Genomic DNA, 115,343 nt, shown 5'->3' with positions numbered 1-115,343 from the left:
TGGTAAACGCGGCAATTCAGGAGGACGCCCAGGGTATCGCTATTTCTTCTTACCAGGGCGGGCATATGGAATATTTTAAATACTGCTACGACCTTCTCCAGGAAAAAAATGCGGGACATATCCGCATATACGGAGGCGGGGGAGGCGTGATAACTCCTCCGGAAATAAAAGAACTTCATGAATATGGGATCTGTCATATATTTTCCCCGGATGACGGGCGCACATTCGGACTTCGCGGGATGATCAGCCAGATGCTCGAAGAGTGTGACTTTCCGACAGCGAAGGACCAAAAAGCGACGCTTTCAGAGGTAAAGGAGAAAAAAGACCAGGCCATCGCACGGTTTATTAGTGTCGTGGAGGATGAATCACCCGAGAGCCGCTCCACATGGGAGGCGGCTCTAAAAGAGCTGAAGGCGATCCGTTCTGAAGCGCCGGTACTGGGCATTACCGGGACGGGCGGCGCCGGGAAGAGTTCGTTGACAGATGAGCTTGTCCGCCGTTTTTTAAATGAATTCAAAGACAAATCGATAGCCATTCTTTCCATTGACCCGACGAAGCAAAAGACAGGCGGAGCGCTGCTTGGCGACCGTATCCGCATGAATTCCATCCATCATCCACGCGTGTTTATGAGAAGTCTCGCAACGAGAGGCTCGAAAACGGAAACGACGAAAAGCCTCGTCGATGCGATTCAGGTTACAAAAGCAGCCGGTTTTGATTTGATTATCGTAGAAACGAGCGGGATAGGCCAGGGGGATGCAGAAATTACCGAAGTGGCCGACGTCTCCATGTATGTAATGACAAGTGAGTTCGGCGCACCTTCGCAGCTCGAGAAAATTGATATGATCGATTTTGCCGATCTGATTGCCATTAATAAATTTGACCGCAAAGGCTCGGAGGATGCTCTCCGTGATGTGCGCAAGCAGTATCAGCGCAGTCATCTGCTTTTTGACGAGGACCTGGCCCTGATGCCTGTCTACGGTACGATTGCAAGTCAGTTTAACGACCCCGGCACGAACGTGCTTTTTAAAGCACTCGTAGAAACTATTAATCACAAATGTGAAAAAGGCTGGGATACGAGTATCGATATTTCAAAGGAGCCAGGCAAAAAGGACCTGATTATTCCGGCGGAACGAACTCAATATTTACGAGAAATTGTGCAGACCGTGCGGGAGTATAAAAAGTTTACAGAAAACCAGATGGAAACAGCAAGAAAGTTATTTCAGCTGGACGGAACGATCACACTTTTAAAAGAAAAAGAAATAGATACAACAGAGCTTCAGAAAATTTATGAGACCGTGGAAAATGAGCTGGCTCCGGAAGTGAAAAGCCTGCTGGAGGGATGGGCCGAATTTAAATTATCCTATCAGCAGGACAGCTTTACTACGGTCATCCGCGACAAAGAAATTGTAACAGAGCTCCAGACAGAAACTCTTTCCGGCATGAAGATTCCTAAGGTGATGCTGCCATCATTTCAGGACTGGGGCGAAATTACCCGCTGGAGCTTAAAAGAAAATGTTCCTGGACGCTTCCCGTACACCGCAGGCGTCTTCCCGTTTAAACGTAAGGGAGAAGATCCTAAACGGCAGTTTGCCGGAGAAGGAACACCGGAACGGACGAATCGCCGCTTTCATTATTTATCAAAGGATGATGATGCAAAGCGCCTGAGCACAGCTTTTGATTCCGTTACTCTTTATGGAGAAGACCCGGATCACCGCCCGGATATTTATGGAAAAGTCGGTGAAAGCGGGGTCAGCATCTGTACACTTGATGACATGAAAAAACTGTACGACGGCTTTGATTTGATTTCACCGTTAACATCGGTCTCGATGACGATCAACGGGCCGGCGCCGATTATTCTGGCTATGTTTATGAACACGGCGATTGATCAGCAGGTATCGAAATTTGAAGCGGAAAACAACCGGCCTCCGTCGTCAGAGGAATATGAAAAAATTAAAGCAGACACCGTCTCAGTTGTGCGCGGCACCGTGCAGGCTGATATTTTAAAAGAGGATCAGGGCCAGAACACCTGTATCTTTTCGACCGAATTTGCGCTGCGGATGATGGGGGATATCCAGCAGTACTTTATTGACAACCGTGTCCGCAACTATTATTCCGTATCTATTTCGGGCTATCATATTGCCGAAGCAGGAGCGAACCCGATCAGTCAGCTCTCCTTTACGCTTGCGAATGCCTTCACATATGTAGAGTATTACCTGAGCCGAGGTATGGACATTGATGATTTCGCGGCCAATCTGTCATTTTTCTTCAGTAATGGTCTTGATGCAGAGTATGCGGTGATCGGACGGGTGGCGCGCCGAATCTGGGCAGCAGTGATGAAAAATAAATACGGAGCGAATGAACGCAGTCAAAAGCTGAAGTATCATATTCAGACTTCAGGCCGGTCTCTGCATGCGCAGGAGGTCGATTTCAATGACATCCGCACGACGCTGCAGGCGCTTCTGGCGATATATGATAACTGCAACTCGCTGCACACGAATGCCTATGATGAAGCAGTCACGACACCGAGCGAGCATTCTGTGAGGCGTGCGATGGCGATTCAGATGATAATTTCGAAAGAACTCGGCATGGCCAAAAATGAAAATTCCATGCAGGGGTCATTTATTATAGAAGAGCTCACCGACCTCGTCGAAGAACAGGTGCTGCAGGAGCTTGAACGTATCAACGACCGGGGCGGGGTCCTCGGCTCGATGGAAACAATGTATCAGCGCGGAAAAATCCAGGAAGAATCAATGTATTACGAAATGAAGAAGCATTCCGGAGAACTGCCGATCATTGGTGTCAACACGTACCTGAACCCAAAGGACGAGGAAGAGGAGTTTAATATGGAGCTGGCACGGGCAGACAAAGAGGAAAAAGAAAGCCAGATTAAAAACCTCCGTGCCTTTCATAAGCGACATGAAAAAGAAGCAGCGAAGGCACTTTCCCGCCTGCAGAAAACAGCGGTGGACGGCGGAAACGTCTTCAGCGAACTGATGGAAACAGTGAAAACAGCAAGCCTCGGCCAGATCACGCACGCCCTCTATGAAGTCGGTGGTCAGTACCGCAGAAATATGTAATAACAGCGGCTGCTTTCTTTCTCAATAAAAAACGGCTGGCATAAATAGCCTAAATGTGTTTATAATGATAAGTATGATTTTTACGGTTCAGCTCTTACTGCAGGGCTTTGCGATAAGCACAGACACCGCCGGAATGAGAGCAGAAGCCGATGATCTGGAATACTTGGCGAAAGGAAGTGACATCCGTGAGCATCTCCGATTTCAAACAGGAACAAATCGAAGAAATGTCCGCGGTAGAACTGGCTCTTATTTTACTGGGGGATGAAAAGAAACCTTACGATTATCAGCAGTTGATTGAACGCATCACAAAGATGAAAAAATTCACAAAAGCAGAAAGAGACAGCCGAACAACGAAGCTGTTTACAGCGATGAATCTTGACGGGCGCTTTGTTCACCTGGGCCAGAATCACTGGGGTCTTCGCGAATGGTACCCGCTGGATCAGTCTGACGACGACTTGAGCACGACGGTGAAGAAACCGAAAAAACGCAAGAAAGCCTACGACGACTACGACGAAGATTTCGCAGAAGAGGATTTCGACGACGATCTCGAGGACGTGGAAGATGAGCTGGATGAGCTTTCACAGGAAGAGGACGCTGATGACGATTATGAAGAAAAAGATGAATCGGCAGTCGGGTATGATTCTAATGAAGATTCTTCCTATGATGATAAAGACGAGGATGAAGATTATTAACCACTGGGAGAAAGAAGCATTTTTTCCCTATTGACTTTTAAAAAGGGTCTAGGTAAAATCATTTTTGGGCTTTATCAATGACATCACAAAATGATTAATCTATATACAAATGTCGGACAAAAGTGCGCCCCTCCTATGGGTGAGGTGTCACTTTTGTTTTTTTTATGATTATAAAAAGGAGTAGATGAATACATGGCAAGCAAATATATTTTCGTAACGGGAGGCGTGGTGTCGTCTCTTGGAAAAGGGATCACAGCCGCATCCCTCGGCCGTCTTCTGAAAAACCGCGGCCTCAGTGTCACGATTCAAAAATTTGACCCGTACATCAATGTTGACCCTGGTACGATGAGTCCTTACCAGCACGGGGAAGTATTTGTAACGGACGATGGCGCAGAAACAGACCTCGACCTCGGCCACTACGAGCGTTTTATTGATATTAATCTGAACAAAAACAGCAACGTAACGACAGGAAAAGTGTATTCATCCGTTATTCGCAAGGAACGCCGCGGCGACTATCTCGGAGGTACGGTTCAGGTTATCCCGCACGTTACGAACGAAATCAAAGAACGTGTTTACCGGGCCGGCCGTGAAACTGGAGCCGACGTTGTCATTACAGAAATCGGCGGTACTGTCGGGGATATCGAAAGTCTCCCATTCCTCGAAGCAATCCGCCAGATTAAAAGTGACGTCGGTGTTGAAAATGTCATGTATGTTCACTGTACATTAATTCCTTATCTGAAAGCCGCCGGGGAAATGAAATCAAAGCCGACCCAGCACAGCGTAAAAGAACTCCGCAGCCTTGGCATTCAGCCGAACGTTATCGTCGTCCGGACAGAAAGCCCTGTGCCGGAAGACATGAAAGAAAAAATTGCCTTATTCTGTGACATCAACAAAGATGCAGTCATCGAAGCCCGCGATGCAGATACTCTTTATCAAGTGCCGCTTGACCTGCAGGCCCAAAAACTCGACCAGTTTGTCTGCGATTACTTGAAGCTGAACGGTGGAGACGCTGATATGGAAGAGTGGAAAGCCCTGGTGGCCAAGGTCCAGAATCTCTCTGATAAAATATCAATTGCACTGGTCGGTAAATATGTTGCTCTTCCGGATGCATATCTTTCTGTCGCTGAATCTTTAAAGCACGCAGGCTACGCGTTTGATTGCGACGTCGACATCAAATGGGTAAATTCCGAGCACCTCAGCCCGGAAAATGCAGCGGATCACCTCGAGAATGTCGATGGCATCCTTGTTCCCGGAGGATTCGGCGACCGTGGCATTGATGGAAAAGTAACGGCCATTAAGTATGCCCGCGAAAACAGTGTCCCGTTTCTAGGAATCTGTCTTGGCATGCAGCTGGCTTCTGTAGAATATGCAAGCAACGTGGCAGGACTCGAAGATGCTGGCTCCTCCGAGCTGCACCCGCATGCCAAGCATCCAGTCATCGATCTCCTTCCGGAGCAGAAGGACATTGAGGACCTCGGAGGCACTCTCCGCCTCGGCCTTTATCCATGTAAGCTGCTCGAAGGATCCAAAGCGAAGGCAGCGTATGGGGAAGAAGTCGTATATGAGCGGCACCGCCACCGTTATGAATTCAATAATGAATACCGGGATACACTCGAACGCGCTGGATTCTTGTTCAGCGGAACGAGCCCAGACGGCCGTCTCGTGGAAATCATCGAGCTTGCTGATCATCCATATTTCGTCGCCTCCCAGTTCCATCCTGAATTTGTGTCCCGGCCAACGCGTCCTCAGCCGCTTTTCCGTGAGTTCATCAGTGCTTCTATAGGAAATAAGTAAGAGTTACGCAGCCACCCGGCTTTTCCGTTCTAGGAAAAGCTGGGTATTTTTGTGGGGGTGGGGGGGCGATCCGGATGAAGGGACAGCTGGCCCGTATGGTGGAAAACGCTCCCGCCGAGGGGAAATAAGGCTCTTGTATTGGAAACCGCACGAAACGCGGGGAAACCAGACACTTGTGGGGGAAATCGAAGCGCTTCGGTGGAAACGCGGCTCGGAGGCGTGAAAAGCATCGGGAGCAGAGGAAACGCCGCTCGCAGCGGAGGAAACGGGATCGAGAAGCGTGGAAATATTGCAGGCAGCGTGGGAAATCAGAGCCAAAAGGTGGAAACCGGCCCGAATGAAGGGAAAACAGGCACTTGTGGGGGAAATCGAAGCGCTTCGGTGGAAAAGCGGCTCGGAGGCGTGAAAAGCATCGGGAGCAGTGGAAACGCCTGGCGCAGCGGAGGAAACGGGATCGGAAGGCGTGGAAATATTGCGGGCAGCGCGGGAAATCAGAGCCATAAGGTGGAAACCGGCCCGAATGAAGGGAAACCAGACACTTGTGGGGGAAGTCGAAGCGCTCGGTGGAAAAGCGGCTCGGAGGCGTGAAAAGCAGCGGGAGCAGAGGAATCGCCGCTCGCAGCGGAGGAAAAAGGATCGGGAAGCGTGGAAATATTGCGGGCAGCGCGGGAAATCAGAGCCAAAAGGTGGAAACCGGCCCGAATGAGTGGAAACCAGACACTTGTGGGGGAAATCGAAGCGCTTCGGTGGAAAAGCGGCTCGGAGGCGTGAAAAGCATCGGGAGCAGAGGGAACGCCGCTCGCAGCGGAGGAAACGGCTGCTACTCCTCCAGCTCCTCAAGCATGTCCTTCACTCCCAAAAACAGCAGCTGCCCTATAAACATCGCACATAACGCAGCCGGAGATCCGTAACGACTCCCGTCCTCAGCAGGAATCAGGCCGTCGCGGACATGCAGGTAAATAACTACATCGATAACGTCCTCCACGATAAATGGGGCAGCAATCACCATAGGGACAGCAGCTTCTTCAAAAAACGCCAGCAGTTCATAGAATGCATCATCTGCTTTGTCCGCAATAATGAGCACACGGTCGGCAGCGCCGGCCTCGTTCCGTTTTTGTTCATTAAGGTGAGCAGTATTATCTGGGGCGTCCGGGTGAGAAGCGAGAGCGTCTGCCACTCCTTTCATCGCACCGAGCCCGATCACGTATAGTGAACCGGTGCCGGCAGGCCCTTGTGCAAGCAGGCGGGCTCCATCTTCGAGGGCATCTTCTTCTTTTTCAATTATTTTTTGAAATAATCCGTGCAGCTGTGTTGTGAAAATTTTCATATTCGTATAGTCACCTCATTTTTCCCTTATTAAAACAAAAATCGATACGACTCAGCAAATCTGTGTTTTAAATGCACAAAAAAGAAGGAAATTGGACGTAATTTATGGAATATTTAAGCAGACAGATATAGGTATGTGCTTGGTTTGATAAAGAATATTGTCTAAATTTCATGTCAGTAGAGGTACTCTTTTCTAATGAATCAAGTTAAAACGCAGTAAGAAAAAGGAGCGAACGATCATGAACAAAATTCTGATCGTAGATGATCAGTATGGTATCCGTGTTTTGCTGAATGAAATGCTGAAAAAGGACGGCTATGAAGTATATCTGGCAGCCAATGGCATTCAGGCACTGGAAATGCTCGAACAGAAAGAACCGGAATTATTACTGCTGGATATGAAAATTCCAGGAATGGACGGGCTCGAAATTTTACGTGAACGGGAAAAGCGCAGCATCGCAGAGTCAACCAAAGTGATTATGATGACGGCTTACGGAGAGCTTAACATGATTGAAGATGCAAAGGCTCTCGGGGCAGTTTCCTATTTCTCAAAACCCTTCGACATTGATGATGTCCGCCAGGAAATTAAACGTCAATTGGAAACCACCTCATGAAGTGAATTCCACCCGGAAAGGACAGATGAAATTTTCCGTGACTATGCTATAATGGTGGCATCAACTAATGGAGTTCTTCAAACATGTGCCTCATACATAGTGGCGCTTTCCTCACCGCCGCGGTCTGTCCAGAATCCAATGGGTTTCATGAGAGGCTTTTCCTTGTTATGCTGGCTCCATTAGATGCAATAGTTTCATAATTATGAAGGAGGATCTATTAATGCCTTTAGTATCCATGAAAGAAATGCTTGAAACAGCAAAAGCGGAAAGCTATGCTGTCGGCCAGTTTAACCTGAACAACCTGGAGTTTACCCAGGCGATTTTGCAGGCGGCGGAAGAAGAAAAATCACCAGTCATCTGCGGTGTTTCTGAAGGAGCAGCCCGTTACATGGGAGGCTTTAAGCCAGTAGTCGCTATGGTCGAAGCGCTGATGGAAGCATATAACGTTACTGTACCGGTGGCGATTCACCTTGACCACGGCTCGAGCTTTGAGAAATGTGTGGAAGCTATTCACGCAGGCTTTACGTCTGTTATGATTGACGGCTCCCATCACCCTCTTGCTGAAAATATCGCTGTTACGCAGCGTGTCGTAGACGTTGCCCATGCGGTAGGTGTTTCTGTGGAAGCAGAACTCGGCCGTGTAGGCGGACAGGAAGACGATTTAATTGTAGACGACGCCGAAGCAGCCTACGCGATCCCGGCAGAGTGTAAAGAGCTGGTGGACCAGACGAATATAGATTGTCTGGCAGCAGCGCTTGGCTCCGTGCACGGTCCGTATAAAGGCGAGCCGAACCTTGGCTTTGACCGCATGAAAGAAATCCAGGGGCTTGTTGACCTTCCGCTTGTGCTTCACGGCGGGACAGGCATTCCAACTGGTGATGTTCAAAAAGCGATCGGCTTTGGCCACGCAAAAATCAATGTAAACACGGAAAGCCAGATTTCATCTGCTTCAGCTGTGCGAAAGGTTCTGGCTGATCAGCCGGAGCAATATGATCCTCGTAAATATCTCGGTCCTGCACGCGAAGCTATTAAAGAGACCGTAAAAGGGAAAATGCGTGAATTTGGTTCTTCCAACCGCGCGTAATTCAAGGTGACGAAAGATGATGAAGAGTTAATGATGCGGTTCACAACACATCATTACTCTTCCTTTTCTCGTGAATAAGCAGGAGAGAGCCGGCGCGATGGTGCGCCAGTTTCACTATGAAAACAGTTTTTACTAGAGAAAATTAATTCAAAGTTAGGTGGGAGAAACGTGAAGTTTTTTATTGATACAGCGAATCTTGATCAAATTAAAGAAGCCAATGATCTTGGCATTCTTGCGGGGGTAACGACCAACCCGAGTCTAGTAGCTAAAGAAGGTATTGATTTTCACGAAAGACTTCGGGAAATTACGAATATCGTAGACGGATCCGTCAGTGCAGAAGTTATTTCTACCGAAGCAACAGGCATGATCACGGAAGGGCGCGACCTTGCAAAGATAGCTCCTAATATTACAGTAAAGGTTCCTATGACATTGGAAGGTTTGAAAGCGGTTAAGACATTCGCAGAAGAAGATATTAAAACGAATGTCACGCTCGTTTTCTCCAGTGTGCAGGCTCTTCTCGCTGCGCGGTCCGGTGCCACCTATGTATCTCCGTTTCTCGGGCGTCTTGATGATATCGGCCACAATGGCCTCGAATTGATCAGTGAAATTTCTGATATTTTTATCACCCATGATATTGATACGCAGATTATCGCAGCATCTGTCCGTCATCCTGTTCACGTATCGGAAGCGGCAATTCGCGGAGCTCATATTGCCACAATCCCTCATAAAATCATTTCTCAGCTAGTCACGCATCCTCTTACTGATCAAGGGATTGAGAAATTCTTGTCCGATTGGAACAACCGATAAGCGGGCAATCCTGGAAATTTTTTCAGGATGGATGGTCTCTTTTCCCCTGCGCTGCAGGCTGTGCAGCATCAGTCAGAGCCGGTATAAGGGCTGTTACCAGTCGTATATGGTTTCAGCTCCTGCTGCCAGCCGGGTTTTGGCAGCTGTGTGATTTTTTTCGAAGGAAGTTTCATTTTGTCGATTATTGGAAGAAGAGATTGTCCATAATGAAAAAAGATGGGGAGAGAGAAAGAAACAGATCAACTAGACTACCGATGAGGAAGTGAATCATTCATGCAAAAGTTGATGGTAAAAGGCGGATATCCTTTGACAGGTAGAGTACATATAAGCGGGGCTAAAAACAGTGCCGTCGCACTCATCCCTGCGGCCATTATGGCGGATTCTGCCGTATCAATCGACAATCTCCCGCAAATTTCTGACGTGGAGACGCTTGCATCGCTGCTCGAAGATATCGGGGCAAAAGTATCTCACGACGGTACAAGCATGACCGTTCATCCCCAGCATGTTATTCCTATGCCGCTGCCAAACGGAAGAGTAAAGAAACTGCGCGCTTCCTACTACATGATGGGAGCGATGCTCGGAAAATTCAAACGTGCCGCTATTGGACTTCCCGGCGGATGCAACCTTGGTCCACGGCCGATTGATCAGCATATTAAAGGCTTTGAAGCCCTCGGTGCGAAGGTGACGAATGAACACGGTGCTATTTATCTCCGTGCAGATCGCCTGAGAGGCGCCCGTATTTATCTTGACGTGGTCAGTGTCGGCGCGACGATTAATATTATGCTTGCGGCTGTGAAAGCTGAAGGCCGTACGATCATTGAAAACGCGGCGAAAGAGCCGGAGATCATTGATGTGGCAACCCTGTTAAGCAGCATGGGAGCTAACATAAAAGGGGCCGGAACCAATGTTATCCGGATCGAGGGCGTCGACAAGCTCCACGGCTGTGCGCACTCGATTATCCCGGACCGTATAGAAGCAGGGACCTACATGATTGCAGCAGCAGCAATGGGGCAGGAGGTTCTTATTAATAACGTAATTCCGGATCATCTGGAATCAATTACGGCGAAGCTCCGCGAAATGGGGGTCGAGATTGAAACCGGTGATGACCAGCTCCGCATCCGAACGTCGCCTGTCTTAAATAGTGTCGATATCAAAACACTTGTGCATCCAGGGTTTGCGACAGACCTGCAGCAGCCGATTACTGTTCTGCTTACGTCTGCCCAGGGCACCAGCATCGTGACTGACACAATTTACAACGCCCGTTTTAAGCATGTGGATGAACTGCGGCGCATGGGAGCGGACATTAAAGTGGAGGGACGATCGGCCCTCATCAATGGCAAAACGAGGCTTCAGGGAGCCAAGGTCAAAGCTAGTGACCTGCGTGCCGGTGCTGCGCTAGTAATTGCCGGATTGATGGCGGAAGGAATTACAGAGATTACCGGACTCGAGCATATTGACCGCGGCTATGAACATTTGGAAGAGAAATTGATTGCACTTGGCGCCAATGTCTGGAGAGAAACGCTGACGCCTGAAGAAACCGCCCAAGTTAAGAGCGGCTAGAAAAAAGCTTGATGGAGAGGGGAATGGAGATGGAAAGAAGTTTATCTATGGAATTGGTGCGTGTAACAGAGGCAGCAGCTTTATCCTCCGCGCGCTGGATGGGAAGAGGAAAAAAAGAAGAGGCAGATGACGCCGCCACCAGTGCAATGAGAGACGTGTTTGACACCATCCCGATGAAAGGCACCGTAGTGATCGGGGAAGGCGAAATGGACGAAGCCCCGATGCTTTATATTGGGGAAAAGCTCGGAAACGGCTATGGTCCGCGCGTGGATGTTGCTGTAGATCCGCTGGAGGGAACTAACATCGTAGCTGCCGGAATGTGGAACGCACTCGCTGTAATAGCGGTCGCTGACCACGGCAATTTACTGCACGCCCCTGACATGTATATGGACAAGATTGCTGTCGGACCGGAAGCGGTAGGGAAAGTGGATATTGATGCTCCTGTCATCGACAACCTGAAAGCAGTCGCACAGGCCAAGGGAAAAGATGTCGAGGATGTCGTTGTAACAATATTAAACCGCGAACGTCACAAAACGCTCATACAGGAAATCCGTGACGCCGGGGCCCGTATTAAGCTGATCGAAGACGGGGATGTTGCAGCGGCTATGAACACAGCTTTTGATGAAACCGGCATCGATATTCTTTTCGGGTCCGGAGGTGCTCCTGAAGGCGTGCTTGCCGCTGTTGGATTGAAATGCCTGGGCGGGGAGCTGCATGGGAAATTACTCCCGCAGAACGATGAAGAAATGAAGCGCTGCAAGAAGATGGGAATCGAGGATGTCAGCCGCGTGCTGTTTATGAACGATCTCGTCGGAGGCGAGGATGCCATTTTTGCGGCAACAGGTGTCACGGACGGCGAGCTTTTAAAAGGCGTCCACTATAAAGGTGTAAAAGCAACCACACAATCGATAGTTATGCGCGCTAAATCAGGAACGGTCCGGTTTGTGGACGGCTCTCACAATGTGAAAAAGAAACCAGACTTCGTTATACGACCTTAATATTTTTTCGCGATAACGTTTCTTAACGTTGCTGCCGAGGAAATTGAAGGGTTGCCCGCGGTAAAGAAAAACTTGGCTTGTCGCAAGGAAATGGCGAAAGCCCTAGCTTTTCTTATACTTTGCTCATTAAAAAAGATTTATCTCCAAAGTGCAAGCGAGTTTGCGCAGGGATGATCAACCGATGATCAACCTCTCTTATAAATACGACAGTTATGTTAATGTTCGTATCTTCTGTTGCGCAATTGACTTATGAAATATATTCAAGAGTAAAAAAAGCATAGAACCTGTCCTGTAGAGGGCAGCTTCTATGCTCTTCTACTTACCGGCATTTTCATGCCCAGAATGGCTATAATGTTCTTTTTACTCCCCCTGAATAAGACAGTATTCACCAATAATAATGCTTGCCACCGCAGGGACCTGACGTTTAAAATGGTAAGAAGACGGCTATAACGTGGAGAGAGTTTACTAAGGAAAGTTCAACTATTTAAGGATTGACCCGCTTCCCGCCCCCTTTGCTATATTCTGTTCTGAAGAATTTCTACCTTTCCACTCCAGCATCGTAATCCATCGCTCCCAAACATAAACATCCATGACGCGAGACGTCTGATGAATTAGTGGAAAATAAAGAAAAGTGGTGACGTTTTTTGAATGCAAATTTAAAAGAAATGGAAAATATGACGTTAAAGTCGCTTTATGCTCTGGCTAAAGAGTTTAAAGTCTCGTATTACAGCAAGCTGACAAAGCGTGAGCTGATGTTTGCTATTTTAAAAGCCCGCGCGGAAAAAGATGGATATACCTTTATGGAAGGTGTGCTGGAAATCATCCAATCGGAAGGCTACGGCTTTTTACGTCCGATTAATTATCTGCCAAGCTCCGAGGATATTTATATATCTGCCTCTCAGATCCGCCGCTTCGAGCTCCGAAACGGAGACAAAGTCTCAGGTAAGGTGCGTCCTCCGAAGGATTCTGAGCGTTATCACGGCCTGCTGATGGTGGAAGCGGTGAACGGCGAGGATCCGGAGACCTCAAAGGACCGCCCGCACTTTCCGGCGCTTACACCTTTATATCCTGAGCGTCGCATGACACTTGAAAATAAACCGGGGCGGACGAGCTCACGCATCATGGACCTTATCACTCCGGTCGGATTCGGGCAGCGAGGATTGATAGTGGCTCCGCCAAAAGCCGGGAAAACTTCGCTTTTAAAAGAAGTCGCAAACAGCATTACCGTCAACCATCCGGAGACAGAGCTGATCGTTCTGCTCGTCGACGAGCGTCCGGAGGAAGTCACAGATATCGAGCGTTCTGTTGACGGAGATGTGGCAAGCTCTACCTTTGATGAAGTGCCGGAAAATCATATTAAAGTAGCCGAACTCGTGCTTGAACGGGCCATGAGACTCGTAGAACATAAGAAGGACGTCGTAATTTTGATGGACAGCATCACCCGCCTCGCTCGTGCTTACAACCTTGTGATCCCGCCGAGCGGCAGAACACTTTCCGGTGGTATTGACCCGGCAGCTTTTCACCGTCCGAAACGGTTTTTCGGGGCAGCCCGAAACATTGAAGAAGGCGGCAGTCTCACGATTCTTGCCACCGCTCTCGTTGAAACCGGTTCACGGATGGACGATGTCATCTTTGAAGAATTCAAAGGAACGGGGAACATGGAGCTTCATCTCGACCGCCGTCTTTCAGAGCGCAGGATTTTCCCGCCGATCGATATCAGACGCTCCAGTACAAGAAAAGAAGAGCTTCTCGTTTCCAAGGAGCATCTGGAGAGTCTCTGGGCTATCCGTAAAACGATGAACGATTCGCCGGATTTCGTCGATCACTTTATCCGCCGTATCAAAAAGACGAAAACGAACGACGAATTTTTCGAAGAGCTTGAAAAGGATAAGCAGAATACGAGAGTTGCAGGGCGCCGCTGACGGTAAGGCTTTTTCAAGAAGTTGTTGAAAAAAAACGGCCGGCTTGATATAATCTCGTTATGTGTGAAAACAAACTCTGACTCAACAATATAGATTCAGGGCGGAAGGAGTGAAAATAATGAAACAAGAAATTCATCCAAATTATCAAAAGGTTGTATTCCAGGATACAAGCACTGGTTTTAAATTTCTAAGCGGTTCTACACGCGGTTCTTCTGAAAAAATCGAGTGGGAAGATGGAAAAGAATACCCGCTTCTCAAAGTGGAAATCAGCTCTGATTCTCATCCGTTCTATACTGGACGGCAGAAGCTTGCTGACGCTGGCGGACGTATCGATAAGTTTAAGAAGAAATACAACCTCAAATAAGGGGTATAATGAAAACAGGCAAGGGAACGCCGCTTGCCTGTTTTTTCTATCTACATAATCATAGGAAATGCAAAAAAGGTGGGGAAAAAGGATGTACACCGTGAGAAAAGAAGGCTGGATCGAGGTAATATGCGGCAGTATGTTCTCAGGAAAATCTGAGGAGCTGATCCGGCGCATCCGCCGCGCGGCTTACGGCAAGCTGAACGTCGTCGTATTTAAGCCGGCCCTTGATAATAGGTACAGTGAAGAAGAAATCGTCTCCCATAACGGCACAAAAGTATGGGCAAAATCGGTGTCCCGCTCCCTTGACATACTGGATGAACTTGAAGAAGGCGTGCAGATGGTTGCTGTGGATGAAGCCCAGTTTTTCGACAAGGACCTGACGACCGTCGCGCAAAGGCTGGCTGACAGCGGCATCCGCACTGTTCTCGCCGGGCTCGACCTTGATTTTCGCGGAGAACCTTTTACCCAGGTCCGCGATCTGCTCGATATTGCTGAGGATGTAACAAAGCTGCAGGCGGTCTGCCCGTGCTGCGGGTCTCCGGCCTCACGCACGCAGCGACTCATTGACGGGAAGCCGGCGCATTATAATGACGAGATTATTCTCGTAGGAGCCGATGAGGCGTATGAGCCCCGGTGCCGCCACTGTCACGAAGTCCCTGGCAGTCCCGAAGAAAATGTGGTGGACGCGTTCCATGAAACAGCAGTGAAACAAGACACGTAAGGAAGCTTCCAATAAGAATCCAGCATTTTTCTTTAAAATCGGGCACGCTCTTGTGATTCTGCTAAGCTTAATGAATATTTTTTTCCAAAGACCGTGGCTGCATGCTGCGGTCTTTCTTTCGTGGAACAGCAAATAGTCTTTCCTAATTTTGTTAATATGAAAGGGATGATGACTGAAATGTCACTTTTCCGGTAAACACAGCGTTACACTGTTTAGCTCAGCAAAAACGGAGGGACCAGCCATGAGTGATAATGAATTGGCTTCCCGTGCAAGGGACGGGGACGATGCAGCGTTTCAGGAGCTGATTGAAAGGCATTACCGCACGGTGCAGCGATTTGCCTTTCAAATCGGAGTGAAGCCGATGGACGTGGAAGATGTAACACAAGAAGTATTTTTAAAAGTGTACCGATCCATACACACCTTCGCCCGCGGCAAATTTACGACGTGGCTTTATTCTGTCACCTTAAATGCCGCCCGTGATATGGCACGCAAAGAAAAACGCCAGCAGCGTAATCTGCTGAAAATTCAAGAAGAGTCAGCCCATACCTCGTTTGCAGCGTTTGAATCAAATGAAGAGGCATGGGAGCTGCACGATATGATCACCGGTCTTAAAGAAAAATACCGTATCCCCATCATCCTCCATTATTTTCATGATTTATCTTACGCGGAAATCGGAGCTGTGCTGGGCTGTACGGAAGCAGCCGTAAAAACGAGAATGCTCCGGTCCAAAAAAAAGCTGAAGGACAGCTTAGAGAAAGTAGGTGTCGTACATGAGTAATTCGCTCGATGATCGTCTCAAACGGTTGAGAAAAGAATACGAAGAGCTGCCGGATGAAACATCGCCGGAGCGAATTTGGGAGCATGTGCAGAGCCCAAAGCGTAAGCGGCGCCGGTATTCTTATATAGGCTGGGTTTCCGGTACAGCAGCCGCTGCAGTCATTGGAGGGATTTTGTTTCTCAGCCAGCCGGCCATGTTCCCGGAGCAGGAGCAATCGGAAAGAGGTCCGAGTGATCAACAGGAAGCCGCCGAGCAGGAGCAGGCACCTGATGAAATTACTCCTTTTGCCGATGAGGGAGAAGATACTGACGAGCAGACGCCTCCGGAACAGGAGGAATCTACGAGAGCGCTGGAAAAAGAAATTACTTTTTCATTAGAAGGCTCAGAACAGACAGAGACATTTGTGCTCTTAGAAGAAGCAGGGTTTCCATTTACAACATATATCCCGCAGTATTTTCAAATCGAAACAGACTCCACCGAAGCCGGGGAAGCAATTCTCGTTTATGCAGCATTTGTAGAGGGCCAGGAGCTGCAGGAGGATCCGGCATGGACGTTCATCCTTAATCCTGCATCCGGGGAAGACGATACGACCCTTGAGGATGTGGCAGCCGATATACAGGATAGACAGGAAGAGGAAGGCTATACGCTCGATACGACCGAGGATCAGGAGAATCTTCAATCATCGGACTACCAGGCCATTTATAGGAACGAAGAAGGAGAAACAGAGGTCGTGGAGATCTTTGAACAGGACGGGACCTTTATTGAGTGGCATAAGCACCCTCAGGGCGAAATGGCAGAAGGCATTGGCGCGCGCGAGTCTGTCATATATGATGAATGGCAGTGGAAGTAAACGTTTGTTTAAAGAAAAAAAGGAAGCCTGGGCAGCACTCATTCTGCTCTACGGCTTCTTTTTTCATGTAAAAACTCTATTTCGCGCGGCGGATAGTCTGTTGAAGCGGATCCCAGACCCCGTTGTAAGGCGGGGCATATGACAGATCGAGGTCCTCAAAATCTGTAATGCTCATTCGGTGGAACAATGCGGTCGCAAGTACGTCTATGCGCTTGTCGGCCCCCGCTTCACCGATAACCTGACCGCCAATAATCATATCCGTATCGGTCCGGTAAATAATTTTCATGTGCAGCTTCTTTTTATTTTCAAAATAGCCGGCGATGTGGCTCGCTTCATGGGTGACGGTGCTGTAAGGAAAATTCATTGCGGCCGCTTCCATTTCTGATAATCCAGTGCGGGCGAGTGTGAGATCAAAAAATCTCAGAATCGCGGTACCGACGATCCCTTGAAATGCTTTGACGCCGCCGGCCATATTCACACCGGCAGCCCTGCCCTGTTTATTGGCATGCGTTCCGAGCGGCACATAATCATCCTTTTCCTTAATGCGATGATACTGAGTGGCGCAGTCGCCTGCAGCATAAATGTTTGTCACGTTTGATTCCAAATAATTGTTTACCCGAACCGCTCCATTATCGAACAGGTGGATCCCGGTGTCTTTTAAAAATTCCGTATTCGGGCGGATGCCGGTCGCGGCAATCACTGCATCGGTGGTATGACGTTTTTTATCGGTAACGACAGCTTCTACCCGCTCTGTGCCTTCGATAAGCTCGACCTGCTCTTCGTAGCAGATCTCGATGCCGTGCTTCTCCGCTTCCGCTTGAATGAGTTCACCCATATCTTTATCGAACATTTTGGCGAGGCGGTTGTTTCGTTCAATCATGCGGACATGAATTCCTTTTTCCACCAGGTTCTCGGCAAGCTCGAGTCCGATGTAGCCGCCTCCAATAATAGTGACGTCTTTTTTGCCGTGCAGATCGTCCATGATATTTTCAAGGTCCGGAATGGTTTTCAGCGTATGTACACCGCTTAGATCTCGACCGGGCCAAGATGGAAGAAACGGAGCACCGCCGGTCGCAATGAGCAGCTTATCGTAGGAAATCTCGAAGGCTTTATTGTCGCGCAGATTCATTCCGCGGACGAGCTGTGCCTCCGGGTCAACGCTCGCAGCCTCATGATAAACACGCGCATCAATGCCGTATTTTTCACGAAAGGTTTTCACGTCCCTGGCAATCAGGTCCTCCGTGCTTTTTACAGCCCCGCTGATAATGTATGGAAGGCCGCATTGAGCATAAGAGTAAATATTTCCCATTTCAAGTGTTGTAACCTGGGCCTTTTTATCATTTCGAACAATCTGCATCGCAGCGCTCATTCCTGCGGCGTCGCCGCCAATAATAAGATAATGCATGTTTTGACCTCCTTAGAAGAATAGAAAAAATACGAAAGTGACGCACTTTGACGGTAGGTATACGTTATACTATAATTAGAATGTTATGCAACTCATAAAGAGGTGAACGCTTGTGTTAGACCGTTTACAATCGGTGGAGGATCGGTATGAACAGCTGAACGGGCTGTTAAGCGATCCGGATGTTATTAATGATTCCAAAAAGCTGCGGGACTACTCAAAGGAACAAGCTAATATTGAAGAAACCGTACAAACATACCGCACGTACAAAGAAGTAACGGAGCAGCTGGCCGATGCGAAATCGATGCTCGATGACAATCTCGATGATGAGATGCACGAGATGGTGAAAGCAGAAATCGAAGAGCTTTCCGAAAAAAAAGAATCGCTCGAGGAACAGCTGAAGATTCTCCTCCTTCCAAAGGATCCGAATGACGATAAGAACGTGATCGTAGAGATTCGCGGAGCAGCAGGTGGAGACGAGGCCGCTCTGTTTGCAGGCGATCTCTTTAAGATGTATTCCCGTTATGCTGAAAAAAATGGCTGGAAACCCGAAATTATTGAATCCAGTCCGACAGAGCTTGGCGGATTTAAGGAAATTATTTTCATGATCAACGGCTCCGGCGCATTTTCTAAAATGAAATACGAAAACGGAGCGCACCGGGTCCAGCGGGTACCGAGTACAGAATCCGGAGGACGCATTCACACCTCAACCGCGACAGTGGCTGTTCTCGCGGAAGCGGAGGAAGTGGAAGTCGATGTACATGAAAAAGATATCCGCGTCGACACGTTTGCCTCCAGCGGCCCCGGCGGCCAGAGCGTCAACACAACAATGTCAGCTGTGCGGCTGACTCATGAGCCGACCGGTATCGTCGTGTCGTGCCAGGATGAAAAATCACAGATCAAAAATAAGGATAAAGCTATGAAGGTGCTGCGCGCCCGCATTTATGATAAGTTCCAGCAGGAAGCGCAGGCTGAATATGCGGAAAACCGAAAATCAGCTGTAGGAACGGGGGACCGCTCGGAGCGGATCCGCACGTACAACTTTCCACAGAGCCGTGTCACCGATCACCGCATTGGACTGACGCTGCAGAAGCTTGATCAAATTCTGCAGGGGGAGCTGGATACGATCATAGAATCCTTGATTGTCGAAGAACAGGCAGAAATGATGGAGAGAGCAGGAGAGGCGTAATGAAGCCAGCTTTCGTTTTCGAAGCCCTGAACTGGGCTTCTTCTTTTTTAATAGATAAAAAACGAGAACCCCGCGCAGCCGATTTAATGATGCGCCATCTTCTCGGATTAAGCTGGACAGATTTTTACCTGGCCCGGCGTGATCCGCTTGCAGAGGAGGTGTGGACGCTTTTTGAAAGGGCGATTATCGAGCATGGAGAGGGCCGCCCGATTCAGCATATAATTGGGGCAGAAGAGTTTTTCGGACGACGCTTTGACGTCCATGAAGGCGTCTTGATTCCTCGTCAGGAAACGGAAGAATTGGTGCACGGTGTTCTGCAGTGGATGAATAAGCGCGTGAGACGCAGAGCACGAATTGCCGATATCGGAACGGGCAGTGGAGCCATCGCAATCACCCTCGCCCTGGAAGCTCCCGGTTCTCATGTAACAGCAGTCGACGTCGAGAAAGAAGCTCTTCGGACTGCCGCTTCCAATGCTGAAAAACTCGGCGCTGCTGTCACGATGCTTCACGGGAATTTAACAAAGCCGCTGCTGCAGACAGAAACCCGCTACGATGTTATCGTTTCGAATCCTCCGTACATTCCGGAAAAAGACTGGCAAACGCTTGATACTCTCGTAAAGGATCATGAGCCAAAACGTGCACTCGTAGGTGGAAACGACGACGGTTTAGCGTGTTACCGGCAAATGGCGGAAGACCTTCCTGAACTTTTAAAGAAAAAAGGGCTCGCAGCATTTGAGGTCGGCGCAGGGCAGGGGAAAGATGTAGCTGCTATCCTCGCGGAGCACCTTTCCGGGGCAGCCATAGAAGTGAAGCTTGATATAAATGGGAAAGACAGAATGGTATTTTGCGAACGCGGATGGTGAAAGTTGTCGAGCGGTTTTTCGTTTAAAGAAGATGGGGTCCGTCCACACTGAGTGGTGAAAGGGCGGTGCCATTATCATGCGAAGCAAAGCACTTATATATGTTATTTTTCTTGTACTTATCTCCTGGCTTCATATGGAACAGCAGCAGAACGCGGCCGCATCCTCGGGAATAGCTGAGGTGATCCCGGAGGAAGCCGTGCGGCTGAGGATTCTTGCACACGATGACTCTCCGGCAGAACAGCTCATCAAACGGGAGGTCCGTGATGAGGTGAACGCCGAAATCCGCACGATTGTCAGTGACTTATCCACAAAAGAAGAAGCGAGGGCGCGCATTGCAGCTCACGTGCCGGAGCTCGAGCGCATTACCGCTTCCGTGCTCCAGAAGAATAATGCTTCACATTCCTTTACCATCCAACTAAAAGAAAACGTAGAATTTCCAACGCGTGTGTATGGACCGCTCGTATACCCGGCAGGCACGTATGAAGCGCTCGTTGTTACGATCGGCGAAGGCGAAGGAGAAAATTGGTGGTGCGTGTTATTTCCGCCGTTATGTTTTATTCCGGCAGACGAAAAAGCAGAAGCAGAGGAAGAATCTGTGGATAATAACAGCGATACTGTGGATAAAGATAGCGCATATACTTTTTTCGTTGTGGAGAAGTGGAAAGAATGGTTCGGAAATTAATAATTTTCATTAATTTATAGGTGCTTTTTTCAGTCGTTACAAATGGTTATCCACAGTTATTTCCATCTTAGTGGATAACTTTTTATTTGCCCGGAAACCTATGAAATTCGTATAATATGTAAGGGTAATCGAGTGGTTTCAGGAGGAGAAAATAATGAGTTATAAACATACAAAACGATGGTCTGTGGATAACAATGACCCATTATTAAAGGTACACCCCGTCATTACAGAGGCAGGGGTGTGGATAAGTGACGGAGAGGTGGTAGCTTTCCCGACAGAAACGGTATACGGGCTTGGCGGAAATGCCTGCAGCGACAAGGCAATCGAACGAATATTTGCTGCAAAAGGACGACCGGTGGATAACCCGTTAATTGTCCACATCAGCACCGTCAGTCAATTAGAAGAGCTTTCAGAAAATGTCCCTGACCTCGCAAAAAAACTCGCCGGGGCTTTTTGGCCTGGGCCGCTGACTTTAATCGTCCCCAAAAAGGACAATCTTTCTGAAAAAGTATCAGCCGGCCTTTCCACGATTGCGGTACGAATGCCGGATCATCCTGTGGCTCTTGCCTTAATAGAAGCGGCGGGCGTGCCGATCGCCGCACCGAGTGCGAATCAATCTGGAAAGCCAAGTCCTACAAGAGCAGAGCATGTCATGCATGACCTCAATGGTAAAATCGCCGGTGTCATAGACAGCGGGACGTCCGGCTACGGCCTGGAATCGACCGTGGTTGACTGCAGCAGCGGAGACAAGGTCTGGATTTTACGACCGGGCGGCGTCACGAAAGAGCAGCTTGAAACGATCGCAGGGAAAGGGAATGTGGAAACGGCTGCAGTGAAAAAAGCAGAAACACCGAAAGCTCCTGGCATGAAATACCGCCATTACGCCCCGGAGGCACCACTTGTGCTTATTGAAAATGGCATTGCAGAATTGAAAAGCCTGGCAAGGCAACACCAGGAAAAAGGGGACCATGTCGCTGTGCTTACTACTGATAAACACCAGTACGCATTGAACGGCAGCGCGGACACCGTTATTTCGCTCGGCTCCTGCACCGATCTGATCACGGTCGCTTCCGGACTTTACGAATCGCTCCGTCTCGCTGATGAAAGCGGAGCCGATGTGATTTTGTGTGAAACCTTTTCCCGACGCGGCATTGGCGAAGCCATTATGAACAGACTGGAAAAAGCAGCATCCGGCCGCTGAATGATATATGAAAGCAGAGCTGTACGGCGGCTCTGCTTTTTCTACTTCCTTCCGCCGGTCAAGACTGCTCCCCGCCTCCGGAGGAATGGAAATAGTCCATAAACAGCCTGGCAATGGCGATAATCAGGAGGGCGGCTACCGCTCCAGCCATCACAAAGCTGGAGATAAACACCCAGCCGATTCCATCCCAGCCGCCCACTATCTGACTGTAGATAAGCAGAGCGGTTCCAATCAAAATAAAGCCGCCGGCAGGAAGATACAAGTAATATTTTTTCTGAAAAGATGTAAATAAATAATAGGCAGACAAACACGACAGCAAGAAAGATGCAAATCCAGCGAACAGCATTGGGCCATATCCTTCCATGACAGCTCCCTCCTTAATTTTTTTCAAAAAATGTAACACGATTTAAATAAAATTTCGTCGATGGCGGTGTAAGGTGACAACTCTGAGTCGATGAAAAACGGCCGCGTTGTTACGGTACAAGGTCGCCGCCGGTTCTCCGGACACTGGTGAGAATGGCAGAAGCCCTGCAGGCAGCTGTTGATAGAAACATATGAAATCCATAAGATAACAAACCGCGAATGTTCCTATACTCCTCCGCATAAAGTTAAAAAGCATGTCCGAAAGGAGGAGACGGATGGGCGGCTGGATTATTTTGAGCACAATGGCACTTGCTCTTAGCATGGATGCATTTTCAATGTCACTGGCTGTTGCGATGAAAGGAGCACGGGTAAGATATGTCCGGACAGCCTGTGTTGTCGGCCTGTTTCACATGCTGATGCCCTGCATCGGCTTATATGGCGGACGTTGGATCGCGTCCTCCTACGAAAAACTCGCGCTGTTTGCCGGGGGCACACTGCTATTGCTCGTAGGACTGCAAATGGTGTGGGCCGGACTCAGCAAAGACGAGAACGCAGAGGTGGCAATCATCCCAAGAGGTGCAGGGCTCTATTTATTCGCACTGCTCGTCAGTATCGACAGCTTTTCCATCGGCATCACCCTTGGAATTCTGCAGGCAGGCCTTTTAAAAGTGCTCCTCGTTTTCGGTCTCGTGAGCGCATTTTTCACATGGTTCGGGTTAAAAGTAGGGAGCCGCTTTCAATCAATATTCGGCCGGTACAGCGAAATGCTTGGCGGCGTTATATTACTTTGTTTCGGAATCCGGCTTATGTTATAACCCCGGATGTGCAGCAGGCAGCACATTCTTTTTGCTGCGGCAGCACTTTTGTAGTATTCCCCATTCTTCATGAGATTCGTCCATTGCTTCGTGTCACGCAGCAAATTATTTCTCTTGAAATTACCAAGTTTTCCCCAGCGCTCGTGATGGTGTTTCCCCGGAACAGCAAGTGATTTCCCTCGAACTCATCTTGTTTCTCCGCAGTCATAGGCTTTTCCACCGCACCAATCCGATTTCCCCCTCCAGCCAGCGTTTTCCCCTTTTCAGCTTGCATTTCCCGGCTACGCGTCCTCTTTTCCCGCTTCGCTTACGTCGTTTCCAGCGCTCGTGATGGTGTTTCCCCGGAACAGCAAGTGATTTCCCTCGAACTCATCTTGTTTCTCCGCAGTCATAGGCTTTTCCACCGCACCAATCCGATTTCCCCCTCCAGCCAGCGTTTTCCCCTTTTCAGCTTGCATTTCCCGTCTACGCGTCCTCTTTTCCCGCTTCGCTTACGTCGTTTCCACCGCTCGTGATGGTCTTTCCCCGGATCAGCAAGTGATTTCCCTCGAACTCATCTTGTTTCCTCGCAGCCATAGCCTTTTCCACCGCACTGATCCGATTTCCCCCTCCAGCCAGCGTTTTCCCCTTTTCAGCTTGCATTTCCCGTCTACGGGCTCCTTTCCCGCTTCGCTCACACCGTTTCCACCGCAGACACTTGTTGTCCACCACGCCAATCCAAGTCCAGAAAATTACGCAGATCACTGACACCCTAAAAACAGCCCTTTTTCCTTTTTTCCTACTCCACCCTCTGTGATAAAATAAACATAATTTCAAATTCCAAAAAAAGGTGAATCCAATGAAAAATATATTGTTTGTGTGTACAGGCAACACGTGCCGAAGTCCGCTTGCAGAGGCTATGCTGAAGGAAAAAGCAGCTGGAGAGCTTGAGGTCCGTTCCGCCGGAATTCATGCAGCTCCCGGTATGCAGGCCTCAGCCCACACTGTGAAAGTACTGGAAGAACGGAGCATTCCGCTTCATCATTTTTCCCGCCCCCTCACACAGGAGCTCATCGACTGGGCAGATCTTGTTCTGACAATGACAAAAAGTCATCACAATGTGGCTGTTCAACAGTACCCCGCCGCTGCCGATAAAATATTTACCATCAATGAATTTGCAGACATTCCAGGAGACATTCAGGACCCGATCGGAGGCTCGATCGATATGTACAGAACGACAGCCGAAGAAATTGAACGGGCAATAGAAGTCCTATTGGAAAATGTGAGAAAAGCATAATGACCAGGGGGCGGTATGTATGAGAGACAGTATTGCTGAGGAAACGTCAGCTGGATCTTGAAGTTACCTCTTCTTTCGAATCTCAGGCGACCAATATTAAAAAAAGTGCGGCGGTTGCGCATGAATTATTGGAGCAGGCGGAACAATTAAAGACGACGATAGATAAATTTACAACTTGACGAGAACATGAGAACATAGAAAGTAGAGAGGAGGCGATGATCATGAAACTGGCGATAGGTTCTGATCATGGCGGCTACAGCCTGAAAAAAGAGATAATCAAAGTACTCGATGAGCTTCAGGTCAGCTACGAAGATGTAGGCTGTGACTGTGAAACGTCCGTCGACTACCCGGATTATGCACTGCCGGTAGCCGAGAAAGTAACATCTGGAGAAGTGGATCGAGGAATTCTCATCTGCGGCACAGGAATCGGCATGTCAATTACGGCCAATAAAATAAAAGGAATCCGCTGTGCGCTCGTGCACGACGTATTCAGCGCCAAAGCGACCCGCGCACACAACGACAGCAATATACTAGCGATGGGTGAACGTGTCGTCGGCCCGGGACTTGCGGGCGAAATCGTCAAAGCCTGGCTCGATACCGATTTTGAAGGCGGCCGTCATGCAGACAGAATTGGCAAAATCGCAGACATTGAAGAAAAAGAATTAACTGCTGAAAGCTGATAAGAGGGGACTGGAGCTGGAAAATTCCCAGCCGCCAGACCCTTTCTTTTTATAAATTAAAGCTCCGGCTCTCGTCTTTTGAACGTGACGGAAGGCAACGGTTTTTCTTTAAAAATAAATCAGGGTGTGAGGTGAGTTTGCATGCAAGAGCAAAAAAACTGGCAGACCTCGCTGCGAACGTGCCTGGAAGCTTTACGAAAAGCGGCTCCCTTGGACCAGCGCCATCTGCTGGTCGTCGGAGCAAGTACGAGTGAAGTCGTCGGAAAAAAAATCGGCACGACTGGCTCCGCAGACGCAGCGGCCGCGTTGTTTGAGGAACTGCAGGTCTTTTCAAAAGAAACCGGCGTCAGCCTTGCCTTTCAAGGCTGTGAGCATATTAACCGCGCTCTCGTTATAGACCGGAAAACCGCCGAGAAAAAAGGGCTGGCAGAGGTGAGTGTCATTCCTCATGGAAAAGCAGGAGGCGCGATGGTGACGCATGCTTATCATCATTTAGAGGACCCGGTCATCGTGGAGCATGTACAGGCGGATGCCGGTATTGATATCGGTGACACGTTTATTGGCATGCATCTAAAGCATGTGGCGGTACCGGTCCGCTGTGAGGTCACCTCCATCGGAGAAGCACATGTGACAATGGCCAGAACACGGCCGAAACTGATCGGCGGAGAACGAGCGACTTACTCCTAAAACTTAATAATTTTTATTTTTTTTCAATTAAAATACGGAATTGAACTGATTAATCATGTTACAATGTTTTTTGTAATGAAAATCAGAGAATAATAACGAACAATTAACAATTAGAGTTATAAGGGAGAAAGGGGTACAACAGATTAATGGAAACAATTAGAAAGCAGGATCCAGAAGTATTTGAAGCCCTCCAAAAGGAACTCGGACGCCAGCGCGACAAAATTGAATTAATCGCATCGGAAAACTTTGTCAGCCAGGCTGTCATGGAAGCCCAGGGCAGTGTGCTGACAAACAAATACGCAGAAGGATATCCAGGACGCCGGTATTACGGCGGCTGTGAATATGTTGATATTGCGGAGGATCTCGCCCGCGACCGTGCGAAGAAAATCTTTGGTGCCGAGCATGTAAACGTTCAGCCGCACTCCGGAGCCCAGGCTAATATGGCCGTCTATTTTACCGCACTTGAGCATGGCGACACGGTACTCGGCATGAACCTTTCACACGGCGGGCATCTGACGCACGGCAGCCCGGTCAACTTCAGCGGGGTGCAGTATAACTTTGTGGAATATGGAGTGACAAAAGACAATCAAACGATTGATTATGAAGAAGTACGCAAGGCTGCCAAAGAACACCAGCCAAAAATGATTGTCGCCGGCGCAAGCGCTTATCCACGAGAAATAGACTTTAAGAAATTCCGTGAAATCGCTGATGAAGTCGGCGCTTACCTGATGGTCGACATGGCTCATATCGCAGGCCTTATTGCCGCAGGTCTTCATCAAAACCCGGTTCCACACGCTCATTTTGTTACAACAACCACGCATAAAACACTGCGCGGACCGCGCGGCGGAATGGTGCTTTGTGAAGAGCAGTTCGGAAAAAAGATCGACAAATCAGTATTTCCCGGCCTGCAGGGCGGACCGCTTATGCACGTGATTGCAGCAAAAGCCGTCTCTTTCGGAGAAGTGCTGCAGGATGACTTCAAAACGTATTCCCAAAACATTATTGATAATGCTAAACGCCTCGGCGAAAAGCTGAACAGCGAAGGCATCGACCTCATTTCCGGCGGCACCGACAACCATCTGCTTCTGCTTGATCTGCAAAGCCTTGGTATTACCGGAAAAATTGCCGAGAAAGCGCTCGATGAAGTCGGCTTGACGACAAATAAAAACGCCATTCCTTTTGACCCGGAAAGTCCATTTGTCACCAGTGGTATCCGTATCGGAACTGCCGCTGTCACCTCGCGCGGCTTCGGTCTCGAAGAAATGGACGAGGTAGGCGCCATCATGGCTCTGACCCTCAAAAACCACGACGACGAAACGAAATGTAAGGAAGCGGCGGAGCGCGTCGATGCTCTCACCAGCAAATTCCCGATGTACACGTACCTTTAATAGAAGTACTGCCTGCCAAGGATTCCTTGGCAGGTTTTTTCATGGTTCTGGTGTGGCGCTGCGGTGGAAAAGGGTATGGCAGCGTGGAAATCGCACAAGAGCGAGGGAAATCACTTGCTGATCCGGGGAAAGACCATCGGGAGCGGTGGAAACGGTGTAAGCGAAGCGTGAAAAGAAGTCCGTATCCGAGAAAAGCAAGCTGAAAAGGGGAAAACGCCGAGCGGTGGAGGAAATCGGATCAGTGCGGTGGAAAAGACTATGGCTGCGGGGAAACTAGGTAAGTTCAAGGGAAATGACTTGCTGATGCGTGGAAAATCCATCGGCAGCTCCTATCTTAAATTGTCGAAATCATTTCTCTTTTTACAGAGACTTGAAGGGAAATTCGTTTTTCTGTAGAATTTCAAAAGAATGAGCCTGTTCGTTCGACAAAACGGTAGAGAAAGCAGCAAAATGCCTCACACACCGCCCGGCAGCTTCAGCGCTGGTGTTTTCACAAACATAACTTCCCGGCAGTCTTGCCGGATAAAAGGAGAAGATTCATTCATGGGGAAAATACACGTTTTAGATCATCCGCTGATTCAGCATAAGCTTACATTTATCCGCGACGTTTCCACTGGGACAAAGGAGTTTCGTGAGCTTGTTGATGAAGTATCTACGCTGATGGCTTTTGAAATCACGCGCAACCTTCAGCTGCAGGAGGTTACCGTTGAAACTCCGGTCGGGCCGGCCAAATCGAATACGCTTGCCGGCAAAAAACTTGGCATTGTTCCGATTCTCCGCGCCGGGCTTGGCATGGCAGACGGCATCCTTAAGCTGATTCCCGCTGCAAAAGTAGGTCACGTCGGTTTATACCGTGATCCGGAAACATTAAAGCCGGTGGAATATTACGTTAAGCTTCCAAGTGATGTGGAAGAGCGCGAGTTTATAGTGGTGGACCCGATGCTTGCGACAGGAGGTTCAGCGGTTGATGCGATCAACAGCTTGAAAATCCGCGGTGCCACGAACATTAAGCTGATGTGTTTAATCGCCGCTCCGGAGGGAGTAGAGGTAGTGCAGGAAGCACATCCTGACGTGGACCTTTATTTAGCGGCCATGGATGAAAAACTCAATGAAAAAGGCTACATTGTCCCGGGCCTCGGCGATGCCGGCGACCGACTTTTCGGCACAAAATAACGAGAGACAAAACCCATTGTGATCATTTAGATTACACTGGGTTTTTTTACCCTTTCTGGTCCCAAATACTTTACATCGCCAAATTTTCATGCTTTATATCGAGCACCACCCGGCGTGCAGCCGTCATGTATCGATCCATTTTCAGTTTGTTGACACAAAGACTGCATATTTTTTCATTCTCCTGCCACCCTAAAGGACAGAAGAATAAGTTCGTGCCGGGACAGGAGGATGTATAAAGTGGCTGACAGATCTGCAATAAAAGCGATAATACTATTTATTTTTTGTTTTATTTTCATGGGTACCACGTTTGTCCCGGATACTGCAGCGGCAGCCGGCCAAAGCGAGCCAGCGGAAACGGTTATTCTGGCGCTCGAAAGCGGGACAACGATTGCTGAAGCCGAGAAACGCATTGCCGACCAGGTTCCGCAGGCGCTGGTTACGGAGAGGTACAGCGAGGCTTTTCACGGCCTTGCGGTGGAAGCCACAAGCAGCCAGATTGAAGAAATTCGCAGGATTGATGGAATCAGCCGCGCCGATGCAGCGGTTTCCTATCCACCCGCCTTAAATGAAAGTGTCCCATTTATCGGTGCCGAATCGATCCGCGGCCAGCTCGATGAGAATGGCGTCCAGCTGACCGGCGAAGGAATAAAGGTGGGGATTATTGATACAGGCATTGATTATAATCACCCGGATCTCGCAGATAATTTTAAGGGCGGCTATGATTTTGTCGACCGTGATGATGATCCAATGGAAGGCAAGGATAAAAATGGAAAAGATACGATGCACGGCACGCATGTCGCTGGCATAATCGCAGCAAACGGAAATGTAAGAGGCGTAGCTCCGGAAGCGGAGATTTATATGTATCGAGCGCTCGGACCAGTCGGGCAGGGCTCGACAGAGCAGATTCTGGCTGCGATTGAAAAGGCAATGGAAGATGAGGTCGATGTCTTGAATTTGTCACTTGGCAGCCCGGTAAACGGACCGGACTGGCCGACGAGTGAAGCGCTCGACCGAGCGGCAGAGAAAGGCATTATTGCAGTTACCTCAAGCGGCAACAGCGGCCCGTCGATGTGGAGTGTCGGGTCGCCGGGAACCTCGAAAAGTGCGATTTCCGTCGGAGCATCCATCCCGCCGTTAAAGATGCCCGTGCTTTCTCTCTTAGGAGAAGAAGAGCTCGCAATCCCGCTCCAGCCGTTTCAGGGAACGATGCCGTGGACGTTTCGACGTGATCTGCCTCTGGTCCATGGAGGCCTGGGGATGGAAAAAGACTTAAAAAATGCACGTAACAAAGCAGTACTCGTGGAACGAGGAGGAATTCCGCTTGCTCAAAAGATCGTCAATGCCCGCAAGGCAGGAGCAGCAGCGATTATCATATATAACAACGTATCCGGTACGTTTATGGCAGGAACAGAGGAAAGACAGCCGATTCCTGCTGTCACCATTGACCGCGAAGATGGAGAAAAGCTCCTTGAAGCGATTAATAAGCACGAATCCGATGATGCGCCGGCTGTGTTAAAGACAGTCTTAAAAGAAGAAACGGACCATATGGCCTTTTTCAGCTCTCGCGGCCCGGTGACCTCCTCCTGGGACATAAAACCGGATGTCGTCGCACCCGGTGTAGAGATTGACAGTACTGTTCCGCACGGGTACCTTGCATTGAACGGCACAAGCATGGCAGCTCCCCACGTTGCTGGCGCCGCTGCATTAATCAAGCAGGCCCATCCGAACTGGAAGCCAGAACAGGTGAAAGCGGCGATTATGAACACAGCCGTTTCCTTAACCGATCCCAACGGCAATGCCTACCCGCCATTCGTGCAGGGGGCGGGGCGCGTCAATATGCAAAAGGCACTCCGTACCGACACCTTAGTTGCTCCCGGTGCGCTGTCCTTCGGGGTATGGGGCGAGGGGGATGACAGAGACGTCCACACCAAGAAGCTTGTCATTGAAAACCATTCTGATGAAGAAAAAACGTATCAGCTTGAAGCAGCGAATGGGGAAACGATCGGGATGGAATGGAAGTTTCCGGAAAGCATAAAGGTTCCGCCCGGCGAAGCCAGGACTGTCCGTGCCAGTCTCCAAATTCAGCCGGGAGCGGTGGAATTTGGACAGCTCGACGGACTCCTGGTCGTAAAAGGCGGGAACGAGACGATCAAAATACCATACCTGTTATTTATCAATGAGCCGGATTACCCACGGATCGGCGCCTTTGAGCTGCATCCGTCCGGAAAACCCGATGAATTTCTATACGAAGCGTACATTCCAGGAGGCGCAGAAGAGTTCGAAATCGCGCTTTACAATCCTGATACGTATCAGTTTGAAGGGATTCTGGATACGCAGAAGAACCTCGAGGCGGGGCTGGTGGAAAGTAAAATTTCGCTGAAGGGCTCCCCTATAAAAGAAGGAAAATACAGGGCCGTTATTTATGTGAAATCCGGAGATAAAGAAGAAACGATCGAAACCTTTATCAATCTCGATGAAGCAGTAATCGCGCCGTCCCTTGGAGAAAAAAGATAATGTGATAAAAGCCGCCGGAACATATGTTTTCGGCGGCTGAATTCCTTCCTGTGAAAAAAAACAAGAACATCCTCTCATGATAAAAGTGTCACGTAATGTCCACATTTCAAAAAAACGTCAAAAATCCCTACGCATCAAGGAATTTTTATAGTCTATCTCATTGACATACAGTGGACCCTATTGTACGATTAGAAAGGTATATGACAGGGTTTACATATTAATATGAGGTTTTTGCTCAGAGAGCTACTGAGAACACCTTTCCGCGGTGGATCAAACTACTTCACAAGCTTATCTTCGCAGTATTTTTTCAATTTGTGCCACAGCTTTTATAAACCCTTTCTGATTATACTGCCAGACTACATGCCAAAATGGAGGCGGACATGACTGATAAGAAACAACCGCCTAAAGCGTTTCGTTCAATGGCGCTCACTTCGATGGTGCTCTCCTATCTCGTAGGACCGCTGCTCGTAGGTATTTTTGCCGGAAGGTGGATCGACGGTTACGCTGGTACTGAGCCATTATTTTTGATTGTCGGTGTTCTTCTTGGACTTGCGGCCGGAGTGTACGGACTAGTCCGTCTGATGGAAAAAATAGGAGACGATCATGAATGAACGTATTTGCAGGCAGCATCATGCGTTTTGTTCAGCTGACCATGTATGTATTGGCGCTGTATGTTTTAGGATGGGGATTCCTGCCTTATCCAGAAGTATTCTTAAGTCTGGGAACAGGCTGCATCATCGGACTTTATAATGTATGGAGCATGTACCGGGACGTAAGAAATGTCGGAGCGGCGGCTGAGGAAAATAAACGGACCTTCTCCTTTGGAATGGTCTCCCGACTTGCAGCAGGGGCACTCGCTGCCATCCTTCTCATTCGGTTTCCCGATTATTTTCATATTATCGGACTTGTAGCCGGACTCATGACTCCGTATGCCATCATTTTTTTCTACTCCCTCTGGTCGGGAAAAGGAAACAGACCAAATTAGATTATAAGAAAAGGGGTGAATAACTCGTGGATCATGAGGCACCGATAGTCTACGATCTATTTGGAATTACAGGCTTCCACCTGAACCTCTCCAACGTCATTATGCTGTCAGTTGCAGCTTTTATCGTATTTTTAATCGGATTCTTCAGCGCCCGTAACCTGCGCATGAAGCCGACAGGCATGCAGAATTTCTTCGAATGGATTATTGATTTCATCAAAAATACGATCAGCAGTGCGATGGATTGGAAAACAGGGGAACGATTTTTTGGACTGGGAATTACAATTTTCCTATTAATATTAGTATCTAACCTGCTTGGAATTCCATTTATGATCATCAATCACGAAACACACGAAGTATGGTGGAAATCGCCGACAGCAGATCCAGTCATTACGATGACATTCGCCGTGATGGTCATTGTTCTTTCCCACTATTACGGGATTAAAATTAAAGGTTTCAAAAAGTACGGAAAATCCTACTTTGAACCAGTTCCTTTCTTATTTCCACTTAACATTTTAGAAGAATTTGCGAACACATTAACGCTTGGAATGCGGCTTTTCGGTAACCTTTATGCGAAGGAAATCCTGCTGACCCTCCTGGCCAGTGCCGGGGGAGCAAGTCTGCTCGGGGCATTCGCAGCAGGGCTGCCGATGATAGCATGGCAGGCATTTGGACTATTTATTGCAGGTATCCAGGCATTTATCTTCTTAATGCTGACAATGGTTTACCTGGCACACAAAGTAGCAGACGAACATTAGAATTTAATAATCGGACAAGCAGGCAGAATAAGCCGGTCCACTATTTAACTATATTAAGGGAGGATTTTTTAAATGGGAGTATTAGCAGCCGCAATCGCAGCAGGACTTGCTGCAGTAGGAGCAGGTATTGGTAACGCATTGATCGTAAAAGGGACACTTGAAGGGGTTGCCCGTCAGCCGGAACTTAAATCTACATTACAGACACTTATGTTTATCGGTATCGCACTAGTTGAGGCCCTTCCGATCATCGCGGTCGTTATTGCATTTATTGTTATGGGTCAGTAGAGAGCCGTTTGAAGACATCAAGTACCAAAAATGGCGGAGTCAAGTCCTTATAAGCTTCGCCATTCCTTTTGTATAACAGCCGAAAGGAGTGAATTCCGTGCCAGAAGTAATTTACTGGGGAGATGTATTTTTCTCGATTGGGATGTTCATTATATTGCTTTTGATCCTCCGCAAATTTGCGTGGGGACCAATGATGAACATGATGAAAGAAAGAGAAGAGCATATTGCCAAAGAAGTTGACACAGCTGAAAAGAACCGCCAGGATGCGGAGAAATATTTAGAAGAACAGCGCCTCGAAGTCCAGAACGCCCGTGATGAAGCACAATCCATCATCGAGACGGCCCGGAAAACAAGCGAAAGACAGGGCGCAGAGATTACAGCCCAATCGCGTGCAGAAGCGAAGCGCATCCAGGAAAGTGCTGTTGCTGAAATAGAACGCGAAAAAGAACAGGCAGTAGCCGAACTGCGTGAGCAGGTTGCCTCGCTTTCCGTTATGGTTGCCACGAAGATTATTGAAAAAGAACTAGATGAAAAAGAACAGGAAAAGCTGATTGAAGAATATATCAAAGAGGCAGGCGTCAAGCTATGAGCAGCTCCGTAGCAGCTAACCGGTATGCCGTTGCTCTTTTTGAACTTGCAAAGGAAAAAGGAGTTCTCGACACTACCCGCGCAGAACTTGAAGCCGTAAAGCAGATTTTTCAGGAAGACGACCAGCTCAACCGGGTCCTCTACCATCCGAACGTTTCTCCAGAAAAAAAGCAGGAGTTGCTGCGCACCGCATTTTCTTCACTGAGTGATATTGTGGTGCACACACTGCTGCTTCTTCAAGAGAAAAAAAGACTCAATGCCGTCGTTCAGACTGCAGAAGCATTTATAGATCTTGTTGATGAAGAACAAAAGCGGGGCTACGCTGTCGTAACGAGTGTAAAACCACTTACGGATAACGAACGGGCCTTGATTTCTGAAAAATTCGCTCAAAGAGCAGGCAAAGCCACTCTGCACATTGAGAACATTATAGATCGTGACTTGATCGGCGGACTAAGAATCCGTATTGGCGACACTATTTACGACGGCAGTGTGAAAAGCCAGCTGAACCGTCTTGAACATCAAATGATTTCTGGTAAACGATAGAAGTTAGGGGTGAACGTTATGAGCATCAGACCTGATGAGATCAGCTCTCTCATTAAGCAGCAGATTGAAACCTTTCAAGCTGATGTAGAAGCAAATGAAGTCGGTACAGTTATCCAGATCGGTGACGGTACCGCCCGTGCTCATGGCCTTGAAAATGTTATGGCAGGCGAACTGCTTGAATTTTCAAATGGAGTCATGGGAATGGCGCAGAACCTGGAAGAAAACAACGTAGGTATTATCATTCTTGGCCCATTTACGGAAATCCGTGAAGGAGACCAGGTTAAAAGAACCGGACGTATTATGGAGGTTCCGGTCGGGGAAGAATTACTCGGCCGCGTCGTAAACCCGCTCGGCCAGCCGATTGACGGCAAAGGACCAGTGGAAACGACCCGCACCCGTCCAATTGAAAGCCCGGCACCTGGTGTCATGGATCGTAAATCCGTTCATGAGCCGCTTCAGACGGGTATTAAGGCGATTGACTCGATGATCCCGATCGGCCGCGGTCAGCGTGAGCTTATTATCGGGGACCGTCAGACTGGTAAGACGGCCATTGCGATGGATACAATCATCAACCAAAAAGAAGAAGATATTATTTGTATTTATGTAGCTATCGGCCAGAAGGACTCAACGGTAGCAGGCGTAGTGGAAACACTCCGCCAAAAAGGTGCGCTTGACTATACAATCGTTGTCAGCGCCGGCGCCTCAGATCCTGCACCGCTTCTTTACCTGGCACCATATGCAGGGGTATCGATGGGTGAAGAGTTTATGTATAACGGCAAGCACGTGCTCGTTGTATATGATGACTTAACAAAACAGGCGGCAGCGTACCGTGAGCTTTCCTTGCTGCTTCGCCGTCCGCCGGGCCGGGAAGCATTCCCAGGGGATGTTTTCTACCTTCACTCCCGTCTGCTTGAGCGTTCCGCCAAGCTGAGCGATGATAAAGGCGGCGGCTCTCTTACAGCCCTTCCATTCATCGAAACACAGGCAGGGGACGTATCAGCATACATTCCGACAAACGTTATCTCGATCACAGACGGACAGATTTTCCTTCAGTCCGACCTGTTCTATTCCGGGGTGCGTCCAGCGGTTAACCCGGGTATTTCCGTATCCCGTGTTGGTGGTTCCGCCCAGATCAAAGCAATGAAGAAAGTATCCGGTACGCTCCGTCTTGACCTGGCTGCCTACCGTGAGCTTGAAGCATTTGCCCAGTTTGGTTCGGACCTCGATAAAGCTACACAGGCGAAGCTGAACCGTGGTGCCCGCACAGTAGAAGCCCTTAAGCAGGGATTAAACCAGCCGCAGCGTGTAGAAAAGCAGGTCGCAATCATCTTTGCGCTGACAAAAGGCTACCTTGACGACATTCCAGTGGCAGACGTACAGCGTTTTGAATCAGAGCTGTTTGCCTATCTTGATTCGAGCCACAAGGAGCTTCTTGACGGCATCCGTGAAACAGGAAATCTTCCGGAAGAGTCTGAGTTCAGAAGCGCAATCGATACATTCAAAAAGTCTTTTAACGTATCTCAATAATATAGATTCAACAGCCGGACACAAGCAGAGACAGGCGTAACTGCGTCTTTCTTTGCCCTGTGTCAAAAAGGTGGTGAGAAAAGATGGCCTCATTACGAGAAATAAAAACGAGGATCAATTCCACGAAGAAAACAAAACAGATTACAAAAGCGATGGAAATGGTATCAGCCTCCAAGCTGAACCGTGCCCAGAATAACGCTCAGGCTTACGAGCCGTATACAAAAAAGATTCGTGAAGTAGTGGCAGGCATTGCCTCCGGAAATTCCGGCGCTTCTCACCCGATGCTTGAGCAGCGGGAAGTAAAGAAGACCGCTTACGTCATGATCACGTCGGACAGCGGACTGGTCGGCGGTTACAACGCCGGGCTGATGCGTGCCTTTGTCGATGCCATTCAACAGCGGCATTCCTCGAATGATGAATATGGTGTGATAGTGCTCGGACGTATCGGACGGGACCTTTTAAAGAGACGAGGCATTCCAATCTTCGACGAAGTGACCGGCCTGTCTGATCAGCCTTCCTTCAACGACATCAAGAATGTCACCCGCCTTGCGGTGAATATGTACGAAGAAGAAGAGATTGATCAGCTTTACATGTGGCACAACCATTTTGTCAGCCCGATTCAGCAGGTAGAAACAGAAACGAAGCTGCTGCCGCTGACGGAGCTTAATGAGGAAGAGGCAAAATCATCGGCATCCTATGAATATGAACCGTCCGAAGAAGCCATCCTCGAACAGCTGCTCCCGCAATATGCAGAGAGCTTAATTTACGGAGCGCTCCTGGATGCCAAAGCAAGTGAGTTCGGAGCCAGAATGACCGCAATGAGTGCTGCCACTGATAACGCATCCGGTCTTATCGATGACTTAACCTTATCGTTTAACCGTGCCAGACAGGCAGCCATCACTCAGGAAATTACTGAGATTGTCGGCGGCGCTGCTGCACTTGATTAATAGCCTGCGAACGTTTTTTCAGAACTTAGTTAGGAGGGTAAATAATGAACAATGGACGTGTCACTCAGATTATGGGTCCGGTTGTAGACGTTAAGTTTCCAAGCGGCCAGTTACCTGAGTTGAATAACGCGCTTACTGTTTCTCAGCCAGCACAGGCCGACGGTTCAGCAGAAGTGAACGTTACACTTGAAGTAGCGCTGCACCTTGGCGATGATGCTGTCCGTACCGTAGCCATGGGCTCTACCGATGGTCTCGTGCGTGGAACAGAAGTGGTAAACACCGGAGGGCCGATTTCGGTTCCTGTTGGTGACGTAACATTAGGCCGGGTATTTAACGTACTCGGAGAAACGATTGACCTGGAGGATCCGATCGATGCAAATGCAAAGCGCGATCCGATTCACCGCCAGGCTCCAGAATTCGATGAACTTTCCACCCAGACGGAAATTCTCGAAACAGGAATCAAAGTTGTTGACCTGCTCGCCCCTTACGTTAAAGGTGGTAAAATCGGCCTGTTCGGTGGTGCCGGTGTAGGGAAAACGGTACTGATCCAGGAGCTTATCAACAACATCGCCCAGGAACACGGCGGTATATCCGTATTCGCCGGTGTGGGGGAGCGTACTCGTGAAGGGAACGACCTTTTCTTCGAAATGACCGATTCCGGTGTTATTAAAAAGACGGCAATGGTATTCGGCCAGATGAACGAGCCGCCCGGCGCACGTATGCGTGTGGCCCTGACAGGCTTGACTATGGCAGAATACTTCCGTGACGTAGACGGAGCGGACGTGCTTCTTTTCGTAGATAACATTTTCCGTTTCACCCAGGCAGGTTCTGAGGTTTCCGCCCTGCTCGGACGGATGCCGTCTGCGGTTGGTTATCAGCCGACCCTTGCGACAGAAATGGGTCAGCTGCAGGAGCGTATTACCTCTACGAAAAAAGGTTCCGTTACTTCCATCCAGGCAATCTACGTACCGGCCGATGACTACACAGACCCGGCTCCGGCAACAGCGTTTGCCCACTTGGATGCAACAACAAACCTTGAGCGTAAGCTGACAGAAATGGGTATCTACCCGGCGGTGGACCCACTTGCTTCTACATCCAGAGCACTTTCTCCGGAAATCGTCGGGGAAGAGCACTATGACGTGGCCCAGCAGGTTCAGCAGACGCTTCAAAAATATAACGAGCTTCAGGATATTATTGCCATCCTTGGTATGGATGAGCTTTCTGAAGAAGATAAGCTTATCGTATCCCGTGCTCGCCGCATTCAGTTCTTCTTATCCCAGAACTTCCACGTGGCCGAGCAGTTTACAGGACAAACGGGCTCTTATGTACAAGTAAAAGACACCATTTCCGGCTTCAAAGAGATTCTTGAAGGCAAGCATGACGATGTTCCGGAAGATGCCTTCCGTCTCGTCGGACCGATCGAAGATGTGCTTGAAAAAGCAAAGGCTATGTCCTAAGAGCATAGGCTGTTAAGGAGGATGTTTCATGTCGACTATCAATGTCAATGTAGTCACTCCTGATGGCACAGTCTATGAAGGGGATGTGAACATGGTAAGCGTCCGCGCCCAGAGCGGGGAGCTTGGTATTCTGCCAGGGCACATTCCAATGGTGGCACCGCTTGCGGTAGGCACCGTCCGCCTCAAGCACGATTCAAGCCGCGAGCTTGTATCTGTAAGCGGCGGTTTCATCGAAGTCCGTCCGGATAAAGTAACGATTTTGGCCGAATCGGCTGAACAGCCGTCGGAGATCGACGTTGACCGCGCTCTTGAAGCAAAGAAGCGGGCCGAAGAGCGTCTTAACCGTGCCAAGCAGGAAGACATCGACTTTAAACGGGCCGAGCTTGCCCTTAGACGTGCCAATACAAGACTGGAAGTGGCCGACAATAAACGTAGGTAACAAAAAATTCTGTTCTGCAGCTGTGCTGCAGAGCAGTTTTTTTGGTTTTGCCGGAAAAAAAGGTGTTTGCTTGGGAGTGGCTGTGTGGCTGGTCGGTGGATATCGGATCGGTGCTACGGTGGAAAAGCCGTCGGGTGCGTGGAAATCAGCTCCGTGCGGTGGAAAAGCCATCGGCAGCGGTGGAGGAAACACATCAAGCGAAGCGAGAAAAAAGACCGTACCCGTGGAAAAGCAAGCTGAAAGGGGGAAAGCGCAGGTAGGAGGTGGAAACCGGATCGGTGCGGTGGAAAAGTATGAAATTACAAGCAACGGAAAGAGCTCTACATATAGAAATCATCAACAGAGGAGCTAATAAATAATTTTAATTATCAAAAAGATTAACACGTTTGTAACAATTTTGTAAAAAAACATCCAGACAATTCCATTTAAATGTTTTATAATTACTGACATGTGGTAAAGTGAAATAACAGCGATTGATACCCATTTCATTTCCTAATGGCTTCATGTGAATAAAAATTTTACACAAACTTCACAAAAAATGTTGTAAAATTGTAGTAATTTTTTAATATTTCCTTTAGAATAGTAACTTAGATTGCGTCATTTTGAAACATTAGGAAAAACGTCTCTTCTCAATTTTCAAAAAATGCTCTATGATAGCTTTCGGACTGGAGTTGAGCGAATGAATCCTGAAGGACAAGAGGCGGTCCTACATATCGTTGTAAGTTTGGGTTTTTTAATCGTAGTCTGGTGGAGCCTGCAGTCGTTCCGGTTTGATGTGTTCGTCCGTGATCCAGAAGGGCCAAAAGCAAAGATGTTGATGATTCTTCTCACGATTGCCATTAGTCAGCTCGTCACTTCTTTTTTTATGGACTATTTAGATGGATCACTGATGCTCCGTTATTTGTTTTGAGACATAATGGAATGAACGCTCTGTTCGAATCTTCCATGTATGACTGCTCTGAGAATGGTGAAAATGTGAATAAGAGAGTTTTCGGTCTGGAAATGTCGAATTTGGACGAATTATGTCGTAGTTAGTTTTAAGTTAGAGAAATCAGGGAAACTCGATTTGAACAGAAATGATGAAAAGAAATTTTTTAAAAAATGTAACCTTTCAATGACAACGTCGACTAAGTTTATTGTAGCTTGGACCACAAAAATATATTAATCATCACAGCTTACTATCTCTAAAAATACAATGTATTATACATGGCACAGAACGGTGGACATGAGAATGGGCGCCCGTTTCCATGGAGGACAGGGAACGCCTATGTCAGCGCATGAATACCTATAAAGCAAAGCGATAATTCCTGCCTTCCACATCCTTATTGTGGAAAATCATATGAGATCTTCAAAAAAATGCAGGATATAACAACTTCGCAAAATCAGGATCACTATCGGACTCGGAGGGGAATATGTTGGATAAAATTTTAGTTAGGGGAGGCAGGCGCCTTAAAGGCACTGTAAAAGCAGAGGGAGCAAAAAATGCTGTCCTGCCTGTCATCGCGGCCTCTCTTCTTGCGGAAGAAGGTATAAGTACAATTTATGACGTACCATCTTTAGCAGATGTGTATACGATGAAAAATGTTCTTGCTCATATTGATACAGATGTTTCTTATGAAGACGGCGTGTTTACTGCGGATGCCAGTGGAGAACTTGGCACAGACGCTCCGTTTGAATATGTACGAAAAATGCGCGCATCTTTTCTTGTGATGGGACCGCTGCTTGCAAGAAAAGGTCGTGCGCACATTGCTCTTCCTGGCGGATGCGCCATCGGATCCCGCCCGATTGACCAGCACTTAAAAGGCTTTGAAGCGATGGGAGCTAAAGTAGAAATTGGCAACGGATATATCGAAGCCCGGGTAAACGGCCGCTTGCAGGGAGCAAGAATTTATCTTGATTTTCCAAGCGTCGGAGCGACGGAAAATATCATGATGGCAGCGGCTCTTGCGGACGGAACAACCATCCTGGAAAATGTCGCCGAAGAACCTGAAATCGTAGATTTAGCTAACTACTTGAATGCGATGGGAGCAAAGGTCCGCGGAGCCGGTACCGGCACGATCCGTATTGAAGGAGTCGAAAGCATGCACGGAGCGGTCCACAACATTATTCCGGACCGAATTGAAGCTGGCACGTTTATGATTGCAGCTGCGATTACCCGTGGGGAAGTATTTGTAGAAGGCGCACTTCATGAGCACCTTCGCCCGCTTGTTGCTAAAATGCGCGAGATGGGTGTTGTCATCGAGGAGCATGATAATGGCATGATGGTAACCGGACCCGACATCCTCCGGCCCGTAGATGTGAAAACTATGCCTCACCCAGGATTTCCTACTGATATGCAGGCGCAGTTTATGGCCCTGCTGACTCAGGCAAAAGGAACAGCCGTCATTACGGAAACTGTATTTGAAAATCGTTTCATGCACGTGGAGGAATTCCGCCGCATGAATGCAGATATTAAGATCGAAAGCAGAGCAGCGATTGTAACGGGTCCTGTGCGTTTACAGGGAGCCGAAGTCGCAGCCACTGATCTTCGTGCCGGCGCGGCATTAATTCTTGCCGGACTCGTGGCAGAGGGAGAAACTACTGTTACAGAGCTTCGCCATCTCGATCGGGGTTATGTGAACTTCCATGAAAAACTACAGGCACTGGGCGCCCGCGTAGAACGTGTCCGTGAGCTTGATGAAGTTGCAGCCACAAGCGAAGTATTTAACTATCGTACCGCAAGCAAGTAATAATTATTTTATATAACAAAGAAGAAGGCCGGGGATTCTCCCCCGGTCTTCTTTTTTTTGGGTGGTAGTGGAAAACGGATTGGTGCGGTGGAAATCAGCCAGATGCAGTGGAAAAGAGGTCGGAAGCGTGGAAAAGGGAGAAGTACAGGGGATATGACTTGCTGATCCGTGGAAAAACCATCGGGCACGGTGAAAACGCAGCCAGCATCACGGGAAAAGTGCCCCGTACAGCGTGAAAAGCAAGCGGAACGGTGGATATCGCAGGTCTGAGGTGGAAACCGCAATCGGTACGGTGGAAATCAGCCCGTAGTGGTGGAATCCAGGAAACTGTACTGCGTGCAGATTCTTGTCCAATCCTTCATCATAAACCACACACCTCCTTCATAAAAATAAATCAGCACTGCCAAACAGACGACAGTGATTTTTTATTGAAGGAGCTGTGTGAATGAAAAAAATAATCATCTTTTCGCTCCTGAGCATTGCTCTATTTGTAGCAATTCCTGTTCTCTTTGTCACATACTTTGGCAATGAGGAGGACAAGGCGTTTTTGAGCGGAGGCGTGCAGGAAGGCTCCTCTTTAACCGTACAGGACACAGAAGAACAATCCGGCAGTGATGTTTCAATTCCTGTGTTTCGAAGCAGGACGGAGACGGTAGAGACGCTGGGAATCGAAGAGTATGTGATCGGAGTGGTGGCTTCTGAGATGCCGGCGGAATTTGAACTCGAAGCGTTAAAGGCGCAGGCGCTCGCTGCACGGACGTATGCGGCGCGGCAGCTGGCAGCTCCTTCAGATATTGACCTGCCGGAAGATGCGCTCGTCACCGATACGCAGATGCATCAGGTATATCAAAATGAGGAAGAGCTGAAGGAAAACTGGGGAGACGAATATGAATGGAAAATGGAACGCGTGAAAGAAGCGGTGAGCGCCACAGAAGGGGAAGTACTGACATATGAAGGCGAACCGATTACCGCTGCATTTTTTTCAACAAGTAATGGATACACGGAAAATGCAGAGGACTATTGGGCAAATCCGGTTCCTTACTTAAAAAGTGTGGAAAGTCCATGGGACACAACCTCACCAAGGTATGCAAACGAGAAGCGGATCTCGGCAGCGGAGGTGGGGAGTCTGCTTGGAGTCTCCATCGCAGAGGGCGAGACAGGCGAGGTCTCAGGAAGAACGGACGGCAGGAGAGTAGCACAGTGGACGATCGGCGGCGAGACGTTCGCCGGGCGTGAGGTGCGGGAAGTGCTTGGGCTTGACTCGAGTGATTTTGAAATTGAACGGTCCGGCTCTGATTTTATTTTCAAAACAAAAGGCTGGGGGCACGGCGTTGGCATGAGTCAGTACGGAGCTGACGGCATGGCGAAGGAAGGACGAAGCTACCGTGATATCGTTAATCATTACTTCAAAGGAGTCGAAATATCAAGCATTTAACCGGCCGCACAAAGCCAAATAGATATTTTTTTCTGATAATTTAAGAAAATTTTTCAGAAGAAGGTATATTTTTCCTCTCACCTGATCAAAATGGGTGCTGAGGTGATGATCAAATGAAAGATGAAGAAAAACAAAAATCTGCTGACCGTGAAACTCGCAGCGGCGGCAGCAAATGGGATCAGGTTGTCAGGAAAAAATGGTTCTGGCCTGCAGCTTATCTATCCGCTTGTGCAGTAATTCTCGGAACGTATTTTGCCATTCAAAGTCCGTCCGGAACTGACCAGGCTGAAGATGGGATCCCAATGGATGGAGAATATAACGAAGACGCTGGCCAAGGAAATGAAAATGAGGATGCTATCCGTACCGCCGGACAAAATGAATCACTGCAAATGCCTGTCGCCGATGAAGAGAGCGTAGAGATTATCGGGTATTACTACGACCATGACGCCACAGCAGAAGAACAGCAGGATGCTCTCGTATACTATAATAATATGTACTACCAAAACAAAGGTATCGATCTGGCGCAGCCGGATGGGGAAGCATTCGAAGTAACTGCAGCAGCTACAGGTGAAGTAGTCAAGGCTGAAAAAGATGAAGTACTCGGTTATGTTGTCGATGTGAAGCATGAAAATGATCTGGTGACCTCCTACAGCAGTCTCGAAAAGCTGCAGGTGGAAGAAGGCGACACCGTGACTCAAGACTCTGTTATCGGAGAAGCAGCACGCAACCTTTATAACAAAGACGCAGGTGTTCATGCCCATTTTGAAGTAAGACTTGACGGAGAGCCGTTAAATCCGTCTGATGCGTTCCATCAAAAGCTTGAAGATCTCCGCGCCCAGCAGAAGGAAGCTGCGGAAGAGCCATCTGAAGAGGAATCCTCTCTTGGAGAATTCCCAATTATGGACGGCGATGAAAGCGAAGAAGGCGAAGATAAAGGTGAAACAGCTGACGAAGACGCTGCAGACGAAGATTCCAAGTCTGAAGATGAGAAGGAAGACCAGGAAGACCAGGAAGACCAGAAAGACAAGAAAGATAACGAATAATTACCATAAACAGCCCTTATCTGGAAATAGAGGGGCTGTTTTTTTGCGTTCACCATATCCCTGCATTAACCCTGCTGTTCTGCAGTTATCCACAATATCCACAGCTAAAAAAGAATTATTTTAAATTATTTACCCATATCGGTTGACGGTGTATCAGAAGATTTGAAATAATGTGTATTATAACAATAGTCATAAATGCTCAGATGAAACTTAAACAGTTATTAGTACAAACTTTGAAACCCTAATTAATTTTCACTTGATTTATTGGTCATGTAAACGTTATCTTAGGTAGAGACCGACGAGCCGGTCTGATCAATCAGGAGGGAATGCATATGACAGCATTAATCATTTTCTGGGTCATGGCTGCTGCCGGAATTTTTATTACGATCAAGTATAAGAAGCCGCTCTTTCTGCTGTCGCCGTTTGCTGCGATGGCGGTGTATATGGTAATTGCGATGGCCATGGTGCCGCTCCCGTTCTGGGAAACCGTGCAGTTCGTATTCAGTCTGAAATAAGTACACGTCAAAGGAGAGCTCCTCATGGCAGACACATCAGCCGGATTCACCTGCAACAGCTGTGGAAGCAGAAACGTCGTCCTGATGACAAAATGGCGTTACGTCTTTTTCATGTCGAGCCTTCCGCTCGTTACAGCAGTGCTTCTCGGCTTTTTGTTCCATTCGGTTTTTTATTTGTTTACTCCGGGAATCATTTTAATGAATATTATTCTCGCCGGAAAAAAAGCGCCGGTGAAGATATGCAAGGATTGTAAGCAGATGGAGTACCGCGCCCGGCCGGACTTGTCACATAACTGACAAGCCTGTTCTTTCAAATTATTTTTGAAAGCGATTTCAAAATGTACTTCGTCAAGGAGGTGAGTCCGGATTCAGAACCGCTTCATGACATGAACATTGTTCCGTTCAATATTTATGGAGGTGAATGATACTGTGAAAAAGGTGGACAAAGCAACAGCTGACGCATATTTCAAAGCAAGGACCCGTTTAATTGTCATTTTTCTTTCGATTGGATTTCTCGTTTCCTTTGGAGTCGTGGCTTTTGCTGAATTTTTCTCGCAATTTAAGTTTATGGGAGTTGAATTTCATTATTACATGGGCTCGCAGGGTGCAGTTGTCGTCTTTATCATCTGCTTGTTCCTAAACGCCATTCTCAGTGACAAGATCGATAAGAAATTTGGCATTGACGATGAGGCCAATTCGAGAATCAGTGGAGGGAAAACAGCTGATCATTAAGGCAGTCAATATGATTTCTATCTAGTAAACATTGTTACAGAATAAATAGCAGGGAGGAGATTTCCTTGGATTTACAAACACTTGTATCGGTTGGGCTCATAGCAGCAACCTTCGCTCTATACATTTTCATTGCTGCGTATAACAGAGCAAAGGTTACTTCCGATTTTTATGTAGCCAGCCGTGGTATTCCGCCAATCTGGAACGGGATGGCGATCGGCGGGGACTGGATGAGTGCCGCGTCCTTTATCGGGATGGCCGGTACCGTACTTGCCCTCGGCTACGATGGTCTCGCCTACATTATGGGGTGGACCGGCGGTTATTTGCTGCTGACGTTCTTACTGGCGCCACAGCTTCGGAAATACGGACGCTTTACGGTTCCGGAATTTATCGGTGACCGGTTCGACAGCAACGTGGCCCGTCTTATTGCCGCGATTGCAACGATCATTATCAGCTTTACTTACATTATTGGACAGCTCTCCGGTTCCGGCGTCGTCATAGGGCGGCTTTTCAGCATCCCAGCTACATATGGGACGATGATCGGGGTTGTTATCATTGCGATCTACGCCACACTCGGCGGGATGAAAGGGGTCACCTGGACCCAGGTAGCTCAGTACATTATTTTAATTATCGCCTATATTATTCCCATTGTGTTTATGTCATTTCAGGTTACAGGAAATGCACTGCCATGGCTCACGTACGGAAATGTAGTCGATGAGATAGGAGCCATTGATCGAGAGCTTGGATTATCGGAGTACTTTGCACCGTTTGCAGAAAGTGATAAATCGCAGTTTATCGCCCTTCTGTTTACACTCATGGTCGGAACGTCCGCCCTTCCGCACGTTATTGTCCGCTTTTATACAGTAGCGACAATGAAAGCAGCACGCTGGAGCGGGGCATGGGCTCTCTTGTTTATCGGACTGCTTTATCTGTCCGCGCCAGCCTATGCAGCATTTTCCCGGTTTATTTTAATGACACAGGTAGCCGGCCAGCCGATGGACGAGCTGCCCAATTGGATAAATTCCTGGGTAAATACAGGACTGCTCGAGCTTGCGGACACTGATGGCGACGGGGTACTCGACTGGACAGAGATGACAGTCGGCAATGATATGGTCGTGATGGCGACCCCGGAAATTGCTAACCTCGGCATGTTCGTCATTGGTCTGACAGCTGCCGGTGCGATGGCTGCCGCGTTATCGACCGCAGGCGGACTGCTGATTACGATTTCGTCATCGTTCGCTCATGATATTTATTACCGCTTGTTAAAGCCGGACGCTACAGACAAGAAACGTTTGAATGCCGGCCGGATTTCCATTGTCATCGCAACAATTGTTGCCGGACTCGTGGCGCTGGATCCGCCGGGGGTTATCACCCAGATAGTTGCCTGGGCATTTGCTCTTGCCGGAGGTACCTTCTTCCCAGTATTATTCCTCGGTGTCTGGTGGAAGCGCATGAATAAACAGGGCGCGGTCGCAGGTATGCTTGTTGGTCTCGGTTGTACGCTCGGTTACATTTTTCTCGCGCTCAGCGGCATCAGCTTATTTGGAATTCAAGATACAGGGGCAGGACTTATCGGGGTTCCACTGAACTTCTTAACCTGCGTGATTGTATCGAAAATGACACCGCCGCCGGCGCAGCATCTGCAGGACGATGTTACAGACTTACGCTATCCAGAACAAATGACGTACAAAGATGGCGAGGTATGGATGAACGATGGAACAGGAAAGTAAGCAGTACGAACAGCAGATCAAAAATCACCCATTATTCAGCGGCGCAACTGCCGCTGAATTTGGTGATTTATTAAAAAAGTGCACAGTAAAAACCTATAAGAAAAAAGAACGGCTTCTCTACTCGCAGAGTCCGCGCAATGGTCTTCTCCTTATATTAAAAGGGGTGACAGAGGTATATGTGCTTGCAGACAAAAACCGCGATCATGAGGTGCTGGAAGTGCTGGAGGCCGGGGAAATAATCGGATTTTCCAGTCTTGCAGATTTTCTCGGGGAACCGTCCCACCATGAGCATTCCTATACCGTGGAGGTGCGCGCCGTCGAGGAAGCTGTCTGCCTGCATGTGCCTTATGAAGTAATGGAAGCACGCTGGCACCAGGAGGAAGTCAGAGATTACGTTCTCCGCCATGTGGCCGTCCGTCTCCGCGACATTTATGCTTCTCTCGCCGAGCAGGTTCATCTGGCCAGTCAGTGGGGCGAAAGCGATCCCTTTATCCAGCGCGTCCAGGATTTCATGACCTCGCCGCCTGTACTGATAGACAGAGACTCACCAGTCCAGGATGTGGCAGGCATCATGGTCGAACGAAATTCCAGCTCAGTCGTCGTCGTTAACGAGGATGGCTCGCTTGCCGGTATTATTACGGAAAAAGACCTCGTGCAGCGCGTGGTCGCAGCCGGAACTTCCGAAAGTGGGAGCGCCGAGGCGGTCATGACCGACAAACCATTTACGATCACGAAAAACGAATACTATTATGAAGCGATGGCAACGATTTTATTGAACGGCGTCAAGCATCTGCCGGTCGTTGATGAATACCGGCCCGGCCGGGTTGTCGGGATGGTCACGCTGTCGGATCTCCTTAAAAAGAAAAATCGCGGGAAGTTTGACGTACTCCACGAAATTGAGGGGTCTGATGAAAGCACCCTTCCGGACGTTAAAAACGCGATTTATGACATCCTCGCCAATCTTCTACATGACGACATTCCGACAAGGCACACGCTTGAGATCGTCACGAAACTGTACGACCGGCTGATGCGGCACTGTGTCGATCTTGCTGAGGAAAAGGTCCGGGAAAAATACGGCCCCCCTCCGCTCCCTTACGCCTTTTTCTTAATGGGAAGCGGTGGAAGAGCCGAGCAGTTCATGCTCACCGACCAGGATCACTTTCTCGTTTACGGCGACCCTGACAGGGAAGAGGACAGGGAAAAGGCAGAAAGTTATTTCCGGGCGCTCGGCAATGAAATCGTGCTCTGGCTTGAGCGCGCCGGCTATAAACGCTGTGACGGCAACATGATGGCAAGTGAAACCAACTGGAGAGGAACGATTACCCATTGGAGCGAGCGCCTGCGGACGTGGGGACTCCGTGCCACCAACGATAACATCCTGCTTGGCCACAATTTTCTTGCCTTCCGTTTTCTTTGCGGAGACGAGGAGTTAAAGGACAGTTTCGTGGATATGGTCCGCACTCAGTTCGAAAAGTCGCGGATCTTCTTATTCCGGGCGGCAGAACAGGAAAAAAATTCACCGGTGCCTACGCTGGACCATCCAATCCGCGCGTTGTTCCGTGTGAAAAAAGAGGGAATCGATATAAAAAAGCACGCCCTGTTCCCTTTTCACCATTCCCTGCAGATTCTCGCTGCTCATTCCGGAATTTATGGCGGAACGCCTCTTGAAATGGCAGAAGAGTTAAAGGAAAACGGTGTAATCACAGAAAGCTTTATGGATGACCTTACCTTCGCTTATGAAATTATTTTAAAAATCAGGGTCGAGCAATCATGGAATCGTTACACAAGAGGAGAACAGAATACGAGTGAAATTAAATTCACACAGATGAGATCCCGCGACAAGGAAGAGCTGATGATCGCATTGAAGACGGTACGGGCTCTTCAGAATAAAGCGGTGAGTGCTTACGGAATGATGAGCTAAAGGAGCGGGAACAGCCATGATGTTTTGGAAAAAGAAGAGTCTCCATTACCAGCTTAATAACCAGATGCCGCTGAACACACCATTAAAGGAAATGAGCTTTACTGTGTACGATACGGAAACGACAGGCTTTGCGATCGGAAGCAGGGATCGTTTGATTGAAATCGGTGCCGTGCAGGTAGAAGGCCTCGAAGTAACGGACCGCACCTATCATACGTACGTCAATCCGAACCGCGATATTCCCCGGGAAATAACAAACCTCACCGGCATTCGACAGGAAATGGTAAAAAAAGCGCCTCATGCGCTTGATGCGATTGAAGACCTTTTTGCTTTCATTGAAGAAAATGAAAGCTGCGGCTGGGTCGGCCACTACCTTGCCTTTGATGAGCTCGTCCTTAAAAAAGAGCTGCAGCGCTGGAAATATACGTTTGAAGAACCGATCTCCATCGATACGCTTGATATGATCGGCTATTTAAACCCGTCGTGGGACATGCGTGACCTGTCCCATTATGCGAGGCAGTTTGGCTCGAAAATGTTTGAGCGTCACACCGCACTCGGGGATGCGCTGACGACCGCTCACTTATTCGTGGAGCTGCTTTCCCACATGAACGGACGCGGCAAAGAGACGCTCGGCGGACTGATGGAAGCGATCCGAAGCGATAACGGCAAAACCGCTCCTTTTCATTGATGGGTAGTAAAAGCGCGAGACCCGATGCAATCTTTCTACCGGCTTTTCGTCCGGCCCTGGACAATAGCCTCCTCTTTCATCGCGGGCTGAAAATGGTGGATGCCGTTTCTGCCATTTTCTTTTACATAATAAAGGGCAAGGTCGGCATAATGAAGAATCAATTCAGCTTCTGCTCCGTCACGAGGGTAGCATGCCACCCCGGCGCTCGGTGTCAGCATATAGGTGCGGCCATCGACAGAAAGCGGATTCTGAAACGACGCCAGCAGCTCTTCATCAAACGACCGTCCTTCGCGTTCTGCTTCTGTTAACAAGATGGCAAATTCATCTCCCCCGAACCGGTATGCCGCTCCCTCTCTATCCCGAAGCAGCTGCTGCAGCCGCTCTGCCGTTTCCTTCAGCAGCTTATCTCCGAACGGATGACCGTACAGATCATTCGCCCGTTTAAAGCGGTCAAAATCGATTAACACAAGACAATACAGCGCCCCTTCATTCTCCAGCACTTCCATCTGTTCAAACATCGAGCGCCGGTTACCCAGGCCGGTCAGCGCATCGTGATACGCCATATAATGAATGCGCCGCGCATTTTCTTTTTCTCCGGAAATATTCTTTGCGATCGCATACAGCCCTTTCACCTTTCCCCGAATCACAATCGGGACTGCCGTAATGCGCAGGTCCAATTCCATTCCTTCCTTCACCGTGACCTTCGTAAAATGCTCATCCGGATGCCCGGATAAATTCCGTTGAAACCGCTTTTTCGCCTCGTCCTTGTCCTCCGGGGAAAATAAATAAGTGAAATGCTTCTCTAATAATTCTTTTTCCGTAAAGCCGGTAAGTATCTCAGCTCCTTTATTGACATTCGTAAAACAGCCGTCCTCATCCACTTCAAACACCGCATCCGGATTATGGTCAAACAGCGACCGGTACATTACTTCATTTTCAAGTAATTTATTGAGATGAAAGCTGTGGCGGGCCTCTGCGAACAAATCCGGCACAAAACTCAGTAATAGGGCAGCGCCAAGTATTATAGTAAACGGAAAAATAAAGTGGGTAATCCCGCCATTCATGGAAATAATACTGTTTTCCAAAAGGGAAATCATGACGATGCAAGGAATGCCGGCCAGCGTAATGCCGGAGCACGTGCCCCCGATCCAGAGCCAGTGATTGGTCGCGAGATTATTGCGTTCCGCACGGAGCTGAAGAAGGAAACGAAGCATAAAAAAAGCAATCGCGGCCGTAATTAAAACCGCAAGTGTCACCAGTGAAGGCTTCCATTGCAGAACGGAGCTGAAAGCAATGGAGAAACCAAGATAACCAACCCCGAGAATGGAAAAAACAATTCCGATGCCGCTTAAGAAATAGCGCGAGGTCGTAACATTTTCTTTAAAAGCGGTGGATAAACAGATATGAGCACCAAAAATACAAAAGAAGGCCGTGGCAAAAAAATAGGAGGCAGAAAGCGACATCGGGGCATGAAGGGACAAAACAATGAAAAGCTGGACGAGCCAGAGTGCACCGCCGACAATCACGGAGTACAAAAAACGGTAGTGCGACAGGCGCTGCACCACATAAAATCCAAAAATACAACTGATCACAGAGAGGAAAAATCCCGAAATGACCCAGCTCCAGATGACATTGTAAGAGGAAAATAGTTCCGCTTTCTCCGACCTCCTCCTGTGAAAATCCATGCAAACTGTTACTATTATCATACTACAAAATAACTATTTTTGGAACGACAAATCTTGTATTCTCCAGTATTGCTCGACAAAACCCTTGTCCTATCTGACTTTTTGGTATATCGGGCGGACTCGTATAATAAACTGTACTAATTCACCAAGAAGAGAGTAGGAGGCGAGTGGTGTGCACGATTACATCAAAGAACGAACAATCAAGATGGGAAGGTATATTGTGGATACTCGCAAAACAGTCCGGACGATCGCTAAAGAATTTGGTGTTTCCAAAAGTACAGTTCATAAAGACTTGACAGAAAGACTGCCGACGATCAACCCGGAGCTTGCAGAAGAGGTAAAATCAATTCTTGAATACCATAAATCCATCCGTCATCTCCGCGGCGGGGAAGCAACGAAGATTAAGTACAAGAAGAGCCGCCAGCAGATGAAGACGGAGCCTTCCTTATAACGTGCCCCTGAGTCTCTGGAACACGAAAAGGGGCGCCCCGAATGAGGGACTCCCCTTTTTAAACATTTCTACTTTCCTCCAAAAACCCCCCCCCGATGAATACAAAAGCCCGGACAGGAAAAAATAACAGAATCAAAAAACCTCATATATGTATACCGATGCGGAAAAGTTTGTGGTAAAATGTCATATTAGAGACTTATGACTCGTGAAATAAGGCTTACAAATTGTCGAAAAAACGGGAAATTTAGCGCGATGCGCTACTAACGAAGGGGGTATGACAGCATGTTCAGCAGAGATATCGGGATTGACTTGGGAACAGCTAATATTCTGATACATATTAAAGGCCAGGGGGTCGTTCTGGACGAGCCATCGGTCGTCGCACTTGAAAAAAAGTCCGGCACCGTCATGGCGGTCGGCCAGGAAGCATTCCGCATGGTAGGGCGCACACCGGGTAATATTGTAGCGCTCCGGCCGCTCAAAGACGGAGTGATCGCGGATTTTGACCAGACAGAAGCCATGCTGAAGCATTTTTTAACGAAGGTGAACGCGAAAAGCATGGTGTCCAAACCGCGCATCTTGATCTGCTGCCCGACCAATATTACGTCGGTCGAGCAGAAAGCGATTATTGAAGCGGCAGAAAAGAGCGGCAGTAAAAATGTCTTTATCGAAGAGGAGCCCAAAGTGGCAGCTATCGGAGCCGGCATGGATATCTTTCAGCCAAGCGGCAACATGGTCGTTGATATCGGGGGAGGCACCACCGATGTAGCCGTGCTGTCCATGGGGGACATCGTCACGGCTTCTTCTATTAAGATCGCAGGAGACCAGTTCAACTACGACATCATGAATTACATCAAGAAGAAATTTAAGCTGTTAATCGGGGAGCATACGGCCGATAGAATTAAAAAAGAAGTAGCCACCGTCGCTCCGGGCGGACGCAGCGAGGCGATCGATATCCGCGGGCGTGACATGATCCAGGGCCTTCCAAAGACCATTCACATAACCTCAGATGAAATTCAGGAAGCGCTGGCCGAATCAGTCAGCCATATCGTGCAGGCAGCAAGAAATGTGCTTGAACTGACCCCGCCGGAGCTCTCTGCAGACATTATTGACCGCGGCGTTATCTTAACCGGAGGCGGTGCGCTTTTGAACGGCATCGACGAGCTGCTGGCCGATGAGCTGAGAGTCCCGGTCATGATCGCCGAGGACCCGATGCTCTGCGTAGCAAAAGGCACCGGCATTATTTTAGAAAATCTCGATAAAATGACAAACAAAAAAGTAAAAGTATAACCGTCCGTCCTAGACTCCCGGAATAACTAAACTATATTTCTCAACATTACTAACTTTTTTGTGGAAGTGATGGCTGAGAAGCAACGGCGGCAGGGTCTGCGGACACTGGTTCCGCTATTTTCTTCAAACAGCCCGTTTTACGGATTTGCCGGACATGCGTTCCGTTAATAGCCAATAGGAGAGCCAATTTCTCCACCATTTAGGCAAATAGCCCTACCGGATGTCCGCCAAGCATTCAAAAAGAGCAAAATTTGAAAGAATAACGGATCTCCTGTCCGCGCAGCTGGAAAATGAATCTGTAAAAAAATTAAATGATGAACAGTTATTGAATACTGAGAGTCTATTTATTATAGAGGAGGATCCTGGATGCTGAGAGGATTTTACGGTGCAGCAAGCGGCATGTTAACGCAGCAGCGCCGCACTGAAATGTTGAATGATAACCTTGCCAATATCAATACCCCCGGCTATAAAGCCGATCAGGCCTCCGTGCGGACGTTTCCTGAGCTTTTGATGCAGGCCCAGGGTGCGAACAACCAGCCTGGACGCAGCAATCAAATCGGAAGTATGGCCACAGGAGTCTATATGCAGGAGCGCACCCAGAATTTCGCGCAGGGTGATCTGCAGGAAACCGGAAATGCGACGGATGTGGCGCTCCTTCAGGTAACTCTTCCGGAAAACGAAGAGGGAGAAGCAGGGGCGCTTTTTTATACTACCTCCAACGAGGACGGCGAAGCCCGCTACACCCGGAATGCGAATTTTACGGTGGACGGCGAAGGGTTTTTAACGACAAGTGACGGTTATTACATACTCGGCACGAATGGAGAGCCGCTTGACGTAGGCAATGAGAATTTCACTGTGGCAGAAGACGGAGCGGTAACTGATGAAGACGGCGCCGTTGTCGGCCAGATCGAAGTCGCTTACGCTGAGAACGCCAATGATCTTGTAAAAGAAGGCAGCGGACTGCTGCGGCCGGAAGGGGAGGAAGAGGAGCTTCCAAGTGCTGTCGGCAACGAGGACATTGACTTCTCCCTCAGTCAGGGCTTTATTGAACGTTCGAACGTGGATGCTAACCAGACGATGACGAAATTGATGAATGCGTACCGCGTCTTTGAATCGAATCAGCGTATGCTGCAAACGTATGACCAGAGCATGGAGCGGGCGGTAAATGAAATCGGAAGACTCGGCTAAAGGTGCAGGGACAAAGGAAAGTAAGGGAGGAACACCATGTATTCATCTATGATTTCATCGGCAAACACGATGGGGCAGATCCAGCAGCAGATGGACGGTATCTCCAACAATCTCGCGAATACGAACCGGACCGGCTACAAGCGGAGGGAAGCAAGCTTCTCGGAGCTGTTGTTCCAGCAAATGAACAATAATACAGCTCCGAACACTGAAGCCGGCCGCCTGACACCGCTCGGTCTCCGCTCCGGTGCAGGAGCTGCCATCGCGCAGACAGCGCTCCGCCTAGAGCACGGATCTCTGCAGGAGACCGGACGCGATCTTGATTTTGCATTAACCGAAAAGGGCTATTTTTTCCAGGTAGAGTCCATGAACAATCAAGGGGAAGCAGAAACTCAGTATACGAGAGACGGCTCCTTTTATTTAACGGAAAATCCGGACAACCCGGACACCTGGACGCTCGTCAATAATGAGGGAGACTATCTTCTTAACAATGACGGCGAAAGAATGAACGTACCCGGCACCGCAAGCAATTTTCAACTCGCAGATGACGGCACGTTGACCGCGGAAGTGGATGGGGAGGAAGCTGAGATCGGCCAGATTGAACTTGCCCGCGCCACTAAACCGCAGCTTCTCGAAGCAGTCGGAGGCAGCAATTTCCGCCTTCCGGACCTCGAAGCTCTTGATTTGGAGGAAGCGGATGTGATAGAGTTTGTAGCAGGTGAAAACAGTCGCATCATCCAAGGATCCTTAGAACAATCCAATGTGGATTTATCAAAAGAAATGACCGATCTGACTACAGCTCAGCGCAGTTATTCCTTTAATTCAAGGGCTCTCAGCCAGGGGGACCAAATGATGGGCTTGATTAACAGTATCCGCGGATAACAAGCTCCGCCACTGTAAAAATGGAGACCTCGTTATGACGAATAAAGAGCCGCATACAAGGCAGGAAAAGCGGGAAGAGAAAGAAGCAGCACAGCAGGAAGAAAAGAAGCCCTCTTTATTCCAACGACTGAAAGGCGAACGAGTCCGCCTTATTCCCATATGGGCCAGACTGCTCGTTATATCAGCCTGTCTGCTGATCAGCATTCTCGCAGGCCTGATCGTAGGCTATTCCATCATCGGAGACGGCGATTCCATCTTTCGCGTGATGAGCCCGGGCTCCTGGGACAGCCTCTTCGATTTTATGCATGGCGAATAATCCAAAGCGGGCTGTCTATGTCAGACAGCCCTTTTTTGCATGGTCTGGTGGACTGCTTCGGTGGAAACGTGGCTCGGGAGCGGGAAAAATGCCTGCTGGGAACGAAAAGGACCCCGCGCGGAGGAAACGCGCTCTGTAACACGTGAAACGCACTGCGCAGCGGTGGAAACCACCCGCGGAAACGGGGAAACGCCGGAGCAAGAGTGGAAAAGTCCCCGCATTGGGGGAAACCTTCATATGGCAGTGGAAATCGTCTCGCTTCGGTGGAAACGCGGCCCGCGGGCGGGAAAAGTGCCTGCTGGAAACGAAAAGAGCCGCGCGCGGAGGAAACGCGCACGGGAATGCGTGAAACCCACCGCTCACCAGTGGAAACCACCCGCGGAAATGGGGAAACGCCGGAGCAAGAGTGGAAAAGTCCCCACATTGGGGGAAACCCTGACTTGTCAGGGGAAATCGTCTCGCTTCGGTGGAAACGCGGCCCGCGGGCGGGAAAAGTGCCTGCTGGGAACGAAAAGGACCCCGCGCGGAGGAAACGCGCTCTGTAACACGTGAAACGCACTGCGCAGCGGTGGAAACCACCCGCGGAAACGGGGAAACCGCCCCAGCAAGAGTGTGAAAGTCCCCGCTCCGCAGCGGAAACATCTATATCAGCCATCGCCTTCACAATCCGGCACGCCATATGAATGAAAACCGTACACGCAAGCACACTACATAAGGAGGAATCATCCCCATGCTATCAATAGAAGAAATTAAAGAGATTATCCCGCACCGCTATCCATTTCTGCTTATCGACCGCATCACCGAGCTCGAGGTAGGCAAGCGCGCTGTCGGACTGAAAAATGTTTCGGCCAACGAGGACTTTTTCAACGGTCACTTCCCGGATTATCCCGTCATGCCGGGCGTACTTATCATTGAAGCACTGGCACAGACAGGCGCAGTCGCCATTCTCCAGGTGGAAGAGAATAAAGGTAAGATTGCTCTCTTTGCCGGAATTGAAAAATGCCGCTTCAAGTCCCAGGTGAAGCCTGGTGACCAGCTGACACTCGAAGTAGAAATCAGCCGCCTGCGAGGAAAAATCGGGAAAGGCCGCGGTATTGCGAGAGTAGGAGACACCGTCGCTGCTGAAACTGATCTTTTCTTCGCACTGCAGGACGCAGAAGAGTAACGGATAAGGAGGCACAATCATGAAATATATCCTGATCGCCGCAGTCGCTTTTATCTTTATCACGGCCTTCGGTTCCTTTTTTGGCACCGAAGATCCGAAAGCTGGAGACATTATCGCTCCGGTCGTCGGAACGGTTGTTTCCATCGGCCTGCTTATTGGCTTTCTTAAAGCAGAAAAACCAGCCAATACGAAAGACAATCCCAACTAGAAACCATGCCACACAGGACAAAAAAGCCGCCCGTGCCTAACCAGCACAGACGGTTTTTTTAAACCGATTATTCCTCTTCTTCTACATTTTCCTTTTCCTCAGGGTCCATCTCCTCTACGTCCCCGAACTCATCTTCCGTTTCTTCCATCTGCTCTTCCTGCCATTCCATCATTTCCTCTTCCGTAATGATGTCGTCATCACTTTCCGGCAGGCCGTACTCAAACGTGACGTCTTCATTGAAGTTGTCCATCGCCATGTCATAATCCACGCCAAACGACATCGTGCCGGCTTCCTCATCCTCGAAGCTTACATCAATGACGCCGGTGTCATAGACAACATGGTTATTTTCGTCAATGGCCTGCGTCATCTCAAAGGTTTCAAGATTCAGGCTTTCCAAAAATGAATCGAAATCTTCGTCCGCTTCCTCATTCAATGCCTCTGCTTGCGATGCAGATACGCCCATCGTTTCAGGGTTCTCTAACATTTCTTCAAGCTCCGGCCAGATTTTTTCTTCAAAAGTGTCCGAATAAGCTTCAAGATCCTCGTTTGTCAGTTCAAATGTAAGAAGGTGCTCGTACTCTATATCCTCCGGAACGGTTCCGTCATTTTCCACCAGCTCAAACTGCTCCGTTCCAAACTCATCGATAAACAGAGTGAAGATTTCACGGCTGAGCTCCTGCTGCTGTTCCACGTCCGTGAAGCCGCCGGAACCGCCATTGGCGAAGTTGTATTCAATGTACTTATCCTGCCACTCTTCCGGATAGCCAGAAAGCGCTGCATCCGCGATGTACTCGTAGCTCGCATCCTCTGTTACGATCGTTGGCATGACCATCGTTTCATCAAACGTCGGCATCTCCTGTTCAACAATCGTTTCCATGACGAACGGGTCGCTCTCATACGCGCCGCGGACCGCCATGTCCATGTTGGACATTTCCTCAAGCGCCGCCTGATCCTCCTCGGACAGCTCTTCATCCTCCGGTACCGGCATGTCCATAGACACTCCAATATTGCCGTCGAACGTATAGGATTCTAACCCAAGCTGAGTCTCAAATACATCATCGAGAAGCTGCACGATTTCTTCGTCACGCTCCACATCTTCATCCGAATCGTCTGAATCATCTTTTGAATAATCCATTGTTTTCGTTAAAAACGTTGCGAACTGATCGCGCTTTGTCGTATCTCTCGGCCCGAACAAATTTTCATCCTTATAGCCGGTCGTAATGTCAGCCTCGAGGATCGACGACACATAATCATACGCCCAGTGACCGCTGTCTACATCATCAAAATCAGAGCCGGACTCTGCGTCTGGAATATCATAGGCCTCCACCAGCACTTTGGCCGTTTGATCCCGTTTCAACGGCTGGTTGGCCATAAAGCTGCCGTCTCGTCCTTCCATAATTCCGGCTTCTGCCACCGCAGCTGCATACTTGTAATACGTATCACTCTCATCCAAATCATTAAACCCAGGATCCGGAGCATTCTCCGTGTCCAGCCCGAGCGCATTTGTAATCATAATCGCCGCATGGCCGCGCGTTACCGTATCACGCGGGGCAAAGGTCCCATTCTGCTTACCAGTCACAATCCCTTTTTCATACAAGCGTTCAATCGAATCCTTCGCCCATTGATCTTCCCCAACATCCGGGAAAGCCTGAGCACCGGCAGCAGCCGGGAATCCCAAAGAAGCCACCAGCGAAGCAGAAAGCGCTATTCCGGCAAATTTCTTCATAAAAAAAGCCTCCTCATATATGTAAAAATTAACCTCGGTTACCAGTATACATGCTCGCCACTCTCCAAGATATAATGAATTTCCAATTTTCTGCAAAAACCCTCCCATATCAATAGGAAAATATTATAAAGACTATTTTCATAAAAAATAAGTCTTTAGTTACGCTCACAAACAAGGGAGGGTCATTGAAAACCGTATGGCAGACAAACAGCAATTCTAATAGCTCACCCGAAATCAAAAAATATCTGGCAGATGATCACCTAAAACTAATGACGGAATGATCATTACAGACCATAATAAAAGAATCATTCTTCTCAACCCAACCTCCGCTCATAACGTACCCAATGGAAATGGCCGTCTCCGGAGGAAAAGATCTCGGAAGCGGGGAAAAGGAAAGCTCCCGCGAGAAAGCAGCCTCGTACTGTGGAAAGCGTCCGCGCAAGTATGGAAACGCTAACGGGAAGAGGGGAAACCGCTGCAGCCCGAGTGGAAAAGCTCTCCGCACAGGGGAAATCCTGACTTGCAAGTGGAAATCACCCGTTTCCGGTGGAAAAGGCCACGGAAGCGGGGAAAAGGAAAGCTCCCGCGAGAAAGCAGCCTCGTACGGTGGAAAGCGTCCGCGCAAGTGGGGAAACGCCAACGGGAAGAGGGGAAACCGCTGCAGCCCGAGTGGAAAAGACCTCGGAAGCGGGGAAAAGCTATCCGCTCGCATGCCAAAAGCACCATCCTGAGTCGACAAAAACCGTCAAATCCAGCGAAAAACGTTCTCTCCCAGTGAAAAAAGCTCACATTCACCGAACACCTGTTGTAATTGGATCACACGCTAAAATAATGACAAAAACCGTGACTATTTAACTAAATATGTTTCTATATAGTGAAAAATTCTGGCAAGTTAGACCATTTTTTTATACAATTAGATATACAAAATATGACACAAGTCACCAGTATCTCTAATGATCAGTTTCCCACGCTGCCTATTGTCGTCAATTTGAACTATGGAAAGGCTCATACTCCCGTCTGAGCCACAATAAAACCTGGGAGGGGAAACGTTTGCTCGATACAACAACACGTATGCAAAAGATCGTAGTAACATCGACCGCCGTAACTGGAGCCATAATAGCTGCTCCAATCGCCGCCGACGCCGCCCTCGGAGATGATACGCTCCGCGAAGGCTCAAGCAGTGATGACGTAAAGAAGCTGCAGGACCTGTTAACAGACAAAGGACATTATACATATCTCACTTCAACAGGTTACTTTGGTGAACGAACAAAGGAAGCAGTCAAGAGGTACCAGCGTGAACATAACTTGATGGTGGATGGCATCGCTGGTCCGCAGACTTTTGGTGTGCTTCTGACAGACAGCGGCAAGAGCACGTCATCGACGGCATCTTCAGAAAAAACAGTCAAGCTCGGCAGCTCTACGATTTTAAGAGTGGGCGACAAAAGCGATGAAGTCAAAGAACTGCAGCGCCAGCTCAAGAATCTTGGGCATTACAGCGGCGAGCTGAACAGCCAGTACGGCAGACAGCTCAGCGAGTCAGTCAAGAGCTTTCAGCGTGAGGAGAAAATTAAAGTCGACGGCATTGCCGGCCCGCAGACCTTTGCAGCCTTAAAGGGGGCAAGCCCCACAGCACCATCTTCATCGAGCAAAAGCTCCACTTTTAAAGTCCTCTCCAGCGGCGATCGCGGCAGTGAAGTTTCTTCACTTCAGCAACAGCTCAAGGATTTAGGGTTCTACAAAAAAGACGTGACCGGCATTTATGGACCGGACACGGAAAGCGCGGTGCGCAGCTTCCAGAGAGCGAACAGCATCAGCGGGGATGGACTGAGCGGTCCGCAGACCTTTAACAAGCTGGAAAACAATCCAAAAAAAGCGTCATCTGCTTCTTCCGGAAATTCAAGTTCATCGAACAGCTCAAGTTCCAGCGGCTCGACCCTGCGCTATCAATCACAGGGGCAGGACGTTACCGATCTGCAGAACCAGCTTAAACAGCTCGGGTTTATGAAAATGAATGCAACCGGTATTTTTGGGGATGTCACAGAAAAGGCAGTCCGCAGTTTTCAGAGTAAATATGGCTTAACAGTAGACGGCATTGCCGGCCCGCAGACCTTTGGAAAGCTAAAAGAAATGACCGGCAGTGGAAGCAGTAATAATTCCGGCTCTTCCTCGGAAAAGAAATCATCCTCCAACTCGAAGATCAATGTTACCAATCTTCTGGCAGATGCCGCGACGCATATGGGAACCCCTTATGTATGGGGAGGTACGTCCACATCAGGCTTTGACTGCAGCGGATTTATTCAATATGTGTTCCGGGACAACGGTGTATCCCTGCCGAGAACCGTGGCGCAGATGCATTCTACGGGAACAAGCATCAGCTCACCGCGGGTGGGGGATCTCGTCTTTTTCGAAACCTATACCTCCGGCCCGTCACATGCCGGTATTTATCTAGGAAACAATCAGTTTATCCACGCCGGTTCATCCACCGGGGTGACAGTGGCGAACATGACTTCAAGCTACTGGAAGGAAAGATATTTGGGAGCCAAACGTTATTTTTAAGCCAGTGTATGTGACCCTGCGCTATGCAGGGTCTTTTTTAAATAAAAAACCATTTCATAGTGAAAAACATAGTATACTAAAAGGGGAAACTAGATAACCGTGGGAGGTATCGAATGAAGCATGGAATAACGGGGATAGAAGCGCTTGAGTTATATCTGAAGCCAAAGGAAGTTCTGCAGGAAAAATGGGAAGTTGTATACAAAGAAATCGAGAAATGTCTAGATACGCTGTCAGATGACGAAATTGCCAATCAATCACACAAAGCGACGATTCATTATTACGTAAATTCAAGATACATCCACGTTTTCGTGAAACGAGCGTTCACGACCGACGTCATTCTTTTGTATTCAAAACTTTCTAACTATGAAAACCAGGAATGTCCGCTTGTCCTGATGGGGGTGCTGAACGAGCACGGCAAAACGGCAACACCCATCATCATGGAGCTGCTTGTCCTGTTAAAGCATAACTTCCCTAAAGGGACCTCAGTTAAAGGCTATATTCACCCGGATGAAGTCAAAAACGCTTACTACCGTTTGAAAATGCGCGGGCACAAAATCTAGCATACAGTATCTTCGTTATTTCTCATCAAACACAGTGACAATAATCTCCGCCAGCTTCTCTTTATCGTCCTCATCAAGTGGAATATGATCAAACACAAGCGTTTCCGTCGCAAGAATCTCCCTCAGGTTTTTCGGTCTCGGTGCACTGGAAAAGTATGCATTTTTCTTATCCGTAAAACCGGCTAGATAGTCCGGGGTCACGTCAAGCACCTTCGCAAGCTTATATACACTGATAATATCAGGACCATGTCCTCTGAAAGTACGATAAGCAGGCAGGCGAAGCCAGCGCTGCAGCTTTTTTGTGTCTATTTTTGTGCGGACCGCGAGCGTATTTATCGTCCACTCGCTTGCGCCGATGAGCTCATTCATCCGCTCTGCAAACACATCCTCTGAGATATGGATAGGCTTCTCACTTTTCATTTCACTCGGAGCATAGCCGGCGAGTCGCAGCATTTCTTCTGGCACCACACCTTCAAGCCCATCCATCAAGGCAAACACCACTTCCCTGGAAGGATGCTTCGTATCCTTTTCTATCATCGATATGTAAGAATAGCTGATCCCGGTCTTTCTGCCAAAATCCCTCAATGACAAATTATTACGCAGCCTCATCTCATATAAATAACTTCCAAATGTCCGCTTTTTCATCTTTACTCCCCTATATGCATATTTTACCACTCGTTCGTATTCTATAATATTACATTGTTAACTAAAAGTAAACAATACATTTCCCATGAGTCAAACCTCCTTCCCATGCTAAAATATGATGAAAGAGGAGGGGCATGCACATGCTACTATCAAATGAAGACAAAAAACACCTGCTCAAACTGCTGGCCCGCGACAAGCACCGACTATTTCACTCCGAGAAAGAACGGGCAAAATCAAAAGAACTGCACGAAAAAATAAAACAAACACTCCGCAACGAAAACATTAACAAAGACCATAAATAAACAACCAACATAACACAACATGATTATTAACATGTTTACAAAAACCAACGCACCACAACGGGCTAATTCAGGCGCTTTAGTCGAGAGCGGTGGAAAAAGCAACTCAATAAGGGAAACCGCCCTGTCTCGGTGGAAACGCTCCCAGCTTCGGTGGAAACCCTCCACTTGCGCGTGAAATCGCCCCGCATCGGTAGAAATAAGACTCGGAAGCGGGAAACAGTAAGCGCGCCGTGGAAAACGCCAATCCCCTCCGCCAAAGCCGCCGCCCCCATCAGCCCAGCACTCCACCAGCCAGCCCTTCCTAACAAACAAAAAGGCATGGACCCGGCCGCAGTCGGACGTCCATGCCTAATCTTTTCTCTACTCCTCCTGCAAATGCTCACCAAGCTGATGCATCACCTTAGCAAATTGTGCCCGCGTGAGCGGAGCGCCAGGGCGGAAGGAGTCCCCGTACCCCTGCACAATCCCTGCTTCCTCCAGATACAATATCGCCAGCTGGCCATTTGTATCTTCATTCACATCCACAAACCGCTCCGAGTCCGCATCAACGGAGCCCAGGTCCAAATCAAAAGCATTTTCTACAATCGAAGCCATCTGCCCGCGCGTAATTGGACGGTTCGGCTGAAAGGTTCCGTCCGGATAGCCACGCAGAATCCCTTCCTCGACCGCATAGCCAATATAGCCGGCTGCATAAAACTCTTCACTGACATCACGGAACTGTCCGTCAAAGCCATCCTCATCCCACTGCAGCAGACGGCCGACCATGGCAACCGCCTGGGCGCGCCGTACGGATTCATTCGGCTTATAAAAACCGTCACTTCCGTTTATAACGCCGCGTGAGGAAAGCTCGCGGATTTCAGTCACCGCCCAGTAGTCATCGCTCACGTCAGCAAACGAAGGCGGATCATCCAGACGCTCTGGCCAGGTAAACGCACCCTCCGGCTCGTCCTCTCCTAAATCAACAGTCATCTCAACCTTGTCGCTGCGACGAGACTCCATGCCGTCAATATCGACCGCACTTACTTCATATTCATACGTGCCCGGCTTGACATCCTTTTCTTTATAAAGCTTGCCGTTCTTGACTTCCTCTACAAGCTCACCATCGCGGTACACCCGGTGCGCGGCAGCATCCTCATTGCGCTCCCAGAACAAATACAAATCCGCACTTGTGCCGTCCTCGCTGTAAACAACCTCGCCTTCGACTCCTGCTGGGCGGGCAGGACCGTCCTCATCCGGCACCGGCTCTTCATCCTCGATCGGCTCTTCTTCCACCTCGCCATTATCTAAATCAGCATCCTCATCATCCGACGATCCGCCATCCAGCAGACTTCCGTCTCCATCTAACGAAGGAATCTGCAGCAGGCCGTAGCCGTAGCGTTTATCGCGGCCATCTGCCCCGAGATCGACCGCGTTCTCCTGCAGAAGCGTCCTCAGCTGAGCGCCGCTTGCATCCGGGTACGCCTCCATCAGCACCGCAAAGGTTCCGGCTACAAATGGGGTCGCCATCGAGGTTCCGCTCAGCGGTCCGTAGCTCGAACCTTTATATGTACTTACAATATCCACGCCAGGTGCCACAAGCTCCACCTCATCGCCTGCGGCAGAAAACGATGCCCGTTTATTGTTTTCATCAACAGCACCGACTGCCACCACCGAATCATAACGCGCAGGAAATTCAACGCGGTTGCTGTCCTCCGGTGCTTCCCCGCGGTTACCCGCTGCCGCTGCAACTATGACGCCTTCGTCATACGCTTCATCGAGCATCGCTTTCATCGTGCTCGAATCGGTCAACGTACCAAAGCTCATATTAATGACGTCCACGTCCTGCTCAATCGCCCATTCAAGACCGCTGATGACGCGGCTGAGTGAGCCGTTGCCTTCTTCATCAAGCACCTTTACGGCATGCAGATCAGCATCCGGTGCGATTCCAACAAGCCCGGCGTCCTCCTGATCCGCAGCTAAAATTCCGGCCGCATGTGTGCCATGGCCATTATCGTCATCGTATGAATCCGTGTACGAGACCGCGGAAAATCCATCAACCACCGAAAGCGACGGATGCGTTGTGGAAATACCTGTATCTACAACTGCCACATCGATGCCTTCTCCGGAAAATCCGGCATCCCAGGCAGACGGCGCACCGACATGCTCGAGTCCCCAGTTGCGGAGATTATCCGGCGCACGGACCGCTACCTCCTGATCCCGCTCGACATAGCGAACCCCATCCGATGACGAGAGCTCTGCTGCTTCTGAGTCCGTCAGCTGCACCTCGGCCGCCCGGACACTGTCCCACACATCGCCGACCACTCCGCCGGCATCCTCTACAGCACGGACGTCCACATCCCCATCAAACCCTACCAAATACGAGGCGTCCTCTTCGGCCTCCGAGACCGCCGCAGCCGACGCAGGAACAAGCCCAGCTACAAACAACCCCGCGGCCAGCACTGCCGCCGGCCACCTAACCAATCGATCCATCACATCACCCTCCAGCACGCCAATCTATCAACACATACCATCTATATTACAGAAACATTTTAAAAAAACCCAACCAAATATAGTAAATTCATAGATTAATGATGATCGGACTATTCCGATGTATAGATTCACAGATTTCTAGACGTACAAATTTCCAAATTCGTATCAACTTCCCATGCAAAGCTCATCTGATCCAGCAACGCAGTATTACTTTTTTAAAAAAACGTCTTAATGTTGCCAATAGATGTCATCTTAGTAGGGTAAGCTGAACCATATACACAACACAAAGGAGGACATACAATGAATGTGGAAGTCATCCCTTTTCTCTCATTAAACGGACAGGGCGCCCAGGCGATTGCATTTTATGAAAACTATTTACATGCAAACGTATTATTCAAAAAAACGTACAAAGACATGGTGGAAATCGATCCGGACTTTGCATACGAGGAAGGCAAAGACGACTATATTGTCCATTCGGTGCTGCAAATCGGCCACAACAAAATCATGATCGCCGAAGAAGAAATGGATCCAAGCCGTCCCTGGCAACTAAGCAACAGCTCCTCCTTATGTATCCAATCCAGGGATTACACTGCCATGAACGCACTTTACCACCAACTCATCTCCCACCATCAAGTCGAGATCCTGGCACCCTTTGAAAAAAATGCCTTCAGTCCAGGGTACGGCATCATCCGCGATCCATTCGGCATCATCATCCAGCTGGCGGTCACGAGGCACGACTTTTAAGAGGCGGACCTACCTTTGTAAAAAAATGTACCAAATAATGTTTAACACCGGCATATCCAGGAAATACTAGAATTATAGAGAAAAAGTAACAAACCCATACACCCACCCCCCTTGAGGTGTCCATTTCTCTGTAAAAACGTCAGCATCACGAATACCCGCGCGCACCCATTGGGCCGCCCCCGCCCATGAATGCCGTGCGCGCCGGCATCATAACATACAAAAAAAGACCCGCCCCCCAGCGAGTCTTTTCAAAAACTATTTATCTCTTAATCAAGTGCTCTATCAAGAAAGACAGAGAAATGGGCGCGTGTTGTTTCATCTTCCGGATTAAACGCTCCGTCAGAACCAGTCGTAATACCGGCACCAGCCAACGCCTGAATTTCAGAATGATACTGGTGACCTTCCCCTACATCAGAGAAGCTTTCGCTTGAAGACTGTCCTTCGAGATCAAACGCACGGTAAAGAATCAATGCCATATGCTGACGACTCAGCTTTTCATTCGGCATAAACTTCCCATCATCCCCTGTGAACAACCCAGCATCGCTGACCGCTTTAATCGCACCAGCGTGCTCATTCCCAGAAGACACATCAGAATACTCAGAAGACGTGCTGCTTGTATCAAGATCAAAAGCTCTTGCCAGCATTGTAGCTGTCTGTGCTCTCGAAATCTTCTTATTCGGACGGAAGCGATCATCGCTGTATCCTTTAACGATTCCATCTTTTCCTAAGTCCGTAATGCTGTCATATGCCCAGAAACTAGACTTCACATCATGATACTCCCCATCCGGAAGCGGCTCATATTCCTCGGACTTGACTCCACTGTCACTGCTGCTGCCAGAACTAGAAGAATCATCAATCACCCGTTTGGCACCAATGTATTTGCTGCCCCAGTAATAAGGATCATCTACACTTGCAATTGAAACACCCTTGGAAGAAGAAGAATGAATGAAATCTCCTCCACCTATGTAAATACCATTATGTGAAACTCCAGAACCAGATGTGTTAAAGAAAACTAAGTCACCTTTTTTAAGATTACTCTTCGAAACCGAATTTCCTTCTCCGTACTGCTGGCTTGATGACCTCGGAAGATCAACACCTGCCTGCTTAAACGCATATCTTGTAAAACCAGAGCAATCAAATCCACTTGTCGAAGTTCCGCCGTACTTATAAGGCGTCCCCATCACACTTTTCCCTGCGGAAATCACCTCATCCGCTGTACTGCCTGCACTCGCCGCCCCCGGCTGAAACGCAAACGCGGAAAAAATCAAAACAAACCCAAGTAAAAACGCTAAACCTTTTCTGACCACGAATGGCCACCCCTCTTTCTAAGAATGTATTTGTAAAAGAACTCAAAACCTTACGAATTAAAATTATGTATAACCTACTGCATCGAAAACTGTAATTAGATAATAGAACCATGTAAGTAGAATCATTGTTGTCCCTGAACACAATTCATAGTCTAGCACGGAAAAACCAGCTCTGATTTTACAGTTCTGTAACAACACAAAGACAAACTGATACAAAACTCCCTAAAATTCTTGAGAAATTGTCTCGACACCGGGACTGATATTACAGAAATTCCGACAAATTCACCCATCCGCGTCCCGTCCTCTAAAATAATCTCCGTGTAACATTCCCGTAACATAACGGCTGTTGTAATAAAATCGTAATATAATATCCTGTAACTTTTTTAATTCAGCTGCCATTCACTTTATTGAACAGCCTCCCATTACTATAGAAGAAACTAAATAAATCACTGAAAAATAGCTAATCCCCAGATTAAGAAAAAGTGAAGCCTTCCATAAAAACACGCTGCAGATCGAATAGTATGCTTCAATAAAACGAGAGTAAGACAAATTTCATAGTAATGCGTCTGCCTGCATTCGCTTACATAACAGGAAAAGATGCAGTAAGGAATAGGACTTACCTATATATTTGCTAAATAAAACCAAGAAAAGGGTAGAATTTACTCGAACCATAAGGTAAACTGAATTCATGGCTGCAAAAGTAAAACCTTTGAACTAATAGTTTTCACTTTTAAAGTGAAACCATGACAATTGACTTTAATTAAATAGTCACGGTATAATGACTTTTGCAGGATTAACAAATATTACTAAATTCTAGTTTACTAGACTTTCGACCCTCAATTCCGATGACCCGACACGATCGTTGAGGAACCGCGGAGCGAAAATCTCTGAAAACTAGAAACAAGTATTCTGTCAAAACTAAGACAGAATGCTCAATATAAGGAGGAAGATTTGTACATGGCATACCAACCTAAGTCTTACCGCAAGTTTCTCGCAACATCCGTATCTGCAGCAGTAGTCGCAACGACGTTTGGTGCAGTTACTCCAGTGGACGTCCAGCATGCGGACGCAGCTGAAAACTTCAGCGACGTTGCAAACGATAACACCCACTCTGGTGCAATTCAGCGTCTATCCGATCAAGGAATTATCAAGGGATACGAGGATGGTACATACAAGCCGGCTAACGCGATCAGCCGCGGACAGATTGCAGAATTGATGGTTCGTGCGTTTAACCTGGAAGTCGATGAAAACGCAACTTCCACGTACGATGACCTTAGTGATACTGCATACGGCACTCCATATGCAATGGCAGTGACAGATGCAGGCTACATGACAGGAAGCAGCAACGGTACAATGTTTAATGCGCAGGAGAATCTCTCCCGTGAACAGATGGCTACTATTCTCGTTCGTGCATTTGGACTTGAAAAAATTGACGGCGTTGACAGCGGTGTAGAAGACCTCGAAGAAGCACACCCAACTCACCGCGATAACGTGGAAATCCTTGGACAGTATGAGGTTACTTCCACTCCAGACGGCATGTTCCGCCCGCAGGAATCTGTAAGCCGTTCTCAGTTTGCCACCTTCCTTGAACGTGCGCTTGCGATTGAATATACACAAACAGAAGGCATTTCCGGTATTGAAACAGTCGATACCAATACAGTAGACATAAGCTTCAGCAGAGAACTCAGTGAAGATGAAGTATCTGCAGAAGATTTCGCATTCAGCAACGGCCTCGAAGTGTTCGACGCAGAGATCATTGATGCAGAAGATTCTGAAGTGAGCACTTCTGATACAGAAACGGTCGTTCGTCTGACTACCTCTGATCAAGAGCCGGGCATCTCTTACGACCTTATCTATAAAGACAAGCTCACAACGTGGGATCTTATAGGAGCAGAAGATGATTCTGAAGACCCTGATGAATCAGCAATTGAAGAAGCTGAGCAGGCAATCGCAGACCTGCCTGAAGAAATCACACTTGAAGATGCAGAAGCAGTAATGGAAGCGCGTGAACTCGTGGAAGCAGTTCTTGAAATGGACGAAGATGCTGAAATCGAAGGACTTGATACACTCGTTGAAGCAGAAGAAACAATCGCAGCGCTCACAGCTGAAATGGCTGCAGAAGAAGCCATCACAGAGCTTCCTGAGGAAATTACCCTTGAAGATGCAGATGAAGTAGAAGCAGTACGTGAACTGGTTGACGCAGCACTTGAATTGAACGAAGAAGCTGAAATCGAAGGCCTCGATACACTTGTAGAAGCAGAAGAAGCAATCGCTGCAATGCAAGAGGAAATGGAAGCAATTGAAGCTGCAACAGAAGCTGTAGAAACTGCTGAAGAAAGCCTGCTCGAAGAAGATCTGGAAGATGCTCAAGAGCTGGTGGATGAGCTTTCTGACTCTGACGAGAAAATCCTTTTGGGAGCCCGTCTTGATGACGTACAGGATGCAATTGACGTTATTATTGCAGAAGTGAACGATGCTTCTGGAGAGCTTGCTCTATTTAGAGCGCTTGATCAGGCTCCATTTGAGAATGTAAATGAAGATCTCATTGGCGAGTATTTTGATGGTATTGAAGACGTAGATTTTGAGACTATCTCTGCCATTCAGGATGTAATTGATGACGTTAACGACGCGCAATTTACAGAGGTAGTGACTGATGCGAAAGGCGCGGTAACCGCTGTAGAAGATTTAGATATTACGGAGACTGATGAAGACGACTTTAATGAAGCTGTAGAAGCTGCTCAAGAAGCAATTGACGCTCTACCGGCAGATTATATGGAAGAAGATGAAGATACTCCATTGGCTGAGCAGCTTCAAGCGGACCTTGATGAGCAAGTAGAATTGTTTGAGAACTATACTAATGTTGTATGGCCAGTGATTGACGCCGAAGAAAATGGTACTGAGCTTCAACTATTGAATGCTCTTTCTTCCTTCGATAATGTGAATGAGTCTCATATTGATGACTATGAATTTGCAGGTTCCGTAACTCTTGATGATGTTCAGTATGAGATTGACTTCACAAATGCTGAAAACGCACTTGAGACTTTCGAAGTTGATTCGGAAACTACCCAAGAGGACCTTGATGAGCTTCAAGCAATGATTGACCTGCTTCATATTGATACGGACGAAGATGGCGAATTGGCCCCTACAGAGGAAGAGCAGGAACTAATAGATGCCTTAGCTGATCTTCAGGGAGAACTCGACGCCTTAAATGACGCAGCTGCAGGTCTTGCAGAAGCAGTTGCTGATGCAGAAGCTGCACAGGAAGCGTACCTTGAAGCTGGTGGAGAAGACGATGATGATGAGTATTTAGCTGTGGAAGCGGCACTTGAGGGCGCAGAAGAAGCTGATGAAGATTCTGTTGAGGCATTAATTGATGCTACCACTGCACTTGAAACGGCAACAACGGAACTAAATGACGCTACAGATGATCTGAATTCTCTTGCAGAAGCCATTGAAAATGCAGAAGCAGCTCAAGAAGCTTATATCGCAGCTGGTGGAGATGATGAAGAAGACGTCTATACAAACGTAACTGTTGCGATTAATGCAGAAGATGAAGATGAAATTGAATCTACTACAGAAGCCCTGGAAGAAGCTACGGAAGAAATTATTCTTGTAGATAGTCTTAATAGTGCTGAAACGGCAGAAGAGCTTGCCCCATTACTAGTCGAGCTAGACAACGATACGTATAATAATTTGTCTAGTCAGCAGAGATTAGAAGTCGCTGATTGGTCATTGGAAGTAATCGCAGAAGGTGAATTCACTTCTAGCGCTGACGTTAGCGACGCTCTCTTTAATGGTGAGGGTGAAGAAGACACAGGAGTCATTGTTGACTATCTAGCTGCAATTAATGAAGTAAACGACGCAGGCACGATTAGTGCAACAGATCAAGCTCTGGAAGACCTTGACATTGAAGAATATAATTCTCTATCTGCTAGTGCCCAGCTAGTTGCTGCAGAAAATGTTCTTAATAATAAGCCTGATGATGGTTATACTTCCATCTCTCAAATCGTTGACAACTTTTAAGTTATTGGTTTATCTATAAGGAGAAGCCAGCCAATTTTGGCTGGCTTCTTTCCATACATACTACATTTTGGAGCGGATGATATGAATTCTATTAAATATATAGAGGGGACAGTGGCAGAACCGTGGGGCCAGATTTCTCCCATAATAAAAGAGTTAAACATAACCTCTACCTCTTACATGAGTCCTGGCGTACTTTATCAATCCTTTCTGGGGCGATACGACTCTCTCATCGAAAAAGAAGAGATATCAAATGAAGAAATAGAGGAAGTACGACAAATCGTAAAGCGGCTGCCTGAAGACACTGAGGAATATGGTATGTGTTTATTCCAATTTCGTAAGCTAAAGAGAAAAAATAGAGAGAAACCTGTTATCAAGGAAGAGAGCACGGAAGATTACTTAATTAGTCAAAAGCATGAGAGATTTATAAATGCAGGAGCGAAAGGCAGAAAATGGGTCACTAATCGTTTATCTGATAAAAACAACGACAGTATAATGGAAGAAACTAGTTCTTTATTGAATTCTTTAAAGGACATGGTTACTGAATTAAGGTTCCAGGATAAGCCAAATCATGTACTAGTTTTATTAGAGAAATTAGATGTTAGATTTGAGAATGAAAAAGTAACAAAACAAGTCGCAGCCCGGTGGGTCAGCGAAGATACAAGCAATATTGGTAATTTAACTCAAGTGCATCAGATGGTAAATTCAATCGCAGAAGAAATTCCGCCAGAGGATGTTATAGAAACGACGATAGATGAAAATAAGCTGAACTATTCAACTAAGTCTTAAATACTCTTTGCATGCATTTTACCGAAGAAAATTCGAGAAATGTGTGCATTTTTGTAATTATAGGAACAAAAGACCTATAGATTCCGACAAAATTCTTCCCGAAATAAATTATTTTTCCCATGCCGTTCTGTTTCTGTGCTATAATTTTACATAGTTTGTCTAAATGTTAAACGAAATTTGAATATTTGAAATATACACTCGTGGAGGATGAATATGGAAGAGACGATTAGTTTGCAGGAAATTTTTCAAACGCTGCGTAAGCGTTTGGGAATGATCGTTGGAATTACCGCTTTAGCTGTCATAGCTGCCGCAATCATTAGTTTTTTTATATTAACACCAACCTATGAAAGCGAAACTCAAATCCTCGTCAGCCAACAGGCGAATCAACAAGCAGAGTCCTTAGAGGAAGCAGGATTTTCACAGGACCAGGATTATATCGAGACATATAACCTTATATTAACAAGTCCTTACATATTAAACCAGGTGGGTGATGAGCTTGGTATGTCGGACATGGAAAACCTCAGAGACAAAATTACAGTCACACAGGAAGGCGAGTCGCAATTAGTCACGCTTACTGTCCAGGATCCTGATCCAGCACAGGCAGCTGATATTGCCAATACCACTGCTTCTGTATTTGAAAGAGAAATTACTGAACTGTTAAATGTAGATAACGTCGTCATCATTGCAGAAGGAGCAGTGGAGGATTCACCTGTTTCGCCTAATGCCATGCTGAATATGGCTATCGCATTCGTCGTCGGGATAATGGCGGCAGTCGGCCTGGCATTCCTGCTTGAATTTCTTGATACGACCTATCGGAGTGAAGAAGATGTGGAGAAAGAGCTGGAACTGCCACTGCTTGGCAGCGTGCCTTTCATTGATCCTGCTAATACACAGGACGTTAAGCAGGCGGATGATACTTCTGAGTCCTACAGCAATCATGAAGTGAGAGGGCGTGAGAGAATTGGCTCGTAAAAAGAAAACAGGCAACAATGAACGACGTAACCTTGTCACCTGGACAGATCCAAAATCACCGGTGTCCGAACAGTACCGGACGATCCGCACAAATATCCAGTATGCATCAGTAGATAATAAGGTGCAGCTGCTGCTGATTACATCACCAGGACCGGGGGAAGGGAAGTCCACTACGGTCGCAAACCTTGCCGTTACGATGGCGCAGCAGGGAAAACGGACGTTAATTATTGATGCAGATCTCAGAAAGCCAACTGTACATTACACGTTCCGTTCCATGAATACAATCGGCCTTACCAATCTGCTTATTCATCAGTCCGGATTTAAGGAAGTTGTACAGGAAACAGAGATTGATAATCTCGAAATTATGTCCAGCGGTCCAGTGCCGCCGAACCCGGCAGAGCTTCTCAGCACGAAAAAAATGGAGCAGGTTATTAATGAAGCGAAACAAATCTACGACATCATTATCTTTGATGCACCGCCGGTGATTCCAGTCACAGATGCACAGGTGCTCGCATCTGCGTGTGATGGCTGCATTCTTGTCGTAAAAGCCGGACAGACCGATAAGCAGGACGGTCAGAAAGCAAAGGAGCTGCTTGAAAAAGCAAAAGCGAATCTATTAGGAACGATACTAAACCAGCGTAAATCTCTAAATAAACAGTACTACTATTACTATGGAAAAACATAAGAAACAAGGAGCGCCCGGGAAAAAGATTAGAAGTTTATCTTTTTCTCGGTTTTTTGATTCACAAATAGATTTTTAGTGATATGATAAATTGTAAGGTAGTACCAATTACTTAGGAAAGTGAGTTAAAACAACGTGAAAAAATTCTTACTTATTTTTGGCATTATTATGGGAGTAGTAATAATAGGAGCAGCAGGATATGGATATTACTTATATGACTCCGTAGCAGATACAGCAAGTAACATGCATGAACCAGTACAGCGGGAGAGTGCAGATCGGGATGGGGCTGAAAGAGCTGATGCTTCTTCAGAGGAAGAGTCCCCTCTATCATTTCTCATTATGGGTGTCGATAATAGAGAAAATGATAATGGAAGAACCGACACGATGATCGTACTTACGGTGAATCCCGAGCAGGAATCAATGAAAATGGTCAGCATTCCGCGGGACACGAGAACGGAAATCGTAGGAAGAGGAATGGATGATAAAATAAATCATGCGTATGCCTTTGGCGGTCCGGCTATGGCGATGGATACGGTGGAAAATTTCTTAGATATCCCGATTGATTATTTCGTCACGATTAATATGGAAGGCTTTCAGGAAATAGTAGATTCAGTTGATGGAGTCACCGTTAATAATCCGTTTGCCTTCCAGGATAATGGCTATACCTTTGAAGAAGGAGATATTGATCTCGACGGGGAAGAAGCATTAACGTATGTGCGGATGAGAAAAGAAGATCCTCAGGGTGACTTTGGCAGAAACACGCGGCAGCGCCAGGTCGTGGAACAGGTAATTCGTGAAGGGGCGCAGATCTCTTCCATTACCCGTGTCGGCTCTATGCTGGAGGCGCTAGGAAATAATGTCCGCACGAATATGTCTTTTGATAATATGAAGGATGTCCAGGGGGATTACCGCTCGGCACGACATAACATGGACACGTTAGAGATTACCGGGCAGGACAATACGATAGACGGCATCTATTATTTAGAGGTATCAGCTGATGAAAAAGAACGAATTTCTAATGAGCTGCGAGAGCACATGGACTTAAGTTAATGAGAAGTTAGAGCCAGACCTTCCCTATGCTTGTAGGAAGGTCTGGCTTTTTTCATACGAAATAATGACAAAATACTACTCATTATATAGGTAATATGTTTGAAAAGTGTCGGGGGAAGTTTAGTTATGCCTATATATGTGGTAATCTGAGAACATGGAAGAATAGTACATTCTTATCGATTTAAAAGAGGAGGCCGCCATGATAGATATACATACCCATATTTTACCGGGAGTTGATGATGGCCCCCAAACGATGGAAGAAAGTATTGCTCTTGCGAAAGCAGCCGAAGAAGAAGGAATACATACGATTGTGGCGACACCTCATCACCGCAACGGGGCCTTCGATAATCCCGGCGCAACTGTAACTTCGCTTGTGCAATATATAAATGAAAGTTTAAAAGAACTACATATAAACGTTACCGTTTTACCGGGGCAGGAAAACAGGATAAATGGCGACCTGATTGAAGAATTAGAAAATGGTACGGCCATTTCGGTCAATAACAGTCGCTATGTATTGGTGGAATTCTCTTCTGTGCATATACCTAATTACACGAAGCAGCTCTTTTTCGACCTGCAGCTGCATGGATATACACCGGTGATCGTTCATCCGGAGCGTAACCAAACCTTTCTGGAAAGGCCTGATGAACTATACCACCTCGTCAAAGCCGGTGCCATTACACAAATTACAGCTCACTGTCTCACAGGCAGAATTGATAAAAAAACGAGTCAGTTCGCCAGACAGCTAGTAGAGCACAACCTTACCCACGTTATCTCTTCTGATGCTCATAATGTCGAATGGCGTCCTTTTGATCTCAATGAGGCTTACCAAATTCTTAAGAACGAATTCGGCAGCGATGTAAGTCACACATTTCACACCAATGCGAAATGCATCGTGGAAAATAAAAATGTGTTAATAGATCCTCCCCAGCACATAAAGAAAAAGAAATTTTTATGGTTATTTTGATTTTATTTTTTTATTATTTTTCAGATAATTACTAATATATTAACTTATTGACACTAAAGACTCATGGCAGTAAAATAGGAAAGTATCAGAAAAAATTGGTTTTTTTTGGAATAATTATAGACTCAGGACGTAAGTATTTTTATGTAATCTGTCCTAGAAAAGTATTGCATCTATATCTGTTAGGAAAATGCGAAAGAGGAGGACAGCCAGTGACGTACGGAAAAAGACTGATGTTATTAATGGGCGTGGATACTTTTATTGTCACAGTTGCGGTGTTTATTGGCGGCTATCTTATCTATAATACGGATTATATTAATTCACCAATTATATTTACTAGCTCTATCACACTTGTAATTTCACACCACATATTTGCTCATTTTTTTAAATTGTATAAACGTGTCTGGCAGTACGCGAGTATCAGTGAGCTGACGGAGATATTCAAAGGAGTAACGCTTTCCATTGCAAGTACCGCACTTATGCAAATGTTATTCTTTAACACTTTACACAGCAGAACGATACTTATTACCTGGATGCTTCATATTCTCCTCATAGGGGGTTCCCGCTTTGCGTGGAGGATGTACCGGGATACATATATGAAACCGCAATTGAACAAAAAAAGATCGCTTATTATTGGGGCTGGCAACGCAGGTTGTATGGTTGCACGGCAGATGCTTAAAAGCAACGGGAGTGAACTGCAGCCTGTGGCTTTTGTTGATGATGATATAGCAAAGTTGCAATTGGAAATTATGGGAATCCCTGTGGAAGGCTCAATAAACAACACGGAAGATATTGTAAAAAAACAAAATATAGAACATATTATAATAGCTATACCCTCTTTATCGCAATCTGAACTTACAAGAATTTACGATATTTGTAAAAAAACTAAAATTAAAACTCAAATTCTTCCTATGTTAGAAGACCTCCTTACAGGTAAAGTCTCTGTTAACCAGTTCCGTGATGTACAGGTTGAAGATCTCTTAGGTAGGGAACCTGTCGAGCTCGACCTAAATGGAATATCTGATTACATTACTGGTAAGACAATCCTTATCTCCGGTGCAGGAGGTTCAATTGGATCAGAAATTTCTAGACAAGTAGCTCGATTTGAGCCAAAACGCATTCTACTTCTAGGCCATGGAGAGAATAGTATTTACGATATTGAAATGAATTTAAAAAAACGAAACGTAATATCTGAAATTGTTACAGAAATCTCAGATATTAAAGATGCGAATAAAATGTTAAGCATCTTTAGACGTGAAAAACCAGAAGTCGTTTTCCATGCTGCAGCACATAAGCATGTACCACTAATGGAAAGGAATCCTGAAGAAGCAGTTAAAAATAATGTAATAGGAACTAAAAACTTGGCTGAGGCAGCAAATAAATTTGGAACAAAAACATTTGTTATGATTTCAAGTGACAAAGCTGTTAACCCTACTAGTGTCATGGGTGCGACAAAGCGTCTAGCCGAAATAATAGTCCAAAACATGGATCAATCAAGTAGCACCAACTTCGTCTCAGTTCGCTTTGGTAATGTTTTAGGAAGTCGAGGCAGTGTTATCCCCCTTTTCAAAGATCAGATCCAAAGCGGAGGCCCTGTTACCGTCACTCATCCTGACATGACCCGATACTTTATGACAATTCCTGAGGCTTCCCGGCTCGTTATACAAGCAGGAGCATTAGCAAAAGGTGGGGAAATTTTTGTGTTAGATATGGGTGAACCGGTTAAAATAATTGACCTTGCAAAGAATTTAATTCAACTATCAGGGTATAAAATCGATGATATTGGAGTTCAATTCTCCGGCATACGTCCAGGAGAGAAGATGTATGAAGAACTCCTAAAAGAAAATGAAGTTTATCCTAAACAAATTCATCCAAAAATTTATGTTGGAAAAACTCCGGAAATTCATATTGATTACATCAAGGAAATATTAGATGAACATTCCTACTTATCAACCATAGAATTGAAGGAAAGGTTACTAAACTTAGGAAATTTAAAAGAAGTGGAAGAAAAGACTTTAAGTAATGCGCGATAATTTTTTAATAGAATACTAGTATATTATCATTATTATATGGAGTAAAAAAATGACCTTGTTTAAGAATATTAGTTGGTACACGATAGGTACGATAATAATTCAATTAATTGGTTTATTATTAAATGTTATCCTAGCAAGAATGCTTAATCCAGAAATATTTGGAGTAGCCAGTATTGCTAGTACAGTAATACTTTTTTGCTTTATAGTCCAAGAGGCAGGGTTAAATGCATCAATAATACAAAATAAAAAAATTGACGACTTAACAATATCTGCTACCTTTCTTTTAAATATTTTATTATCTATTTGTTTATGTATTGTGATTATTATTGTAGCACCTCTTTTGGCAAATTTCTATGGTATGCCACAATTAAAAGAGGTACTCTATTTTTCTATTATAGGTATCTTATTAGCATCTTTTGGATTGTGTGCAAAAGGGTTGGTGATGAGATCCAGAGCGTTTAAAAAACTTACTATAATAGAATTGATTTCAGAAATAATTGTCTTTTTCTTAACTTTTTTAGTACTGCATTTCTCCTCTGGAGTTTTGGCTATTTGCACAAGAGTTATATTCAGACCAGTATTTCATACCATTTTATTGCTATCCTTGAATAGAAGAAATTACTTAAAAAAGTTGCCTAACAAACAAACATATAAAGAGATAATTCCCTTCAGTCTAAATGTTCTTGGTAGTAGAATCTTAGAATTTTTTAAAAATCATGTGGACTATTTATTAATTGGTTTATTATTAGGTGCTAGTAGTTTAGGGATTTATACGATAGCTTTTCAATGGAGCACACTTGTGAAATTTTATATTGGGGGAACAATAGCTAAAGTCTTATTTCCAGAAATCTCTCGTTTGCAGGAAGATTCTATAAAGTTAAAAAAATTATTTGTGAATATAACTGAAAAAGTTACATTTATTATGTATCCACTTTGTTTAGGGCTTTATTCAATATCAGAAGAATTTGTAATTATATTGTATGGTGAAGATTGGAAAGAATCAGCGAATATATTGAAAGTGTTAATTATAGCAGGAGTTATCGCAGCCTTTAGTCATATAACTACTAGATTTTTACAAGGAATTGGAAAACCTGCAATAGACTTTTACAACAAAATTATATCTTTTACAACTCTTGTTATTGTCATAATAATAGGTTCTAATTTCGGATTAACTGGAGTTGCGTTTGCAATTTTAATTAATACCATTATTTTTGATTTCTATTTATTGAAAAGGTTACTAAATCAACTTAATAGTAATTTTAAATTGTTTTATCAATCTATTAAAATAAATTTAATTAACTCAATAATTATGACTGTATTAATTTTATTATTAAAGCCAACTATTATTAACTTTATCTCAAATAAATACGCTATTTTAGCAGTATTAATAATTCTAGGAATAATAATTTATTTTATACTAACATTTTTATTTAATAGGAAGTTAGTAAATTCAATGATAAATAAAATAAAAACTGTTTAAGGTGTGGGTAAAATGAAACCGAATTTTATCGGTGTAGGTGGAATGAAATGTGCGACAACTTGGATATCTGAATGTCTAAGAGCGCACCCAGAAGTGTTTTTAAGTAATAATAAAGAAGTACATTATTTTTCAAAGTTAGAATATAAAGGGGAGAAATGGTATTTTAATCATTTTAAGAACTCCTCTGAATATAAAGCTATTGGGGAATTCTCAACCTCATATTTAGATAACTATAATGTGGCTGAAAAAATAAAAAAGAAATTAGGAAATATAAAAATAATAATTTCATTAAGGAATCCAATTGACAGGTTTTTATCTCATTATAAGCACGTATATAGGAACGAAAGCAACCATGATAATATGAACGTTGAATCAATCACTCTTGAACAGTTTAATAACGTGGTAAAAACGTACCCGGAGTTATTAGAAAAAGGCTTGTATTATAATCAAGTTAAAAAATATATTGAAACTTTTGGTCGGGAAAACGTATGCATAATTATAAAGGAAGAACTAGATAAGGAGCCTCAAAAAGAAATTCAAAGGTTATATAAATATTTAGAAATAGACTCAAATTATTTGCCAACTATAATCGATAAAAAAGTAAGCCTAGGAACAATTCCAAAATACTATATATTAGAAAAAGCAAGAGTTAAAATATATAAAATCATGAAGATAAATGCCCCGTGGGTAATTGTTCTAGTGCGAAAAATACGGTTAGCTGAATTTTATAGAAAAATCAATTCAGTAAAGAGTGACATAGAACTTCAAAAAAATGTTAGATCAAAACTTAATGAATATTACCACATGGATATTTCAAAATTAGAAGGTTTAATAGGTAAAAGTTTAATTGAGTGGAAATAATATAGCTCTTACATTAATCATCCAATTCCATTCTAAGAAGAGTTAATTAATAGTGAGGTGTGTAACTTTGAAGATTTTATATATTCATCAATACTTTAAAACTAGAGAAAGTAGTGCAGGTATACGCTCTTATGAGTTTGCAAAAAAACTTGTTGAAAAAGGTCACACGGTCACTATGTTGACAGGGGATTCTAAATTAATAATTAACGAAAAACCGTTTAAAAAGTCTATATTTATAAATGAATATTATATAGAGCGAATCCATGTGATTGCCATAAAGAATAAGTATTCTAATTATATGAGTTATTCCCGTAGAATTATTTCATTCTTGAATTTTTTATTTTTATCCTCTTTGAAATCAATATTTCTTAAAGATTATGATGTAATATACGCGACTTCAACCCCTTTAACGGTTGGAGTACCTGCTTTACTCATAAAAAAAATTAAAAAAACACCTTATGTTTTTGAAGTGAGGGATTTGTGGCCAGAAGCCCCAAAACAAATGGGGGCAATTAAAAGCCCTGTAATATTAAAATTACTTACAAAACTAGAAAAAACAATTTATAAAAACTCATCTCATATTGTAGCACTTTCACCTGGTATGGAGTTGGGAGTACGAAACTCTGGAATAGATAAAAACGATATTAGTATGGTACCTAATTGTTGCGATTTAGATTTATTTAAAACGGTCAAAAACAAGGAATTTTTTATAAATAAATTTGAATTACAAAATAATTTAGTAGTAATTCATCCAGGTTCTATGGGAAGTGCGAATGGGTTAGAATATTTAATTAAAGCTGCTTATTATTTGAAACAAAAAAACAATAATAATGTAAAGTTCCTCCTTACGGGAGATGGGGGAACAAAACCTATTTTGAAAAAAATGTGTAAAAATTATAGACTAAATAATGTTATTTTTACTGGAAATATCCCCAAAAAAAGTATGCCAGACTTATTGGCAGCATGTGACCTTTCTATTACATCTTTTAAAAATATTCCTATACTAGCAACTAATTCACCTAATAAATTTTTTGATTCTCTTGCTGCTGGATTGCCTACCATTGTTAACTCTAATGGTTGGACAAAGGAGATAGTTGAGAAAAACGATATCGGTTTCTATACGGATCCTAAAGACCCTAAAAGATTAGCAGAATTATTAGATGACCTAAGTAAAATGGAAAGTAAGATTTTGCTAAAAGACATGGGGAATAGAGCAAGGAAATTAGCGGAAAGTAAGTATGATAGAAATAAGTTGGCACTCCAGGTAGAAAAAATTTTATGCGACGTAGGAGCGGGTAATGTATAAAATGAGTAAATTGTTATGGCTAAAGACCTTAAATATAGGGAGAGAGCATATATGATAAAACGTTCATTAGACATACTGATGTCTAGTATACTATTGTTATTAACATTACCATTGATGTTAACAATATCTCTTTTAATTTTGATTACTATGGGGAAACCTGTTTATTTTATACAAACTAGACCAGGGAAAAATGAAATTCTTTTTAAAATAAGAAAGTTTCGTACAATGAATAATTCTGTAAATGAATCTGGAGTATTATTGCCTAATAATAAAAGACTAACTAAAGTAGGAAGAATTATTAGAAAAACAAGTCTAGATGAATTACCTCAACTAATAAACGTATTAAATGGAGAAATGAGTTTTGTTGGTCCCAGACCCCTCTTGATTAAATATTTACCTTTTTATAATGAACGAGAAAAAAAAAGACATGAGGTAAGGCCAGGCATTACTGGTTTAGCTCAAATAAATGGAAGAAATGGCTTGCCATGGGATGAGCGTCTGGAGCTTGATGTAATATATGTAGAAAGCAGATCAATTATATTAGATTTCAAAATATTATTTAAAACTTTATTAAAAGTAATAAAAAAAGATGGAATTAATGAAGATCCAACATCAGTAGGAATGTTGAATTTAGATGAAGAAAGAAGTTGATATAAAAGTGGATGTACTTATTAGAGAAATAAACAAGTATGAAATTGGACAAGTTATCACTTTATTAAAAGATAATATTGAATCAAAAATATATCCTTTAACCATCTATTGTTCTCCTGGATATAATAATTATCTAGGTAAAATAATTAGGAGTGACTCACATTTAACTAACAATTACCTATTTGGAGCTTTTGTAGAAGAAAAATTAGTGGGGTTCGTTAACTTAAAAAAAAATAAGAGTAAATTACACTTAAATAACATTCACGTTTCCTCTAACTGTCAAGGAAAAGGCGTGGGTAAAGCTTTATTTGACCACTATGTTCAATTTGCAAAAAAGTATGGAATAGGAAATCTATTTTTAGATGTTTTTGAAAGCAATATACAAGCTAGAAAGTGGTATGAGAAAAAAGGTTTTAAAAAAATATTATCTACTTACTGGTATTACATTTATAATCCCTTTGATTCTAAGAGAGGAAAATATGATATTGAAATCTTAGATTTTCCCCAATCCGAAATAATTCAGAAAGAATTTGGTTTTTCTAAAATGCAAGTATTATATAAAAATAATGATTTTGAAATCGGAAGAATTCATAATGAGTTATATAAAGTTAATGAAAATGTATTAGATTATCCTGAATTACTAAAAAATCTAAAAAAATTGCAACCACATAGAAAATTGTTGGTAGTTTCTTATGATAAAAATTTAATGAAAAATTATGGTTTTAATGACTATTTAATAAAAGCAGTTACATCTTATAGAATGCATTCGATCATAGATACTAGGTTTGTGTAGAGGAGATGTTATGTTGAATAAAGATCTTGATATTTATTTTAATGATCATTATGGAACAATGTATGAAAAAATGGAAAAAGGAAAAGCGAAGGTTTTTAATTACAAATCCACATTAGGTAGTGCAAAGCATCAGTTTATATTACGTGAGATACCAATAAAGATAAATAATGAAACTTATTACGATATTATAACTCCTTACGGGTATGGAGGTCCAATTATTGAGAAATGGTGTGAAGGAAATAAGGATAAATTTGTTTCAGAATTTATTAAATCTTTTTACTTATATTGTAAAGAAAATCGAATAGTAAGTGAATTTATTCGATTTCATCCTTTAATAAGAAATGTTGAAGATTTTAAATCATTCTATGATGTGACATGTATAAAGGAAACTGTTGGAACAAACTTAAAGGATTTTAGTGATCCCTTTAATATGGAATTTACAAAGAAAACCAGAAGCAATATTAGGCGCTCATTAAGGAAAGGAGTTAGTTATGAAATTATTGAGAAGCCTTCAAATCTGGAGGAATTTAAAGAAATTTATTATTCTACCATGAAAAGGAATAATGCTTCCGATTTCTACTATTTTGATGATGATTATTTTAATAAGGTAATTACTCATTTTCAAAATAATATAATAAATGTCAAAGCTAATTTTCAGAATAAAACGATTGCCCAAGGTCTTTTTTTCATTTACAATGATTTAATTCACATTCATTTATCAGGTACTTTAAGTAACTATCTTCATCTATCCCCGGCCTATATATTAAGGTATGCCATTACTTTATGGGGAAAGGAAAAAGGCTATAGTATCATACATCATGGAGGGGGGCGTACCAATTCAACTGAGGATGGTTTGTATAAATTTAAAAAAGGTTTTGCTAAAAATACAAAATATGATTTTTATATTGGTAAAAAAATTTGGAATAATGATGTTCACAAAAAGCTTTGTGAAATAACAGGAGTGAATAGTCAAATTGAGTATTTTCCAGCTTATAGGTATAGTAGAATGAAAATATAAAAATGGAATGGAATTGAATTTTAGTAATAGATTTTCAGCATATAAAATATTTTTAAGAGGATATAAAAATGGCTCAGAAAAAAATAGTTTTATTTTTATTAATTACTACTTTTCTTTCAGGTGATTTCTCTATAACCTTAATGAATTTTGAAAAAGGAATTGAGGTGAGGTATCTATTATTTTTTTTATTTTTAATATCTTTTCTAATATTAATAAATTTTAAAGAAATCGTTCATAAAAAAACAATAAATAAAAATTTAACCTATTTTGTATTTATTACAATTGTATATTTTTTTATATCATTTTTAACAATATTCCAGAGTAGAGATATGGAAATTTCGTTGGAAAAGGTTTATGATATATTTTTTTTATTATTATTAATTATAAGTTTAGTAATAGTTTTAAATGCTTTTGAGAAAAGAGAATTTTTTAATTTTTTAGCCGGGTTATTTATATTAGTTGGTATCATATATGCAATACCAATATTTTTAAGTGTAAGTACTGGTGCTGAAAGAGGTAATTTTAATTTTAGCGGCCCTAACGTTACTACAAGAGTATTATTTTTTGCAGCATGTTGTGCGATATTTAAATATACTTTGACCAAGAGATTGAAATACTCATTATTAATTATATTCTTTTTAATCGGAATAATCCTCGTTGGTTCAAGAGGAGGAATTGTTGGTGCAGCTGTAACCTTAACATGTGTGGCTTTAATTACTTTAATTTTTAAATGGAAAAACAAGGGGGTATATAAGTTTTCTATAAAAAAGTTAAGTATAGTAATAGTTTCTAGTTTATTAATACTTACAACGTTAGAACAAATAAAAAGAGTATTTTTAAATAGAATGGTTGAAACGACTTTTGCCCAAGATAAAATTTATACAGCTGGGCGTGATATTATTTATGATAATTCTATTAATATGATAAGTAAAAATCCACTTTGGGGATATGGTCTAAATGGATATTCTATTGAAACTGGCGAAAACTACCCTCATAATCTACTTTTAGAATTAATGATCGACACGGGCTTGCCGGGCTTTTTCTTTTTTATATTTTTATTAATTACTTCGTTTTATTTACCATATAGATTGAAAAATTCAGAAGTCTTTATATTCTCAAGCTTACCTTTTTATATGGTTATTGTTCATATGTTTTCTGGAAATTTATATGATTTTAGATATTTTTATTTATGGGTAATACCTCTGATATATTTTTCATTAAATACAAAAAAAGTAATTTTTAATAGTAAATTTTTTTAAAGAAAGGATAAACTAGATGCAACGAATTTTTTTATCTCCCCCACATATGAGTGGTAAGGAACAAAAATACATAAAAGAAGCATTTGATTTAAATTGGATTGCCCCACTTGGTAATAACGTCGACGCTCTAGAGAGCGAGTTGTCTGATTATAACAATGTTAGTGGGGCCTCCGTTGTAAGTTCAGGCACTGCTGCAATACACTTAGCATTGCGATTACTTGGGGCGGGTACAGGAGATACGGTATTTTGTTCTACGTTAACTTTTGTTGCAAGTGCAAATCCTATTATCTATCAAGGTGCTCGACCTGTATTCATTGATTCTGAACCCGCAACTTGGAATATGTCTCCATGGGCACTGGAACGTGCATTAGATGAAGCGAATAAAAATAAGAGGTTACCTAAAGCTGTGATAATTGTGAATTTATACGGTCAAAGTGCTCGTATTGATGACCTTATGGACATTTGTCAAAAATATAATGTACCAGTAATTGAAGATGCTGCTGAGTCATTAGGTAGTGAGTATAAAGGAAGAAAAAGCGGCACTTTTGGAGACTTCGGCATCTTTTCATTTAATGGAAATAAAATTATCACAACTTCAGGTGGAGGTGCTCTTGTTTCCAATGATATGAAAGCTTTAGAGAGATCCAGATATTTAGCTACCCAAGCACGAGATCAGGCGCTTCATTATCAGCATAGTGAAATAGGCTATAATTACAGAATGAGTAATATAGTGGCTGGCATTGGGCGAGGGCAGCTGGAAGTTCTCGACCAACGTGTATCCCAGCGCAGACGAGTTTTTAATCGCTATGTTGAAGCTCTTCGAAAGCAATCCGGATTCTCTTTCATGCCAGAATTAGAGGGTACAAAATCGAACCGTTGGCTAACAGCGTTAACTGTGGATCCTGAAAAGGCAGGTATAACACATTTTGATGTAATAGAAGCTTTGGCAGGGGAAAATATTGAGGCTCGTCCTGTTTGGAAGCCTTTGCATTTACAACCAGCCTTTGAGGGAAGTGAATACTACACGCACGAAGAATGGTATAGTTTTTCAGATGAACTTTTTCAATATGGATTGTGTCTCCCATCAGGCTCAAATTTGAAGGAAACTGATCAAGATAGAGTTATCTCAATTATAAAATCATTACTAGTTTAAAGTCTCTTAATGCAGAAATTATCGTGACACAGACAAACAAACGTTAGATGAGATTCAGTCGAGTAAATCATGAGTTATTTTTAAAGATATACAATGTATTTAATTTAGGAGGCTATGCATTTAAATAAGTAATTAAGGCAGCTATTATGGCTGGGTGGGAGATTATGAAAATATTTGATACTCACTTTAATGTTAAATATAAAGAAAATGAGTTTCCAATAACCATGGCAGATGAGCTTTCCCACCAATTTATAAAAAAAGAACTGTGAAAATATTTTCCTTTGACCCCCATTCTAAATGAAGAGGGGTATCTTCTGGATTGAAAAGAACGAAATAGTTGGGATGAATTCTGGCTCGTTGACCCGCTTGACGGAACAAAAGAATTTAATAAGATAAACGGTGAATTCACTGTAAATATTGCATTGATTCGAGAAGGCAAGCCGGTTTTTGGAGTGGTATATGTTCCCTCTTTGAAAGACTTATATGTAGCCGATGAAGAACATGGAGCATACAAGTGTGTTTTTGTATCAGATAGAGAAACAAAATAAAATAAAGCTTCCTTTCCAGGATCCAGACAATAAGGCGGCTACTGTAGTAACTAGCCGCTCGCATATGTCGGAGGAAACTGAATCATTTATTAATAAATTGAAAGAATCCTATGAAGAGGTCAAAACAGTTTCCGCAGGCAGCTCTTTAAAGCTTTGTCTTGTTGCTGAGGGGAAAGCCGACTTTTATCCACGTTACGCTCCAACGATGGAGTGGGACACCGGTGCCGGACAGGCAATTGTAGAGCTAGCAGGCGGAAAAGTAGAAATTGCGGATGAAAGCCTGCCGCTTACTTATAACAAAGAAAATTTGAGAAATCCATGGTTTTGGCAACTAGACCTTAAGTTAATGAAGTGGGGGGGGGGGGCTATGCCTCGTTAAGATATTTTTTCAGCAATGGACTTAAGCCAAAATTCTTTCCCATCCTTACGCGGTGGACTTGGATGGTAGTAGTAATACTTTCCTTTATTATGAGGGAGGCCCACTGTTCTGTTCTTTGGCAGTGCTGATAGTGCTTTTGGAGCAAGTTTGTTTACAATCGGATCAGTTCCCCATCCTACAATTATTGGTCCATCGCAAAGAAAGACTAAACGTTCTAGTTCTTTTTTTCTTGATTCTGAAAAAATACTATGCTCTGCAAATCCGGCATGTTGAGCTGCACTTAGTTTTTTATATAACTCTTTTAGATTGCCGGCTCGCAGATCAGATAGGTTAATGATCAACACTTTGTTCCAGTTTTTTAACTTCATTAATCTCATGACTTGGTATTGAGTGTTATCTGTTTTTGCAGGAGTGAACTTTTCCAGGTCCCTGCAGCTGGTGGCTGTTCCCGGTATCAGGTCTGACGCATTTGCTGGGGAACACAAGCCTGGGTTTACTAATGTGAGTATGGCATCTAACCTTTTACTGGATTTGTCATGCTTGTTGTAAATGTGGGCATAATTCCTGCATTCAAAGACTTGATCAGAGTAATTGGCGTTATAGAAACTCCCATCCACAGCATACTCCTTCTTCAGTGCCTCGGCTTTGACAAATTCCATAGTATCCCTCCAGGCTATTCAATTTTTAGATAGTACTGTAATAAAAAATATTGTATATATTTTACCTTAATTTTTAAAATATTTCCAATTTGATTTTGGGAATACATTTTAGGTTTCAATTCTTTCCTTAAAGATCCTCGTCCTTACTGTTAATGGTAATAAGTACACTCAAGATAATAACGGTAATGACGCTTCCGATAAATACTCCTCCAAAGAATTCCGCCATGCTGTTCCCTCCTGCTGTTTTTATTTTCAGTATCGGTCAGGGGGAAGCGAGGTAAACGTTCTTTGGCAGCTTGAATTGATACTAAACTTAATTTTGTTTCATATCCTTTTTGTATAGAGCCTGTTTGACAAAAGGGGATATGAGTATGGGACGACGACAGCTGAATGTGCCATTTCTTCTTGTGATTGTCGCGGTCTTTGGGGTATTTGTCTGGCTCGTCTGTCAGGTGGGCTATTGGTTTTCTCCTGGGTATCGGTCGCATCAGGTGGTGGAGGAGTTTTATACGCATGAGCAGGATAGTCATTATTCGGAGTCGTGGGAGCTCCTGCATCCGTTGATGAAGGAGCGCTGGGGCAAGGGGACGTGGATGCAGGACCGGGCGCATGTGTTTAATAATCATTTTGGGGCGGAGACGTTTGATTTTACGATTGAAAAGGTGGATAAGGTGAAGGGCTGGCGGATGGAGCAGGAGTCCCGGCGCTTTGAGGTGGCTTATCAGTTTCACGTGGAACAAACGTATTCAGGAAAGTACGGGACGTTTGCCTTTCTCCAGGAGGTTTATGTGGTAAAGGGAAAGAAGGATTGGAAGGTGCTTTGGGATTATAAGTAGCGTGCGCTCCGCTGGAACATTAGGATGAATTTGTCGAATTTCCGAAAATTCTTCTTAATCCCTCCGGTTAACTGCGGTATAATAGAGAAATAGACTTTTACATAGGAGCGTACGTATGAAACGTTTTATTTTAGGATTGATTATCGTGCTGGGGATTGCGGTTCCGGTGTATGGAAAAATTCATTTTGATCAGAAGGTGGAGCAGACAGTAAGCGAGGCACGCGGGGAAACGGAGGAAGAGCCTTCCGGAGAAGCTCCTGATGAAGAAGCCGCATCGGAAGAAGCTCCGGAGCAGGCAGAGCTCTCTGATTTATTGGAGGATGCGGACTCTGCGTTTGCGGAAAAAATGGCAGCCACGATCGCTGAAGGAGAGCCACTCACGATGGTAGTGGCAGGCTCAGGTTCGGTGACAGCCGAGGATGGCGAGAGCTATGCAGAGCTCCTTCGTGATGGCCTGCAGGAGACGTATAACACGGATTTAATCGAGGTCGAAGTTGTGGATTTTGAGGATCAGGATTCGCTGGAGGTTCTCGATAACGACAGTGCCGAGGAGATCGCTGAGCTTTCACCGGATATTCTGCTGTATGATCCGCTCGTGTTAAATGACAACGGTGAAGTCAGCATTGAAGACACGGTTTACAGCTTAAGAGACACCGTACAGACAGTGATGAATGAGAACCCGGACGTCGTGCCCTACATCCAGCCACCGCAGCCGATCTTTGAAGCGGAATATTATTTAGATCAGATCAACGGGCTTAATGAGGAGATGGAAGAGAGCGAGGAGCTTATCTATATTAACCACTGGGAGAGCTGGCCGGATACGACTGACGAAGATATTGAGGAATATGTGGACGAATTAGATGTGACGCCTGCCGGACATGAGCTCTGGGCAGAGCATCTGCTGGCGTTTTTTACTGGTGAGGATGAGGTAGAGGAAGACGAGGACGAATAAATGAAGGAGTATGATTCCATTGAATGAAAATGGATTGTTTCGTCAATTCGGACCTAAAATGATTATGAAAATAGGAGTATTGTACTTTCTATTAGCTACGTTCGTTTATTACGTTTATTATATTGTAAGAGATCTTGTCCATGTGTAGTTTTAGTTTTTGAAATAGCCTGTTTAAGTAAAAGCTTCAGCGCCCCTCTATTGTAAGAAGGACGCTGAAGCTTTATTGTTTATATTGTTTCGACAGCGAGGCTTTGCAGGATCGAATCTTTCACGGCGGGATGTAACTGCTAATCTAGAGTTAACACATTCTGCTCGATAGGATTTTACACTTTTGCTCAATCAACCTACTACTTTAGTAAAATAGATCGTGACGTTATTTTACTGGAGGTTAGGATTCTGGAGGAGAAGTTAGTTTTATACATTAAGATTCAGGAATTACATAAGAGAAAGTTTAAAGTAGCACAAATCGCTAATGAGCTTAAGATCTCAAGACCTTTATCTACAAACTCAAAAGTTTTGGCAGGCATTGGCCTTGCTGGGTTCTGGAAGCCATATGTTAGTGTTGCAGTTGGTTTAGGTTCTTTATTCGCATCAGTTAAACATGATACAATCAACGGATATTTTAGGGATAGTAATTATACTGGAGTAATTAACAGAGTTGTAAAAGTCCCAGGAAGCCCCGATGGTAGTTATTGGAGACCTTTAGAACAGAATGGGATGGTTCTAATCCGAATCCTTAATCTAAACAAATAAGATTTAATAAATATGAGGGGTTTTCCCTTTTTTTATTTTGATTAAGTTGAGATAATTAGTTAATCTCAACTATAAAAAAGGAGATATTTTATTATATGAGATTGATTTTGCTAACACTAATATTAGTGCTTATCCTCATTTCTAATGTAATTGTTACTACTTTTATAAAAAACAAGATAGGCAAAAATTCGCTTAATTTTATTAGTAGCATAGTAGTGTTACCAGGAGTTCCCCTGCTCTGGTTAATAATCTACACTCCTAGTGTTCCTTCTAATAATTTTTTAGCTTTTTATTTCCCTTTAATTATTACAATGTTTTTTGTTTTACTATTAATAATTAGACTAGTTAGACTGATTAAAGATTAAATTGTAATTTGGTTACATATCTCTGCATCAAAAATCAAATAATTTGATATTTGTTGATTTTAACATAATGCAGACCCTTACCATTAAGTAAAAACCTATTATGTAATAGGAGAATGAGACCGATGGAAATAACTATAACTTTTATTGTAACTCTCATTATTGTCCTTATTTTTAATTATGTTGGTCAAAGACTCATGAAAGATGGGGATCTACGTACAACAAAATTCTTTGTTGTTTCGGGTATTCAATGTGTTATTATAACTTGCCTCTTGGTGTCTATTTTTTAAGTTAGGTATCTAATTTTTAAGAGCTAGAAATTACTTATATGCTTTAGCTAAGCTTTGTAGTGATAGCGGAGCGTAGAGCATAATAAAAGTTGTGAGATAATTTGGTTTTTTAAAGAGATCTTATTCATGTGTTGTTTTAACTTTAAAGCTTCAGCGCCCTCTTTTGAAAGTAGGACGCTGAAGCTTTTTTGTTTATACCGTTTCAGCAGCCAGGCTTTGCAGAATCGAATCCTTCATGGACGGGTCGATTTTTCCATTCAGGGCATCGACGGCAGTGATTTCTACGTGCTCCTGTCCGCGGTAGAGGATCCAGTACGGGACGTAGAGAAGAAAGCCTGGTTCGATGTCGACGTGGATATGGGCGCGCTTCTTCTCTTTGGCGAAGGCTTCCCAGTACAGGGCTTCATATGCCTTGCCGCGATCCTCGCCGCTGCCGGGGGGCAGTTGATAGCCATCGATGTTTTCCTCGGAGCGGATCGTGACATCTTCAGGCAGGATCGCACTCAGTCCCTGATAGGTTTCAATCGCGATCCTGCCGTGGATGATGCTCCGGCTCGTGTGGAGCGTATACGGATGCGTCCAAAACGGGACCCAACCCTGCTCGACCGCAGTCACCGGCGCTTTTTTCTTCATCAGTTTTCCCCATATGCCTTCCTGCTTCTGCACGGTGGAAAGCGCTTCGCTTTTGCTGATGCGGGGGTCTATCATAAGCATGATCCATTCCTCCTTACAGGCTCTGGAACCAGAGAAGTATCAGAAGTGTCAGAATGAAGTAGCCTAGCAGCATCAGCACCCATTTGTATGGCTGGTGCGCTTCGCTGTCTGTTTCGGTATCCGGTTTCTCGGCATTGTCTGCCCGTTTTTTCAGCCTGGCCTGTACGTTTTTATCCTCCTCAAGAGCGGAGAGTATCTGAAGCTGCTCTTTCGTCGGTTTTTTGCCTGTAAGACTTGCCGCCCAGCCGACGCCGATCGAAACAAAGGTGCCGATGACGTTGTTGTATAAATAGGAAATGTCGGTCAACTGCTCAGTCGTCCACACGATAATCATGCCGGTGATAATGCCGATAAAGGCACCGGTTCCGGTTGTACGCCGGATGAAGATTGCGAGGATGAATACCCCGAACAGCGCACCGTAAAAGTACGATCCGATCTGGTTGATAACTTCAATGACCGGACCGAGGTTGCCGGCAAAGAAGGTGAACACCGTCGCGTACAGACCCCAGAACAGCGTCGCCCAGCGTGAGGCTTTTAAATAATGAGCCTCACTCGCGTCCGGCTTGTAAAAGCGCCGGTACAGGTCACGCACCGAGACAGCGGAAAGAGAGTTTAAAGCAGAATCCAAACTCGACATCGCGGCTGCGAATACACCTGCGATGATCAGCCCGGAGATACCGGCAGGAAGTTCATTGACAACAAACAGTGGAAAGAGCTCGTTCAAGTCGTCCAGACCGGGGTCACCGGTATAGTTGTAGAACGAAAACAGCATAATCCCGATAAAGAGAAACAGCATCATCTGCGGAAAAATGAAGATCCCGCTCACCATCAGAGACATCCGGCTTTCCTTCAGGGACTTACTCGTGAGCACCCGCTGAATCTGGCTCTGGTCAGCACCAAAGTAGGCAAGATGCATAAACAAGCCGCCGACAAGCCCGGCGAGGAGACTGTATTCCTTGCTCAGATCCAGGCTCAGATCGAGCGACTGAAGCATGCCTTCGTCTCCGGCAAGCGCGAGCGCGCCGCTGAAGCCGCCCGGGATTGTATCGACCATCACCCAGAGAGCGAGTGCGGCCCCGGCCCAGAGCACGAACATTTGAATCACATCGGTCCAGACGACGGCACTGACCCCGCCCATGACCGTATAGGCAACCCCGATGACCGCCATCAGAATGATCATGATGTTCACATCAATGCCGGTCACTACAGACAGCACGAGCGCCGGCGTGTACACGACGACACCGGTAGCGAGCCCGCGGGCGACGAGAAACAGCACAGCTGTTAGGGTTCTCGTTTTAATATCGAACCGTTTTTCCAGAAATTCATAGACCGTCTGCACCTCGGTCCGGTAAAAGAAGGGGACAAGCGTCACGATCAGAAACGCCATTACGAGCGGAACGTTTAAGTAGGTCGTGATGCTTTCGAGGCCGCCGTCGTAGCCCCAGCCGGGCGCCCCGATAAACGTGATTGCGCTCGCCTGGGTCGCCATCACCGACAGGCCGACCGCCCACCACGGAATCGAGCGTCCGCCGAGAAAATAGTCCTTCGTCGTGTTCTGCTTTTTTGAAAACATCGCCCCGAATATCGCAATTGCAATAATATAGGTGAACATGATGATGTAATCAATCAGCAGAAAGTTTGCATCCATGAGGATCGTCCTCCTTTGTTTCTTAGTGCTTCTTCAGCCACATCGTCTGGTACGGGGCAAGCTCAATTGAAAGCGAGCCGCTTTCCGCCTCGTACGTTGTATCAGTTATCAGCTCCTGCCAGCTGGCTGCTCCGATCGTGAGCTGCTGCGGGGAAGCGCTGATATTTACCAGGCAGAGAATGGATTCGTTACTTTCTTCGTTTGTCCGTTGTATCGAAAAGACGGAATGGTTCAGGCGCAGTACCTTCTGCGCGGCGTTCGGATGAAAGCAGGGCTCTGCGGTCCGAATGGCAAGCATATGCTTGTAGCGTTCGAACACGCGGTGGCGCAGATGCTCCTCGTTTGTCAGCTCCTCCTCGAGTGAGCTGCGCTCGAGTTTTTCCCGGTTGATCGTCCGGTTCTGTCCGGCTTTGAGCGCGCCTTTTCGGTCACTAACTGATCCGAGCAGGCTGTGGATATAGATGCCAGGCATCCCCATCATCGACAGCATGATCGACTGAGCGGCGATGAAGCGGTCCACCCGCGTGTCATCTGTCTCCTGTGGAGAGGTCAGCGCGTCGATGTAGCTGATGTTGAGCTCATACGGGCTTTCGCTGCCGTCGCTGTTCCGCTTATACGAAACGAAGCCGCCGTTTTCTTTTACCTTTTCTGCCATGCCTTCAATGTCTGCTTCGGTTAAGTAGCCCTTCGCCGGTACGACACCGATGCCGTCATGCGAGGCGAGAAAATTAAAAAACGTCGTCTGCTCCGTGGTCGGCTCAAGATCGGAGGCCCAGTCGAGCAGGGTGGCGGCCTGCCCCGTGTGAAACGCATGAAGCGTAAGCGGCGGAAGCGGAAACTGATAGACGAGGTGCGCTTCGTTGGAGCCGTTTCCAAAATAGGAAATGTTGTCCTTGTGCGGCACATTCGTCTCCGTGATAATAATCGTCTCCGGTGCATAGAGCTCAAGCATCTCCCGGTAAAATTGCACGATCGTGTGTGTTTCCTGGAGATGAATGCTCGAGGTGCCGAGCTTTTTCCAGAGAAACCCGATCGCGTCAAGCCGGAGAAAACGCGCTCCCTGACTCACGTAAAACAGCAGCACATCAAGAATATGAAGCAGCACGTCTTTATTTTCATTCAAGTCGAGCTGATCATCGCTGAACGTCGTCCACAGATGTTTAGTGCCTTCCGCCGTTTCAAACGGATGCAGCAGCGGTGTCGCACGCGGGCGTGTTACCGAGCTGTAGTCCTCGTTTGGGTCGCCCTCGATAAAATAGTTCCGGTAGCGCGCGTCTCCGTGAAGATACCCTTCAAACCAGGTGCTTTTCGCGGAAATATGATTAATGACCGCGTCAAACATAAGAGAATAATCCGAAGACAGGCCACGCACGTCCTCCCAGCCTCCGAGAGCTGGATCGATCGAATAATAATCGATCACAGAAAAACCGTCGTCTGAGGAGTACGGGTAAAACGGAAGAATGTGCACTGCGGAAACGATATCGCTTACATAACGGTTCAGAAAAGAATGCAGGCTGGCAAGCGGCTTCTCGCCGGGCTCTCTGATCTGATCGCCGTACGTTATCAGCATGACATCCTTTTCACTCAACCAGGTTTTCTCGGGTGTGTTGGTGCTTTTTTTATCCCAATACGAGTCAAGAAGCGCTTGAGTCTTTGTTACGATGGCGGCCGCTTCTTCTGGGCCGTAGAGGGGAGTGAGCTTGTCCTCCCATTTTCGCTTCGTCGTTTCGGGTGTCGTTGTCGTCATGAATATTCTCTCCTTTAGTCGTTGAATAGGGGACTTGTGCTGGCACGGACGATCAATTCACACGGCAGCACCGCAGGCGCCGGCTCGTATTCCGGCTCATCGATCAGCTTTGTGAGGATGCTGATGGCTGCACTTCCCATCTCATACCGGTTCTGGCGCACGGTCGTTAGCGGCGGATCGTGCCGTTCGGCTTCGGCAAGGTCATCGAAGCCAATCACGGACACATCCTCCGGCACGTGTTTGTCGTGGCGGTGCAGTTCATCGATAGCGGTGATCGCCATTTCATCACTGGCCGCAAAGATGGCAGTAACGTTTTTGTCCGTATCCAGCAGCTGCCGCACCGCACCCCTCGTGCTGTTCTCGTCAAAATAACCGGGAACGATCAGCTCCGGATCTGGCGTGATACCGCTTTCCTGTAAGGCCGCTTTGTAGCCGCCTAGGCGGTCGACGCTCACCTTGCTGATGTCATCCCCGTCTATGTACGCGATCTGTCGGTGCCCCGATTGAAGCAGGTGCGTGACTGCTGCTTTGGCTCCGTGGTAATTGTCCGACTCCACATAGGTCGCACGGCTTCCGTCAAGCGGCAGATCAATCGCAACACATGGAATGCCGCTGTCCTGCAGCTCCGTAATCGTCTCGGTCTTTTTCTTGCCTTCTCCTGTCAGCACGAGAAAGACGCCGTCGACGCCCCGTTCCCGGCAGAGCGAGGTGTAGGTTGACTTTTTTTTGTTGGTATTGGCGAATATAACGAGGTCATAGCCGGCATCCCCGGCTTTTTTGCGGATCGCCGAAAGTACCTCAAGGAAAAACGGATGATCGAAGCCGGAATTCACCTGATCCCCGAAAAAAAGCCCGATCGTAAACGTCTTTTTAATCACGAGACCCCGCGCCACCGCACTTGGAAAATAGTTCAGCTCCTCCGCGGCCTGGATGATCAGCTCTCTTGTCGCAGGCTTCACATCATCATATTGATTAAGCGCGCGCGAAATCGTCGAAACCGAAAACCCGGTCTTTGCCGCAATATCACGAATCGATGCCATCACATGACCTCCTTTATTGTTTTCCAAAAACGTTTTTGGAAATCGCTTTCCTGTATTCAATCATAAGAATTCAGCTTCTGTCAACCTACTATAAAAATTGTGAAACTATTTTATAAAAAAATATTTTATAAAATACTTAAGGTTTCATACTTTCGCCCGATAAAAGAAGTAACACATGAAAATTACGGATGAACTTGTAATCTATTAAGGAGGATGGATCATGGGGTTAGTTATCAGTAGAAGAGAAGGACAAGGAATTATTATTGGAGACGATATCAAAATTACCCCCCTGGAAAAGGATGGGGCAATGTTTCGTATCCATATTGAAGCTCCGAGAGAAGTTGAGATTTATCGCGAAGAAATCTTTGAAGAGTTCGCGAATCAACAATTAAAGGACTTCAAGTTCAACCCTGTCAAATCCTCAAAGAAATAAATACATATTTTTTTGAGATTTGAAATAAATCACTTGTTCCCATAGGGACGTGGGGCAAGTAAAACAAAACATGGGAGGTTGATCTTAATGATCATCAACAACAACATTCCAGCGATGAACACACATCGTCAGCTGGGCATCAATCAGGGGAACATGCAGTCCTCGATGGAAAAATTGTCTTCAGGGCTTCGCATTAACAAGGCGGGCGACGACGCAGCAGGACTTGCGATCTCTGAAAAAATGAGAGGTCAGATCCGTGGACTTGACCAGGCCAGCCGTAACGCACAGGACGGAATCTCGTTGATTCAGACAGCAGAAGGAGCACTGGATGAAACACATTCTATCTTGCAGCGCATGAGAGAGCTTTCCGTTCAGTCTTCCAACGACACAAACACTAATGCGGATCGGGCAGAACTGCAAAAAGAAGTAGATCAATTATCTGAAGAAATCACTCGCATCGCAGAGAATACTGATTTTAACACTCAAAATCTGTTGGGTGGCGATTTTGAAGGTACATTCCACATTGGGGCGAACGAAGATCAGAACATCTCTGTATCCATTAGTGCAATGGATGGGAACTCTCTGGGAGTGTCTCAAACACTAACTGCAGCGACTGCAGATTCAACTGTTGACGGGGTGGACCTTACAGGTGCGGAATTATTGCAAGATGAAGATGGTAATGATGTAGCCGTTCACGTGGATGGTGATTACTACAAGATTTCAGATTTGGAAGCTAATGATGATGACTCGGACGTTCAGGTCAAAGAAGGAGCGAAAGCTTACGTTGAAGGTGATGCTTTGAGCGATGGGGATGAAGTATCTAAAGGTATAGACATCTCCAGCCAGGCCGCTGCTGATGACGCCATCACGTCCATTAATGATGCAATTGAAAGTGTATCTGCGCAACGTTCAGAGATGGGGGCATTCCAAAACCGATTGGAGCACACCATCAGCAACCTTGATAATGCTTCAGAAAATCTTTCAGCAGCTGAATCTCGTGTTCGTGATGTAGACATGGCCAAAGAAATGATGGAAATGACCAAAGCCAATATCTTGTCTCAAGCATCCCAGTCGATGCTTGCCCAGGCAAACCAGCAGCCACAGGCTGTACTTCAGTTGCTTGGCTAATCATTTTTCGAAGACCTCAGCTTTTGCTGGGGTCTTTTTTTATGAGGGAAGGAGTAAATTGTTAGTCCCGGCCATACATCTTTATAATGATGAATTTTTATCAAATGAAGAGCATATAGTAGGTTGATGTTTATGAAGGAGGTGTTTGTTTGAAACAAAAAATGGATCATCCCCCTTTTGAACAAATGATCACGAAAGATGTAAAGAAAGCAGAAGCGAAATTCGGCACGGTGGCGTTCTTTAAAACGAAATACACGGAAACCGCTGAAAATTTTCATAAGGACTTTTTCGAAGCACAAATTGAAGATATTCTAACTAATTACTACGAGGATAAAAGGTTGCTAAAAAAATATCTTATCGCTTTATGTGAAGCATACGATCAAACGAAAAAGACTAAAAGTCATTTTAAGCACTATTGATTTGAATAGCTGTTTGCCCGCTAGAATTGTAATAGGAATGAACCTGTTCCGCACACATGTCCCACCTTGGGATCAGAAGCAGTCTCTAATTCTTAAACTAAAAACCCTTTCCGGCGTAAGCGGGAGGGGTTTTTATATCATCTTACGATAGTCAACACGATAAGGTTTAAAAACTTGAAAGTTCAGTTTAGTATATAGAATAAGATGTTAATACATGGAGTGAAATTTAATGAGTAGAAGGTTTTATTTCTTTTTAGGATTAATTGTAGTATTACTTTTGTTGCCGATTTTGTATAGCCTGGGTCTGCCTTCATTTGATGCTTTATTAACAAATCTGCTGGGTGAAGGAAAAATACTTTGGGCCATTATCATTTCAATGGGTGTTATTAGTTTAACTATTTTGTATTTAAGGAAGCATATCAATTTAAACTAATCAGTTTCGTTATTATATTGGAGGATGGATCAGCTTTGCCTTAAATGGATCAATATCGGGGCTGAGGGGGATCAAAAAGGTGTCACTGCTGGTTCATTCAGATAGCTGTATACATTCAGGTTATTAAACAAACGTTTGATTCATAATTATAAATAACGATGTGCGTGGAATGTGGCCATTGCAAGCTTTGTTCTCGAATTCGACGGAAAGAATGGTAATGGTGCCAAAAACTCACAATTCAGGTCTATTGTCCCTCTTATTATTGCCAATTAAATTTCAATTTTGGATAAACAGGTAAATTTTACCCAAATTGTTAGAATATTGTATACTATTTACAGGAGGGATGGCATGTGAGTACAGAAACGATTAGAAACCGGACCAAGAAGGCACCGTTCACGAAAACCCGTCAAACATACTATTTATTTTCTGTAGAGAGCTACCCACAGAGGGTCATTCCAATGGAAAAGTTTATAAACTTAGATGTGTACAAAAGGAAAAATAGGAGAAAAAGCCTTTCTGAGCTTACGAATGGAAAATCAGACTCGTATCCATTTTGTTATGAATATGTAATTTATAATGCTTTTACCACAAGTGGAGTTCAGCAATATGCAGTCCTGCAGGATCAATTTCGCTCACATAAATGAGTGAAGAACGACTTATTTAGGGCTGAATTTAAGACCATAGTCTTTTTAGTCTTTTTTTGTGAACTAAATTCACTAGTTTTGCAAATGACTATTTATAGATGAATTTGATGGCTCTCTGAAAAAAACAAAAGCGAAAGGGGGCGACTCCTGGTCGATTAAAACCGGCCACGTCCTGTGGCCAACATCGACACTAGCACGTCCGGTGCGTCGCGGGAAAAGCAACGACTGAAAATCCCGCAGGCAGCGATTAGCTACCGAGGAAGTTGAAGCGTTGCCCGCGGAAAGCGTCCGCCTGAAGCGTATGGCTTCTTATACTAACATCCTAATCTAGTAGTTTATGCTACTACAGATAAGAAAATAGCGAAACCAGGATGTCTGGCAAAGCTGGAAAACAGGCTTGTTTGAGGCATTTAACGGAACTAGTGTCCGCCAGGCAGCCCTCCGGTCTTCTTCCCGCAGCCTTCAGCGGGGCATCTCCTGCTGCGATTGTGCGAGGCTGTGTTTTTGTTCGATGTGATCAAATGAACGCAGCGAAAACCACATAATTAGAAACGCCATCGTGCTGCCGCCGAAAAACACCGACAGGGCAGGAGCGACATGGAGAATCACATACCAGAGCAGTAGCCCAAGTATGGTGATGACAGTAACGAAAGGGGAGGCGATCCCTATGAGAAACGAATATTTGAAATACTGGATAAAGGGAAGCTCATACTGAGCAAGCATCGGAAATGTAAATAGTAACGTATTTACGAGAAGGATCGATGCAGAACCTAGTAGAAGCAATAGAACGATAGAGAGGGGACTGTCTATTCGTTGTATCAGCCCTATATCAACATAGATGAAATAACCGAGCGCCACGAATACATAGCCGATTCCATTGGCGCGGAGGAATTCTTTTTTGATTTCTTTCCAAAATGTTCGGAATACAGGAACGTCCGGTTCTTTGGTTATCCACTTACGGATCACCGCAAACATGGCAGCGGTGGCCGGAAAGAACCCAAGGATGAAAAGTCCTGCTGCGCTGAAAAGAATCCATAATCCGTTGACATAAGCAAGGCGGGTCACCCATTCGGCCGCTCTATAGAGCCCGCCCATTTTCCCTTCTATTTCCATCGTTCTTTCTCCTCCTCGTTTTTATCCTTTCACAGAGCCGATAAGCATTCCCTGTACAAAGTATTTCTGGGCAAATGGATAAATAATTAATACCGGTAAACTGGAAACGACAATTAAGGAATAGCGCATTAAATTCGCTAATTGGTTTCGTTCCATCTGCTCACCTACATCCATACTTGCGCCTGATTGTGTTTGGGTGATGAGTATTTCACGCAGGTGTAATTGCAATGGAAACAGCTCTTCTGATTTTAAGAAGATCATCGCATCAAAATAACTATTCCATTGGAACACAGCGTACATCAAAGCAAGTACGGCAATAATTGGTTTAGAAATCGGAATCACGACGGACCATAGAAAGCGCAGGCTGCTGCAGCCGTCCATTTCGCTTGCTTCCACAAGCTCTTCTGGCACCGTCGATTGAAAAAAGGTCCGCGCAATTATGATCTGCCAGACGGCCATGGCTTTTGGAATTAAGATGGCCCAGACGGTATCGAGCATTCCAAGCTGCTGCACCACAAGATATTCTGGGATCAAGCCGCCGTAAAAAAGCATCGTAAAAATGATAAAAAACATCAGAAAATTTCGGCCGTAGAACGACTTTCGTGATAACGGGTATGCGAAAATAACGGTCAGCGTCACGGCGATAAATGTATAAGCCGTCGTATAGAAAATCGAATTCATAAAGCCGCGTAATACATTTGAATTGGTCAGCACCTCTTTATAGCCGGCAAGGGAAAAATCAACGGGCCACAGCCAGACTTTTCCGGCGGTTACGGCTTCCGGACTGCTGAAAGAAGAACTTACAATATACACAAGCGGGTATAATACGATCAGTAATATAACAACCAAGAACACATATATTCCGCCGACGAAAATTCGATCAGATAACGAATCCCGCACACGATTGGACTTTTTCGTTTTTTTCAAAAAATCACACTCCTCCGGTTGCTTACCATAAACTATTTCCAGTCGCACGACGAGAAAGCCAGTTGACAAACACGAGCAATATTAAATTAATGATAGAGTTAAACAAACCTACCGCAGCACTGAAGCTGAAATTAGCATTAATGATCCCCATCTTATAGACGTACGTCTGTAAGATTTCTGAGGTACTCAGGTTTAATGGGTTCTGCATGAGATAAACTTTTTCAAAGCCGAGGGCCATTAAGTTGCCGACACTTAAAATTAAGATAATCATGATGGCCGGCATGATTCCTGGAATGTCTACATTCATAATGCGTTGAATTCTCGATGCTCCATCCACTCTTGCTGCTTCATACTGCTGCTTGTCGATGCCCGCAAGCGCTGCAAGATAAATAATCGCGGCATATCCCGTCTGCTGCCACACATCCGACCATACAAAGATAGACCGGAACATGTCCGGATCCCCCATTAAGTTACTTGCTTCAAAGCCGAATATGCCAGCAAATAAGTTAATCACGCCGGTGCGTGGGGACAGCAGTATGATAATCATGGAGACAATGACGACTGTAGAAATAAAATAGGGGGCATACGTAAACATCTGTACGGATCTTTTGAAAATGCCATTTCTGATTTCGTTTAGTGCTAATGCTAATAGTATCGGAAGGGGAAACGATACGACTAACTGATAAAGACTGAGGTAGAGGGTATTCTGAATTAAATCCCACGCCACAGGGTTCTTAAAGAAATTTTCAAAATGCTGCATGCCTACCCACGGACTTCCCCAGATTCCTTCAATAACATTGTAATTTTTAAAGGCGATAACAGTCCCCGCCATAGGCACGTATTTAAAAATAATAAAATAAGAAATAGGCAGAAGCATGAGTAAATAGAATTGCCAGTATTTTCTAAAGCTTCGTTTGGCTAAATACCATTGATTTCTTTTAGGAGCAGTGGAGAGTACCCTGCTTGATTTAGAAACATTCGTACTAGAATTCAGAAAGCATTCCTCCTTTTTCTCATTGGTATTTTACTGGCCAGTAAGTAAAATAACAGCGCTTTCATAAAAATGTAGCATGGGCTTTAAAGAGGTGTAAACGGACAATTAGAGACGCAGGGTACATCTCTGTGCGGGGGGGGGTCAGCAACAATTCCCTGGTTGTAAAAAAGCTGCAGCGGAACGGAAAAAGTTACCTTATCAGAAGAAGGGTACAATTCTTGTAAAGAAGTGAATGTTATCGATAACATTTTAAAAAAGCTTATTTTGATTTCCCCTTCCAACAAAATATCCTGGAAGCTGGTTGATAGACCTCTCAAAATTACTTACACTTAGATGAAAGCGCTTATATAAAAAGGGGGGGAAGCTTTTTTGAAGAATACTAGATTTTCAAAAATATTTAGACGTTTTTTGATCTCATATATGATAATTTTACTGCTTCCTCTGATTTCTGGTCTCATATCCTATCGTGTATTTATGGAAACAGCAGAAGAGCATTCCATTGAAAAAAGCAACCAGGCGCTGCAGGAGAGTAAAGATATCGTGGAACAGCGAATGCTGAGTGTGGAACGATTCGGTCGGCAGGTGGCAATGAATTCTGAACTGATCACGTTGTTAAACCGGAATGTTAGCGATAACAGAACGATAGTTTACAGTTTAAGACAGCTTTCCAATGATATTTCTCCCTTTACTCAAACCAATGATTTTCTTGAAAATTTTTATATTTACTTTAAAAACTCTGATATTATTGTGGCTCCGAATAACGTTTATTTTCGGCCAGAGCAGTTTTATTCATTTAATCGATTTGAGAACGTAGAATACGAGGATTGGAAATCATTGATTCTGCAGTCGCAGAACCGAGTCATTCCGAGTACTGACTATGTAACGGATGACATCAAAACCGAAGTCATCACGTTTATACAGCCCCTGCCGCTCGACAGCTATCCAGAGCCGTCCGGAGCGCTTGTTGTACCAATTGAACAAAACAAAATGAATGCTATGCTGGAGAGCATTCCGGAGCAGTTTAATGGGTGGTCTTATATCCTCAATCAGGACGAAGAGATACTGGCATCCACCGGTATTGGGGAACGGGACATTGAATCCCTGACGTCGAAGATAGACGAAGAAAGCACGGTACAAAAGCTCGACGATGGTACATTGATGATGACGTTAACGTCTGAAGGGCGTGACTGGACCTATGTCGCAGGAGTTCCGGAAGTCTATTTAGAGAGTCAGGCCAAGCCGATTAAAACAGTCACCTGGACGGTCACCGGGGCCACTATTTTTATTGGGATTATTATTTGTCTGCTGTTTGCGTACCGTCAAAGCCGGCCGATCACTGCGCTTGTTCAGGTCATAAGAGAACAGAGTGACAATGAAAAGGTGGGCAAGCTTCATAATGAATATGATTTTTTAAACAGCAACATATCAAGCATCATTTCCAAGAACAGTAATTTGCAGGAGCAGATTGAAAATCAAAAGCCATTGTTAAAAGAAACGTTTTGTAAGCAATTACTTTCAGGAAAATTAAATCGTTCGAAAGGATCGATCCATACAGTCGCGGAGCAGGCAGGAATCAGCCTGTCCGGGGAACGCGGATATATTGCGATATTGAAAATTCAAGGGTATGGCGAGATGGTGAACCAGGAAATATACGAAGAATTAACGGCGGCACGGATCATTATAAGAAAAGAATCAGAGGAGCTTATGAGTCACCTGCTTATGACGGATCTTCATTCTGATAAACTCGTTTATATATTTCTAGGCAGCCGTCCGCCGGAAGAGTCTGCTGAGAATATTCAAGAACTGTTTACAGCGCTGAGTGAGAGGCTGTACAAAAATTACCGGATGACATTCAAAGTAGGGATCGGGAACTTTTTCTCCGAGCTGACGAATATCAGTCGTTCATACGACGAAGCGAAGCAGACGGTCGACTATGCATCGCTGGTAGAAAATAATGGGGTTTACTGGCACAAGGACATCGATACGGAATCCTCTATTTTCTATTATCCTCTTGATTATGAGGTCCGCTTTTTAAAGGCGTTAAAAGATGGAGAAGCGGAAGAAGCAAAGCGGACCTTACATGATATATTCGTGGAAAACTTCGAAAAACGTACGCTTTCCCCAGAAATGACTGCACAGCTGTTTCATGAGTTAAAGGGGACTTTTTTAAGAGCGAGTGATCAAATGATATTAAATAGAAAGGAAAATACAAACCAATCGCTCGACCAGCTCTGGAATATCGAGACAAATGACACCGCAGACCGTATTAAGCACTTTCTTCACCAATGCATTGAAGAGTTCTGCGAATTGGTTAATGAACGCAAAAAAAATGCCACGACGTCAGAAGTGCGCATTATAAAACAGTTTTTACATGAAAATTACTCCGACCCCAACGTCACGATCTACTCTATTGCGGAACAGGTGGGGCGTCCGGAAAAATACGTCTCGCAGCTTTTTCATGAACAAACGAATGAATATCTCTCCGACTACCTTGAAAATATCCGGATAGAAGAAGCAAAGCACCTGTTAGCCACCACCTCAAAGAAAATTGCGGAGATAGCGGATGACGTCGGATATAACAGCCCCCATTCCTTTCGAAGAGCATTTAAAAGAGTGGCAGAAGTCACGCCAAATCAATATAGAAATACGACCAACCAATAATCTTTTCCCTAAGATCCTGGACATCCATTTAGTGGGGTACAGGGTCTTCTTTTAGGTAAATCACGCATTGCCCTGTTTTGTACCCTGGTGATGCAATTGGACGTATTCGGATCGTTCGTCCCCATGCTAAGGTATGAAAAAAGTAAGCGCGTTACTATGTAATGGAAACTAGGCTGTGGAAAGGGATGTGATTATCGGTGGTGCTGGAACAATTTGAAGTTGAACCAGGCGCGGTGAAGGTAACAACCTCTAAAGGAATGATGCGTGTAGATTTTTATGCTCCCGACATTGCAAGAGTCCGCTGCACATTAAATGAGGAATTTAGTGAAAAGGATAGCTTAATGGTGGTGAAATCTGGCAATGGAGAGAAAACGGAAGTAAACGTGACGGAAAATAAGGATCATCTTGAACTATCCACGTCGTTACTGAAAATTCAAATCGATAAAGCAACGTGTGCTCTTACGTATTTTGACGCCGAGGGGAGGCTGCTCGCAAAAGAGCCTTCAAAAGGCGGGAAAACATTGGAGCGGACAGAGGTCGTCCGTACTGTTTTTAATGATTCTACGGCCTTAGCGCCTGAGCTTGGAGCGGATGGTCCTCGGGTAAAGACGGCTGGTGCTGAGCAGGTCGTTGACAGGCAGGCCTTCCGAACAAAGCTGGAATTCGAGTGGCAGGAAGGAGAGGCTCTGTACGGTTTAGGCTCACATGAAGAAGGAATGATGAATCTGCGGGGGCAGCACCAGTATTTGTATCAGCAGAATATGAGGCGGTCGTACCTGCCCTATTATCGACGCAGGGCTACGGCATACTTGTAGACAGTTATTCATTAATGACCTTTCATGACGATTCGTTTGGTTCCTATATATGGACTGATTTGAGTGCGGAAATGGACTTTTATTTTATCTACGGCCCGGAATTTGATGACATCATAAAAGGGATACGAGGTCTGACAGGGGAGGCTCCCATGCTGCCAAAATGGGCCTACGGCTACGTACAATCAAAAGAACGGTATCTCTCGCAGAAGGATTTGATTGATACGGTTCAAGAATATCGAGATCGGAGCCTGCCGCTTGACTGCATTGTTTTGGATTGGCGCTCCTGGGTGGACGGGCTGTGGGGACAAAAGACGCTCGATCCGGAGCGGTTCCCTGAGCCGGGGACAATGATGGATGAGCTTCATGCTCGACATGCGAAACTGATGGTTTCGATCTGGCCGACGATGAATCCCGGCGGTGACAACCATCGTGACATGAGGGAACATAACTTTTTACTAGGGAATCAAGCTACGTACGATGCTTTTCAGGAAAAAGCCCGTGACCTTTATTGGAAGCAGGCGAAGGACGGCCTGTTTACCCATGGTGTGGATGCGTGGTGGTGTGACTGCACGGAGCCATTTGAAGCGGATTGGGAGGGAGCTGTAAAGCCGGAGCTAGAGAAACGGATGCTCATTAATACCGGAGAAGCTAAACGTTACCTTGACGCTGAATATATAAATGCCTACTCGCTCTTACACTCCAAAGGAATCTATGAAGGGCAGCGCGCTGCCACCTCCAGCAAACGAGTGGTGAATTTAACGCGTTCCGCTTATGCAGGCCAGCATCGGTACGGGACGATTACGTGGTCCGGGGACACCTCAGCCACATGGGACACGCTCCGGAAACAAATGGCGGACGGCCTTAATTTCTGTGTAACCGGCTCCCCGTACTGGACCTTTGATATCGGAGGCTTTTTCGTCCAGGACAAACCGGATCTCTGGTTCTGGAGCGGCGATTATGACAAAGGCGTAGATGATTTGGGGTACCGCGAGCTCTACGTTCGCTGGTTCCAGGCGAGTGCTTTTCTTCCGATGTTCCGGGCCCACGGAACCGATACCCCAAGGGAACTGTGGCATTTCGGCAGGCCGGGCGAGCTCTTTTACGATACGCTGGAGAAATATTTGAAGCTCCGTTACACATTGATGCCATATATCTATTCTCTTGCAGGGGCCGTTGTCCATAAAAGCTATACGATGTTCCGTGCGTTAGCATTTGATTTTCGCCGTGACGTGAATACACATGATATCGATGATCAATTTATGTTTGGGCCATCCTTTATGGCCGCGCCCGTGACAAAGCCGATGTATTACGAATCGAATTCTCGGGAACTGACGGGGACGGACAAAACCCGCAGCGTCTATCTGCCGGCGGGAAGCTGGTACAATTATTGGAGCAAGGAGCGGATCGAAGGCAATAAAACAATTGATGCCGACGCGGACCTTTCGACCATGCCGCTGTTCGTTCGAGCGGGAGCCATAGTGCCAACAGGCCCGGAAGTCCAACACACCGGGGAACAGCCGGATGCTATACTTTCAATTAACATCTACCCTGGGGCAGACGGGAACTTCACGCTTTATGAAGATGAAGGAGACAACTATAGTTACGAGAATGGAGAGTATTCCACGATAAATATGAGCTGGGACGATGCTCAACGGGTTCTCGTGATGGAGAAGAGAAAGGGAAGCTTTGAAGGGATGCAGCATACTAGAAAATTCAGTGTGGAACTAGTCACGGAAAATCATCCAACAGTGATTTCCTATCACGGGGAGGAAATAAAGGTTACCTTATAAAAGCGTTGCGTCGGCAGCGGAGAGATTTTAGATGTACCTTTTTTCTTAAATGTACCTTGTACGTTACGTGACGTTACTTTCCAGCGTTTTGGTGATATTTCCTGATTATTTCCGCATATGTACCTCCAATAATTGATTGGATGTTTACGTTATTAACGTGCCCATGATACATTTTGAAAAAGTAAGCGCTTTAATTATTCTGACAGAGGGGAGGCTTTGGCTTCACGAAAAAGGAGTGCCGTGCTGAACTCCATTGAAGATAATTTTATTTTGAATATTATTAATTTTTAAAATGTTCTTATAAGTGGATGAAGTATGGTATGGGGCGGGAAACTGTCAACACAGCCATTGGAAAAAGTCTATTTTTGGAGAGGGGATAAAAATAATATGAAAGCTTCTGCTCTTTGGCCGATGATTATCATCCTGACTCTCATCATTACTGCATGTTCCAATAATGATGAGGCAAGTGAGGAGGTCGACGAAGAAGATCTGGAGGAAACCACAGAGATTACAGCGTTTATGCCTGAACACGATGAAATGAATTTTGAAGAAAATTCATTTACCAAGCTGATGGAGGATGAGTATAATATTGATTTCGAGTTTGAAACAACGTCCTGGGATGGAACTGCTGCCAATGAACGAAGACAGATTTCACTTGCAAGCGGGGACTATCCGGATGTTTATTATCTTATCCCGTGGGTAGATCAATTTAGTCCAAGTGATCTTATCCGCTACGGAAAGCAGGGCGTACTCCTCCCTTTAAATGATTTAATAGAAGAGCATGCCCCAAATTTACAAGCGGTTTTAGACGAAGATGAAGAATTTCGGGCCATGGCCACTGCTCCGGATGGCAATATATATGGTGTTCCCCAATTAGTGGAGTGTTTTCACTGTACGTGGGGAAACAAGATGTGGCTCAATACCTCCTGGTTAGATGAACTTGATCTGGAAACGCCTGAGACCCATGAAGAATTCAAGGAAACATTGATGGCCTTTCGGGATGAAGATCCAAATGGCAATGGAGAACAGGACGAAATTCCATTAAGCGGCTCTACGATGACCCAAAAAGAATCAATCATTCCGTTTTTAATGAATGGATTTATTTATGATGATTTAGAAACGAGGCTTCTCATTGAAGATGGTAAGGTCGATTTTGCTGCGAATAAGGAGGAATGGAGAGATGGCCTTGAATACATTCGATCTTTGTATGATGAAGGGTTAATTGATCCAGGGGCTTTTACACAAAATGCAGATGCTTATATGCAGTTAGGAAATGAGGAGCCCAATATTTTAGGTGCTGCGCCAGCCGTGCATATTCAGCTTTTCACAGATAACGATAATCAGTATGACTTTGATGCATTGGCACCATTAGAAGGGCCGAATGCCGCATATTCAAGCTATACCCATCCGATTGAACAGGGGGCGACTTTTGCTCTTACAAACAAAGCCAGCAGTGCTGCGCAGATAAAATCGATTCAGGTGCTTGATTACATGTTCACAGAAGAAGGATCCCTTCGAGCGTTTTTCGGTGAAGAAGGAGAAGGATGGAAAAAACCGGAAGAAGGGGATGTAGCTATCAATGAAGATGTAGAACCTATCTACGTAGACATTCCTGAGGGAGAAGACGAAACACTGCGTAACGACAACTGGGCCGCTTCTGCTCAATACTACCACCCTGTAGAATTCAGGGATGGAATTGTACAGGTGGAAGACATCTATACTGAGGAAGGATTCGAAAGAAGACTTCAGGAAGCAACCTATTTATACGAAGATCAGGAGCCGGAGGATGTGTTCCCATACTGGGGCGTCTGGTATGGCGAAGATGTTCAGGATGAAATAGCTGAGCTCGAAACGAATATACTGGACAATGTGGATCAAAGTGCGGTGCGGTTTATCACCGGCGATTTAAGTTTAGAAGACGATTGGGATGATTATATCGCAGGACTTGAATCTCTGGGGGTTGAGCGTTATGTAGAAATCAATCAGGACGCCTATGATAAATACCTTGAAAATGTAGAATAACCAGTCAACTAAAAAGGGGCTGTATCAAAAGGTCATAAAAAATGACCTTTTGACAGCCCTTTTTTCGACTCTATAAGAAATTTATTGTTAGGTTTAACTTATTGAATGGCTTTTCAGGTTCGCTTGCCGCGAGCAAGGCTTCAGCTAACCGACGGAAAACCACCGTCGGTGGATCTTCAGCTCTTGCTTTTCCCGCGACGCACCGGATGTGCTAGTGTCGATGTTGGCCACAGGACGTGGCCGATTTTAATCGACCAGGCGTCTCACCTGACCGCCAACCAAAAATAAAGGAAAAAATCCCTTCAACATTCTTTTTTTATGCCAAAAACAAAAAAAATCGCCGCTTTCAGTATAAAGAAGGTACCCAACACTACATTAACGAAAGAAGGCGATTTTTTATGAGTAACCTAACGGTCACTTTCCAAGATTATACCATGAATCAGCTGCATAAGCTGGTTTGAAAAAAATACCATGGTCACCATCTGGAGGGATGGCGTCCATGGCCTTTTACGTTAAGGGCTTTTGATACAGCCCCTACCCATTATGAATGGTTTTCAATTGTTTATTTAACCAACTATAAGTGATGGTAGCAACCGAATATGGAATAAAAAATATTAGAATAAGACTACTTATGATTGAGAGTTATCAAACACGGTAATTTATGTTATGCACTTGGTTTTTTCCATCCCCGATGGTGTTAAAAAAGATATTCAATATAAAAAAGCCCTCTTTGCCAGAGGACTTGTTATCTTTTCGCATATTTAAGTTTGGCTTTGCTCTTCTTTATGAAATCTTGCATTAACCGATCGCTTTCTTTTCGTTCGTCTTCCGACTTGTGAGGATAGGCATATATTCTGTTGTGCTCCGTGTCAATAATATGAGCTAGCTCTCCAACGGTGAATTCTCGTTTGGAATTCGTATCATTTTCCGCCATGAATACTACCTCCTCCTTTAGTTAAGTATACGTCAATAAGCTTCTGTGATGTAACTTCATTGATGGCCATACGGCTGGTGCTGCCAATTTGTTGGGCACCTAATTTAGCGTAATAATCCATAAGATTTTTTTTATTGTGTTTGGAGGTAATTAATACAAATCCCTCATAGCCTGCCTGTACACTTAGTTGACATACAGCGGCAAGCATCGTAGGAGCTACATAAATTCCACTTTTGCTTTCTTTCCCCCAATTGGCGGATTCAAGATTTTCTACCAGCACATACCCGTCCCTGTATTCAAATGAAATGGCAGCCTGTATTACATCATTCCCCGCTATTGTCAGTTTATATTCGAACCCTTGCCTTTGGTTAACGTCTACAACGGCCTTCACCGTTCGGGACTTAAACCCTATAGCATGTGCGCATGTCGGACACACCTAAACAGCCATACCCCTGTTGAATATAGGGCTATGGCTGGGTAGATACTTCTTTATTATTTCGATTGTTTACTTGACAGAGAGCAGTTCAATAAAACACCAATCAAAATAGTTAATTTAATTCTGTTTCATATATAAATACATCGAATGGATCTATTTCGATATAACCACTTTGAATTTCATCAGAAATTAATTCTCTCATATTTTTTTTCAGAATCAATTTTTGAGACTCGTCCGAATAATTCAAGATAAAAATATATTTTTTTTCATTTTTCGTTCTTATAGCTACCTCTATATTCTCTGGAGCCACTATATTTGTTTCATCATCTAAATTTAATTCTTTTAGCAAATTAGTTGCGATTTCCAGGTTAAATACTCCGCCAAAATAATAAGTATTTCCTTCACCAAATGCATTTTTTACTAGTGCAGGTTGTTTATCATAATAAGTTCCTTCAAACCTCGCCAGAATGATTTGAGATTCTGAATTATTCAAAGCTAATACTTCATTAAAATCACCTGCTTTATTCATTTCTGAAGTTGCATTCCAACTAATATGAGGTTCCGGTTGTGTACTTGCAATTCTAGTGAAATCTTCAACAGTTACACCAGTTAATTCCGAAAGATATCCTGGAGTTTTCATCATATATGGTTGACCTGTTGTATCTTTATATCCAGACCTACAGCCAACAATCAGTGTCCCACCTTGTTCAACAAATTGTTCTAGTAATACGGAATACTCTTTATTTAATATGGCAGGATGGGGATATATTAAGACTTTGTATTCTTTTAAATGTTTAATATCAGTGCGATCATTAAAATGAAGAGAGTCTACCGGAATGTGATTGTATTGAAAGGCTTTAAACCAAGATTCTTCGCTTTTTTTAGTATAGGGACCATGCCAAGTGTCCATCTCTCCATCCCACTCGTTATTATAATCATGCACAATTGCTGCAGAAGCTTCATATTTAGAATCGAATATTTTTTCGCCGACTCTTCCAATTTCATCACTAATTGTTTGAACTTCTTTGACTCTCCTATTAGGCTGATTGTGATAATCATTTATGCCATGCCAATATATTTCAGAGCCTTTTGTTGATGTTCTCCACCGAAAATACAGTATCATATCTGCACCATGTGCAATAGATTGGTAAGTCCATAGTCGCATCTGACCAGGTTTTGGGGAGGGTTGTTCTACTCTATTAACCCATCCGCCCGGCCCAGACTGTTGTTCAAACACTGCGAAATTAGAACAAATGCTTCTGACCTTACTTAAATTCCAACTCCATTTTCTATCTCTTAAAGGTTTACTTGTATCGTCAGGAATAATAGTTCCGAAGTTGGGATAAGAATCATATGCATAAAAATCCAGTACATTTTCTACTAATTTATGGTTGTCTAAATGCCCAAACATTCCGTTTGTAGTTACCCACTGCGTTGGAGATGCAGCACGAATGATATTAGCTTGCAGTTCCGCAAAAGATATAGCACTGTCAGAAAAAAACTTTTTTTCATCTAAGGCTTGATGAGGATTTGGCGAATTAGCAATAGTTGGTCTTGGAAGAAACACCTGCTCCCATTTTGTATACGTTTGATTCCAAAATACAGCTCCCCAGGCATTATTTAGATTTTCTAAAGATTTATATTTCTCTTTTATCCATTGTCTAAAAGCATTATGATCTGAAGTAGAATAAAATTCATTCGTTTCACAATTTAGTTCATTATCGATTTGCCAACCTACTACTCCAGGATGATCTTTGTAATGTTCAGCTAGCCTTTCTACTAGTTTTGTTGTTAATTCACGATATTTTGAAGAATTATAATTATAATGACGTCTCATTCCATGTTGAAATTGAACCCCGTCTTGACGCTTATTTAGAACTTCCGGGTATTTATGGGTTAACCAGGCCGGTGGTGTAGCCGTGGGTGTCCCCAATATAACTTTTAATCCACATTCATGGGCAAGATCAATGGCTTCATCAAACAATTCAAAAGAGAATTTCCCTTCTTCTGGCTCAAAAATAGTCCATGCAAATTCGGCCATTCGTACATACGAGAAACCCAATTCCTTCATTCGCTCGTAATCATTTTTCCATAACTTTTCTGGCCAGTGCTCAGGGTAATAACATACACCGAGTTTAACGGAGTTTTCACCTATAGCTTTCAATTTTATCCTCCTCTATATTATATATATTGATACTTCACTCTTTAGTAGCCCTTGATAAGGAATCATCATTGCAAGTAAAAAAAGCTGCAAATATAGTTTCTCTTCCTTTAAATTTATATAATTAATAGGTTGTATATCTTCTACTGTTTCAGCAAAATCACTATAAAATGTTTGATCACTAAAATATTCTTGTTCCTGATTGAAAAATTCTTCTTCATAAGCACCAGATAATGATGGAAATAAACCTCTATTTTTTAATCCTGTGATTTGAAGATCAACATTAGTTGTTGCGAATTCTGAAAAAACATACGCTGCTTCTTTATTATCAGAAGCTTCAGGAACAGCTAATGCTGACCCACCATTGTTTGAAGCACGATTTCCTCCCTTTTCAAATGCCGGCAATTCAAACATTCCCAAATTGCCAGATAGTTCAGGCATTTGTTCTACCATTGTTCCACTCCACCAAACTGCGTCAGGTTGTGTTGCAACAGCGCCGTTAAGCATTCCTCCTTTTTCCCATTTGTATGTTACTGGCCAGTAAGTAAAATAACAGCGCTTTCATAAAATTTAGCATGGGCTTTCCAAAAGTGTAAACGGACAATTAGAGACGCAGGGTACATCTCTGTTTCGGTGGATTCATCAATGATTCGTGGTGTCTGAAAACAGCTGCAGCGGCAGGTAAAAAGAACCCTTTCTGGATGAAGGGTACATTTCTTGATCACGTGCCAGTTAGGCAGCATGCCATAAATGTTATCGATAACATTTTGAAAAGGGCTGCTGTCCATTGAATTTTGGCTCCCCATCCCATATTTATCCTGAAATGTAGTTGATAGCACGCCCCAAATTACTTACACTTAGATGAAAGCGCTTATATAAAGAAAGGGGGGAGTTTTTGAAGAATACGAGATCTCAAAAATTTTCAGGCGTTTTTTCCTATCCTATATAATCATTTTGCTGCTTCCTCTTGTTTCTAGTCTCATTTCTTATCGTGTGTTTATGGAAACAGCAGAAGAGCATTCCATTGAAAAAAGTAATCAGGCACTGTAGGAGAGCAAAGATATCGTAGAACAGCGAATGCTGAGTGTGGAACGTTTCGGTCGTCAGGTGGCGATGAATTCTGAACTGATTACGTTGTTAAACCGAAATGTTAGCGATAACAACACAATAGTTTATAGTTTAAGGCAGCTTTCCAATGATATTTTGCCTTTTACTCAAACCAATGATTTTCTTGAATATTTTTATATTTACTTTAAAAACTCTAATATTGTTGTTGCCCCGAATAACGTTTATTTTCGACCAGGGCAATTTTATGAGTTTAATCGGTTTGAGAATGTAGCATACGAGGATTGGAAATCATTGATTCTGCAGTCGCATACCACAGTCATTCCGAGTACTGAGTATGTAACGGATGACATCAAAACCGAAGTTATCACGTTTATCCAGCCCTTGCCGCTCCATAGCTATCCAGAGCCATCCGGAGCGCTTGTAGTACCGATTCCCCAGAGCAAAATGAATGTTAATCTGCAATGAGAAGCCTCGTTTCTAAATCATCATAAATAAATCCATTCATTAAAAACGGAATGATTGATTCTTTTTGGGTCATGGTAGAGCCGCTTAATGGAATTTCGTCCTGGATGGTAAGGTCGATTTTGTTGCGAATAAGGAGGAATGGAGAGAAGGTCTAGAATACATTCGTTCTTTGTATGATGAAGGGTTAATTGATCCCGGGCTTTTACACAAAATGCAGATGCTTTATTCAGTTAGGAAATGAGGACCCTAACATTTTAGGCGCTGGGACAGGGGCGCATCTGCAGCTCCTCACAGATAACGATAATCAGTATGACTTTGATGCCCTGGCCCCGTTAGAAGGGCCGAATGCCCAATATGCCAGCTATACACATCCTATTGAACAAGGGGCGACTTTTGCTCTTACAAGCAAAGCCAGCAGTGCTGCTCAGGTAAAATCTATTCAGGTGCTTGATTACATGTTCACAGAAGAAGGATCCTTTCGAGCGTTTTTCGGTGAAGAAGGAGAAGGATGGGAAAAACCAGAAGAAGGGGATAACGCTATAAATGAAGATGTAGAACCTATTTACAGAGAAATTCCTGTGGGAGAAGACGAAAACCTTCGTAACGACAACTGGGCCGCTTCTGCTCAATACTTTCACCCGGTAGAATTCAGGGATGGAATTATGTAGGCGGAAGACATCTATACGCCGGAAGGATACGAAAGAAGACTTCAGGAAGCAACCTATTTATACGAAGATCAGGAGCCGGAGGATGTGTTCCCATACTGGGGCGTCTGGTATGGCGAAGATGTTCAGGATGAAATCGCTGAGCTCGAAACGAATATTCTCGACAACGTTGATCAAAGTGCCGTGCGGTTTATCACCGGCGATTTAAGTTTAGAAGACGATTGGGATGATTATCGCAGGGCTTGAATCTCTGGGAGTTGAGCGTTATGTAGAAATCAATCAGGATGCCTATGAAATCTATCTTGAAAATGTAGAATAATTAGTGAACCAAATAGGGTTTCTGCCGGATACAGACAGAAACCTTTGGTTTGTTTGGAGGTGGTTGGCGCGCGTTGCCCGGGGTGGATTTGGCGGACAAGAGATCCGCTATTGTGCGTATTTTGCTAAATTTGGTGTAGTTGGCGGACAGGAGATCCGCTATTTGGCTTTCCAGCACTCCAAATGGCTGTCAAATAGGGTGATAGCGGAACGGATGGACCTCTGTCAAGAAAGTGGACACCCTTTAACAGAATAGGAATGATGCGATGGTGACAGCTACAGATCATTCTTCCCTATGTTTCAATCGTAGATGATCTCGCAGAAGCGTCAAGCCCAGCCC

115 protein-coding genes (1 of these 115 running past the window's edge) are annotated in these 115,343 nt (G+C 45.2%); 92 read left to right on the top strand and 23 right to left on the bottom strand.

The window, feature by feature from the left end:
* The 4 genes from icmF to ACE4RR_RS13030 form a co-directional block, all read left to right on the top strand.
* Positions 1 to 3,077, top strand: the 3' portion of a protein-coding gene (icmF, locus tag ACE4RR_RS13045; RefSeq protein WP_375535863.1) for a fused isobutyryl-CoA mutase/GTPase IcmF. The gene continues 163 nt to the left of window position 1, outside the view; the window shows 3,077 of its 3,240 coding nt (coding positions 164-3,240); its start codon lies beyond the left edge, outside the window; the stop codon is at positions 3,075 to 3,077.
* Positions 3,078 to 3,262: 185 nt separating this feature from the next.
* Positions 3,263 to 3,769: a DNA-directed RNA polymerase subunit delta gene (gene rpoE / locus ACE4RR_RS13040; protein ID WP_375535862.1), complete on the top strand. Its 507-nt coding sequence runs from the start codon at positions 3,263 to 3,265 to the stop codon at positions 3,767 to 3,769.
* 192 nt (positions 3,770 to 3,961) lie between these two features.
* Complete coding sequence (locus ACE4RR_RS13035; protein WP_375535861.1) at positions 3,962 to 5,563, top strand: CTP synthase; 1,602 nt, start codon at positions 3,962 to 3,964, stop codon at positions 5,561 to 5,563.
* 138 nt (positions 5,564 to 5,701) lie between these two features.
* Positions 5,702 to 6,151 carry a hypothetical protein gene (locus ACE4RR_RS13030; protein WP_375535860.1) on the top strand — a complete coding sequence of 150 codons (450 nt, stop codon included), beginning with the start codon at positions 5,702 to 5,704 and terminating at the stop codon, positions 6,149 to 6,151.
* 232 nt (positions 6,152 to 6,383) lie between these two features.
* On the opposite strand, the gene ACE4RR_RS13025 is transcribed toward ACE4RR_RS13030, so the two are convergent.
* Positions 6,384 to 6,890, bottom strand: coding sequence for a DUF2529 family protein (locus ACE4RR_RS13025; protein WP_375535859.1), 507 nt, complete (start codon positions 6,888 to 6,890; stop codon positions 6,384 to 6,386).
* A gap of 238 nt (positions 6,891 to 7,128) precedes the next feature.
* On the opposite strand from ACE4RR_RS13025, the gene ACE4RR_RS13020 reads away from it, so the two are divergent.
* The 10 genes from ACE4RR_RS13020 (at position 7,129) to ACE4RR_RS12975 (ending at position 16,587) form a co-directional block, all read left to right on the top strand.
* Positions 7,129 to 7,500, top strand: coding sequence for a response regulator (locus tag ACE4RR_RS13020; protein WP_375535858.1), 372 nt, complete (start codon positions 7,129 to 7,131; stop codon positions 7,498 to 7,500).
* Positions 7,501 to 7,720: 220 nt separating this feature from the next.
* The gene (gene fba / locus ACE4RR_RS13015; RefSeq protein ID WP_375535857.1) at positions 7,721 to 8,584 is read left to right on the top strand and encodes a class II fructose-1,6-bisphosphate aldolase; all 864 of its coding nucleotides are present in this window, start codon (positions 7,721 to 7,723) and stop codon (positions 8,582 to 8,584) included.
* 168 nt (positions 8,585 to 8,752) lie between these two features.
* Positions 8,753 to 9,391, top strand: a complete 639-nt coding sequence (gene fsa, locus ACE4RR_RS13010) for a fructose-6-phosphate aldolase (protein ID WP_375535856.1) — start codon at positions 8,753 to 8,755, stop codon at positions 9,389 to 9,391.
* Between the two features lie 273 nt (positions 9,392 to 9,664).
* A complete protein-coding gene (locus ACE4RR_RS13005) occupies positions 9,665 to 10,951 on the top strand; it encodes a UDP-N-acetylglucosamine 1-carboxyvinyltransferase (protein WP_375535855.1) in 1,287 nt (428 codons plus the stop codon).
* Between the two features lie 29 nt (positions 10,952 to 10,980).
* The gene (gene glpX / locus ACE4RR_RS13000) at positions 10,981 to 11,949 is read left to right on the top strand and encodes a class II fructose-bisphosphatase (RefSeq protein ID WP_375535854.1); all 969 of its coding nucleotides are present in this window, start codon (positions 10,981 to 10,983) and stop codon (positions 11,947 to 11,949) included.
* Between the two features lie 665 nt (positions 11,950 to 12,614).
* Positions 12,615 to 13,871 (top strand): transcription termination factor Rho, encoded by a 1,257-nt coding sequence (rho, locus tag ACE4RR_RS12995; RefSeq protein ID WP_375535869.1) that lies wholly within the window; start codon positions 12,615 to 12,617, stop codon positions 13,869 to 13,871.
* 118 nt (positions 13,872 to 13,989) lie between these two features.
* Complete coding sequence (locus tag ACE4RR_RS12990; RefSeq protein ID WP_375535853.1) at positions 13,990 to 14,235, top strand: type B 50S ribosomal protein L31; 246 nt, start codon at positions 13,990 to 13,992, stop codon at positions 14,233 to 14,235.
* Between the two features lie 91 nt (positions 14,236 to 14,326).
* Entirely contained in the window at positions 14,327 to 14,959 is a 633-nt protein-coding gene (locus tag ACE4RR_RS12985) for a thymidine kinase (protein ID WP_375535852.1), read from the top strand.
* A gap of 241 nt (positions 14,960 to 15,200) precedes the next feature.
* A complete protein-coding gene (locus ACE4RR_RS12980) occupies positions 15,201 to 15,737 on the top strand; it encodes an RNA polymerase sigma factor (RefSeq protein WP_375535851.1) in 537 nt (178 codons plus the stop codon).
* Complete coding sequence (locus tag ACE4RR_RS12975) at positions 15,730 to 16,587, top strand: hypothetical protein (protein ID WP_375535850.1); 858 nt, start codon at positions 15,730 to 15,732, stop codon at positions 16,585 to 16,587. The genes ACE4RR_RS12980 and ACE4RR_RS12975 overlap by 8 nt, the downstream gene beginning before the upstream one ends.
* A gap of 76 nt (positions 16,588 to 16,663) precedes the next feature.
* Here ACE4RR_RS12975 and ACE4RR_RS12970 read toward each other — a convergent pair whose 3' ends face one another.
* A complete protein-coding gene (locus ACE4RR_RS12970; RefSeq protein ID WP_375535849.1) occupies positions 16,664 to 17,992 on the bottom strand; it encodes an FAD-dependent oxidoreductase in 1,329 nt (442 codons plus the stop codon).
* Positions 17,993 to 18,104: 112 nt separating this feature from the next.
* Between ACE4RR_RS12970 and prfA the strand changes: the two genes are divergently transcribed.
* The 4 genes from prfA (at position 18,105) to ACE4RR_RS12950 (ending at position 21,924) form a co-directional block, all read left to right on the top strand.
* Positions 18,105 to 19,178, top strand: coding sequence for a peptide chain release factor 1 (gene prfA, locus ACE4RR_RS12965; protein ID WP_375535848.1), 1,074 nt, complete (start codon positions 18,105 to 18,107; stop codon positions 19,176 to 19,178).
* A complete protein-coding gene (gene prmC / locus ACE4RR_RS12960; protein ID WP_375535847.1) occupies positions 19,178 to 20,041 on the top strand; it encodes a peptide chain release factor N(5)-glutamine methyltransferase in 864 nt (287 codons plus the stop codon). Before prfA ends, prmC begins: the two co-directional genes overlap by 1 nt.
* A gap of 76 nt (positions 20,042 to 20,117) precedes the next feature.
* Positions 20,118 to 20,723 (top strand): stage II sporulation protein R, encoded by a 606-nt coding sequence (gene spoIIR, locus ACE4RR_RS12955; protein WP_375535846.1) that lies wholly within the window; start codon positions 20,118 to 20,120, stop codon positions 20,721 to 20,723.
* A gap of 154 nt (positions 20,724 to 20,877) precedes the next feature.
* A complete protein-coding gene (locus tag ACE4RR_RS12950) occupies positions 20,878 to 21,924 on the top strand; it encodes an L-threonylcarbamoyladenylate synthase (RefSeq protein WP_375535845.1) in 1,047 nt (348 codons plus the stop codon).
* 58 nt (positions 21,925 to 21,982) lie between these two features.
* On the opposite strand, the gene ACE4RR_RS12945 is transcribed toward ACE4RR_RS12950, so the two are convergent.
* Positions 21,983 to 22,288 carry a YesK family protein gene (locus ACE4RR_RS12945; RefSeq protein ID WP_375535844.1) on the bottom strand — a complete coding sequence of 102 codons (306 nt, stop codon included), beginning with the start codon at positions 22,286 to 22,288 and terminating at the stop codon, positions 21,983 to 21,985.
* A gap of 274 nt (positions 22,289 to 22,562) precedes the next feature.
* Between ACE4RR_RS12945 and ACE4RR_RS12940 the strand changes: the two genes are divergently transcribed.
* Positions 22,563 to 23,102, top strand: coding sequence for a manganese efflux pump MntP (locus ACE4RR_RS12940; RefSeq protein WP_375535843.1), 540 nt, complete (start codon positions 22,563 to 22,565; stop codon positions 23,100 to 23,102).
* Positions 23,103 to 23,383: 281 nt separating this feature from the next.
* Here ACE4RR_RS12940 and ACE4RR_RS12935 read toward each other — a convergent pair whose 3' ends face one another.
* Both ACE4RR_RS12935 and ACE4RR_RS12930 read right to left on the bottom strand, forming a co-directional pair.
* Positions 23,384 to 23,560, bottom strand: a complete 177-nt coding sequence (locus ACE4RR_RS12935) for a hypothetical protein (RefSeq protein ID WP_375535842.1) — start codon at positions 23,558 to 23,560, stop codon at positions 23,384 to 23,386.
* 7 nt (positions 23,561 to 23,567) lie between these two features.
* The gene (locus ACE4RR_RS12930; RefSeq protein WP_375535841.1) at positions 23,568 to 23,744 is read right to left on the bottom strand and encodes a hypothetical protein; all 177 of its coding nucleotides are present in this window, start codon (positions 23,742 to 23,744) and stop codon (positions 23,568 to 23,570) included.
* A gap of 196 nt (positions 23,745 to 23,940) precedes the next feature.
* On the opposite strand from ACE4RR_RS12930, the gene ACE4RR_RS12925 reads away from it, so the two are divergent.
* The 29 genes from ACE4RR_RS12925 to ACE4RR_RS12785 all read left to right on the top strand — a co-directional run bounded on the left by ACE4RR_RS12925 (position 23,941) and on the right by ACE4RR_RS12785 (position 49,133).
* Positions 23,941 to 24,378: a low molecular weight protein arginine phosphatase gene (locus ACE4RR_RS12925; protein WP_375535840.1), complete on the top strand. Its 438-nt coding sequence runs from the start codon at positions 23,941 to 23,943 to the stop codon at positions 24,376 to 24,378.
* A 32-nt stretch (positions 24,379 to 24,410) separates the two neighbouring features.
* On the top strand, positions 24,411 to 24,557 hold the full coding sequence (locus tag ACE4RR_RS12920; RefSeq protein ID WP_375535839.1) for a hypothetical protein: 147 nt from the start codon (positions 24,411 to 24,413) through the stop codon (positions 24,555 to 24,557).
* A 42-nt stretch (positions 24,558 to 24,599) separates the two neighbouring features.
* The gene (rpiB, locus tag ACE4RR_RS12915) at positions 24,600 to 25,058 is read left to right on the top strand and encodes a ribose 5-phosphate isomerase B (RefSeq protein ID WP_375535838.1); all 459 of its coding nucleotides are present in this window, start codon (positions 24,600 to 24,602) and stop codon (positions 25,056 to 25,058) included.
* Positions 25,059 to 25,199: 141 nt separating this feature from the next.
* Positions 25,200 to 25,745 (top strand): TIGR01440 family protein, encoded by a 546-nt coding sequence (locus ACE4RR_RS12910; RefSeq protein ID WP_375535837.1) that lies wholly within the window; start codon positions 25,200 to 25,202, stop codon positions 25,743 to 25,745.
* Between the two features lie 146 nt (positions 25,746 to 25,891).
* Positions 25,892 to 27,133 carry a serine hydroxymethyltransferase gene (glyA, locus tag ACE4RR_RS12905; RefSeq protein ID WP_375535836.1) on the top strand — a complete coding sequence of 414 codons (1,242 nt, stop codon included), beginning with the start codon at positions 25,892 to 25,894 and terminating at the stop codon, positions 27,131 to 27,133.
* Between the two features lie 41 nt (positions 27,134 to 27,174).
* A complete protein-coding gene (locus ACE4RR_RS12900; RefSeq protein WP_375535835.1) occupies positions 27,175 to 27,336 on the top strand; it encodes a hypothetical protein in 162 nt (53 codons plus the stop codon).
* A gap of 340 nt (positions 27,337 to 27,676) precedes the next feature.
* Complete coding sequence (upp, locus tag ACE4RR_RS12895; protein ID WP_375535834.1) at positions 27,677 to 28,306, top strand: uracil phosphoribosyltransferase; 630 nt, start codon at positions 27,677 to 27,679, stop codon at positions 28,304 to 28,306.
* A 237-nt stretch (positions 28,307 to 28,543) separates the two neighbouring features.
* The gene (locus ACE4RR_RS12890; protein ID WP_375535833.1) at positions 28,544 to 30,820 is read left to right on the top strand and encodes a S8 family serine peptidase; all 2,277 of its coding nucleotides are present in this window, start codon (positions 28,544 to 28,546) and stop codon (positions 30,818 to 30,820) included.
* Between the two features lie 380 nt (positions 30,821 to 31,200).
* A complete protein-coding gene (locus ACE4RR_RS12885) occupies positions 31,201 to 31,431 on the top strand; it encodes an AtpZ/AtpI family protein (RefSeq protein WP_375535832.1) in 231 nt (76 codons plus the stop codon).
* Positions 31,428 to 31,805, top strand: coding sequence for an ATP synthase subunit I (locus ACE4RR_RS12880; RefSeq protein WP_375535831.1), 378 nt, complete (start codon positions 31,428 to 31,430; stop codon positions 31,803 to 31,805). Before ACE4RR_RS12885 ends, ACE4RR_RS12880 begins: the two co-directional genes overlap by 4 nt.
* 26 nt (positions 31,806 to 31,831) lie before the next feature.
* Positions 31,832 to 32,560 carry a F0F1 ATP synthase subunit A gene (atpB, locus tag ACE4RR_RS12875; RefSeq protein WP_375535830.1) on the top strand — a complete coding sequence of 243 codons (729 nt, stop codon included), beginning with the start codon at positions 31,832 to 31,834 and terminating at the stop codon, positions 32,558 to 32,560.
* Positions 32,561 to 32,632: 72 nt separating this feature from the next.
* Positions 32,633 to 32,845 (top strand): F0F1 ATP synthase subunit C, encoded by a 213-nt coding sequence (atpE, locus tag ACE4RR_RS12870; RefSeq protein WP_375535829.1) that lies wholly within the window; start codon positions 32,633 to 32,635, stop codon positions 32,843 to 32,845.
* 142 nt (positions 32,846 to 32,987) lie between these two features.
* Positions 32,988 to 33,434: a F0F1 ATP synthase subunit B gene (gene atpF / locus ACE4RR_RS12865; RefSeq protein WP_375535868.1), complete on the top strand. Its 447-nt coding sequence runs from the start codon at positions 32,988 to 32,990 to the stop codon at positions 33,432 to 33,434.
* On the top strand, positions 33,431 to 33,976 hold the full coding sequence (locus ACE4RR_RS12860; RefSeq protein WP_375535828.1) for a F0F1 ATP synthase subunit delta: 546 nt from the start codon (positions 33,431 to 33,433) through the stop codon (positions 33,974 to 33,976). Before atpF ends, ACE4RR_RS12860 begins: the two co-directional genes overlap by 4 nt.
* An 18-nt stretch (positions 33,977 to 33,994) precedes the next feature.
* Positions 33,995 to 35,503 (top strand): F0F1 ATP synthase subunit alpha, encoded by a 1,509-nt coding sequence (gene atpA, locus ACE4RR_RS12855; protein WP_375535827.1) that lies wholly within the window; start codon positions 33,995 to 33,997, stop codon positions 35,501 to 35,503.
* An 83-nt stretch (positions 35,504 to 35,586) separates the two neighbouring features.
* Positions 35,587 to 36,450: an ATP synthase F1 subunit gamma gene (atpG, locus tag ACE4RR_RS12850; RefSeq protein WP_375535826.1), complete on the top strand. Its 864-nt coding sequence runs from the start codon at positions 35,587 to 35,589 to the stop codon at positions 36,448 to 36,450.
* Between the two features lie 44 nt (positions 36,451 to 36,494).
* Entirely contained in the window at positions 36,495 to 37,907 is a 1,413-nt protein-coding gene (gene atpD, locus ACE4RR_RS12845; protein WP_375535825.1) for a F0F1 ATP synthase subunit beta, read from the top strand.
* A 28-nt stretch (positions 37,908 to 37,935) separates the two neighbouring features.
* Positions 37,936 to 38,346, top strand: coding sequence for a F0F1 ATP synthase subunit epsilon (locus tag ACE4RR_RS12840; protein WP_375535824.1), 411 nt, complete (start codon positions 37,936 to 37,938; stop codon positions 38,344 to 38,346).
* 76 nt (positions 38,347 to 38,422) lie between these two features.
* Positions 38,423 to 38,698 carry a hypothetical protein gene (locus ACE4RR_RS12835; RefSeq protein ID WP_375535823.1) on the top strand — a complete coding sequence of 92 codons (276 nt, stop codon included), beginning with the start codon at positions 38,423 to 38,425 and terminating at the stop codon, positions 38,696 to 38,698.
* A gap of 327 nt (positions 38,699 to 39,025) precedes the next feature.
* Complete coding sequence (locus tag ACE4RR_RS12830) at positions 39,026 to 39,256, top strand: DUF1146 family protein (RefSeq protein ID WP_375535822.1); 231 nt, start codon at positions 39,026 to 39,028, stop codon at positions 39,254 to 39,256.
* A gap of 505 nt (positions 39,257 to 39,761) precedes the next feature.
* The gene (gene murA, locus ACE4RR_RS12825; protein ID WP_375535821.1) at positions 39,762 to 41,075 is read left to right on the top strand and encodes a UDP-N-acetylglucosamine 1-carboxyvinyltransferase; all 1,314 of its coding nucleotides are present in this window, start codon (positions 39,762 to 39,764) and stop codon (positions 41,073 to 41,075) included.
* A gap of 445 nt (positions 41,076 to 41,520) precedes the next feature.
* Entirely contained in the window at positions 41,521 to 42,510 is a 990-nt protein-coding gene (gene spoIID, locus ACE4RR_RS12820; protein WP_375535820.1) for a stage II sporulation protein D, read from the top strand.
* A gap of 113 nt (positions 42,511 to 42,623) precedes the next feature.
* Entirely contained in the window at positions 42,624 to 43,553 is a 930-nt protein-coding gene (spoIIQ, locus tag ACE4RR_RS12815; protein WP_375535819.1) for a stage II sporulation protein SpoIIQ, read from the top strand.
* Positions 43,554 to 43,885: 332 nt separating this feature from the next.
* On the top strand, positions 43,886 to 44,068 hold the full coding sequence (locus ACE4RR_RS12810; protein ID WP_375535818.1) for a hypothetical protein: 183 nt from the start codon (positions 43,886 to 43,888) through the stop codon (positions 44,066 to 44,068).
* Positions 44,069 to 44,092: 24 nt separating this feature from the next.
* A complete protein-coding gene (locus tag ACE4RR_RS12805; RefSeq protein ID WP_375535817.1) occupies positions 44,093 to 44,365 on the top strand; it encodes a hypothetical protein in 273 nt (90 codons plus the stop codon).
* 132 nt (positions 44,366 to 44,497) lie between these two features.
* A complete protein-coding gene (locus ACE4RR_RS12800; RefSeq protein WP_375535816.1) occupies positions 44,498 to 44,800 on the top strand; it encodes a DUF4212 domain-containing protein in 303 nt (100 codons plus the stop codon).
* A gap of 65 nt (positions 44,801 to 44,865) precedes the next feature.
* Positions 44,866 to 46,527 (top strand): sodium:solute symporter family protein, encoded by a 1,662-nt coding sequence (locus tag ACE4RR_RS12795; RefSeq protein ID WP_375535815.1) that lies wholly within the window; start codon positions 44,866 to 44,868, stop codon positions 46,525 to 46,527.
* On the top strand, positions 46,511 to 48,448 hold the full coding sequence (locus ACE4RR_RS12790) for a DUF294 nucleotidyltransferase-like domain-containing protein (RefSeq protein ID WP_375535814.1): 1,938 nt from the start codon (positions 46,511 to 46,513) through the stop codon (positions 48,446 to 48,448). Before ACE4RR_RS12795 ends, ACE4RR_RS12790 begins: the two co-directional genes overlap by 17 nt.
* A gap of 19 nt (positions 48,449 to 48,467) precedes the next feature.
* Positions 48,468 to 49,133, top strand: a complete 666-nt coding sequence (locus tag ACE4RR_RS12785; protein WP_375535867.1) for a 3'-5' exonuclease — start codon at positions 48,468 to 48,470, stop codon at positions 49,131 to 49,133.
* A gap of 35 nt (positions 49,134 to 49,168) precedes the next feature.
* On the opposite strand, the gene ACE4RR_RS12780 is transcribed toward ACE4RR_RS12785, so the two are convergent.
* Entirely contained in the window at positions 49,169 to 50,725 is a 1,557-nt protein-coding gene (locus ACE4RR_RS12780; RefSeq protein WP_375535813.1) for a diguanylate cyclase domain-containing protein, read from the bottom strand.
* A 265-nt stretch (positions 50,726 to 50,990) separates the two neighbouring features.
* Here ACE4RR_RS12780 and spoIIID point away from each other — a divergent pair, with 265 nt between their 5' ends.
* The 8 genes from spoIIID to ACE4RR_RS12740 all read left to right on the top strand — a co-directional run bounded on the left by spoIIID (position 50,991) and on the right by ACE4RR_RS12740 (position 56,312).
* Positions 50,991 to 51,269, top strand: coding sequence for a sporulation transcriptional regulator SpoIIID (spoIIID, locus tag ACE4RR_RS12775; RefSeq protein ID WP_375535812.1), 279 nt, complete (start codon positions 50,991 to 50,993; stop codon positions 51,267 to 51,269).
* Positions 51,270 to 51,551: 282 nt separating this feature from the next.
* Complete coding sequence (gene mreB, locus ACE4RR_RS12770; protein WP_375535811.1) at positions 51,552 to 52,556, top strand: rod shape-determining protein MreB; 1,005 nt, start codon at positions 51,552 to 51,554, stop codon at positions 52,554 to 52,556.
* 366 nt (positions 52,557 to 52,922) lie between these two features.
* Positions 52,923 to 53,744 carry a flagellar hook-basal body protein gene (locus ACE4RR_RS12765; RefSeq protein ID WP_375535810.1) on the top strand — a complete coding sequence of 274 codons (822 nt, stop codon included), beginning with the start codon at positions 52,923 to 52,925 and terminating at the stop codon, positions 53,742 to 53,744.
* 36 nt (positions 53,745 to 53,780) lie between these two features.
* Entirely contained in the window at positions 53,781 to 54,623 is an 843-nt protein-coding gene (locus tag ACE4RR_RS12760; protein ID WP_375535809.1) for a flagellar hook-basal body protein, read from the top strand.
* 34 nt (positions 54,624 to 54,657) lie between these two features.
* Complete coding sequence (locus tag ACE4RR_RS12755) at positions 54,658 to 54,939, top strand: DNA-directed RNA polymerase subunit beta (RefSeq protein ID WP_375535808.1); 282 nt, start codon at positions 54,658 to 54,660, stop codon at positions 54,937 to 54,939.
* A 203-nt stretch (positions 54,940 to 55,142) separates the two neighbouring features.
* Complete coding sequence (locus ACE4RR_RS12750; RefSeq protein WP_375535807.1) at positions 55,143 to 55,484, top strand: hypothetical protein; 342 nt, start codon at positions 55,143 to 55,145, stop codon at positions 55,482 to 55,484.
* Positions 55,485 to 55,669: 185 nt separating this feature from the next.
* Complete coding sequence (gene fabZ / locus ACE4RR_RS12745; RefSeq protein ID WP_375535806.1) at positions 55,670 to 56,104, top strand: 3-hydroxyacyl-ACP dehydratase FabZ; 435 nt, start codon at positions 55,670 to 55,672, stop codon at positions 56,102 to 56,104.
* A 19-nt stretch (positions 56,105 to 56,123) separates the two neighbouring features.
* A complete protein-coding gene (locus tag ACE4RR_RS12740) occupies positions 56,124 to 56,312 on the top strand; it encodes a hypothetical protein (RefSeq protein WP_375535805.1) in 189 nt (62 codons plus the stop codon).
* Between the two features lie 67 nt (positions 56,313 to 56,379).
* Here ACE4RR_RS12740 and ACE4RR_RS12735 read toward each other — a convergent pair whose 3' ends face one another.
* Positions 56,380 to 58,038: an S-layer homology domain-containing protein gene (locus tag ACE4RR_RS12735; RefSeq protein ID WP_375535804.1), complete on the bottom strand. Its 1,659-nt coding sequence runs from the start codon at positions 58,036 to 58,038 to the stop codon at positions 56,380 to 56,382.
* Positions 58,039 to 58,382: 344 nt separating this feature from the next.
* Here ACE4RR_RS12735 and ACE4RR_RS12730 point away from each other — a divergent pair, with 344 nt between their 5' ends.
* The 3 genes from ACE4RR_RS12730 (at position 58,383) to ACE4RR_RS12720 (ending at position 61,154) form a co-directional block, all read left to right on the top strand.
* Entirely contained in the window at positions 58,383 to 58,769 is a 387-nt protein-coding gene (locus ACE4RR_RS12730; RefSeq protein ID WP_375535803.1) for a hypothetical protein, read from the top strand.
* Positions 58,770 to 59,088: 319 nt separating this feature from the next.
* Entirely contained in the window at positions 59,089 to 60,594 is a 1,506-nt protein-coding gene (locus tag ACE4RR_RS12725) for a C40 family peptidase (RefSeq protein ID WP_375535802.1), read from the top strand.
* 113 nt (positions 60,595 to 60,707) lie between these two features.
* Complete coding sequence (locus tag ACE4RR_RS12720) at positions 60,708 to 61,154, top strand: hypothetical protein (protein ID WP_375535801.1); 447 nt, start codon at positions 60,708 to 60,710, stop codon at positions 61,152 to 61,154.
* A gap of 15 nt (positions 61,155 to 61,169) precedes the next feature.
* On the opposite strand, the gene ACE4RR_RS12715 is transcribed toward ACE4RR_RS12720, so the two are convergent.
* Complete coding sequence (locus ACE4RR_RS12715; RefSeq protein WP_375535800.1) at positions 61,170 to 61,799, bottom strand: helix-turn-helix domain-containing protein; 630 nt, start codon at positions 61,797 to 61,799, stop codon at positions 61,170 to 61,172.
* 140 nt (positions 61,800 to 61,939) lie between these two features.
* Between ACE4RR_RS12715 and ACE4RR_RS12710 the strand changes: the two genes are divergently transcribed.
* Positions 61,940 to 62,101 (top strand): hypothetical protein, encoded by a 162-nt coding sequence (locus ACE4RR_RS12710; protein WP_375535799.1) that lies wholly within the window; start codon positions 61,940 to 61,942, stop codon positions 62,099 to 62,101.
* A 360-nt stretch (positions 62,102 to 62,461) separates the two neighbouring features.
* On the opposite strand, the gene ACE4RR_RS12705 is transcribed toward ACE4RR_RS12710, so the two are convergent.
* Positions 62,462 to 64,570 (bottom strand): S8 family serine peptidase, encoded by a 2,109-nt coding sequence (locus tag ACE4RR_RS12705; protein WP_375535798.1) that lies wholly within the window; start codon positions 64,568 to 64,570, stop codon positions 62,462 to 62,464.
* 300 nt (positions 64,571 to 64,870) lie between these two features.
* Here ACE4RR_RS12705 and ACE4RR_RS12700 point away from each other — a divergent pair, with 300 nt between their 5' ends.
* Positions 64,871 to 65,314: a VOC family protein gene (locus ACE4RR_RS12700; protein WP_375535797.1), complete on the top strand. Its 444-nt coding sequence runs from the start codon at positions 64,871 to 64,873 to the stop codon at positions 65,312 to 65,314.
* Positions 65,315 to 65,580: 266 nt separating this feature from the next.
* Here the strand turns inward: ACE4RR_RS12700 and ACE4RR_RS12695 are convergent, their stop codons facing one another.
* Positions 65,581 to 66,621 (bottom strand): C40 family peptidase, encoded by a 1,041-nt coding sequence (locus ACE4RR_RS12695; protein WP_375535796.1) that lies wholly within the window; start codon positions 66,619 to 66,621, stop codon positions 65,581 to 65,583.
* A 957-nt stretch (positions 66,622 to 67,578) separates the two neighbouring features.
* On the opposite strand from ACE4RR_RS12695, the gene ACE4RR_RS12690 reads away from it, so the two are divergent.
* The 17 genes from ACE4RR_RS12690 to ACE4RR_RS12610 all read left to right on the top strand — a co-directional run bounded on the left by ACE4RR_RS12690 (position 67,579) and on the right by ACE4RR_RS12610 (position 86,576).
* The gene (locus tag ACE4RR_RS12690) at positions 67,579 to 70,644 is read left to right on the top strand and encodes an S-layer homology domain-containing protein (RefSeq protein WP_375535795.1); all 3,066 of its coding nucleotides are present in this window, start codon (positions 67,579 to 67,581) and stop codon (positions 70,642 to 70,644) included.
* Positions 70,645 to 70,725: 81 nt separating this feature from the next.
* Positions 70,726 to 71,430, top strand: a complete 705-nt coding sequence (locus ACE4RR_RS12685; protein WP_375535794.1) for a hypothetical protein — start codon at positions 70,726 to 70,728, stop codon at positions 71,428 to 71,430.
* 213 nt (positions 71,431 to 71,643) lie between these two features.
* Positions 71,644 to 72,402: a YveK family protein gene (locus tag ACE4RR_RS12680; protein WP_375535793.1), complete on the top strand. Its 759-nt coding sequence runs from the start codon at positions 71,644 to 71,646 to the stop codon at positions 72,400 to 72,402.
* A complete protein-coding gene (locus tag ACE4RR_RS12675; protein ID WP_375535792.1) occupies positions 72,392 to 73,087 on the top strand; it encodes a CpsD/CapB family tyrosine-protein kinase in 696 nt (231 codons plus the stop codon). The genes ACE4RR_RS12680 and ACE4RR_RS12675 overlap by 11 nt, the downstream gene beginning before the upstream one ends.
* Before the next feature lie 132 nt (positions 73,088 to 73,219).
* Positions 73,220 to 74,134, top strand: a complete 915-nt coding sequence (locus ACE4RR_RS12670) for an LCP family glycopolymer transferase (protein ID WP_375535791.1) — start codon at positions 73,220 to 73,222, stop codon at positions 74,132 to 74,134.
* A 199-nt stretch (positions 74,135 to 74,333) separates the two neighbouring features.
* Positions 74,334 to 75,098: a tyrosine-protein phosphatase gene (locus ACE4RR_RS12665; protein WP_375535790.1), complete on the top strand. Its 765-nt coding sequence runs from the start codon at positions 74,334 to 74,336 to the stop codon at positions 75,096 to 75,098.
* 209 nt (positions 75,099 to 75,307) lie between these two features.
* Complete coding sequence (locus ACE4RR_RS12660; protein WP_375535789.1) at positions 75,308 to 77,128, top strand: polysaccharide biosynthesis protein; 1,821 nt, start codon at positions 75,308 to 75,310, stop codon at positions 77,126 to 77,128.
* A 49-nt stretch (positions 77,129 to 77,177) separates the two neighbouring features.
* Positions 77,178 to 78,608, top strand: coding sequence for an oligosaccharide flippase family protein (locus ACE4RR_RS12655; RefSeq protein WP_375535788.1), 1,431 nt, complete (start codon positions 77,178 to 77,180; stop codon positions 78,606 to 78,608).
* A 12-nt stretch (positions 78,609 to 78,620) separates the two neighbouring features.
* Positions 78,621 to 79,469 (top strand): sulfotransferase domain-containing protein, encoded by an 849-nt coding sequence (locus ACE4RR_RS12650; RefSeq protein ID WP_375535787.1) that lies wholly within the window; start codon positions 78,621 to 78,623, stop codon positions 79,467 to 79,469.
* Positions 79,470 to 79,536: 67 nt separating this feature from the next.
* Positions 79,537 to 80,775, top strand: a complete 1,239-nt coding sequence (locus ACE4RR_RS12645) for a glycosyltransferase family 4 protein (protein WP_375535786.1) — start codon at positions 79,537 to 79,539, stop codon at positions 80,773 to 80,775.
* Positions 80,776 to 80,790: 15 nt separating this feature from the next.
* Positions 80,791 to 81,426, top strand: coding sequence for a sugar transferase (locus ACE4RR_RS12640; RefSeq protein ID WP_375535785.1), 636 nt, complete (start codon positions 80,791 to 80,793; stop codon positions 81,424 to 81,426).
* The gene (locus tag ACE4RR_RS12635) at positions 81,410 to 82,219 is read left to right on the top strand and encodes a GNAT family N-acetyltransferase (protein WP_375535784.1); all 810 of its coding nucleotides are present in this window, start codon (positions 81,410 to 81,412) and stop codon (positions 82,217 to 82,219) included. The genes ACE4RR_RS12640 and ACE4RR_RS12635 overlap by 17 nt, the downstream gene beginning before the upstream one ends.
* A gap of 13 nt (positions 82,220 to 82,232) precedes the next feature.
* Entirely contained in the window at positions 82,233 to 83,237 is a 1,005-nt protein-coding gene (locus ACE4RR_RS12630) for a GNAT family N-acetyltransferase (RefSeq protein ID WP_375535783.1), read from the top strand.
* Positions 83,238 to 83,305: 68 nt separating this feature from the next.
* Entirely contained in the window at positions 83,306 to 84,496 is a 1,191-nt protein-coding gene (locus ACE4RR_RS12625; protein WP_375535782.1) for an O-antigen ligase family protein, read from the top strand.
* Positions 84,497 to 84,512: 16 nt separating this feature from the next.
* Positions 84,513 to 85,649, top strand: coding sequence for a DegT/DnrJ/EryC1/StrS family aminotransferase (locus ACE4RR_RS12620; RefSeq protein WP_375535781.1), 1,137 nt, complete (start codon positions 84,513 to 84,515; stop codon positions 85,647 to 85,649).
* 392 nt (positions 85,650 to 86,041) lie between these two features.
* Positions 86,042 to 86,197: an inositol monophosphatase family protein gene (locus tag ACE4RR_RS12615; protein WP_375535866.1), complete on the top strand. Its 156-nt coding sequence runs from the start codon at positions 86,042 to 86,044 to the stop codon at positions 86,195 to 86,197.
* Positions 86,151 to 86,576 (top strand): 3'(2'),5'-bisphosphate nucleotidase CysQ family protein, encoded by a 426-nt coding sequence (locus tag ACE4RR_RS12610; protein ID WP_375535780.1) that lies wholly within the window; start codon positions 86,151 to 86,153, stop codon positions 86,574 to 86,576. Before ACE4RR_RS12615 ends, ACE4RR_RS12610 begins: the two co-directional genes overlap by 47 nt.
* Here ACE4RR_RS12610 and ACE4RR_RS12605 read toward each other — a convergent pair.
* Positions 86,573 to 87,235, bottom strand: coding sequence for a DUF1643 domain-containing protein (locus tag ACE4RR_RS12605; RefSeq protein ID WP_375535779.1), 663 nt, complete (start codon positions 87,233 to 87,235; stop codon positions 86,573 to 86,575). The two genes, ACE4RR_RS12610 and ACE4RR_RS12605, sit on opposite strands and share 4 nt — an antisense overlap.
* Positions 87,236 to 87,606: 371 nt before the next feature.
* Between ACE4RR_RS12605 and ACE4RR_RS12600 the strand changes: the two genes are divergently transcribed.
* The 3 genes from ACE4RR_RS12600 to ACE4RR_RS12590 all read left to right on the top strand — a co-directional run bounded on the left by ACE4RR_RS12600 (position 87,607) and on the right by ACE4RR_RS12590 (position 89,171).
* Entirely contained in the window at positions 87,607 to 88,071 is a 465-nt protein-coding gene (locus ACE4RR_RS12600) for a hypothetical protein (protein WP_375535778.1), read from the top strand.
* A gap of 115 nt (positions 88,072 to 88,186) precedes the next feature.
* Positions 88,187 to 89,023 (top strand): SGNH/GDSL hydrolase family protein, encoded by an 837-nt coding sequence (locus ACE4RR_RS12595; protein WP_375535777.1) that lies wholly within the window; start codon positions 88,187 to 88,189, stop codon positions 89,021 to 89,023.
* Positions 89,024 to 89,042: 19 nt separating this feature from the next.
* Positions 89,043 to 89,171: a hypothetical protein gene (locus ACE4RR_RS12590; RefSeq protein WP_375535776.1), complete on the top strand. Its 129-nt coding sequence runs from the start codon at positions 89,043 to 89,045 to the stop codon at positions 89,169 to 89,171.
* A 1,449-nt stretch (positions 89,172 to 90,620) separates the two neighbouring features.
* Here ACE4RR_RS12590 and ACE4RR_RS12585 read toward each other — a convergent pair.
* The 4 genes from ACE4RR_RS12585 to ACE4RR_RS12570 are packed head-to-tail and all read right to left on the bottom strand — an operon-like array spanning position 90,621 to position 95,577.
* Positions 90,621 to 91,142: a hypothetical protein gene (locus ACE4RR_RS12585; RefSeq protein WP_375535775.1), complete on the bottom strand. Its 522-nt coding sequence runs from the start codon at positions 91,140 to 91,142 to the stop codon at positions 90,621 to 90,623.
* A gap of 13 nt (positions 91,143 to 91,155) precedes the next feature.
* A complete protein-coding gene (locus ACE4RR_RS12580; protein WP_375535774.1) occupies positions 91,156 to 92,790 on the bottom strand; it encodes a sodium:solute symporter family protein in 1,635 nt (544 codons plus the stop codon).
* Positions 92,791 to 92,812: 22 nt separating this feature from the next.
* On the bottom strand, positions 92,813 to 94,537 hold the full coding sequence (locus tag ACE4RR_RS12575) for an alpha-amylase family glycosyl hydrolase (RefSeq protein ID WP_375535773.1): 1,725 nt from the start codon (positions 94,535 to 94,537) through the stop codon (positions 92,813 to 92,815).
* 14 nt (positions 94,538 to 94,551) lie between these two features.
* Positions 94,552 to 95,577, bottom strand: a complete 1,026-nt coding sequence (locus ACE4RR_RS12570) for a LacI family DNA-binding transcriptional regulator (RefSeq protein WP_375535772.1) — start codon at positions 95,575 to 95,577, stop codon at positions 94,552 to 94,554.
* A gap of 220 nt (positions 95,578 to 95,797) precedes the next feature.
* Between ACE4RR_RS12570 and ACE4RR_RS12565 the strand changes: the two genes are divergently transcribed.
* The 4 genes from ACE4RR_RS12565 to ACE4RR_RS12550 all read left to right on the top strand — a co-directional run bounded on the left by ACE4RR_RS12565 (position 95,798) and on the right by ACE4RR_RS12550 (position 97,990).
* Positions 95,798 to 96,010: a carbon storage regulator gene (locus ACE4RR_RS12565; RefSeq protein ID WP_375535771.1), complete on the top strand. Its 213-nt coding sequence runs from the start codon at positions 95,798 to 95,800 to the stop codon at positions 96,008 to 96,010.
* Positions 96,011 to 96,097: 87 nt separating this feature from the next.
* Positions 96,098 to 97,138 (top strand): flagellin N-terminal helical domain-containing protein, encoded by a 1,041-nt coding sequence (locus ACE4RR_RS12560; RefSeq protein ID WP_375535770.1) that lies wholly within the window; start codon positions 96,098 to 96,100, stop codon positions 97,136 to 97,138.
* 149 nt (positions 97,139 to 97,287) lie between these two features.
* Positions 97,288 to 97,557 carry a hypothetical protein gene (locus tag ACE4RR_RS12555; RefSeq protein WP_375535769.1) on the top strand — a complete coding sequence of 90 codons (270 nt, stop codon included), beginning with the start codon at positions 97,288 to 97,290 and terminating at the stop codon, positions 97,555 to 97,557.
* A gap of 229 nt (positions 97,558 to 97,786) precedes the next feature.
* Positions 97,787 to 97,990 carry a hypothetical protein gene (locus tag ACE4RR_RS12550; RefSeq protein ID WP_375535768.1) on the top strand — a complete coding sequence of 68 codons (204 nt, stop codon included), beginning with the start codon at positions 97,787 to 97,789 and terminating at the stop codon, positions 97,988 to 97,990.
* A gap of 1,106 nt (positions 97,991 to 99,096) precedes the next feature.
* Here the strand turns inward: ACE4RR_RS12550 and ACE4RR_RS12545 are convergent.
* Genes ACE4RR_RS12545 through ACE4RR_RS12535 form a run of 3 tightly spaced genes read right to left on the bottom strand, consistent with a single transcriptional unit; the run spans position 99,097 to position 101,551 of the window.
* Entirely contained in the window at positions 99,097 to 99,747 is a 651-nt protein-coding gene (locus tag ACE4RR_RS12545) for a YesL family protein (protein ID WP_375535767.1), read from the bottom strand.
* Positions 99,748 to 99,768: 21 nt separating this feature from the next.
* A complete protein-coding gene (locus tag ACE4RR_RS12540) occupies positions 99,769 to 100,674 on the bottom strand; it encodes a carbohydrate ABC transporter permease (RefSeq protein WP_375535766.1) in 906 nt (301 codons plus the stop codon).
* 22 nt (positions 100,675 to 100,696) lie between these two features.
* Entirely contained in the window at positions 100,697 to 101,551 is an 855-nt protein-coding gene (locus tag ACE4RR_RS12535; protein ID WP_375535765.1) for an ABC transporter permease, read from the bottom strand.
* A 486-nt stretch (positions 101,552 to 102,037) separates the two neighbouring features.
* Between ACE4RR_RS12535 and ACE4RR_RS12530 the strand changes: the two genes are divergently transcribed.
* From ACE4RR_RS12530 to ACE4RR_RS12515, 4 genes are all read left to right on the top strand, one after another.
* Positions 102,038 to 104,329, top strand: a complete 2,292-nt coding sequence (locus ACE4RR_RS12530; RefSeq protein WP_375535764.1) for a helix-turn-helix domain-containing protein — start codon at positions 102,038 to 102,040, stop codon at positions 104,327 to 104,329.
* 197 nt (positions 104,330 to 104,526) lie between these two features.
* Positions 104,527 to 105,144: a DUF4968 domain-containing protein gene (locus ACE4RR_RS12525; protein ID WP_375535763.1), complete on the top strand. Its 618-nt coding sequence runs from the start codon at positions 104,527 to 104,529 to the stop codon at positions 105,142 to 105,144.
* 149 nt (positions 105,145 to 105,293) lie between these two features.
* Positions 105,294 to 106,934, top strand: coding sequence for a TIM-barrel domain-containing protein (locus ACE4RR_RS12520; RefSeq protein WP_375535762.1), 1,641 nt, complete (start codon positions 105,294 to 105,296; stop codon positions 106,932 to 106,934).
* Between the two features lie 387 nt (positions 106,935 to 107,321).
* Entirely contained in the window at positions 107,322 to 108,956 is a 1,635-nt protein-coding gene (locus ACE4RR_RS12515; RefSeq protein ID WP_375535761.1) for a type 2 periplasmic-binding domain-containing protein, read from the top strand.
* Between the two features lie 745 nt (positions 108,957 to 109,701).
* Here the strand turns inward: ACE4RR_RS12515 and ACE4RR_RS12510 are convergent.
* The 5 genes from ACE4RR_RS12510 to ACE4RR_RS12490 all read right to left on the bottom strand — a co-directional run bounded on the left by ACE4RR_RS12510 (position 109,702) and on the right by ACE4RR_RS12490 (position 113,275).
* A complete protein-coding gene (locus tag ACE4RR_RS12510; protein WP_375535760.1) occupies positions 109,702 to 109,890 on the bottom strand; it encodes a hypothetical protein in 189 nt (62 codons plus the stop codon).
* On the bottom strand, positions 109,877 to 110,326 hold the full coding sequence (locus tag ACE4RR_RS12505) for a hypothetical protein (protein ID WP_375535759.1): 450 nt from the start codon (positions 110,324 to 110,326) through the stop codon (positions 109,877 to 109,879). Before ACE4RR_RS12505 ends, ACE4RR_RS12510 begins: the two co-directional genes overlap by 14 nt.
* Before the next feature lie 112 nt (positions 110,327 to 110,438).
* Positions 110,439 to 112,490, bottom strand: coding sequence for a beta-galactosidase (locus tag ACE4RR_RS12500; RefSeq protein ID WP_375535758.1), 2,052 nt, complete (start codon positions 112,488 to 112,490; stop codon positions 110,439 to 110,441).
* Positions 112,491 to 112,502: 12 nt separating this feature from the next.
* Entirely contained in the window at positions 112,503 to 112,994 is a 492-nt protein-coding gene (locus ACE4RR_RS12495; protein WP_375535757.1) for an extracellular solute-binding protein, read from the bottom strand.
* Between the two features lie 23 nt (positions 112,995 to 113,017).
* Positions 113,018 to 113,275, bottom strand: a complete 258-nt coding sequence (locus ACE4RR_RS12490; protein ID WP_375535756.1) for a hypothetical protein — start codon at positions 113,273 to 113,275, stop codon at positions 113,018 to 113,020.
* A gap of 325 nt (positions 113,276 to 113,600) precedes the next feature.
* Here ACE4RR_RS12490 and ACE4RR_RS12485 point away from each other — a divergent pair, with 325 nt between their 5' ends.
* From ACE4RR_RS12485 to ACE4RR_RS12475, 3 genes are all read left to right on the top strand, one after another.
* Entirely contained in the window at positions 113,601 to 114,020 is a 420-nt protein-coding gene (locus ACE4RR_RS12485) for a hypothetical protein (RefSeq protein WP_375535755.1), read from the top strand.
* Between the two features lie 188 nt (positions 114,021 to 114,208).
* Positions 114,209 to 114,688, top strand: a complete 480-nt coding sequence (locus ACE4RR_RS12480; RefSeq protein WP_375535754.1) for a type 2 periplasmic-binding domain-containing protein — start codon at positions 114,209 to 114,211, stop codon at positions 114,686 to 114,688.
* Between the two features lie 84 nt (positions 114,689 to 114,772).
* Positions 114,773 to 114,931 (top strand): hypothetical protein, encoded by a 159-nt coding sequence (locus tag ACE4RR_RS12475; RefSeq protein WP_375535753.1) that lies wholly within the window; start codon positions 114,773 to 114,775, stop codon positions 114,929 to 114,931.
* The last annotated feature ends 412 nt before the right edge of the window (positions 114,932 to 115,343 follow it).

It is taken from the genome of Alteribacillus sp. HJP-4 (assembly GCF_042139015.1).
Lineage (GTDB): Bacteria > Bacillota > Bacilli > Bacillales > Marinococcaceae > JBHIKY01.
The sequence above is the reverse complement of the archived record's forward strand: the minus strand, read 5'-3'. Positions and strand labels throughout refer to the sequence as shown.

Bases quoted from the DNA above. Each gene is read 5' to 3' on its own strand.
- ACE4RR_RS13035 (WP_375535861.1), top strand. From the start codon at position 3,962: ATGGCAAGCAAATATATTTTCGTAACGGGAGGCGTGGTGTCGTCTCTT.
- ACE4RR_RS13025 (WP_375535859.1), bottom strand. From the start codon at position 6,890: ATGAAAATTTTCACAACACAGCTGCACGGATTATTTCAAAAAATAATT.
- ACE4RR_RS13020 (WP_375535858.1), top strand. From the start codon at position 7,129: ATGAACAAAATTCTGATCGTAGATGATCAGTATGGTATCCGTGTTTTG.
- fba (WP_375535857.1), top strand. From the start codon at position 7,721: ATGCCTTTAGTATCCATGAAAGAAATGCTTGAAACAGCAAAAGCGGAA.
- ACE4RR_RS13005 (WP_375535855.1), top strand. From the start codon at position 9,665: ATGCAAAAGTTGATGGTAAAAGGCGGATATCCTTTGACAGGTAGAGTA.
- glpX (WP_375535854.1), top strand. From the start codon at position 10,981: ATGGAAAGAAGTTTATCTATGGAATTGGTGCGTGTAACAGAGGCAGCA.
- rho (WP_375535869.1), top strand. From the start codon at position 12,615: ATGGAAAATATGACGTTAAAGTCGCTTTATGCTCTGGCTAAAGAGTTT.
- ACE4RR_RS12990 (WP_375535853.1), top strand. From the start codon at position 13,990: ATGAAACAAGAAATTCATCCAAATTATCAAAAGGTTGTATTCCAGGAT.
- ACE4RR_RS12985 (WP_375535852.1), top strand. From the start codon at position 14,327: ATGTACACCGTGAGAAAAGAAGGCTGGATCGAGGTAATATGCGGCAGT.
- ACE4RR_RS12980 (WP_375535851.1), top strand. From the start codon at position 15,201: ATGAGTGATAATGAATTGGCTTCCCGTGCAAGGGACGGGGACGATGCA.
- ACE4RR_RS12975 (WP_375535850.1), top strand. From the start codon at position 15,730: ATGAGTAATTCGCTCGATGATCGTCTCAAACGGTTGAGAAAAGAATAC.
- ACE4RR_RS12970 (WP_375535849.1), bottom strand. From the start codon at position 17,992: ATGCATTATCTTATTATTGGCGGCGACGCCGCAGGAATGAGCGCTGCG.
- prmC (WP_375535847.1), top strand. From the start codon at position 19,178: ATGAAGCCAGCTTTCGTTTTCGAAGCCCTGAACTGGGCTTCTTCTTTT.
- spoIIR (WP_375535846.1), top strand. From the start codon at position 20,118: ATGCGAAGCAAAGCACTTATATATGTTATTTTTCTTGTACTTATCTCC.
- ACE4RR_RS12950 (WP_375535845.1), top strand. From the start codon at position 20,878: ATGAGTTATAAACATACAAAACGATGGTCTGTGGATAACAATGACCCA.
- ACE4RR_RS12945 (WP_375535844.1), bottom strand. From the start codon at position 22,288: ATGGAAGGATATGGCCCAATGCTGTTCGCTGGATTTGCATCTTTCTTG.
- ACE4RR_RS12940 (WP_375535843.1), top strand. From the start codon at position 22,563: ATGGGCGGCTGGATTATTTTGAGCACAATGGCACTTGCTCTTAGCATG.
- ACE4RR_RS12935 (WP_375535842.1), bottom strand. From the start codon at position 23,560: ATGCAAGCTGAAAAGGGGAAAACGCTGGCTGGAGGGGGAAATCGGATT.
- ACE4RR_RS12930 (WP_375535841.1), bottom strand. From the start codon at position 23,744: ATGCAAGCTGAAAAGGGGAAAACGCTGGCTGGAGGGGGAAATCGGATC.
- ACE4RR_RS12925 (WP_375535840.1), top strand. From the start codon at position 23,941: ATGAAAAATATATTGTTTGTGTGTACAGGCAACACGTGCCGAAGTCCG.
- rpiB (WP_375535838.1), top strand. From the start codon at position 24,600: ATGAAACTGGCGATAGGTTCTGATCATGGCGGCTACAGCCTGAAAAAA.
- ACE4RR_RS12910 (WP_375535837.1), top strand. From the start codon at position 25,200: ATGCAAGAGCAAAAAAACTGGCAGACCTCGCTGCGAACGTGCCTGGAA.
- glyA (WP_375535836.1), top strand. From the start codon at position 25,892: ATGGAAACAATTAGAAAGCAGGATCCAGAAGTATTTGAAGCCCTCCAA.
- ACE4RR_RS12900 (WP_375535835.1), top strand. From the start codon at position 27,175: ATGGTTCTGGTGTGGCGCTGCGGTGGAAAAGGGTATGGCAGCGTGGAA.
- upp (WP_375535834.1), top strand. From the start codon at position 27,677: ATGGGGAAAATACACGTTTTAGATCATCCGCTGATTCAGCATAAGCTT.
- ACE4RR_RS12885 (WP_375535832.1), top strand. From the start codon at position 31,201: ATGACTGATAAGAAACAACCGCCTAAAGCGTTTCGTTCAATGGCGCTC.
- ACE4RR_RS12880 (WP_375535831.1), top strand. From the start codon at position 31,428: ATGAACGTATTTGCAGGCAGCATCATGCGTTTTGTTCAGCTGACCATG.
- atpE (WP_375535829.1), top strand. From the start codon at position 32,633: ATGGGAGTATTAGCAGCCGCAATCGCAGCAGGACTTGCTGCAGTAGGA.
- atpF (WP_375535868.1), top strand. From the start codon at position 32,988: ATGTTCATTATATTGCTTTTGATCCTCCGCAAATTTGCGTGGGGACCA.
- ACE4RR_RS12860 (WP_375535828.1), top strand. From the start codon at position 33,431: ATGAGCAGCTCCGTAGCAGCTAACCGGTATGCCGTTGCTCTTTTTGAA.
- atpA (WP_375535827.1), top strand. From the start codon at position 33,995: ATGAGCATCAGACCTGATGAGATCAGCTCTCTCATTAAGCAGCAGATT.
- atpG (WP_375535826.1), top strand. From the start codon at position 35,587: ATGGCCTCATTACGAGAAATAAAAACGAGGATCAATTCCACGAAGAAA.
- atpD (WP_375535825.1), top strand. From the start codon at position 36,495: ATGAACAATGGACGTGTCACTCAGATTATGGGTCCGGTTGTAGACGTT.
- ACE4RR_RS12840 (WP_375535824.1), top strand. From the start codon at position 37,936: ATGTCGACTATCAATGTCAATGTAGTCACTCCTGATGGCACAGTCTAT.
- ACE4RR_RS12830 (WP_375535822.1), top strand. From the start codon at position 39,026: ATGAATCCTGAAGGACAAGAGGCGGTCCTACATATCGTTGTAAGTTTG.
- spoIID (WP_375535820.1), top strand. From the start codon at position 41,521: ATGAAAAAAATAATCATCTTTTCGCTCCTGAGCATTGCTCTATTTGTA.
- spoIIQ (WP_375535819.1), top strand. From the start codon at position 42,624: ATGAAAGATGAAGAAAAACAAAAATCTGCTGACCGTGAAACTCGCAGC.
- ACE4RR_RS12810 (WP_375535818.1), top strand. From the start codon at position 43,886: ATGACAGCATTAATCATTTTCTGGGTCATGGCTGCTGCCGGAATTTTT.
- ACE4RR_RS12805 (WP_375535817.1), top strand. From the start codon at position 44,093: ATGGCAGACACATCAGCCGGATTCACCTGCAACAGCTGTGGAAGCAGA.
- ACE4RR_RS12790 (WP_375535814.1), top strand. From the start codon at position 46,511: ATGGAACAGGAAAGTAAGCAGTACGAACAGCAGATCAAAAATCACCCA.
- ACE4RR_RS12785 (WP_375535867.1), top strand. From the start codon at position 48,468: ATGTTTTGGAAAAAGAAGAGTCTCCATTACCAGCTTAATAACCAGATG.
- mreB (WP_375535811.1), top strand. From the start codon at position 51,552: ATGTTCAGCAGAGATATCGGGATTGACTTGGGAACAGCTAATATTCTG.
- ACE4RR_RS12765 (WP_375535810.1), top strand. From the start codon at position 52,923: ATGCTGAGAGGATTTTACGGTGCAGCAAGCGGCATGTTAACGCAGCAG.
- ACE4RR_RS12760 (WP_375535809.1), top strand. From the start codon at position 53,781: ATGTATTCATCTATGATTTCATCGGCAAACACGATGGGGCAGATCCAG.
- ACE4RR_RS12755 (WP_375535808.1), top strand. From the start codon at position 54,658: ATGACGAATAAAGAGCCGCATACAAGGCAGGAAAAGCGGGAAGAGAAA.
- fabZ (WP_375535806.1), top strand. From the start codon at position 55,670: ATGCTATCAATAGAAGAAATTAAAGAGATTATCCCGCACCGCTATCCA.
- ACE4RR_RS12740 (WP_375535805.1), top strand. From the start codon at position 56,124: ATGAAATATATCCTGATCGCCGCAGTCGCTTTTATCTTTATCACGGCC.
- ACE4RR_RS12735 (WP_375535804.1), bottom strand. From the start codon at position 58,038: ATGAAGAAATTTGCCGGAATAGCGCTTTCTGCTTCGCTGGTGGCTTCT.
- ACE4RR_RS12730 (WP_375535803.1), top strand. From the start codon at position 58,383: ATGGAAATGGCCGTCTCCGGAGGAAAAGATCTCGGAAGCGGGGAAAAG.
- ACE4RR_RS12720 (WP_375535801.1), top strand. From the start codon at position 60,708: ATGAAGCATGGAATAACGGGGATAGAAGCGCTTGAGTTATATCTGAAG.
- ACE4RR_RS12715 (WP_375535800.1), bottom strand. From the start codon at position 61,799: ATGAAAAAGCGGACATTTGGAAGTTATTTATATGAGATGAGGCTGCGT.
- ACE4RR_RS12710 (WP_375535799.1), top strand. From the start codon at position 61,940: ATGCTACTATCAAATGAAGACAAAAAACACCTGCTCAAACTGCTGGCC.
- ACE4RR_RS12705 (WP_375535798.1), bottom strand. From the start codon at position 64,570: ATGGATCGATTGGTTAGGTGGCCGGCGGCAGTGCTGGCCGCGGGGTTG.
- ACE4RR_RS12700 (WP_375535797.1), top strand. From the start codon at position 64,871: ATGAATGTGGAAGTCATCCCTTTTCTCTCATTAAACGGACAGGGCGCC.
- ACE4RR_RS12690 (WP_375535795.1), top strand. From the start codon at position 67,579: ATGGCATACCAACCTAAGTCTTACCGCAAGTTTCTCGCAACATCCGTA.
- ACE4RR_RS12685 (WP_375535794.1), top strand. From the start codon at position 70,726: ATGAATTCTATTAAATATATAGAGGGGACAGTGGCAGAACCGTGGGGC.
- ACE4RR_RS12680 (WP_375535793.1), top strand. From the start codon at position 71,644: ATGGAAGAGACGATTAGTTTGCAGGAAATTTTTCAAACGCTGCGTAAG.
- ACE4RR_RS12665 (WP_375535790.1), top strand. From the start codon at position 74,334: ATGATAGATATACATACCCATATTTTACCGGGAGTTGATGATGGCCCC.
- ACE4RR_RS12655 (WP_375535788.1), top strand. From the start codon at position 77,178: ATGACCTTGTTTAAGAATATTAGTTGGTACACGATAGGTACGATAATA.
- ACE4RR_RS12650 (WP_375535787.1), top strand. From the start codon at position 78,621: ATGAAACCGAATTTTATCGGTGTAGGTGGAATGAAATGTGCGACAACT.
- ACE4RR_RS12640 (WP_375535785.1), top strand. From the start codon at position 80,791: ATGGCTAAAGACCTTAAATATAGGGAGAGAGCATATATGATAAAACGT.
- ACE4RR_RS12635 (WP_375535784.1), top strand. From the start codon at position 81,410: ATGAAGAAAGAAGTTGATATAAAAGTGGATGTACTTATTAGAGAAATA.
- ACE4RR_RS12625 (WP_375535782.1), top strand. From the start codon at position 83,306: ATGGCTCAGAAAAAAATAGTTTTATTTTTATTAATTACTACTTTTCTT.
- ACE4RR_RS12620 (WP_375535781.1), top strand. From the start codon at position 84,513: ATGCAACGAATTTTTTTATCTCCCCCACATATGAGTGGTAAGGAACAA.
- ACE4RR_RS12610 (WP_375535780.1), top strand. From the start codon at position 86,151: ATGGAGCATACAAGTGTGTTTTTGTATCAGATAGAGAAACAAAATAAA.
- ACE4RR_RS12605 (WP_375535779.1), bottom strand. From the start codon at position 87,235: ATGGAATTTGTCAAAGCCGAGGCACTGAAGAAGGAGTATGCTGTGGAT.
- ACE4RR_RS12600 (WP_375535778.1), top strand. From the start codon at position 87,607: ATGGGACGACGACAGCTGAATGTGCCATTTCTTCTTGTGATTGTCGCG.
- ACE4RR_RS12595 (WP_375535777.1), top strand. From the start codon at position 88,187: ATGAAACGTTTTATTTTAGGATTGATTATCGTGCTGGGGATTGCGGTT.
- ACE4RR_RS12585 (WP_375535775.1), bottom strand. From the start codon at position 91,142: ATGCTTATGATAGACCCCCGCATCAGCAAAAGCGAAGCGCTTTCCACC.
- ACE4RR_RS12580 (WP_375535774.1), bottom strand. From the start codon at position 92,790: ATGGATGCAAACTTTCTGCTGATTGATTACATCATCATGTTCACCTAT.
- ACE4RR_RS12575 (WP_375535773.1), bottom strand. From the start codon at position 94,537: ATGACGACAACGACACCCGAAACGACGAAGCGAAAATGGGAGGACAAG.
- ACE4RR_RS12570 (WP_375535772.1), bottom strand. From the start codon at position 95,577: ATGGCATCGATTCGTGATATTGCGGCAAAGACCGGGTTTTCGGTTTCG.
- ACE4RR_RS12565 (WP_375535771.1), top strand. From the start codon at position 95,798: ATGGGGTTAGTTATCAGTAGAAGAGAAGGACAAGGAATTATTATTGGA.
- ACE4RR_RS12560 (WP_375535770.1), top strand. From the start codon at position 96,098: ATGATCATCAACAACAACATTCCAGCGATGAACACACATCGTCAGCTG.
- ACE4RR_RS12550 (WP_375535768.1), top strand. From the start codon at position 97,787: ATGAGTAGAAGGTTTTATTTCTTTTTAGGATTAATTGTAGTATTACTT.
- ACE4RR_RS12545 (WP_375535767.1), bottom strand. From the start codon at position 99,747: ATGGAAATAGAAGGGAAAATGGGCGGGCTCTATAGAGCGGCCGAATGG.
- ACE4RR_RS12535 (WP_375535765.1), bottom strand. From the start codon at position 101,551: ATGCTTCTGCCTATTTCTTATTTTATTATTTTTAAATACGTGCCTATG.
- ACE4RR_RS12520 (WP_375535762.1), top strand. From the start codon at position 105,294: ATGCTGCCAAAATGGGCCTACGGCTACGTACAATCAAAAGAACGGTAT.
- ACE4RR_RS12515 (WP_375535761.1), top strand. From the start codon at position 107,322: ATGAAAGCTTCTGCTCTTTGGCCGATGATTATCATCCTGACTCTCATC.
- ACE4RR_RS12510 (WP_375535760.1), bottom strand. From the start codon at position 109,890: ATGGCGGAAAATGATACGAATTCCAAACGAGAATTCACCGTTGGAGAG.
- ACE4RR_RS12495 (WP_375535757.1), bottom strand. From the start codon at position 112,994: ATGCTTAACGGCGCTGTTGCAACACAACCTGACGCAGTTTGGTGGAGT.
- ACE4RR_RS12490 (WP_375535756.1), bottom strand. From the start codon at position 113,275: ATGGACAGCAGCCCTTTTCAAAATGTTATCGATAACATTTATGGCATG.
- ACE4RR_RS12485 (WP_375535755.1), top strand. From the start codon at position 113,601: ATGAATTCTGAACTGATTACGTTGTTAAACCGAAATGTTAGCGATAAC.